Source organism: Bordetella genomosp. 12 (assembly GCF_002261355.1).
Taxonomy (GTDB): Bacteria; Pseudomonadota; Gammaproteobacteria; order Burkholderiales; family Burkholderiaceae_B; genus Bordetella.
Genome location: NZ_NEVU01000001.1, coordinates 1,022,158 through 1,134,565, shown reverse-complemented (window position 1 = coordinate 1,134,565; position 112,408 = coordinate 1,022,158). Strand labels below are relative to the sequence as shown.

The 112,408-nt window shown below is 67.8% G+C and carries 105 protein-coding genes and 1 riboswitch (2 of these 106 running past the window's edge); of the genes, 39 read left to right on the top strand and 66 right to left on the bottom strand.

Annotated features, from left to right (window positions below):
- From CAL22_RS05310 to CAL22_RS05240, 15 genes are all read right to left on the bottom strand, one after another.
- Nucleotides 1-730: the 5' portion of a sigma 54-interacting transcriptional regulator gene (locus tag CAL22_RS05310; protein WP_094810960.1), read on the bottom strand. 653 nt of this gene lie to the left of the window's left edge; the window shows 730 of its 1,383 coding nt (coding positions 1-730); the start codon lies at nt 728-730; its stop codon lies beyond the left edge, outside the window.
- Nucleotides 731-739: 9 nt separating this feature from the next.
- Nucleotides 740-2,914 carry a TadG family pilus assembly protein gene (locus CAL22_RS05305; protein WP_094810958.1) on the bottom strand — a complete coding sequence of 725 codons (2,175 nt, stop codon included), beginning with the start codon at nt 2,912-2,914 and terminating at the stop codon, nt 740-742.
- Between the two features lie 7 nt (nt 2,915-2,921).
- Nucleotides 2,922-3,365: a DUF3613 domain-containing protein gene (locus CAL22_RS05300; protein WP_432264288.1), complete on the bottom strand. Its 444-nt coding sequence runs from the start codon at nt 3,363-3,365 to the stop codon at nt 2,922-2,924.
- Nucleotides 3,366-3,383: 18 nt separating this feature from the next.
- Nucleotides 3,384-4,268: a tetratricopeptide repeat protein gene (locus CAL22_RS05295; protein ID WP_208621879.1), complete on the bottom strand. Its 885-nt coding sequence runs from the start codon at nt 4,266-4,268 to the stop codon at nt 3,384-3,386.
- Between the two features lie 2 nt (nt 4,269-4,270).
- The gene (locus CAL22_RS05290) at nt 4,271-5,269 is read right to left on the bottom strand and encodes a type II secretion system F family protein (protein WP_094810956.1); all 999 of its coding nucleotides are present in this window, start codon (nt 5,267-5,269) and stop codon (nt 4,271-4,273) included.
- Between the two features lie 10 nt (nt 5,270-5,279).
- Entirely contained in the window at nt 5,280-6,191 is a 912-nt protein-coding gene (locus CAL22_RS05285) for a type II secretion system F family protein (protein ID WP_094810954.1), read from the bottom strand.
- Nucleotides 6,191-7,558, bottom strand: coding sequence for a CpaF family protein (locus CAL22_RS05280; RefSeq protein ID WP_094810952.1), 1,368 nt, complete (start codon nt 7,556-7,558; stop codon nt 6,191-6,193). The genes CAL22_RS05285 and CAL22_RS05280 overlap by 1 nt, the downstream gene beginning before the upstream one ends.
- A 14-nt stretch (nt 7,559-7,572) precedes the next feature.
- The gene (locus CAL22_RS05275; protein ID WP_094810950.1) at nt 7,573-8,913 is read right to left on the bottom strand and encodes a pilus assembly protein CpaE; all 1,341 of its coding nucleotides are present in this window, start codon (nt 8,911-8,913) and stop codon (nt 7,573-7,575) included.
- Nucleotides 8,910-10,202, bottom strand: coding sequence for a type II and III secretion system protein family protein (locus CAL22_RS21200; protein WP_244193802.1), 1,293 nt, complete (start codon nt 10,200-10,202; stop codon nt 8,910-8,912). Before CAL22_RS21200 ends, CAL22_RS05275 begins: the two co-directional genes overlap by 4 nt.
- Nucleotides 10,203-10,285: 83 nt before the next feature.
- Nucleotides 10,286-11,227, bottom strand: coding sequence for a Flp pilus assembly protein CpaB (gene cpaB / locus CAL22_RS21195; protein ID WP_208621877.1), 942 nt, complete (start codon nt 11,225-11,227; stop codon nt 10,286-10,288).
- Nucleotides 11,224-11,685 carry a TadE/TadG family type IV pilus assembly protein gene (locus CAL22_RS05260; protein WP_094810946.1) on the bottom strand — a complete coding sequence of 154 codons (462 nt, stop codon included), beginning with the start codon at nt 11,683-11,685 and terminating at the stop codon, nt 11,224-11,226. Before CAL22_RS05260 ends, cpaB begins: the two co-directional genes overlap by 4 nt.
- 1 nt (nt 11,686) lies before the next feature.
- Entirely contained in the window at nt 11,687-12,112 is a 426-nt protein-coding gene (locus CAL22_RS05255) for a TadE/TadG family type IV pilus assembly protein (RefSeq protein ID WP_208621876.1), read from the bottom strand.
- Nucleotides 12,073-12,561, bottom strand: a complete 489-nt coding sequence (locus CAL22_RS05250; RefSeq protein WP_244193786.1) for a prepilin peptidase — start codon at nt 12,559-12,561, stop codon at nt 12,073-12,075. The genes CAL22_RS05255 and CAL22_RS05250 overlap by 40 nt, the downstream gene beginning before the upstream one ends.
- Before the next feature lie 164 nt (nt 12,562-12,725).
- Complete coding sequence (locus CAL22_RS05245) at nt 12,726-12,938, bottom strand: Flp family type IVb pilin (protein WP_094810942.1); 213 nt, start codon at nt 12,936-12,938, stop codon at nt 12,726-12,728.
- A gap of 145 nt (nt 12,939-13,083) precedes the next feature.
- Complete coding sequence (locus CAL22_RS05240) at nt 13,084-13,890, bottom strand: MHYT domain-containing protein (protein WP_094810940.1); 807 nt, start codon at nt 13,888-13,890, stop codon at nt 13,084-13,086.
- A gap of 437 nt (nt 13,891-14,327) precedes the next feature.
- Here CAL22_RS05240 and CAL22_RS05235 point away from each other — a divergent pair, with 437 nt between their 5' ends.
- From CAL22_RS05235 to CAL22_RS05225, 3 genes are all read left to right on the top strand, one after another.
- Complete coding sequence (locus tag CAL22_RS05235; protein WP_094810938.1) at nt 14,328-16,028, top strand: ShlB/FhaC/HecB family hemolysin secretion/activation protein; 1,701 nt, start codon at nt 14,328-14,330, stop codon at nt 16,026-16,028.
- A 288-nt stretch (nt 16,029-16,316) separates the two neighbouring features.
- Nucleotides 16,317-18,029, top strand: a complete 1,713-nt coding sequence (locus CAL22_RS05230) for a collagen-like triple helix repeat-containing protein (protein ID WP_094810936.1) — start codon at nt 16,317-16,319, stop codon at nt 18,027-18,029.
- A gap of 35 nt (nt 18,030-18,064) precedes the next feature.
- Complete coding sequence (locus CAL22_RS05225) at nt 18,065-18,625, top strand: MarR family winged helix-turn-helix transcriptional regulator (protein WP_094810934.1); 561 nt, start codon at nt 18,065-18,067, stop codon at nt 18,623-18,625.
- Between the two features lie 112 nt (nt 18,626-18,737).
- On the opposite strand, the gene CAL22_RS05220 is transcribed toward CAL22_RS05225, so the two are convergent.
- From CAL22_RS05220 to CAL22_RS05205, 4 genes are all read right to left on the bottom strand, one after another.
- Nucleotides 18,738-20,534, bottom strand: a complete 1,797-nt coding sequence (locus CAL22_RS05220) for a gamma-glutamyltransferase family protein (protein WP_208621897.1) — start codon at nt 20,532-20,534, stop codon at nt 18,738-18,740.
- Between the two features lie 14 nt (nt 20,535-20,548).
- Nucleotides 20,549-22,051 (bottom strand): ABC transporter substrate-binding protein, encoded by a 1,503-nt coding sequence (locus tag CAL22_RS05215; protein WP_094810930.1) that lies wholly within the window; start codon nt 22,049-22,051, stop codon nt 20,549-20,551.
- Between the two features lie 106 nt (nt 22,052-22,157).
- Nucleotides 22,158-23,123, bottom strand: coding sequence for a Bug family tripartite tricarboxylate transporter substrate binding protein (locus CAL22_RS05210; protein ID WP_094810928.1), 966 nt, complete (start codon nt 23,121-23,123; stop codon nt 22,158-22,160).
- A 35-nt stretch (nt 23,124-23,158) separates the two neighbouring features.
- Entirely contained in the window at nt 23,159-24,010 is an 852-nt protein-coding gene (locus CAL22_RS05205; RefSeq protein WP_094810926.1) for an isocitrate lyase/PEP mutase family protein, read from the bottom strand.
- Between the two features lie 119 nt (nt 24,011-24,129).
- On the opposite strand from CAL22_RS05205, the gene CAL22_RS05200 reads away from it, so the two are divergent.
- Nucleotides 24,130-25,017, top strand: coding sequence for a LysR family transcriptional regulator (locus CAL22_RS05200; protein ID WP_094810924.1), 888 nt, complete (start codon nt 24,130-24,132; stop codon nt 25,015-25,017).
- 23 nt (nt 25,018-25,040) lie between these two features.
- Nucleotides 25,041-25,526: a cupin domain-containing protein gene (locus CAL22_RS05195; protein WP_094810922.1), complete on the top strand. Its 486-nt coding sequence runs from the start codon at nt 25,041-25,043 to the stop codon at nt 25,524-25,526.
- A 21-nt stretch (nt 25,527-25,547) separates the two neighbouring features.
- On the opposite strand, the gene CAL22_RS05190 is transcribed toward CAL22_RS05195, so the two are convergent.
- Nucleotides 25,548-26,504 carry an adenosine deaminase gene (locus CAL22_RS05190; RefSeq protein WP_094810920.1) on the bottom strand — a complete coding sequence of 319 codons (957 nt, stop codon included), beginning with the start codon at nt 26,502-26,504 and terminating at the stop codon, nt 25,548-25,550.
- Nucleotides 26,505-26,617: 113 nt separating this feature from the next.
- On the opposite strand from CAL22_RS05190, the gene CAL22_RS05185 reads away from it, so the two are divergent.
- Nucleotides 26,618-27,463 carry a LysR substrate-binding domain-containing protein gene (locus tag CAL22_RS05185; protein ID WP_094810918.1) on the top strand — a complete coding sequence of 282 codons (846 nt, stop codon included), beginning with the start codon at nt 26,618-26,620 and terminating at the stop codon, nt 27,461-27,463.
- Between the two features lie 16 nt (nt 27,464-27,479).
- On the top strand, nt 27,480-28,544 hold the full coding sequence (locus CAL22_RS05180) for an NAD(P)H-dependent flavin oxidoreductase (RefSeq protein ID WP_094810916.1): 1,065 nt from the start codon (nt 27,480-27,482) through the stop codon (nt 28,542-28,544).
- On the opposite strand, the gene CAL22_RS05175 is transcribed toward CAL22_RS05180, so the two are convergent.
- Nucleotides 28,529-29,140 carry a glutathione S-transferase family protein gene (locus tag CAL22_RS05175; protein WP_094810914.1) on the bottom strand — a complete coding sequence of 204 codons (612 nt, stop codon included), beginning with the start codon at nt 29,138-29,140 and terminating at the stop codon, nt 28,529-28,531. The genes CAL22_RS05180 and CAL22_RS05175 overlap by 16 nt on opposite strands.
- A 308-nt stretch (nt 29,141-29,448) precedes the next feature.
- On the opposite strand from CAL22_RS05175, the gene CAL22_RS05170 reads away from it, so the two are divergent.
- Together CAL22_RS05170 and CAL22_RS05165 are read left to right on the top strand one after the other, a co-directional pair.
- Nucleotides 29,449-30,837, top strand: a complete 1,389-nt coding sequence (locus CAL22_RS05170; protein ID WP_094810912.1) for a GntP family permease — start codon at nt 29,449-29,451, stop codon at nt 30,835-30,837.
- A gap of 122 nt (nt 30,838-30,959) precedes the next feature.
- Nucleotides 30,960-32,195 carry an MFS transporter gene (locus CAL22_RS05165; RefSeq protein WP_094810910.1) on the top strand — a complete coding sequence of 412 codons (1,236 nt, stop codon included), beginning with the start codon at nt 30,960-30,962 and terminating at the stop codon, nt 32,193-32,195.
- A gap of 15 nt (nt 32,196-32,210) precedes the next feature.
- Here the strand turns inward: CAL22_RS05165 and CAL22_RS05160 are convergent, their stop codons facing one another.
- Nucleotides 32,211-32,519, bottom strand: coding sequence for a putative signal transducing protein (locus tag CAL22_RS05160; RefSeq protein WP_094810908.1), 309 nt, complete (start codon nt 32,517-32,519; stop codon nt 32,211-32,213).
- Nucleotides 32,520-32,618: 99 nt separating this feature from the next.
- Between CAL22_RS05160 and CAL22_RS05155 the strand changes: the two genes are divergently transcribed.
- From CAL22_RS05155 to CAL22_RS05145, 3 genes are all read left to right on the top strand, one after another.
- Entirely contained in the window at nt 32,619-33,821 is a 1,203-nt protein-coding gene (locus tag CAL22_RS05155) for a metallophosphoesterase (protein ID WP_094810906.1), read from the top strand.
- Nucleotides 33,822-33,855: 34 nt separating this feature from the next.
- Complete coding sequence (locus CAL22_RS05150; protein ID WP_094810904.1) at nt 33,856-35,106, top strand: TIGR03862 family flavoprotein; 1,251 nt, start codon at nt 33,856-33,858, stop codon at nt 35,104-35,106.
- Nucleotides 35,107-35,221: 115 nt separating this feature from the next.
- Nucleotides 35,222-36,517, top strand: coding sequence for a GGDEF domain-containing protein (locus CAL22_RS05145; protein WP_244193785.1), 1,296 nt, complete (start codon nt 35,222-35,224; stop codon nt 36,515-36,517).
- A gap of 25 nt (nt 36,518-36,542) precedes the next feature.
- Here the strand turns inward: CAL22_RS05145 and argC are convergent, their stop codons facing one another.
- Nucleotides 36,543-37,475: an N-acetyl-gamma-glutamyl-phosphate reductase gene (gene argC / locus CAL22_RS05140; RefSeq protein ID WP_094810902.1), complete on the bottom strand. Its 933-nt coding sequence runs from the start codon at nt 37,473-37,475 to the stop codon at nt 36,543-36,545.
- 100 nt (nt 37,476-37,575) lie between these two features.
- Here argC and CAL22_RS05135 point away from each other — a divergent pair, with 100 nt between their 5' ends.
- Together CAL22_RS05135 and CAL22_RS05130 are read left to right on the top strand one after the other, a co-directional pair.
- The gene (locus tag CAL22_RS05135; protein WP_094810900.1) at nt 37,576-38,460 is read left to right on the top strand and encodes a LysR family transcriptional regulator; all 885 of its coding nucleotides are present in this window, start codon (nt 37,576-37,578) and stop codon (nt 38,458-38,460) included.
- A 166-nt stretch (nt 38,461-38,626) separates the two neighbouring features.
- Nucleotides 38,627-40,747, top strand: a complete 2,121-nt coding sequence (locus CAL22_RS05130; RefSeq protein ID WP_094810898.1) for a TonB-dependent siderophore receptor — start codon at nt 38,627-38,629, stop codon at nt 40,745-40,747.
- Nucleotides 40,748-40,760: 13 nt separating this feature from the next.
- Here the strand turns inward: CAL22_RS05130 and CAL22_RS05125 are convergent, their stop codons facing one another.
- From CAL22_RS05125 to CAL22_RS05095, 7 genes are all read right to left on the bottom strand, one after another.
- Complete coding sequence (locus tag CAL22_RS05125) at nt 40,761-41,417, bottom strand: ankyrin repeat domain-containing protein (protein ID WP_094810896.1); 657 nt, start codon at nt 41,415-41,417, stop codon at nt 40,761-40,763.
- Between the two features lie 130 nt (nt 41,418-41,547).
- Nucleotides 41,548-42,432, bottom strand: a complete 885-nt coding sequence (locus tag CAL22_RS05120) for a DUF1932 domain-containing protein (RefSeq protein ID WP_094810894.1) — start codon at nt 42,430-42,432, stop codon at nt 41,548-41,550.
- A gap of 30 nt (nt 42,433-42,462) precedes the next feature.
- Nucleotides 42,463-43,740: a cation:dicarboxylate symporter family transporter gene (locus tag CAL22_RS05115; protein WP_094810892.1), complete on the bottom strand. Its 1,278-nt coding sequence runs from the start codon at nt 43,738-43,740 to the stop codon at nt 42,463-42,465.
- A gap of 48 nt (nt 43,741-43,788) precedes the next feature.
- Nucleotides 43,789-44,769 (bottom strand): Bug family tripartite tricarboxylate transporter substrate binding protein, encoded by a 981-nt coding sequence (locus CAL22_RS05110; RefSeq protein ID WP_094810890.1) that lies wholly within the window; start codon nt 44,767-44,769, stop codon nt 43,789-43,791.
- A 40-nt stretch (nt 44,770-44,809) separates the two neighbouring features.
- Nucleotides 44,810-45,505 carry a 4-carboxy-4-hydroxy-2-oxoadipate aldolase/oxaloacetate decarboxylase gene (locus CAL22_RS05105; RefSeq protein ID WP_094810888.1) on the bottom strand — a complete coding sequence of 232 codons (696 nt, stop codon included), beginning with the start codon at nt 45,503-45,505 and terminating at the stop codon, nt 44,810-44,812.
- A gap of 1 nt (nt 45,506) precedes the next feature.
- Complete coding sequence (locus tag CAL22_RS05100) at nt 45,507-46,532, bottom strand: amidohydrolase family protein (protein ID WP_094810887.1); 1,026 nt, start codon at nt 46,530-46,532, stop codon at nt 45,507-45,509.
- On the bottom strand, nt 46,529-47,653 hold the full coding sequence (locus CAL22_RS05095; RefSeq protein ID WP_094810885.1) for a 4-oxalomesaconate tautomerase: 1,125 nt from the start codon (nt 47,651-47,653) through the stop codon (nt 46,529-46,531). The genes CAL22_RS05100 and CAL22_RS05095 overlap by 4 nt, the downstream gene beginning before the upstream one ends.
- A 118-nt stretch (nt 47,654-47,771) precedes the next feature.
- On the opposite strand from CAL22_RS05095, the gene CAL22_RS05090 reads away from it, so the two are divergent.
- Nucleotides 47,772-48,980 carry a LysR family transcriptional regulator gene (locus tag CAL22_RS05090; RefSeq protein ID WP_094810883.1) on the top strand — a complete coding sequence of 403 codons (1,209 nt, stop codon included), beginning with the start codon at nt 47,772-47,774 and terminating at the stop codon, nt 48,978-48,980.
- 89 nt (nt 48,981-49,069) lie between these two features.
- A complete protein-coding gene (locus CAL22_RS05085) occupies nt 49,070-49,936 on the top strand; it encodes an amidohydrolase family protein (RefSeq protein ID WP_094810881.1) in 867 nt (288 codons plus the stop codon).
- 6 nt (nt 49,937-49,942) lie between these two features.
- Here the strand turns inward: CAL22_RS05085 and CAL22_RS05080 are convergent, their stop codons facing one another.
- The 4 genes from CAL22_RS05080 to CAL22_RS05065 all read right to left on the bottom strand — a co-directional run bounded on the left by CAL22_RS05080 (nt 49,943) and on the right by CAL22_RS05065 (nt 53,829).
- Nucleotides 49,943-50,905 (bottom strand): Bug family tripartite tricarboxylate transporter substrate binding protein, encoded by a 963-nt coding sequence (locus CAL22_RS05080; protein WP_094810879.1) that lies wholly within the window; start codon nt 50,903-50,905, stop codon nt 49,943-49,945.
- A gap of 145 nt (nt 50,906-51,050) precedes the next feature.
- Nucleotides 51,051-51,866, bottom strand: coding sequence for an enoyl-CoA hydratase (locus CAL22_RS05075; protein ID WP_094810877.1), 816 nt, complete (start codon nt 51,864-51,866; stop codon nt 51,051-51,053).
- Nucleotides 51,867-51,878: 12 nt separating this feature from the next.
- Entirely contained in the window at nt 51,879-52,616 is a 738-nt protein-coding gene (locus tag CAL22_RS05070; protein WP_094810875.1) for a FadR/GntR family transcriptional regulator, read from the bottom strand.
- Between the two features lie 34 nt (nt 52,617-52,650).
- Nucleotides 52,651-53,829, bottom strand: a complete 1,179-nt coding sequence (locus tag CAL22_RS05065) for a CaiB/BaiF CoA transferase family protein (RefSeq protein WP_094810873.1) — start codon at nt 53,827-53,829, stop codon at nt 52,651-52,653.
- Nucleotides 53,830-54,081: 252 nt separating this feature from the next.
- On the opposite strand from CAL22_RS05065, the gene CAL22_RS05060 reads away from it, so the two are divergent.
- Nucleotides 54,082-54,345 carry a hypothetical protein gene (locus CAL22_RS05060; protein WP_094810871.1) on the top strand — a complete coding sequence of 88 codons (264 nt, stop codon included), beginning with the start codon at nt 54,082-54,084 and terminating at the stop codon, nt 54,343-54,345.
- Between the two features lie 8 nt (nt 54,346-54,353).
- Here the strand turns inward: CAL22_RS05060 and CAL22_RS05055 are convergent, their stop codons facing one another.
- Together CAL22_RS05055 and CAL22_RS05050 are read right to left on the bottom strand one after the other, a co-directional pair.
- The gene (locus CAL22_RS05055) at nt 54,354-55,283 is read right to left on the bottom strand and encodes a hypothetical protein (protein WP_094810869.1); all 930 of its coding nucleotides are present in this window, start codon (nt 55,281-55,283) and stop codon (nt 54,354-54,356) included.
- Nucleotides 55,280-56,263, bottom strand: a complete 984-nt coding sequence (locus CAL22_RS05050) for a tripartite tricarboxylate transporter substrate binding protein (protein ID WP_094810867.1) — start codon at nt 56,261-56,263, stop codon at nt 55,280-55,282. The genes CAL22_RS05055 and CAL22_RS05050 overlap by 4 nt, the downstream gene beginning before the upstream one ends.
- Nucleotides 56,264-56,418: 155 nt before the next feature.
- Here CAL22_RS05050 and CAL22_RS05045 point away from each other — a divergent pair, with 155 nt between their 5' ends.
- Nucleotides 56,419-57,408, top strand: coding sequence for a LysR family transcriptional regulator (locus CAL22_RS05045; RefSeq protein ID WP_094810865.1), 990 nt, complete (start codon nt 56,419-56,421; stop codon nt 57,406-57,408).
- On the opposite strand, the gene CAL22_RS05040 is transcribed toward CAL22_RS05045, so the two are convergent.
- The 4 genes from CAL22_RS05040 to CAL22_RS05025 all read right to left on the bottom strand — a co-directional run bounded on the left by CAL22_RS05040 (nt 57,363) and on the right by CAL22_RS05025 (nt 63,673).
- Entirely contained in the window at nt 57,363-58,835 is a 1,473-nt protein-coding gene (locus CAL22_RS05040; RefSeq protein ID WP_094811144.1) for an amino acid permease, read from the bottom strand. The genes CAL22_RS05045 and CAL22_RS05040 overlap by 46 nt on opposite strands.
- A gap of 113 nt (nt 58,836-58,948) precedes the next feature.
- The gene (locus tag CAL22_RS05035) at nt 58,949-60,028 is read right to left on the bottom strand and encodes a linear amide C-N hydrolase (RefSeq protein WP_094811142.1); all 1,080 of its coding nucleotides are present in this window, start codon (nt 60,026-60,028) and stop codon (nt 58,949-58,951) included.
- 85 nt (nt 60,029-60,113) lie between these two features.
- The gene (locus CAL22_RS05030) at nt 60,114-61,697 is read right to left on the bottom strand and encodes a sensor domain-containing diguanylate cyclase (protein WP_094810863.1); all 1,584 of its coding nucleotides are present in this window, start codon (nt 61,695-61,697) and stop codon (nt 60,114-60,116) included.
- Between the two features lie 155 nt (nt 61,698-61,852).
- Entirely contained in the window at nt 61,853-63,673 is a 1,821-nt protein-coding gene (locus tag CAL22_RS05025; RefSeq protein WP_208621869.1) for an ABC transporter ATP-binding protein, read from the bottom strand.
- Nucleotides 63,674-64,040: 367 nt separating this feature from the next.
- On the opposite strand from CAL22_RS05025, the gene CAL22_RS05020 reads away from it, so the two are divergent.
- Genes CAL22_RS05020 through CAL22_RS05010 form a run of 3 tightly spaced genes read left to right on the top strand, consistent with a single transcriptional unit; the run spans nt 64,041 to nt 66,984 of the window.
- Complete coding sequence (locus CAL22_RS05020) at nt 64,041-64,496, top strand: MarR family winged helix-turn-helix transcriptional regulator (RefSeq protein WP_094811138.1); 456 nt, start codon at nt 64,041-64,043, stop codon at nt 64,494-64,496.
- A complete protein-coding gene (locus tag CAL22_RS05015) occupies nt 64,493-66,544 on the top strand; it encodes an FUSC family protein (RefSeq protein ID WP_094810861.1) in 2,052 nt (683 codons plus the stop codon). Before CAL22_RS05020 ends, CAL22_RS05015 begins: the two co-directional genes overlap by 4 nt.
- Before the next feature lie 44 nt (nt 66,545-66,588).
- Nucleotides 66,589-66,984, top strand: a complete 396-nt coding sequence (locus tag CAL22_RS05010) for a DUF1090 domain-containing protein (protein WP_094810860.1) — start codon at nt 66,589-66,591, stop codon at nt 66,982-66,984.
- A 6-nt stretch (nt 66,985-66,990) separates the two neighbouring features.
- Here the strand turns inward: CAL22_RS05010 and CAL22_RS21410 are convergent, their stop codons facing one another.
- Complete coding sequence (locus tag CAL22_RS21410; RefSeq protein WP_094810859.1) at nt 66,991-68,604, bottom strand: methyl-accepting chemotaxis protein; 1,614 nt, start codon at nt 68,602-68,604, stop codon at nt 66,991-66,993.
- Between the two features lie 248 nt (nt 68,605-68,852).
- On the opposite strand from CAL22_RS21410, the gene CAL22_RS05000 reads away from it, so the two are divergent.
- From CAL22_RS05000 to CAL22_RS04985, 4 genes are read left to right on the top strand one after another with little or no spacing between them, the layout of a single operon-like run.
- On the top strand, nt 68,853-69,548 hold the full coding sequence (locus tag CAL22_RS05000; RefSeq protein ID WP_094810858.1) for a DUF3348 domain-containing protein: 696 nt from the start codon (nt 68,853-68,855) through the stop codon (nt 69,546-69,548).
- A 10-nt stretch (nt 69,549-69,558) separates the two neighbouring features.
- Nucleotides 69,559-72,570 carry a DUF802 domain-containing protein gene (locus tag CAL22_RS04995; protein WP_094810857.1) on the top strand — a complete coding sequence of 1,004 codons (3,012 nt, stop codon included), beginning with the start codon at nt 69,559-69,561 and terminating at the stop codon, nt 72,568-72,570.
- A complete protein-coding gene (locus CAL22_RS04990) occupies nt 72,567-73,223 on the top strand; it encodes an OmpA family protein (RefSeq protein WP_094810856.1) in 657 nt (218 codons plus the stop codon). The genes CAL22_RS04995 and CAL22_RS04990 overlap by 4 nt, the downstream gene beginning before the upstream one ends.
- On the top strand, nt 73,216-73,815 hold the full coding sequence (locus tag CAL22_RS04985; RefSeq protein WP_094810855.1) for a DUF2894 domain-containing protein: 600 nt from the start codon (nt 73,216-73,218) through the stop codon (nt 73,813-73,815). Before CAL22_RS04990 ends, CAL22_RS04985 begins: the two co-directional genes overlap by 8 nt.
- Here CAL22_RS04985 and CAL22_RS04980 read toward each other — a convergent pair.
- Entirely contained in the window at nt 73,760-74,830 is a 1,071-nt protein-coding gene (locus CAL22_RS04980; RefSeq protein ID WP_094810854.1) for a hypothetical protein, read from the bottom strand. The genes CAL22_RS04985 and CAL22_RS04980 overlap by 56 nt on opposite strands.
- A gap of 89 nt (nt 74,831-74,919) precedes the next feature.
- Nucleotides 74,920-75,085: riboswitch (yybP-ykoY riboswitch) on the top strand.
- Between the two features lie 4 nt (nt 75,086-75,089).
- On the opposite strand from CAL22_RS04980, the gene mntP reads away from it, so the two are divergent.
- The gene (gene mntP / locus CAL22_RS04975) at nt 75,090-75,662 is read left to right on the top strand and encodes a manganese efflux pump MntP (RefSeq protein ID WP_094810853.1); all 573 of its coding nucleotides are present in this window, start codon (nt 75,090-75,092) and stop codon (nt 75,660-75,662) included.
- A gap of 2 nt (nt 75,663-75,664) precedes the next feature.
- On the opposite strand, the gene CAL22_RS04970 is transcribed toward mntP, so the two are convergent.
- A complete protein-coding gene (locus CAL22_RS04970) occupies nt 75,665-76,246 on the bottom strand; it encodes a flavin reductase family protein (protein WP_094810852.1) in 582 nt (193 codons plus the stop codon).
- Between the two features lie 149 nt (nt 76,247-76,395).
- Here CAL22_RS04970 and CAL22_RS04965 point away from each other — a divergent pair, with 149 nt between their 5' ends.
- On the top strand, nt 76,396-77,505 hold the full coding sequence (locus tag CAL22_RS04965; RefSeq protein ID WP_094811136.1) for an HPP family protein: 1,110 nt from the start codon (nt 76,396-76,398) through the stop codon (nt 77,503-77,505).
- A 33-nt stretch (nt 77,506-77,538) separates the two neighbouring features.
- Here the strand turns inward: CAL22_RS04965 and CAL22_RS04960 are convergent, their stop codons facing one another.
- The 6 genes from CAL22_RS04960 to CAL22_RS04935 form a co-directional block, all read right to left on the bottom strand.
- Complete coding sequence (locus CAL22_RS04960; protein ID WP_094810851.1) at nt 77,539-78,633, bottom strand: branched-chain amino acid aminotransferase; 1,095 nt, start codon at nt 78,631-78,633, stop codon at nt 77,539-77,541.
- 79 nt (nt 78,634-78,712) lie between these two features.
- The gene (locus tag CAL22_RS04955; protein ID WP_094810850.1) at nt 78,713-79,906 is read right to left on the bottom strand and encodes a multidrug effflux MFS transporter; all 1,194 of its coding nucleotides are present in this window, start codon (nt 79,904-79,906) and stop codon (nt 78,713-78,715) included.
- Nucleotides 79,903-80,355, bottom strand: coding sequence for a MarR family winged helix-turn-helix transcriptional regulator (locus CAL22_RS04950; RefSeq protein WP_094810849.1), 453 nt, complete (start codon nt 80,353-80,355; stop codon nt 79,903-79,905). The genes CAL22_RS04955 and CAL22_RS04950 overlap by 4 nt, the downstream gene beginning before the upstream one ends.
- Before the next feature lie 52 nt (nt 80,356-80,407).
- Nucleotides 80,408-81,364, bottom strand: a complete 957-nt coding sequence (locus CAL22_RS04945) for an alpha/beta fold hydrolase (protein ID WP_094810848.1) — start codon at nt 81,362-81,364, stop codon at nt 80,408-80,410.
- Complete coding sequence (locus tag CAL22_RS04940) at nt 81,340-82,557, bottom strand: ABC transporter substrate-binding protein (protein WP_094810847.1); 1,218 nt, start codon at nt 82,555-82,557, stop codon at nt 81,340-81,342. The genes CAL22_RS04945 and CAL22_RS04940 overlap by 25 nt, the downstream gene beginning before the upstream one ends.
- 87 nt (nt 82,558-82,644) lie before the next feature.
- Complete coding sequence (locus CAL22_RS04935; RefSeq protein WP_094810846.1) at nt 82,645-84,387, bottom strand: sigma-54-dependent Fis family transcriptional regulator; 1,743 nt, start codon at nt 84,385-84,387, stop codon at nt 82,645-82,647.
- A 205-nt stretch (nt 84,388-84,592) separates the two neighbouring features.
- Here CAL22_RS04935 and adh point away from each other — a divergent pair, with 205 nt between their 5' ends.
- Nucleotides 84,593-86,122 (top strand): aldehyde dehydrogenase, encoded by a 1,530-nt coding sequence (gene adh, locus CAL22_RS04930; protein WP_094810845.1) that lies wholly within the window; start codon nt 84,593-84,595, stop codon nt 86,120-86,122.
- A gap of 55 nt (nt 86,123-86,177) precedes the next feature.
- Nucleotides 86,178-86,558: a DUF779 domain-containing protein gene (locus CAL22_RS04925; RefSeq protein WP_094810844.1), complete on the top strand. Its 381-nt coding sequence runs from the start codon at nt 86,178-86,180 to the stop codon at nt 86,556-86,558.
- Between the two features lie 6 nt (nt 86,559-86,564).
- Here the strand turns inward: CAL22_RS04925 and CAL22_RS04920 are convergent, their stop codons facing one another.
- The 9 genes from CAL22_RS04920 to CAL22_RS04880 form a co-directional block, all read right to left on the bottom strand.
- A complete protein-coding gene (locus tag CAL22_RS04920) occupies nt 86,565-86,912 on the bottom strand; it encodes a YcgJ family protein (protein ID WP_094811134.1) in 348 nt (115 codons plus the stop codon).
- 67 nt (nt 86,913-86,979) lie between these two features.
- The gene (locus CAL22_RS04915) at nt 86,980-87,948 is read right to left on the bottom strand and encodes an ABC transporter ATP-binding protein (RefSeq protein ID WP_244193783.1); all 969 of its coding nucleotides are present in this window, start codon (nt 87,946-87,948) and stop codon (nt 86,980-86,982) included.
- Nucleotides 87,949-87,971: 23 nt separating this feature from the next.
- Nucleotides 87,972-88,964, bottom strand: a complete 993-nt coding sequence (locus CAL22_RS04910; protein WP_094810842.1) for an ABC transporter ATP-binding protein — start codon at nt 88,962-88,964, stop codon at nt 87,972-87,974.
- Nucleotides 88,961-89,827: an ABC transporter permease gene (locus CAL22_RS04905; protein WP_094810841.1), complete on the bottom strand. Its 867-nt coding sequence runs from the start codon at nt 89,825-89,827 to the stop codon at nt 88,961-88,963. Before CAL22_RS04905 ends, CAL22_RS04910 begins: the two co-directional genes overlap by 4 nt.
- Nucleotides 89,824-90,765: an ABC transporter permease gene (locus CAL22_RS04900; protein ID WP_094810840.1), complete on the bottom strand. Its 942-nt coding sequence runs from the start codon at nt 90,763-90,765 to the stop codon at nt 89,824-89,826. Before CAL22_RS04900 ends, CAL22_RS04905 begins: the two co-directional genes overlap by 4 nt.
- Nucleotides 90,762-91,886, bottom strand: a complete 1,125-nt coding sequence (locus CAL22_RS04895) for an NAD(P)/FAD-dependent oxidoreductase (RefSeq protein ID WP_094810839.1) — start codon at nt 91,884-91,886, stop codon at nt 90,762-90,764. The genes CAL22_RS04900 and CAL22_RS04895 overlap by 4 nt, the downstream gene beginning before the upstream one ends.
- Nucleotides 91,883-93,283, bottom strand: a complete 1,401-nt coding sequence (locus CAL22_RS04890; RefSeq protein WP_094810838.1) for an NAD(P)/FAD-dependent oxidoreductase — start codon at nt 93,281-93,283, stop codon at nt 91,883-91,885. The genes CAL22_RS04895 and CAL22_RS04890 overlap by 4 nt, the downstream gene beginning before the upstream one ends.
- Entirely contained in the window at nt 93,280-93,576 is a 297-nt protein-coding gene (locus tag CAL22_RS04885) for a (2Fe-2S)-binding protein (protein ID WP_094810837.1), read from the bottom strand. The genes CAL22_RS04890 and CAL22_RS04885 overlap by 4 nt, the downstream gene beginning before the upstream one ends.
- A complete protein-coding gene (locus CAL22_RS04880) occupies nt 93,557-94,660 on the bottom strand; it encodes an NAD(P)/FAD-dependent oxidoreductase (RefSeq protein ID WP_094811132.1) in 1,104 nt (367 codons plus the stop codon). Before CAL22_RS04880 ends, CAL22_RS04885 begins: the two co-directional genes overlap by 20 nt.
- Nucleotides 94,661-94,746: 86 nt before the next feature.
- Between CAL22_RS04880 and CAL22_RS04875 the strand changes: the two genes are divergently transcribed.
- Nucleotides 94,747-95,664 carry a LysR substrate-binding domain-containing protein gene (locus tag CAL22_RS04875; protein ID WP_094810836.1) on the top strand — a complete coding sequence of 306 codons (918 nt, stop codon included), beginning with the start codon at nt 94,747-94,749 and terminating at the stop codon, nt 95,662-95,664.
- Here CAL22_RS04875 and CAL22_RS04870 read toward each other — a convergent pair.
- Nucleotides 95,651-97,213, bottom strand: coding sequence for an ABC transporter substrate-binding protein (locus tag CAL22_RS04870; RefSeq protein ID WP_244193782.1), 1,563 nt, complete (start codon nt 97,211-97,213; stop codon nt 95,651-95,653). The two genes, CAL22_RS04875 and CAL22_RS04870, sit on opposite strands and share 14 nt — an antisense overlap.
- Before the next feature lie 318 nt (nt 97,214-97,531).
- Between CAL22_RS04870 and CAL22_RS04865 the strand changes: the two genes are divergently transcribed.
- Nucleotides 97,532-98,197, top strand: a complete 666-nt coding sequence (locus CAL22_RS04865) for an alpha/beta hydrolase (RefSeq protein WP_094810834.1) — start codon at nt 97,532-97,534, stop codon at nt 98,195-98,197.
- Nucleotides 98,198-98,302: 105 nt separating this feature from the next.
- The gene (gene yghU / locus CAL22_RS04860; protein WP_094810833.1) at nt 98,303-99,163 is read left to right on the top strand and encodes a glutathione-dependent disulfide-bond oxidoreductase; all 861 of its coding nucleotides are present in this window, start codon (nt 98,303-98,305) and stop codon (nt 99,161-99,163) included.
- A 77-nt stretch (nt 99,164-99,240) separates the two neighbouring features.
- Here yghU and CAL22_RS04855 read toward each other — a convergent pair whose 3' ends face one another.
- Nucleotides 99,241-99,840 (bottom strand): nitroreductase family protein, encoded by a 600-nt coding sequence (locus CAL22_RS04855; protein WP_094810832.1) that lies wholly within the window; start codon nt 99,838-99,840, stop codon nt 99,241-99,243.
- A gap of 143 nt (nt 99,841-99,983) precedes the next feature.
- A complete protein-coding gene (locus CAL22_RS04850; RefSeq protein WP_094810830.1) occupies nt 99,984-100,310 on the bottom strand; it encodes a hypothetical protein in 327 nt (108 codons plus the stop codon).
- A 165-nt stretch (nt 100,311-100,475) separates the two neighbouring features.
- Here CAL22_RS04850 and CAL22_RS04845 point away from each other — a divergent pair, with 165 nt between their 5' ends.
- From CAL22_RS04845 to CAL22_RS04835, 3 genes are all read left to right on the top strand, one after another.
- Complete coding sequence (locus CAL22_RS04845) at nt 100,476-100,979, top strand: sigma-70 family RNA polymerase sigma factor (protein ID WP_094810829.1); 504 nt, start codon at nt 100,476-100,478, stop codon at nt 100,977-100,979.
- A complete protein-coding gene (locus CAL22_RS04840) occupies nt 100,976-101,971 on the top strand; it encodes a FecR domain-containing protein (RefSeq protein ID WP_094810828.1) in 996 nt (331 codons plus the stop codon). Before CAL22_RS04845 ends, CAL22_RS04840 begins: the two co-directional genes overlap by 4 nt.
- 92 nt (nt 101,972-102,063) lie before the next feature.
- Complete coding sequence (locus CAL22_RS04835) at nt 102,064-104,442, top strand: TonB-dependent receptor (RefSeq protein ID WP_244193781.1); 2,379 nt, start codon at nt 102,064-102,066, stop codon at nt 104,440-104,442.
- 342 nt (nt 104,443-104,784) lie between these two features.
- Here CAL22_RS04835 and CAL22_RS04830 read toward each other — a convergent pair whose 3' ends face one another.
- From CAL22_RS04830 to CAL22_RS04820, 3 genes are all read right to left on the bottom strand, one after another.
- Complete coding sequence (locus tag CAL22_RS04830; protein WP_094810827.1) at nt 104,785-105,549, bottom strand: MipA/OmpV family protein; 765 nt, start codon at nt 105,547-105,549, stop codon at nt 104,785-104,787.
- A 134-nt stretch (nt 105,550-105,683) separates the two neighbouring features.
- Nucleotides 105,684-106,469 carry an alpha/beta fold hydrolase gene (locus CAL22_RS04825; RefSeq protein ID WP_094810826.1) on the bottom strand — a complete coding sequence of 262 codons (786 nt, stop codon included), beginning with the start codon at nt 106,467-106,469 and terminating at the stop codon, nt 105,684-105,686.
- Between the two features lie 95 nt (nt 106,470-106,564).
- The gene (locus CAL22_RS04820; RefSeq protein ID WP_094810825.1) at nt 106,565-107,635 is read right to left on the bottom strand and encodes an LLM class flavin-dependent oxidoreductase; all 1,071 of its coding nucleotides are present in this window, start codon (nt 107,633-107,635) and stop codon (nt 106,565-106,567) included.
- A gap of 224 nt (nt 107,636-107,859) precedes the next feature.
- On the opposite strand from CAL22_RS04820, the gene CAL22_RS04815 reads away from it, so the two are divergent.
- From CAL22_RS04815 to CAL22_RS04800, 4 genes are read left to right on the top strand one after another with little or no spacing between them, the layout of a single operon-like run.
- Nucleotides 107,860-108,861: an ABC transporter substrate-binding protein gene (locus CAL22_RS04815; RefSeq protein WP_094810824.1), complete on the top strand. Its 1,002-nt coding sequence runs from the start codon at nt 107,860-107,862 to the stop codon at nt 108,859-108,861.
- A 59-nt stretch (nt 108,862-108,920) separates the two neighbouring features.
- Nucleotides 108,921-109,655, top strand: coding sequence for an ABC transporter permease (locus CAL22_RS04810; protein ID WP_094811128.1), 735 nt, complete (start codon nt 108,921-108,923; stop codon nt 109,653-109,655).
- The gene (locus CAL22_RS04805) at nt 109,643-110,383 is read left to right on the top strand and encodes an ABC transporter ATP-binding protein (RefSeq protein WP_094810823.1); all 741 of its coding nucleotides are present in this window, start codon (nt 109,643-109,645) and stop codon (nt 110,381-110,383) included. The genes CAL22_RS04810 and CAL22_RS04805 overlap by 13 nt, the downstream gene beginning before the upstream one ends.
- Nucleotides 110,376-110,678: a hypothetical protein gene (locus CAL22_RS04800; RefSeq protein ID WP_094810822.1), complete on the top strand. Its 303-nt coding sequence runs from the start codon at nt 110,376-110,378 to the stop codon at nt 110,676-110,678. Before CAL22_RS04805 ends, CAL22_RS04800 begins: the two co-directional genes overlap by 8 nt.
- Nucleotides 110,679-110,718: 40 nt before the next feature.
- Here the strand turns inward: CAL22_RS04800 and CAL22_RS04795 are convergent, their stop codons facing one another.
- Nucleotides 110,719-111,693, bottom strand: coding sequence for a Bug family tripartite tricarboxylate transporter substrate binding protein (locus CAL22_RS04795; protein ID WP_244193779.1), 975 nt, complete (start codon nt 111,691-111,693; stop codon nt 110,719-110,721).
- Between the two features lie 53 nt (nt 111,694-111,746).
- Nucleotides 111,747-112,408 carry the 3' portion of an HpcH/HpaI aldolase/citrate lyase family protein gene (locus tag CAL22_RS04790; protein ID WP_094810821.1) on the bottom strand. The gene runs 214 nt beyond the window's last position, so the window shows 662 of its 876 coding nt (coding positions 215-876); the start codon falls outside the window, past its right edge — the gene reads right to left on this strand; it ends in the stop codon at nt 111,747-111,749.

Sequence of the window (112,408 nt, the reverse complement as noted above, 5' to 3'; positions counted from 1 at the left end):
GGTCGCCGATTTCATCGAGAAACAGCGTGCCGCCGTGCGCTTGCTCGAAATAGCCCTTGTGCGCACCGACCGCGCCGGTGAAGGCGCCTTTGGCATGGCCGAAGAAATGCGCCTCGAACAGCCCTTCCGGAATCGCGCCGCAATTGACGGCGACAAACGGCCCGGCAGCCCAGGCGGCCGCGTCGTGCAGCAAGCGCGCCACGCGCTCCTTGCCCACACCGGTTTCTCCATGGATGAGCGCATTGGAGCGGCAGTCGGCGAACATCGTGGCTTCGGCCAGCAGGTTCTGCATCGCGGCGGATTCGGCCACCAGCGGCGGCGGCGGCCGGGGGCCGTCGGGGGCGGCCGCGCGCTGCGCGATCCCGGCCACCCGGAACAGCAGACGGCGCAATTCGGCGCCGCTGAAGGCCAGCGGCAAGGTATAGGAGTACTCCGGCGGATAGAAGCGGCGGTCATGGCTGCGCTCCTCGCCCGCGACCCAGACCACGGGGATGCCCTGCGTGGCCAGCCAATCACTGGAGAAACGGCCATCGCCCATGATGGTCACCGACACGACGGCCACGGCCAGCCGCGCCGCGTCGCGGTCGTGCGGCAAGGAGGTCGCCGACGCATCGGCATGTATCACCGTGGCGTCATAGCCCGCCAGGGCACGTTCGGTGCGCAGGGCGATATCGGAGCTGCCCTCCCACACATACACGTCCAGGCCATCGTTGAGCGGGACTTCGCTCATGCTCGCCTCTCAGTAAACAAGCTGCACTCCTTTGCCATCGCAGTCCACGGACAGCATGTGAACATCGGTCAGGCCGACCTTGAGCCCGAGGGTGTCGTTGATCAGCGGCTGCAGCACGGAGGCGCCGACGGCGTCGAGCGCCGGCTGCAGCACCTTGAGCACCAGCCCCACCAGCGCCGTGACGGCGTTGGACGCATTGCCTGCTCCGGGTGCGTTGTTGGGCGTGGTGCTCAGCGCGCTTTTGAGCTGATTGAGGCAGCCCGTTTCGCTGCCCGCGAGATAGCCGCTGCAGGTATTCAGGCCCAGCACGTCCAGCAGGCCATTGAGCAAGCCGCCCACCAGCCCCAGCACCCCGCTGACCACACTGCCCACTCCTTGCAGCAGGCTGGGGATATTGAGCGTTAGCAGGCTGCCCAGGATGTCCAGCGTGGAACCCGTCAGTCCGCCCACAAAGCCGCCCAGGCCGGACGAGGCCTCCTCGATCTGGTTCAGCGCGGCGGTCAGGCGCTTGCCCCGGCAGGACGCATTGTTGGCCGAGCAGACCGTGCTGGCCGTGCCGTTCCAAAGCTGCTGGACCAACTGCGTTTGCGCGCTGGTGGAGGTAAAGGCGGCGTTGCCATTGTTCAGGCTGTTGCCCACGATCAGCGCCAGCAGCGCATCGGTCAGATGCTTGGCCGTCGTGCCGATCGCCAGCGGATTGCCTCCCGGCGGCAGCGTCAGCGTCTGGCCCGCATGGAAATCCGCCTGCCCCGTGGCCGCCAGCGCCGGGACGCTGACTTTGCTGGTACTGAGGCTGGCCAGATTCACCCCCAGCAGGGACAGCTTGAGCAACTGCTGGCTGGCATAACCGTCGTCGCAACTGTATTTCGTGGAAAAAGGCCAGTTGGCATCGGCGCCTGCGGGCGGCCCGCCGATGCACATGCGCATGAGCGATGAGTCCGCCCGCACTGTCGCCAGATCGCGGTTCTGCGCATCCTTGGCGGTGCAAAGGCTGGTGATCGTGCCTTTGCCCGAGACCACGTCCACCGTCAGGGGAATATTGAGCGAGAAACTCAGCAGATTGCCGAGCAGGGAGACGGGCTGCTGGTTGGGCGTGCTGATGCGGAGAAACGTCCGCACCTGGGCGGTGTAGGCTTGCGTGCCGACGCCCCCAATACCGATCGACGGCGGCTCGATGACCCAGGCCTTGGCGCTGATCGTCAACAGATCCAGAATGGGCAGCGACAGGTCGGTCACGACCGCATGATCACCCGTTCCCACGCCTATGGCCGCCGCGAGGAGGTCCAGCGCCCCCAGCTCCACGTTCAAGGCCGAACTGACATCCGGGCCGGTGATGTTGGCGAACAGGCCCGCCACATTGCCGGCCGACCCCAGCGCCAGGGCCAGGTCGGAGGCGCCGACCTTGGTCCGGATGGCATTGAGCAGGCCGACATTGGCCGCGAGCAATTGCTGCTGGCCGGCCACCGTCACCACGGCATCGAGCACATCGCCCAGCAGGCGGGTATTGGCGGCCAGCAGTTGATTGAAGTCGCCCAGCGAAATATTGGCCGGCACCGGAATGCCCAATTGCTTGAGCAGCCCGGCCGGCGTGATCTTGACGTTGGCCAGCCCGGCGTCATAGCCGGCCAGCGAGGTTCCGCCCAGGTCCAGACCGACCTGCTTGAGCAGGTCCGTCAAGACCCCGCCCGTGGTCCGGGCCAGGGTCGTGCCGACCCAGAAAGCGGCCACCGGTTCCGCTGGCCGGGCCGCCACCGCTTCGGCTTGCAGGGTGCGGGCGCTGACATAGGGAAAGAGCGCCGAGACCGGCAGGGTCACTTGCACCCGCACGGCATTCAAGCGCTCGTTGGCCGCGGGCGCGCGCACGAAACGCGGCGCCAGCGCGGCGTTGTCCGGGTCCCAGCGATAGCAGCTCACCTCGGTGGCCAGCAGCGCGTCGGCGTAGCCGCTCAGGTTTTCGCGCACATTGGCCCTGGCCGCCGCGGCGGCCCAGGTGCAGGTGGTGCCATCGAGCATCTGCGCGGCCGTCAACGCGCCCAGGTCGGCGGCTTTCTGCAGCTCGCGTTTGACGTAATAGAAATAGCCGAGCTGCGCGCCCCCCAGAAGGAGGATGCCGACCAGGATGATGAGCGCGGCCGACACCAGAATGGAGCCACGCTGATCCCGGGACCGGTTGCGCCCGTCCATCACCGGCCTACCGGCCCGCGCCCGAGCCGCCGCCCGAGCCGCCCTTGCCGTTGGTCGCGTTGGCGTCGAACCACTGCGGCAGCGGCTGATCGAAACTGTTGAGGTAGCGGCGCCACGCGGCCGTGGCCACCGGCCCCTGCAGCCGCAGGCCCGGGCCGGCGCGGCGGCCGTCGGCCTGCGCCTCCATCAGGGCGCGCGTGACGTCGCCCGGATTTTCCTCCACGAACGCGGTTTGCGCGGGCGCGGCGGGCGGCGGGGCGGCGGCGGGCGTCACGTCCACCTGGCGCACCACGGGCGCCGCGGTCGCCGGCGCAGGGGCGGGTGCGCTGACGGGGGCCGCGGCGGGCGCGCTGACGGGCGCCGGCCCGGTCAACCGGTTTTGCGTTTGCGCCTGGGCGACTGCGCCGATGAGCAGCGCGGGCAGCAAGCAGTACTTCAGGGAGCGGATCACGTCAGAGTCTCCGGGGCGTTATTGCACGAAAGGGGGGTTGCCCAGGCGGTCCAGCAAAGGACGCTGCACCATGGGCATCGCACTGGCGGGTTCGGCGGACACGACCGTGGTCTGTCCCGCGGGCACCGCGCGCACGACGGGCCCGCCCACGCGGGCGGCCTCCTGCGGGGCGGCCGACACGGCTGCCGGCCGGCGTATCTCTGCGGCCAGTTGGTAGACCCGGTTGCGGGCCTGTGAGCTGAGCTGCCCGCGCGTCATGACCTGCTGCGCACCGCCCTCCTCGCCCTGCAAGACCAGCAACAAGGCCAGATTGCCCAGAATGCGCGCGTTGCCGGGATCGAGCTCGGCCGCTTGGCCCAGCGGCAGCCGCGCACCCTGCAGATCGCCGGCGCGCAAGCGGGCATAGCCCAGATCCCCGAGATACTGGGCATCGGTGGGGCGCAGGCTGGCCGCGCGCGCCAGCGCCTGCGCAGCCTGCGCGAAGTCGGAGCGGCCGGCGGCCAGCAGGCCCAGGCCATGCCAGGCTTCGGCCGCCTGCTCGCCGCCGGTCAGGGTGCGATAGAGTTGCTCGGCGCTGTCCGTCTGGCCCGTCATGCGCAGGGCATCCGCCCGCATGACCTGTACTTGCGGCGTCTCGCCATAAGCCTGCCGATAGGCGTCCAGATAGGCGAGCGAAGCGAAGTAGCGCCCGCTTTGCTGGGCTTCGCGTATCACCGACAGCGCCATGGCGGGACGCGAGGCCATCGCGCGCTGGCGATCCGTCTCGTCATTCTTCTGTTGCATCAGCGCCTGCTCCTGCTGCTGTTGCTGCATCAGTTGCCAGGCCGTGTCCACGTTATTGCTGGCGCAGGCCCCCAGGAGCGCGAGCCCCAGGCCTGCCGCCGGAATTTTCCATACCCTCATGCCTAGCCTCCATTGATGCGCGACAGGCCGCGAATCACCGCCAGAAATCCCGCGCCCCCGGTCACGATCAGCAAGGCCGGCAACAACGTGAGCACCATCACCCCGGTCATCTTGACCGTCAGCCGCGCCACATGCGCCTTGAGATCGAGCTTGCGGCGCTCGCGCACACGCTCACTGAAACGCGCCAACGGTTCCTGGACCGCGCCGCCGTGTTTATCCACCTGCACGATGAGCCGGCAGATGGCGGTCAGATCGTCGTTGTCGTAATCGACGGCCAGACGGCCAAGCGACTGCTCGCGGCTGCGTCCGCGCGTGTGCAGTTCCGCCGCATGCCGCAACTCCGCCGCCAGCACCGGCATCACCGTGCGGAAGTCGCTCACCAGCACGTGGATGCTCTGGTCCACCGACAGACCCACGCCCTGCAGCAGGCGCAGCAGATCGATGAGCAGGGGCAGTTCATTTTCAGCCTGCTTGCGGCGTGCGCGCCAGCGGCGCATCAGCCACCATTTGGGCAGCATCCACCCCACCGCGAAACCGAAGAAGAGCGCCACGATCCAGCCCATGAGGCCGTGCCGGCTGAGCACATCGTCCAGCAGCAGCCAGACCAGCACGGGCAGCAGCACGGCCAGCACCGAGCGGCTCATGATGAACAACCCCCGGGCGCGCTGACTGCGGTCGAGAAAACACAGTTCCACCAGGCGACGGTCCTCGGCGGCCAGCAGCGACTCTCCCAGCTTGCCCTGCCCCAGCCGCAAGCCGAAAGTGCTGGCCGCCTGCGTCATGGCCGCCGCTTTTTCGCGCGCGCCCTGAGGCATCGGCGCGGACGGCGCCGCGGAGCCATCGCGCGCGGCGATGGCCCGGTCGATCACCGCGCGGTTGCGGTCCGCCCGGCTGACACGCACCAAGACCGCCACGCTCACCACCAGGCAGGCGATCATCATGGCGATGACCGCGCTGATCAGGAACCAGCGGGCACTCGGGTCGTTGAGCATTGCTTGCATCGGCCCCTCCTCACACGCCACGCGCCATGCGGAACAGGCAATACGTGCCGGCGATCTGCAGGCCCAGACCGCCCATCAGCATCTTGAAGCCCAGCGGGTCGCGCCACATATTCATGAACAGATCGTTGTTGAAGATGATGATGAACAGCGCCAAGCCGATGGGCAGCAGCGACAAAATCCAGGCCGACAGCCGCACTTCGGCCGACAGCGCCACCAGTTCGTCGCGCGCCTGCTCCAGATCGCGCATGAAGGCCGACATGCGTTCGAGCACCTGCTCGCTGCGCCCGCCAAAACGCAGCGCCAGCGAAATCACCGACGACACCAGAAACAGCTCCTGCAGGCCGTACTGGCGCGACACGATGAGCAAGGCGCTGTCGAGTTCCTTACCCGAGCGCGTCAACGCATCGGTACGCTCCAGCACTTCGAGCAGCGGGTCATCGACCGAAGCAATAGCCCCCTGAAACGCCGCGTTGACGCTGTTGCCTATGGTGATGAGCCGCACCACGCCATCCAGAAAGCCGGGCAACTGATTGATCATGCGCCGCCGGCGCTTGTCGGCCTTGCGCCACAGGCGAAAAATGCCCAACAGCAGCAGCAGGGCAAAGGCCGCCACCGCCGAGGCCGCCCCGCCCAGCAGCGCGCCCAGCGCGCCGGCCACCAAGGCCGGCAGCAAGAGAATGACATAGAGTTTGCCGTCCGAACGCTCGCCGGCCAGCAAAAGCATGCGGGCCCACGCGTTGCCGCCTTTGCGGATCGGGCGCAGCAGTTTTTCGGCGGCGCTTTGCGCGCCCGACTTGTCCAGGCGCGACGCCAGAAACGCCGACGTGGCCGAACGGCGCTCGCCGGCGCTGGCGCGGCGCAGCAACAGAAACGCGCCGGCAGCCAACACCAGGGCCGCGCCCAACAGGGCCAGGGCCGCCATCATCGCCGCCGGCCCCAGAAGCCGCTGGCGCCCGGCGCGGGCTCGGGGTCATCGGGCGCCAGCGTCGCGCGCATCTCGGCCCAGGCGCGCGCCAGCTTCGGGGTGTGCGGATTGATGCCCAGCCCGACCCAGTTGTCTTTATCTTCCCCGTCGGGCGCCAGGAAAGACTCGTAGCGGTAGAGCTCCTGCGTGGCGATGACGTTGTCGCCCATGCCCGTGACCTCCGTCACGGAAATGACGCGGCGCTTGCCATTGGGCAGGCGGCCGATCTGGATGATGAAATCCAGGGCGCTGGCGATCTGGCGCCGCAGGCTGTCCTCGCTGCCCTGAAACCCGGCAAAACCGGCCAGCATCTCGATACGGTAGAGACACTCCCGCGGCGAGTTGGCGTGGATCGTGGCCATGGAGCCTTCGTGCCCGGTGTTCATGGCCTGCAGCATGTCCATCACTTCGGCGCCCCGGACCTCGCCCACCACCACCCGGTCAGGCCGCATGCGCAGGCTGTTGCGGATGAGATCGCGGATGCTGATGGCGCCGGCGCCGTCAAAACCGCCCTGGCGCGACTCCAGGCGCACCACGTGCGGGTGGTTCAGCGACAGCTCGGCCGTGTCCTCCACCGTGACGACGCGTTCGCTCTCCGGGATGAAAAATGCCAAGGCATTGAGCAGCGACGTCTTGCCCGAACTGGTGCCGCCCGACACCAGCACGTTGCACCGATGCTTGACGGCCAGGCTGAGCAGCCGGTGGATCTCTTCATTGAAGGTGCCCAGCACCAGCAGATCGGTGGGCTTGAGCGGGTCCTGGCGGAACTTGCGGATGGACACCATGGGCCCGTCGACGGCCAGCGGCTCGATGACCACATTCAGCCGCCCGCCATCGGGCAGCCGCGCATCCACCATGGGGCTGGATTCATCCAGCCGGCGCCCCAACGGTGCCAGGATGCGCCGCACGATGCGCAGCACATGCTGGTTGTCGGTAAAGCGCAGGCTCTCGCGCGCCAGCACGCCGCGGCGCGAGACGAACACATTGTTGTAGCCGTTGATGAGTACATCCTCGACCGCCGGATCGGCCAGCAGGTCCTCCAGCGGCCCCAGGCCGGCCAATTCCTTGGTCAGCGCGCTGCTGATGTGGGCCAGTTCGGCTTCGTTGAGCGCCAGACGCCGCAGGCGCGCGAAACCCGCCACCTCGATCTCGACGAACTCCTGAATGGCGGCGCGTGTCCAGCGGCCGAACTCCGCCCCCAGCTCTTCGATGCGCGACAGCAAATGCTCGTAGGCCTGGCTTTTGACGTCCTGGAATCGCTGCGAGCCGGCGAACTCATCCGCCGCTTCGCCGTTGCCGAACTCCATCGATGCCGACATGATCATGGTGGTCGTTTCCTTCAGTGCAGCATCATGCGTTTGTGAACGCCGGGCAGCCAGGCAGCCAGCCAGCCCTGGCGCGCGCCGGGCGCCATGCGCTCGGCCAGCATGAGGTCGACCAATCCCTGGACGGCTCGCACATAGATGTCGCGCTCGGCCTGCTGGTAGAGCAGGCGGCCCTGGTTGGTGCACAGCATCAGCGGCATGGTGCGATCCGGCAGGGTGCCGGCCAGCGCCAGGCCGAAACGCTCGGCGATTTGCATCGAAGTCATCCCATAACGTTCGTCATAGCGGTTGACCACCAGCTTGATCGTGTCGCGCTGCACATGCTGCTGCTCCAGCTCCTGCAGCACGCCCGCCAGCGACACGAGGGAACTGACGCTCTGGTCCGTCACCAGCCAGACTTCCTGGGAGCTGCGCGCCAGCTTGGCGGTGAAGTCCGGATTGGCCAGGCCGCCGGCGTCGGTCACCAGAAAGCCATAGTGCTGCCGCAGACGCTCGAACAGCGAGAGCGAATCGGCCGGCGAGAGCGCACGCACCTGGGCCATATCGCGCGGCAGGGTCATGGCGCTGATTCCAGCCGGCGTATGCGCCACGGCCGAACTGAGCAGGGTGCCGTCCAGGCGGCGCAGATTGCGCACGGCCTCGGCGAAATCGAAATCGCTGTTGATATTCAGATAGAGCAGGCAGTCGCCGATGGGCCAGCCCAGATCCAGCACGCACACCCGCTCGTTGAGCGGCAACTGCGCGGCCATGAGTTCGCCCTTGCCATGCGGCTTGGCGCCCTGGGTGCTCTGCCGCGAGAGCGCGACCTGGGCCAGATGCTGCTGGGCCAGCCCGGCGGCATGCACGGCCAGCGTGCTCGCGCCCACGCCCGGGCGCGCGCCCAACACCAGCACGCTGCGATGCGCGCCGCCGCCCCCGGCGGCTTGCCGGCAATCGGCCAGCAGGCGCTGCACCACCGCCCTGACCTCTTCCGGCGAGACCGAAGGATCGACAAAATCGCTGACGCCGGCACGCAGGGCGGCGATGGCGCCGTCGGGCTGAGACAGATAACCGACCGCCACGCGCGGCAACGACGGCGCCACGCGCATGAGCACGCGCGCCATGTCGGCCGCCATCAGCAGCTTGCCCGGGTCGGCCTGCCCGCCGGTGAAGTCCAGAAAGATCACCTGCGGGTTGATCTCCGCCAGGCGCTGGGCCAGCACGTCCAGCGAGGGCGATTCCTGGGTCAGCATGCCGAGGTCGCCGACGGCCTGTCCCAGTTGCTGCGCCACGCCGTTGTCACTTGAGCAGAACAGAAAGCAGTTGGCCTTATCGAGGCCAACCCATTCTCGGGCGTGAGTTTTCATATCATTCACTGTGAAAAACCCGGCATTTGCTGGCCGCCCATGGGGCCGAGCAGGTAATACCCCCAGGCATTGAAGCCGGAGTCGGTCAGTTCCTGGCGCGCGCCGGGGAGCGGCAGGGTGACGCCGCGAGCGATGGGCCGGACCAGACGGGGGGTGACGACGATGACCAGTTCGTTGTCCTCTTGCGAGTACTGCACATTGCGGAAGAACGCGCCGATGATGGGCAGATCGCCCAACAGCGGGATCTTGCTGACATTGGCCTTGGTCTGGCGCGATACCAGGCCGCTGATGAGAAAGCTCTCGCCGTCGCCCAGCTCCACCATCGTGTCGGCGCGCCGCGTGCGCAGCGCCGGAATGATGGTGGTGGTGTTATTGGCGTTCACGATGGTCGTGCCATTGGTGTAGTCCAGCTCGCTGGCCTCGGGCGCGACTTTCAGGGCAATGCGTTCGCGCGAGATGACGGTGGGCGAGACGGTCAAGCCGATGCCGAAGGGCTTGTAGGTCACGTTCTGCGTGCCCAGGCCGCCCGATTCCGGCACGGGGATTTCGCCGCCCGCAAGAAAGCTGGCGCTCTGGCCCGATAGGGCCAGCAGGGTGGGTTCGGCCAACACCCGCGCCAGGCCATTGCTTTGCAGCAATTGCAGCGTGGCGTTGAAGTCGCGGCTGCTGTAGCTGAGCGACCCCAGAAAGCCGCCGGTCAGATCCGGCAGCAGGCTCACGCCGCCATTGACGCGCGAGCCGCCCGCGTTAAAGCTCACGCCGATGTCTTTCATGACCGTGCGCGATACCTCGACCACCTTGACCTCGACCTGGACCACGCCACTGGTGTTGATCTGCGAAACGTCGACCACCTGCTTGTCGCCCCCGGCCGCTTCGACCGCGCCGCGATGCGCCTCGGCCGACGGCGCCAGGCCGCTGACCAGCCCCCGGTCGCCGGCCCGGTCCACGAAAGCGCCCGGCTGCACGCCGCGCGCGGCCAGCGCAGCCTGCACATCGGACGCCACGCGCACCACCCACACCTGAGGATCGCGCTGACCGCGAGCCCAGATGCGCAGTTCGGTGCTGCCGGGCTTGCGCCCGATGATGATGACTTCACCGGCCCGGTTCGGGCCCGGCACCAGGACTTTGACATCCGCGACCTCGGGGTCGGCCACGGCGATGCGCGCCGGCGTCGAGGCCAGGCGCAAGGGCTCCTGGCCCTTGACCGCCACGATGATTTCACCCGGCACGGCCGCAGGCGCGGCGGCGGCCGGTGGCGCGTTCTGAGCCTGAACGGCCACGACCGGCCACGCGGCCATCACGGCCAAGACCAAGGTCCATTTTCCTGCGGTGCGAGCGGTAGTCATGCGCGTTTTCACATCAAGGTTCGAAGAGACCATCATCAATAAGCCACGTTCTGTACCGTCGAGCCGCGCAGCACCTCGACGCTGCGCCCGCCGCCCGTGGCCGGCGCGCGCGCGATGGGCTGGGCTGGGGCGGGCGGCCCGGCCAACTGGCTCAGGCCATCCCCGGCGAAAGCCATGTTCACGCCGTCGTGAACGGCGGCTTTCTGCTGCGGTGTCAGGTTGGCGCGCGGGGCCAGTACGGGCGTGCGCGCCACGAACAAGCTGGGATCGGGCACGGCGGTATCCTCGGGCGAGCGCAGCGCCAGTTGCAGCTTGCCGCTGCGCGCGGCCAGCAACAATTCGTTGACCTGGGCCACCGGCACGGCCAGCATGGCGTTGCGCGCCACCGGCGCGGGGTTGCCCGAGCCGCCGCCAGCGGCGCGCTCCGGTTCGGCCGGACCGTCCACCGAATCGCGGCCATAGGCCAACACCTTGACCCGCGATTGCAGCAGCCGCATCTGCGAGCCGGACACTTCGGGACCGCGTTCGATCATCATGAAGACATCGATCAGATCACCGGGACGGATACGATTCTGAGCACCCACGATTTCATCGACCGGGATGGTGATGGCGCGCTCACCGGGCTCCAGATGCGCGGCCAGCCCCTTGGCCAGCACATAGGGCCCCACGGGCTGGCCCTTGGCCACCGCCTGGCGCAAGGTGTGTCCCGTCACCAGGCCGGGCTCGGCCACCGCGATCTCCGGCGCCGTAGGCCATTGCGCGATCTCCAGCATGTCTTCGCTCAGGCGCGTGCCGGCCTCCAGATCCTTGCTGGCCACCACCACAGCCAGCGTTTTCCCGACCGGGGCCGGCGCGCTCTGCACGACGGGCGGCGGCGGCGGCGGCGCTTCGCGCATCGCCAGCCGGACCGCCAGATAGCCCAGCGCCAGGGCCACCAACAAGAAGAACACGGCGGCGATTTTGGTCAGACTGTTCATGGCGTCACATCCTGCGGAATCTGCACAACGGCCCAGGCATGGAGCGTGCTGGGGAACCAGGGATTGGAGGAAAAGGCCGCGGCCAGGGTATTCATGGTGGCCAGCAGGGGCCAGGCGTTGGCGTTATACGAAACCGAGATGCGTGCGCAACGCGGCGCGGCGCCCGCCGCATCCGTCCAGGAGCAGGGCTGCAATTGCGTGGCGCATTGGATGCTCATCCAGGACGCCTCCTGGCGCGCGGCGACGCAGGCTACCGCCGCGCTGCTCACGCCGGTGCGAAAACCCGTTTGCAACAGCGCCTGGGCGCCCTCGCCGGCCGCCTTGGTGACTTTCTGCTGCGCCCAGAACCAGGCGCCATAACCGGCGATGGCCACCACCAGCATGAGCAGCAGGATGAGGGTGATGGCAAATTCGATGGCGGCCGCGCCGCGCTGCTGCCGCGCAGGCATATGACGCATCTCAGCGGCCCTCCAGCGAACCGCCCAGGCGCACCGAGGCGCGGGCGGCCAACTGCGCGGGCAGCCAGGGCAGAATGCCCGGCAACACCGGCACCAGCGGCCCTGCGCTGTAGGGATAGCGCACCAGGACTTCGAGTTGATCGGGATCCAGCGCGGCGCCGCTGCAGGCGCCCTCGCCTTGCACGAGTCCGCCCGCCCCGCAGACCGCGATGCTGGCGTCGGCGCGGCCCATGCTCTGCACCCAGGACAATTGCCGCAGGGCTTCGCTGCGCGCCTGCTGCGCCCGCACGCCCATGGCGTCGGCGCTTTGCCAGCGCAGGGCGATGCGCGCGCCTTCCTCCGCGGCGTAATTGACCGACTGCTGGGCCGCGAAAATCAGGCCCCAAGTCAGAATGCCGTAAACCACCAGGAAGAACACCAGGAACACCAGGGCGAACTCGACGGCATAACTGCCAGACTGAGCGCGACCAGGGCCAGATAGCCGGCGTAGGGCACGCCGCGCCGGGCGCGGCGCGGATGGCGCAACACGCCCCATGCCTGGGCGAGCGCGTGCAGGCCCGCCGGCACGCTGGCCAGCAACACCACCATCAACCAGGGCATCAACCCCAGCCACAGGCCGATGACGGCCAGATACTTGACGTCGCCCGCGCCCATCAGACGCAGACGCCAGAACACGATGAACAACAGCCCCAGGGCGAACGGCAGCCAGGCATCGAGCCAGCCGCGCGGACCACTGGCCGGCCAGGTTCCGCTCAGGCTGTGCGCAATCAGCCAGGCCAGTTGCGCCAGAGCAGCCAGCGAAACCAGCCAATTGGGCACGCGCCGCCACCCCAGGTCGTACACCACGACCGCAGCGTTGAAGGCGAGCCAAGCCATCCACCACGCATTCTCCTTCAACAAGGCAATACTCCCGTCGTTGATCAACGGCATCAAGGCGAGACAGGCCCGAAAGCATCCCGGGCGTTACTACCGCGATGAGGGCCCTCGGGCCCTCATCGCGTCAAACGGGTACGACCGTCGGTTATCAGGACGATAGCTATCTAATTGTTGGTCTGGGTACTGCCGCCCGAACCGCTGTCGGCGGCGACGTTTGTCAGTGCGCCATTGATACGATTGAACAGGCCATTGAGTCCGCCGCTCACCGCTGTCAGCCCGCCAATGATCACCACCGCGATCAAGCCCGCGATCAGGCCATACTCGATGGCGGTCGCGCCGTCCTCGTCACGCCAGAAAGAAGAGAGTTGCGCCAACATAGACACCTCCGAAAGCAAGAAAACAGGTACTGCACAGGTTGAATGAACGCGCCGGTCTCCCGAGCGCTGCCACTAACCCCACCGGCATTGCGGGCAGGGGTCCTTCTTGAACCGGTTCAACAACGGCCTGTCTGCGGCCTCGCGCTCAGACCACGGGTCTGGCGGGCCGCGCGGCGCCCAGCAGGTCATCGACCCGCGCCGCCATGCGCAACTGATATCGTCTGTAGCTACGGTGCATCTGCCAACGCATCGCAATCAAAATCGTCACCGCGCCGAAGAAGGCGACATAGGGCAAGGAGGCTCCGCCCACCTGTCCGGCCTGCCCCGGGCCCAGCGGGGTGCTGCAGATCACCACGCCGGCGGCCGCCCCCGTGTAATGCATGCCGCAGATGGCCACGGCCATCACCACCGCGGCGGCCACGCGCTGACCTTCACGCTGCACGTTGAATGCCAGCCAGATCGCCACCGTGGCCGCCAGGATGGCGATCACCACCGACAGCACGACCAGGGAGCTGTTCCAGCGAAAGACGGCGGGCATGCGCATGGCGCTCATACCGATGTAATGCATGGCGGCCACGGCCAAGCCCACCGCCACGCCGGCCAGCAGGCAGCGCAGCAAGGAAAAGGGTTTGCCGCCCACATAGAGAAAGGCCGCGCCGGAAAAACCGATCGCCACCAGGGCGCTCAGAATGGTCGGCCAGAGGCTGTAGGTCACATCGAAGGGCAAATACTGCGCCTGCATGCCGATAAAATGCATGCCCCAGATGCCGATGCCCCCCATCGCCACCGCGCCCACCACGGCAAAACCCCGCCAGCTGTCGCCATACTGCACATTCAGCCGAATTCTGGCCGCTGCGCTTAATGCAACATAAGCTCCCAGAAAGGCGACGACAAATGACAATGCCACCAGCGCCATCTGGAAAGAGAGCGGAATTACATCACCCGGATTCATCAACGCTCCGCAGTAAATTCGCCTCGAGAACCAGCAATAAGTAAATCACTGCCACCTCTCCCGATATATCTGGCCGCAACTTTTGCGCCCAAAAATTACTGCAATTTTTGTTTTGAAATGTTTATCTAGTCTTATCTATTAACATTCGCTTTACATCCGGGTTTTCCCTGATATTCGTACTATTGCGACAAGAGAAGTGCTACCGACATTCTCATTTTTGGCAATAAACAGCATTTATTGGAAAATATACTGGGGAGATACACAGCGCCGCGGCGGCGCTCAGCTGATGCGATGCAACAATCGCAATCTTAGTGATGGGGTTTGCACACATTGATACGGCGAAATGTTGCTGGCAATATGCGACGGATAACGTGGCAACCACGATCCGACAATAATCCTCAGCGCCGAGCGCCCTTTCTCCCGACAAGCCCGCATCGATGAAGCCTTTCGTTCTCGGCAGTTTGCTGATTCCGTTCAGCCTGGTATTTATTTCGCCTCATGCCCGAGCCGATGGCCCGCTGCGCGGCAATCCGGTCGATGCCTTGCCCCCCATCGAGCGCCCGCCGGTGGCTGCGCCGCAAACGCCCGTGGCCCCTACCCCCGAGCAACAAGCCGTGGCGGCAAGGCTGGCGCAGCATATTGTTCCGCGCCATTTCGATGTCTCCGGCGTCAAAACCCTGCCGTTCGAGGAGGTCTCGGCGTTTCTGACGCCGCTGGCCGGCAAGGACATTACCGTCGCCCAATTGGTGGCCGAGGTCGACAAAATCACGGCGCTGTACCGGGAACGGGGTTATCCGCTGTCTTTTGCCCTGGTCCAGAATCAGGATTTTGCCAACGGCCTGGTGGTCGTCACCATCGTCGAGGGGTATATCGAGAACGTCCGCATCGAGGGCGACATCGGTAATGCCCAGCGCCGGTTGGAAACGCTGGCCGAGCCCTTGCTGCAGGAAAAGCCACTGACCCAGCGCACGCTCGAGCGGGTGCTCAACCTGATGCGCACGGTGCCGGGGGTGTCGTTCACGCCGACGCTCGACCTGCCCAAGCGCGCCAATGGCGCCACGGAGCTGAGCCTGAGCGCCACACGCAAGAAATTCACGGGCAATGGCGGCATCGCCGACATGGGCACCGGCATGCAGCCCATCGTCAACGTCGGGGCCAACAGCCTTACGCCGCTGGGCGAGCAAGTGCGCCTGACGGCCAGCGTGCCCTTGAACACCGACGACGTGCGCTACTTTTCGGCCGATGTCCGGGTGCCGGTCGGCAACGATGGCTGGGCCGTCAAGGTCGACGGCTATCACTATCAGGCCAAGCCGCGTGATGAAGCCATCCAGTATCTGGGCTTTGACCGCAAGGTGACGACCGATCGGATCGGCGTGGGCGTGAGCTATCCCCTGCTGCTGAACAACCGCCGTTCGCTCACCGCCAGCCTGGGCGCGTACGCGACCAACTCCAAGGACCGCTACGATCAGCATCACAGCGACAACTGGCTGCGCGAAGACTCCCGCGTGCGCGCCGCGGCCGCGGAACTGCGCTATCTCGATGTGCTGCCGCAGCGTTCGACCGATGCGACAGTGAGCGTGTCCAAAGGCGTCGACAGCATGGGCGCCCGCGCCAAGATCACCAGCAACTATGGTTATACGGCCACGCCGCTCACGGACCTGGATTTCACCCGCTGGAATCTGAGCCTGCGCCAGGCGTTCACGCTGCCGGCCCAGTTCGGCCTGGTGTTCAGCGGCGCGGGGCAATACAGCAGCGATATTCTGCCCTCTTCCGAACAGGTGTCATTCGGCAGTTGGCGTTATGGCATGGGCTATCCGCAAGGCGAGATCAGCGGCGACAAAGGCCTGGGGCTGTCGGCGGAAGTCAACCGGCGCTTTAATATCGGCTACAAGTATGTGCAGGCCGTGCAGCCCTACGCGCTGGTCGATTATGCGCGCAGCTGGTACAACAACCCAGCTCTCAAACCGGTCAATCCCAAACATCTTTCGTCGGTCGCGCTGGGTTTCCGGATTACCGACGACAAGTACTACCTGTTTGACTTCAATATCGCCAAGCCGGTCGGCGCGGTTACCGCCAACGATCGTGACCGCGATGTGCGGTTTAATGCCAATTATTCCCTGTTCTACGATGCCTTCTGAAATGAGCGGCGTTACGTAACGCCGGACGTAACGTTCGACGTAACATCGGGGGAATATCGTGGAATAACCACATTCACAGCAGGCCTGCTTTCGCAAAAAGCAGGCCTTTTTTTATCCCGCGATACCTGCAATAAGTCTCGCAAGCCATTGATATATATATGCTTTAAAAATCCGCAATTCAGCCAACAACCAATATCAGGGATAATCCGTAAAAACTTGGCATGAATCCTGCGTATGGAAAGGCATCGGGCGGCAAACGGCCTGAACCCCCATCCAAAGGAGCACGTCATGCAAGAGAAGACTCAGACTCGCCGCGAACCCTCCCGGCTTGCACTTTCCCTGATGAGCGTCGTGGTGCTGGCGGCTCTGACCGCCTGCGGTGGCGGCGGTGGCGGCAGCCATTCGGCCAGCGCCGGTCCCGGCCTGGGCGGCGATACGGGCGGCACGGGCGGCACCGGGGGCGGAAATAATAATGGCGGGGGCAACGGCGGGGAAAATCCCAGCACGCCGCCCACGAATACGACCTCGGCCGGTCTGCTGCAAACCACGCTGGGCGGCACCGGCAGCGCCGTCGATAATGCGCTGCCGCTGAATACCGAGGCGGCGCTGGGCGGTATCGGCAAGGCGCTGGACCCTACCCTCCAGCCGGTCGTGGCCACGGTTGAAAACCTCACCCAAACCCTCGGCAGCACCACCGGACTGGGCCAACCCGTTGCGGCCACGCTCAACTCCGTCGGCGGCTCCGTCAGCGATCTGGGCGATACGCTGTCGGCCAGCGGCCTGCCAGGCGGTCTGAGCACCGGGCTGGGTGGACTGGTCAGCGGCCTGGGCGACACGGTCAGCAGCGTCGACGGCCTGCTGGTCGCCGACCCGGCCAATCCCAATCCGCTGACCAAGGTGGCCAAGAACGCCACGGGCGCGGTGGGCGCGCTCACCGCCGGCCTGACCGGCGACGGCGGCCTGCTGCAGCCCGTCACGCAGGCGGTCGCAGGTCTGACCGGCAGCGTGCTGAGCCCCTCGCAAGGCGCGCTGCTCGAACCGGCCCTGAACAACACCGGGAAGGCGGCCGACAACGTGCTGCCGCTCGGCCTGCAGTCCGCGCTCAGCGCCGTGGGTGAAGGGCTCGACCCCACCGTGGCGCCGGTCGCGGCGACCGTCACCAATCTGACGCAAACGGTGGGCGCCACGACCACGCTGGGCACCCCGGTCTCGGGCCTGCTGTCCAGCGTCGGCGGCACCATCGCCGGCGCCGGCGGCTCGTTGGGCGGCAATGTGCCGATCGGCGGCCTGGACGGCGTACTGCAAGGCGTGGGCAACGCGGTCGCGCATGCCGGCGGGCTGGTCAAGGCCGACGCCAGCAATCCCAATCCCCTGGGCGCGGTGCTGAAGGACGCCACTGGCGCGGTCGCTTCCCTGACCGGCGGCCTGGGTCTGGGCGCCAGCACGGGCGGCCTGCTCTCGCCCATTACCGGCGGCCTGCTGGGCGGCGTGACGGGTGGCGCGGCCAATGGCGGTCTGCTCTCGCCGGTGACCGGGCTGCTCAATGGCGTGACGGGCGGCACGACCGGCGGGGCCACCGCCAATACCGGCCTGCTGGGCGGCTTGCTGGGCGGACTCACCGCCAGCGCCTCCGGCAGCGGCTCGGCCGGCGGCACCGCCAGCGGGGGTTTGCTGGGCGGCGTGCTCGGCGGCGTAACCGGCGCGGCCAACAATGCCACCGGCACGGTGGCCAGCGGCGGGCTGCTCGGCGGCGTGCTGGGCGGCAATAGCGCCGGCGGCCTGGTCGGCGGCGTGGTCACCACCGTGACCACGACCGTGGCGACGGTCACGGGAGCCGCCACCGCTACCACCACGGGCAGCGCCAGCGCCGGCAACGGCGGCCTGCTCGGGGGTCTGCTTGGCGGCCTGAACGTCAGCGGCAGCGCCGGCGGCACGTCCACCGGCTCGGCCAACGGCGGACTGCTGGGCGGCCTGTTGGGCGGACTGGGCGGCAAGAAGTAACTCAACCGGAACCAGGCCTTTGCCGGAGCAACGCCATGTTCGAAGCAGACCGTATCGTCATCGAAGAGCGTCACAGTGTCGCCGACCTCAGCAAGTTCGAGGAGCCGCCTGCCGCGCAATCTGGGGCCGTGGCTGACATCGCCGCGATTCTGAGCCAGCAACTGGCGGTCTACGCGACCGCCAGCCAGGCCGCCGTCGCCGAAAGGCTTGGCCTGTCCGTCACGGAAATCAAGGCGCTGGAACTGGTGCAGGAGCTCGAATCCCTGCCCACCGGCCAGTTAGGCCAGTTGCTGGGTATCAGCTGGGGCGGCGCGACCGCCTTGATCAACCGGCTGGAAGCCGCGGGGTTCGTGCAACGGGGACGCCATCCGCTGGACCGGCGCGTCATCGTGATCCACCCGGTGGCGGAACGCTGCCAGGCCTTGGTGCAGGCCCGCCAGGCCGTGCTGGAGGAAGTGCACTTTCTGAGCCGCCAGTTCGACCCGCAGCAGATGCGGACCGTTCAGGCATTTCTGTTGCAGTATGTCCGCAGTCTGCGGCACGACACGCAGGTTTGGTTGCAGGCCCGCAGCGGCCGCGACCTGATGGACGTGTGAGTGTGAGTCGCCCCGCGCATGGCCCTGACACCAGCCGCCGCGGGGCGGCTTTTTTTTGGCTGTGCGCCAGGCCGGCGGTCCGGGACGGCACACCGTCCCGGCGCCGGCAACCTCAACGGCCGATGGCGTAGGCCTGCATCAAACGCGGCGTGGCCGCCGCGTGCAACAGCCCGTCCGCGTCGCGCGCGGCCGCGGTCAGGCGGCCCACGCTCCAGGCCGGCGCCTCTTCGATGACGTGCCCGCGCTGGCGCAGATCCTCGATCACGGCCGCGCCAAAGCTGGCTTCGACGGCCAGGTGCCCCGGCTTGCGGTCACGCGGATAGAACGAGGTCGGGAAATGCTGCGTGTGCGACATGGGCAGGTCGATGGCCTCCTGCAGATTGAGGCCGTGGTGAACATGACGCAGAAACAGCAGCAACTGCCATTGTTCCTGTTGGTCGCCGCCAGGCGTGCCGAACACCATGTAGGGCTTGCCATCGCGCAGCGCCAGCGTGGGCGTGAGCGTGGTGCGGGGACGTTTGCCCGGCGCCAGCGAGCACGGCAGATCAGGCTCGAGCCAGAACATCTGGGCGCGGGTATTCAGGCCGAAGCCGAGCTCGGGGATGACGGGCGAAGACTGGAACCATCCGCCGGAAGGCGTGGCCGACACCATATTGCCCCAGCGGTCGATCACGTCCACATGCGTGGTATCGCCGCGCTTGACCGAGGCGCGCATGTCCGCGAGGGTGGGCTCGCTGCCCGCCGCGCCGACCGGCGTGACCTTGGACAGGCGTGACAGCGTATCCATCACGCGCGCCAACTGCGCTTCGAAGCCGGGAATCTGCCCCGGGCGCAGTTCGTGCGAGGCCGTCTCGCCGATGAGGCGGCGACGCTGGTCGTTATAGGCGTCCGACAGCAAGGTATCGAGCGGCACGTCGGTAAAAGCCGGGTCGCCGTAATACACCTCGCGGTCGGCGAATGCCAGTTTCATGGCCTCGGTGAGGTGATGAATGAACGCCGCGCTGTTGGCGCCCATCGCCCCGAGGTCCGTGCCCTTGAGCAAGGCCAGGGTCTGGAGAAACACCGGGCCCTGACTCCAGGCGCCGGCCTTGGCCACGGTGTAGTCACCGTACTCATAGCTGGCGGGCGCCTCGTAAGTGGCCGACCAGCCGGCCAGATCGGCCGCGCGCAGCACGCCAGAATGGGCGCGGCCGCTTTCATCCATGACTTCAAGGCGGGCGAAGCGATCGATGGCATCGGCGATAAAACCGCGGTAGAAGGCATCGCGCGCGGCCTCGATCTGACGCTCACGGTCCGGGCCGGCGGCCTCGGCGGCCTCGAGCACCCGGCGCCAGGTGCGCCCCAGAGCGGGATTGCGAAACAGCTTGCCGGCGCGCGGCACCTGCCCGCCGGGCAGATAGACCTCGGCCGTGCTGGGCCAGTGCTGCAGGAAAAAATCCTTCAGGCCGGCAACGGTATTGCTGATGCGAGGCATCAGCGCATGGCCGGATTCGGCGTAGAAGATGGCCGGTTCAAGGACATCGCGCACGCGCATCGACCCGTGATCGCGCAGCAGCAGCATCCAGGCGTCGAAAGCGCCAGGAATCACCGCCGGCAGCAGACCGTTGCCGGGGATGAGATCCAGCCCCAGGCCGCGATAATGCGCCAGCGTGGCGCCGGCCGGCGTGGGGCCCTGGCCGCAGAGCACCTCGGTCTTGCCGGTGCGCGCCGAATGAAACAGCACCGGCACTTCGCCAGCCGGGCCGACCAGATGCGGCTCGACGACCTGCAGCACGAAACCGGCGGCCACGGCGGCGTCAAATGCATTGCCGCCGCGCTCCAACAGACTCATGCCGCTGGCGCTGGCCAGCCAGTGCGTCGAGGTCACCACGCCGAAGCTGCCCAGGATCTCCGGCCGGGTCGTGAACATGCGCGTGTCCATGATCACTGCTTGGCGACCTTGACGTCCTTCAGGCGGATCAGGCCGTCAGGATAGGGCACGAAGCCCTCGATCTTCTTCTGCGTGCCGAACACCCAGGGCAGGTAGAAGAGGTAGATCTGGGGGCGCTCGACCTGCATCTTCTGCAGCACTTGGCTGTAGAGCGCGCGGCGCTTGCCTTCGTCAGAGGTGGAACGCGCTTCATTGAGCAGCTTGTCGACGTCGGCGTCGCAGAAGCGCCCGTCATTCAGGTTGCCCTTGCAGCTGACGTATTGATGGATGTTGCCGCTCGGATCGACACGGCCGGACCAGCCGGTCTGGCCGACCTGGAAGTCGCCACGCGCCAAAGCGGCTTGCACGGCCGCGAACTCCAGGGGACGCAGGCTGATGTCAAAGCCGGCCTCGGCGCCCATGGCCTGGATCAGCTCCATCACTTGCTGCATCGTGGTGTTGTTGCCGTAGGTCAGCTCGAACTTGACCCGGTCGTGACCGGCGGCCTTGAGCAAGGCCTTGGCCTTCTTGGGGTCACGCCCGGCGTGCTCGACGCTCTTGTCGTAGGCGAAGCTGGCCGGCGGGAAAGGCTCATGGGCGGGCTGGAACATCCCCTGGCCCACGACCTGGTTGATCACATCGCGGTCGATGGCCAGATCGAGCGCCTGACGCACGCGCGCATCCTTGGCCAGCGGCGTGTCGGCGCGCGCGCCGTTGCCGATGTTCACGGCGATGGACTGAAAGCCCAGGCCGGTCACCGGGGCCAGCGTGAGCTTGGCGTCGTTCTTGACGGCGTCGGCATCGGTGGGCGCAATACGCTCGACGATATCCAGGCCGCCGGCGCGCAGGTTATTCAGGCGCACGGTGGAGTCGGGAATGGGCGTGAAGACCACCTGATCGAAGTGGTAGCTCGGCGCATCCCAGTACTGCGGGAATTTTTCGAGCACGATGCGGTCGTTCTGCACGCGCTCTTTGAAGCGGTAAGGCCCGGAGCACACCGGCTTGCTGCCCGGATCCTTGTCGAACGTGGCGGGCGAAATCATCATGCCGGCACGGTCGGACAGCTGCGACAGCAAGGAGGCGTCCGGAGCCTTGAGGCGCAGCACCACGGTCTGGGCATCCGGCGCTTCGACGCTGGCCACCGCGGACAGCTCGCTCTTGCGGTTGCTGTCGGGCAGGGTCATGGCGCGGTCGAGATTGGCCTTGACCGAAGCGGCATCGATGGGCGCGCCATCATGATAGACGGCGCCTTTGCGCAGCTTGAAGGTCAGCGACTTGCCGTCTTCCGACGTGGACCAGGATTCGGCCAGTTGCGGCACGATCTTCAGGTCCGGCGTGATGTCGACCAGCCGGTCGCACAAGGAGGCGAACACAATGCGGCCGACGAAGGTGCGCGCACGGGCCGGATCCAGCACATCGGGATCATCTTGCAGGCCAATGCGCAACGTGGTTTGCGCCGACACCGCGGCGCTGGCGACCAGGCCAGCAAGGGCCAGGGCGAAACGGATTTTTGACATAACGGACTTCCCCCATAAAGACGCGAGCCATTCTACTCCGGTGGCCCACGCAAGAACGCCGGGGCGGCCCCGGCGTTCTTGCGTGCGGCAAACGAGGAGAGGACGATCAATCGCCGCGCATATGCCCTTGCTTGACCACTTCGGTCAGGCGCGCGCGCTCCTTGGTGGCGAAGTCAGTGAATTCCGCGCGGCTGCCGCCGCCCGGCTCGATGCTGCTGAGCTTGAGCGCATCCTGCACTTCCTGGGTCTGCAAGGCGCTGTTGACCGCCGCGTTCATCTTGTCCATGACCTCGGCCGGCGTACCGGTGGGCGCATACAAGCCGGCCCAATGGCCGATCTGGATGGACGGAAAGCCCGCTTCCTTGGTGGTGGGGATATCGGGCGCGCTGGCCATGCGCTTGTCCAGCGTGGTGGCCAGGGCCTTGAGCTTGCCCGATTTGACCAGGGGCAGCGTGACGATGCTGGCTTCGGAGGTCGCGTCGACCTGCTTGCCGACCACCGCGGTCACGCCCTCGGAGCCGCTCTTGTACGAAATCGGTTCGACGGGCAGGCCCGTGGCCTGCTTCATCATCACCGCCACGAAGTGCGGCGTGCTGCCATTGCCCGCGGTCGAGAAGGTGATGCGGTCGGTCTTCTTGGCGCGCGCGTTGGCGACGAACTCCTTCAGATCCTTGGCGGGATTGTCGGGGTTGGTGACAATCACCGAGGGCGTGACCGACAGCAGCGCCACCGGCGTGAGTTCCTCGTCCTTATAGGGCTGGTCGGAACGGATCAGGCTATTGGTGACCGTGCCATTGCTGCCGACCAGATAGGTATAGCCATCGGCGGCGCTGCGCGCCACGTGCGCCGAGCCGACCACGCCACCGGCGCCGGGGCGGTTCTCCACGATGACATTGGCCTTGAGCTGCGCGCCCACCGCCTTGGCGATGATGCGGGCCACCAGGTCATTGGCGCCGCCGGCCGAGAACGGGGCGACGAAAGTGATCGGGTGATCGGGCCAATCCGCGGCCTGGGCGCCAAAGGCCAGACCAGCCAGGGTCAGCGCAACGGCTGCCTTGAACGAAGGTTTCATGGGGGTGTCTCCTCAGAAAACAGGGATGCGCGGCTCTACAGCGCATCCAACGCCAGGTAACGGCGGGTTTGCACGATTTCTTCGCGTTCCTTGAAGCTGGTGAGCTCCTGGGCCAACGCGCTGGAATCGCCGGTTGCTCGGATCTGGGCGAGCGTCTTCTGCATGGCATGAATGGCGGCACGCTGCAGATCCGAGGGAATGATGGCCAGTTGATACCCCAGGGCCGACAGTTCGTCGATCGGCACCAGCGGGGTCTTGCCACCGTAAAACATATTGATGAGCTTGGGCCCGGGCAGGCGCCGGGCGATCTCGCGGATCTGCTCCAGGGTTTCGGGCGCCTCGACGAAGATCATGTCGGCGCCCGCTTGCACGTATTGCTCGGCGCGCGCGAGGGCGGCCTCGAAACCCTCGACGGCAATCGCGTCGGTGCGCGCGATCACCAGGCAATCCGGATCACTGAGCGTCTGGCGCGCGATGCGGATCTTCAGGCACATCTCTTCGGCGTCGACCAGGCTTTTGTCATCGAGGTGGCCGCAACGCTTGGGAAAGGATTGATCTTCGATATGAAAACCCGCCACGCCCGCCCGCTCGAAGGCACGCACCGTGCGCTCGACATTGGCCGAGCCGCCGAAACCGGTATCGGCGTCGGCCACGACCGGCAGGCCGCTGGCGTCGACGATTTTCTCGATGCGATCGAGCACCTCCGTGAAACTGAGGATGCCCAGGTCGGGGTAGCCGGCGGCGCGCGCGATCGCGCCGCCGCTGGCGTATACCGCGTCAAAGCCCGCGTTGGCGACCAGGCGGGCCGACATGCCGTCGTAAGCGCCCGGGGCGATCAGGGTTTTGCCGGCAGACAGCGCCTGCCGCAGTTGTTGGGTGGGTTTCATCAGCAAACTCCTTGCAATCGGGCCGCGGCCCCAGGGGTCGTCATGATGGTCAGAATCAATCCGAATGTCTAATATATTAAAAATGACTTACCAGTACCTTTAACGTATGGATTTGGACGATGGAACTCCGGCATTTGCGTTATTTCGTGGTGACGGCGCAGACGCAGCATTTCACCCGGGCGGCAGAACTGCTGGGGATGGCGCAACCGCCGCTGAGCCAGCAAATCCGCGAGCTGGAACGCGAAATCGGCACCCCGCTGTTCGACCGCGTGGGCCGGGGCGTGGCCCTGAGCGATGCCGGGCGCGCCTTTCTGCCCTGCGCTCAGGACATCCTGGCGCGCGTGGCCGAGGCGGGCGACGTGGCCCGCCGCGCCGCGCGCGGCGAGGTCGGGGTGTTGCGCTTGGGCTTTACCGAATCTGCCTCCTTTAACGACACCGTCACGGGCGCGATCAGCCGCTACCAGCAGGCCCATCCGGAGGTGGAACTGCGCCTGGAAGAAAGCCAGAGCGAAAACCTGGTGCAAGGGCTGGCCGCCGGCGATCTCGACGCGGCCTTCGTGCGCCCGCCTTTCGCCCTGTCCGGCGCGATCCGCTACCTGCCGCTCAACGAGGAAAACCTGATCGCCGCCCTGCCCAGCGGCCACCCTCTGGCCAGCCAGAAGCGCCTGACCCTTGCCGACCTGCGGCATGAACGCTTTATCGACTACTCGCGCAAGTCGGGCTACGGGCTGTCGGCCGATATCATCGCGGCCTGCCGCCGCCAGGGGTTCAATCCCACCCTGCGCCAACGCGCGCCGCAGTTGTCGTCGGCCGTCAATCTGGTGGCCGCCGGCATCGGCGTGGCCGTCGTGCCGGCGTCCATGCGCCACATGCGCGCACGCGGCATCCATTATCTGCCGTTGGATCTGGATTGGCCGCGCGCGGTGCTGGGCCTGGCCGTGCGCCGCGCCGAACGCGCCGCGGTCGTGGACAACCTCTTGCGCCTGCTCAATATCACGGCAGAATAAGGCTTTTGCTGGCGGATACCGGGATGAATGCTCAAGACATCGTGCGCCGCCTGGGGCTGATTCCTCACCCCGAAGGCGGCTATTACCGCGAGACCTATCGCGCCGCGCAGACCGTGCGCCGCGACGACGGCGCCAGCCGCCGCGCCGGCACGGCCATCTACTATCTGCTGTGCGACGGTGCTTACTCGGCCTGGCATCGCATCCAGTCAGATGAAACCTGGCATTTTTATGCCGGCTCGGAGCTGCGCGTGCATGAGTTGCAAAGTGACGGCGGGGTGCTGACGCATCGCCTGGGCGCCACGCTGGGTGAGACCCGCTTCCAGGCCACGGTCTGCGCCGGCAACTGGTTTGCCGCGGAGCTGGCCGACCCGGCGGGTTTTGCGCTGGTCGGTTGCACGGTGGCCCCCGGTTTCGAGTTCAGCGAGTTTGAACTGGCCGACACCGCGGCCCTGTTGCGCGCCTACTCGTCGCACGAAGCGCTCATCCGCCGGCTGGGCGTCCAGACCTGAGCCGCCGGCCGGCAGACGCGCTCAGCCGCGCGGCGCCAGCGCGGCAGCCAGGCTGTTGTCGGCCAGCTTGCGGGCCTGATCGGGCGTCAGCGGCAAGTGCGCCTGCAGCGCCAGGAAGTTCTCCAGCACGTAGCCGCCAAAATAGGCGGGATCATCGGAGTTGATGCTGACGTTCAGGCCCCGGTCCAGCATGTCCAGCACGGTGTGCTCGCCCATGTGGGAGAACACCTTGAGCCGTACATTCGACAGCGGGCAGACCGTCAACGGCATCTGATTATCGACCAGATGCGCGATGAGCCGCTCGTCCTCCCAGGCGCGCACCCCATGGTCGATGCGCTTGACCTGCAACAGCTCCAGGGCCTCCCAGATATAGGCGGGCGGGCCTTCTTCACCGGCATGCGCCACCGCAGGCAAGCCCTCGGCGCGCGCCCGCGCGAAGACCCGCTCGAACAGGCGCGGCGGAAACCCCGCCTCACTGCTGTCCAGCCCCACGGCCACGAAAGCGTCACGGTAAGGCAAGGCCTGCTCCAGCGTGGCCATGGCCGCCGCTTCGGGCAGATGCCGCAGAAAGCTCAGAATCAGCCCGCTGCTGATGCCCAACTGGCGGCGGGCGTCGGCCAGCGCCGCCTGGATGCCCGCCAGCACCACCTCGAAAGGCACGCCCCGGTCGGTATGCGTCTGCGGGTCGAAAAACGGCTCGGTATGGGTCACGCCTTGCTCGGCGCACTTCCGCAGATAGGCCCAGGTGAGGTCGTAGAAATCCTGCTCGGTCCGCAGCACCTGGGCGCCCAGGTAATACAGATCCAGAAATTCCTGCAGATTCTGATAGTTATAAGCCTGGCGCAGCGACTCGATGTCGGCCCAGGGCAGGCGTATGCCATTGCGCTGCGCCAGCGCGAACAGCAGCTCGGGCTCCAGCGCGCCCTCCAGATGGATGTGCAGCTCGGCCTTGGGCAGCCTGGTCAACCAATCCCGCATCGTGATTCCTCAAAGTCTGTAGGGATGATAGCGCTTGCCGGATTTCGTTCTTTTTTTAAGAATTTATATTTTTTTTCATTATCAAAAAAAGAATTTAAGGCTATGCTGCCCGCATGGAACTCTCTGACCTGCGCATTTTTCTGGCCGTGGCGCGCGAGCAAAGCGTCACCCGCGCGGCCCTGGCCCTGGACCGCGTGCCGTCCAATGTCACCACGCGCATCCAGCAATTGGAAGACCGCCTCGGGCGGGCATTGTTTACGCGCGACAGCAAGCGCATGCTGCTGTCGGAAGCCGGGCAGACGCTGGCAGGCTATGCCACCCGCTTACTGGATCTGGCCGAGCAGACCGAGCAGGCCTTGCGCGTGGCCGAACCGGGCGGACGCCTGCGCCTGGGGTCGATGGAGAGCACGGCAGCCAGCCGCCTGCCGCAGCCGCTGGCCCGTTTGCATGGCCGCTGGCCGCAACTGCAGATCCAGCTGCGGACCGGCACCACGCGATTTCTGGCCGATGCGGTGAGCAGCCATGCGCTGGACTGCGCCGTCGTGGCCCACCCCGATGCCCAGCGCCCCCACGATGTCGCCGCCTTGGGCGAGGGCCTGCATGGCGACTATCTGTTTACCGAAGAACTGCTGCTGATCACGCCGCCGACCGGTGGCCCGCCATCGGCCCTGGCCACGTTCGCGCGCGGCTGCGTGTATCGCGAGCGCGCCGAAGACTGGCTGCGCGCGGCGGGCACGGACCCGGCACGCCTGCAGTTGCTGGAGCTGACTTCCTATCACGCCATCCTGGCCTGCGTGATGGCGGGTTCGGCGATGGCGGTGCTGCCGCAATCCGTGCTGGCCCTGCAGCCCACGCCGCCGCCGGCACGCGCCATCGGGCCAGCCCATTGTTTTCTCATCCGCCGCCAGGGCCAGGACAGCGCCAACCATCAGGCCTTGCTCGCGGCGCTGCGGGACTGACTTCAAGGAGCCCTTCATGAACGACTTCACCGCCCGTCTGGGTTTGTCCTTGCCCATCGTCCAAGCCCCCATGGCCGGCGTGAGCACCCCGGCGCTGGCCGCCGCCGTCTCCAATGCCGGCGGTCTGGGATCGCTGGGTTTGGGCGCCGGCAATGCGCAGGCCGCCCGCGCAGCGATCGAGGCCACCCGGGCCCTGACCCCGCGCGCCTTTGCGGTCAACCTGTTCTGCCACCGGCCCAGCGTGGCCGATCCGCGGCGCGAGGCGGACTGGCTGAGCGCCCTGGCGCCGCGCTTTGCCGAGTTCGGCGCCACGCCGCCGGCCGCGCTCAGCGAGATCTACACCAGTTTTCAGACCGACGAGGCCATGCTGCAGATGCTGCTCGAGACACGTCCCGCCGTGGTCAGCCTGCATTTCGGGTTGCCGCCGCGCAAGACGCTGCAGGCCTTGCGCGCCGCGGGCATTTATCTGATGGCCACCGCGACCCAACCCGACGAAGCGCGCCGCATCGCCGAAGCCGGGGTGGACGCCATCGTGGCCCAGGGCATCGAAGCAGGCGGCCATCGCGGCACGTTCGATGACACGCCGCGCGACGAGGCCCTCGGCACCCTGGCCCTGACCCGCCTGCTGGCCACCCGCTTGCAACGCCCGGTGATCGCGGCCGGAGGCATCATGGACGGGGCGGGCATCGCCGCGGCCCTGGAGCTGGGCGCGCAGGCGGCCCAACTCGGCACCGCCTTCATCACCTGCCCGGAGTCCTCGGCCGACGCGGCCTACCGCGCCGCGCTGCTGGGCCACCCGCACGTGGCCACCACGTTCACGCGCGCCATCTCGGGCCGACTGGCCCGCTGCGTCGTCAATCGCTTTACCGAATTCGGCGCTGCAGCCGGCACCCCGCCCCCGCCGGACTATCCCCTGACCTACGACGCCGGCAAAGCCCTCAACGCCGCGGCCAAAGCGCGCGGCGACCACGGCTACGCCGCGCAATGGGCGGGCCAGGCGGCCGCCTTGTCGCGCGGCCTGCCCGCCGCGCAGCTCGTCGCGGCGCTGGCTCGGGAGTGGCAGGCTCAGGGCTCGGCATAAGCGATGAAACCGGGCCGGGCGGCCAGCCGCAGGCAATAGGCGTCGATGGCCGGCAGCGCCGGCTTGTCGAAGTCGGTGACGCGCCAGCGCAGCACCGACAGCCCGATCACGATGTCGGCCAGACTGAAATCCGGGCCCGCGACATAGGCGGCCGTCTGGCCCAGACGCGCCTCGAGCACCCCCATGGCGCGCGACCATGCCAGACAGGAGGCCTGGATCTGCGCGCCATCCTGATAGGCTGGCGCCCGCCGCCGCAAACCCAGGTAGGCGTAGCGCCAGGCCGTATTCAGATCGGTGGCCTGCCAATCCATCCATTGATCCACCCGGGCCCGCGCGCGCGGGGCGGCCGGATAGAGCCAGCCGCCGGCATAGCGGTTGGCCAGATACCGCAAGATGCTGTTGGACTCCCAGAGCACGAAGTCGTCATCGACGAGCACCGGCACCTGAGCGTTGGGATTGAGCGCCAGAAAAGCCGGTTCGTCGAGCGCGCGCCTCCCCGCGCCCCAGTCTTCGCGCACCGGACGCAGGCCCAGTTCATCGCAGGTCCACAGGACTTTGCGGACGTTGATCGATGAGGTTTTGCCGAGAATCCGCATGCCTGTCCTGCCAGAATGAGAGAAGCCCCATTCTGGCGCCGCCGCGGCGCGCGCGACAGATACAGCGGGCGCCGCAAGGCATCGCAACAGATCACGCGCCGGCGGCCCCTCAGGGCGGTTACGATGGCACCGCTACGGACACACGCCGCCCGATGATCGGAGGGCGGCCTGGAGGGGAGCGAATCGGGTGTCCTCACCTCGACTCGGCCAGCCGTGTCCTTATACCCTCAGCGAACTGCGCAGGCGGCGGCATCAGGCGCCCGTCGCCCAGGCGTATCACTCTCACCGCTAGATCCAGGAAAACATAGATGGGAACGTTGGCCATAGTCGTATCCTTGCTGCTGTTGATGTTCTTTGCCTACCGGGGCGTGACCGTACTGATCCTCGCGCCCATCATGGCCGCGCTGGCGGTCATCCTCTCCGGCGACGTGGCCGTGCTGCTGCCGGCCTATACGCAGACCTTCATGTCCGCCCTCGGCGGCTATGTCATCCAGTTTCTGCCCATTTTTCTGCTCGGCGCGCTGTTTGGCCAATTGATGGCCGACTCGGGCGCGGCCCAGGCGCTGGCACGCTGGATCACCGATAAGCTCGGCTCGCGCCACGCCATTCTGACGGTGGTGCTGGCCTGCGCGGCGCTGACCTACGGCGGGGTGTCGCTGTTTGTCGTGGCGTTTGCGGTCTATCCCATCGCCACGGCGCTGTTCCGCCATGCCGGCATCCCCAAGCGCCTGATTCCGGCGGCGATCGCGCTGGGGTCGTTCACGTTCACGATGACCGCGCTGCCCGGCACCCCCTCGATCCAGAACGCCATCCCCATTCCTTACTTCGGGACCAATGTCTTCGCCGCCCCGGGGCTGGGCATCATCGCGGCGGTCATCATGCTGGGACTGGGCATGGTCTGGATGCTGGCGCGCGCCGGCCGCGCCTTGCGGGCCGGCGAAGGCTATGGCGAGGCGGAGGAGGCCGGCCAGATGCCCGAGCAAGGCGACGATCCCGCCATGCCGCTGGGCCTGGCGGTGCTGCCCCTGCTGCTGGTGGTGGGCGTCAATGCGCTGTTTACCTACGGCATCTTCCCGCACATGGACTTCAGCGCCATGAGCGAACGCTATGCCGACGTGGATCCCAAGCGCGTCACCGGCCTGTGGGCGCTCATCATCGCGCTGGCCACGGCCTGCGTGGTGCTGATCGCGCTGCGCTTGAAGCACTGGGCCAATCTGCGCGACACGGTCAACAAGGGCGTGTTCGGTTTCATGCTGCCGCTGTTCAACACCGCCTCCGAGGTCGGCTACGGCGCGGTCATCGCCAGCCTGGCCGGCTTTGCCATCATCCGCGACGCCGTGCTCGATGTCGCGCCGCACAATCCGCTCATCTCCGAGGCCATCGCCATGGGCACGCTGGCCGGCATCACCGGCTCGTCCTCCGGCGGCATGAGCATCGCCCTGGCGACGCTGGGCAATGATTACCTCGCGATGGCCGCCAAGACCGGCATCAGTCCCGAGCTGCTGCACCGCGTGGCGGTGCTGGCCTCCGGCAGCATGGACACTCTGCCGCACTCGGGCGCCATCATCACGCTGCTGTCCATCTGCCGCCTGACCCACCGCAAGTCATACGGCGATATCGCCGCCGTCACCATCCTCATGCCCGTCATCGCGCTGATCACCGTCATCGCGCTGGGGACGATGTTCGGCTCATTCTGAGCCGGCTGACGCGCGGGGCCGTCCCGGAGGCGGCCCCGCGCCCCGTCCAGGCCCGCGTCAGCGGTTGTCCGTACAATCAGCCCCTTCGGTGGCCCGGCCACCCCTCTCCCGGACCCGCCCCCATGTCCCCGGCCAGCTCCGCCGACGCACCCGACACGCCGCTGTCACGCCCCGCCTTCCGCCGTTTTCTCGCCGCCCGCTTCTGCACGTCGCTGGCCTACCAGATCGTATCGGTGGCGGTGGGCTGGCAGATCTTTGCCCTGACCGGCAACGCGCTCGACCTGGGCCTGATCGGATTGGCGCAGTTTCTGCCCATGATGTGCCTGACGCTGGTGGTCGGCCACGTGGCCGACCGTTACGACCGCCGCCGCATCGTGGCCATCTGCATGGCGCTCGAAGCCGCGGCCACCTTGCTGCTGGCGGTGGCGGCCGTACAGGGTTTTGGCGGCAAGGCCCTGGTCTACCTCACGGTGGTGGTCATCAGTTCGGCCCGCGCCTTCGAAGCGCCCACCCTGCCGACACTCATCCCTGCCATCGTGCCGCGCGAGTGGATCCCCCGCGCCACGGCCCTGTCGGCCTCGTCCAACCAGATCGCCCAGATCGCCGGCCCGGCCCTGGGCGGTATCGGCTACGGCATCGGCGCCGGCTGGGTCTATTGCGTGGCCTCGGTCATGTATGTGTTCGGCCTGGTGTGCATCCTGCGCGTTCGCACCGAACGCGCGCCGGCGCGCAGAGCGCCCACCACCTGGCACACCCTGTTCGCCGGCATCGGCTTCATTGCCAGCCGGCGCGTGCTGCTGGGTACGCTTTCGCTGGATCTGTTTGCCGTGCTGCTGGGGGGCGCGACCGCGCTCCTGCCGGTCTTCGCCAAGGACATCCTGCATGCCGGCCCCTGGGCCCTGGGAGCCTTGCGCGCCGCCCCGGCGGTAGGCGCGGCCCTGATGTCGCTGATGCTGGCCAGGTTGACCCTGGACAGCCACGTCGGCCGCCTGCTGTTTGGCGCGCTGTTTCTGTTTGGCCTGGCCACCATCGTCTTCGGCCTGTCGACCTCCATCCCGCTGTCGTTGTGCGCGCTGGTGGTCCTGGGCGCGGCCGACTCGATCAGCGTGGTGGTGCGCTCGTCACTGGTGCAGCTGAACACCCCGGATGAGATGCTCGGCCGGGTGAGCGCGGTCAACACGCTCTTTATCGGCACCTCCAATCAGTTGGGCGAGTTCGAGTCCGGCGTCACCGCCGCCCTGTTCGGCACCGTGCCCGCCGTGGTGCTCGGCGGACTGGGCACCATCGCCGTGGCCGGACTATGGATGTGGAAATTCCCGGAGCTGCGCAAGCTCAGGTCGCTCAGCGCGCCGGCCTGAAGGCCCGCCGCGCCGTCAGGGGCGATCTGCGCCGCAATGCCAGCAGGTGCTGAACTGCGGTTCGAGCCGCTCGGCGCAGCGCGGACATGTCCAAGGCAAGGCCGGCGTGTCGCCGGCAGGCGCCAGCCCGATCAGCCGCAGCGCCAACTCGCGGTCGGCCTCGCGCTCCAGCCAGATCTCCGGGCCGCACTGATCGGCGGGGATATCACCCAAGGCGCCCTGCAGGTGCTGATTGTGCATATCGGCGGCCACGCGGGCCTGCCGCAGCAGATTCAGCCAGTGCTGGGCCATCAGCAGACTTGGGGCGCGTGCAAGCCGGTGCATGGTGGGTGCCTTTGCGAACAGGAAAAACCCATTTTAGGGCCGCCACCTGGCGACCGTATCGGTTAGCCTAGGTTGTCCGCGCATTGAACCGGAGGCCACGTGGCGTTACGCAAGTCCGCATTCTTCATCCGTTTTCTCACGCTCGGCGCGCTGGCCCATGTGTATGTCGGCCTGCGCATCATCCCGGATCTGCCGGTCGGGCCGGCCGCCAAGGGCGCCGCGATCCTGGTGCTCATTGCCTCCTGCATCCTCATTCCCCTGGGCATGCTCAGCCGTTCCTCGGGGCGCCAGCCCTGGGCCGATCGCCTGGCCTGGATCGGCCTGCTGGCGATGGGCTTTTTCTCCTCGCTGTTTGTCCTGACCGTGCTGCGCGACGTGGTGCTGGTGCTCGGCGGGCTGCTGCGGCTGGCAAGCGGTGTGCCGGACATGGCGCGCCTGCGCCCGGCCAGTGCGGCGGCGGTGCCGCTGCTGGCCTTGGCCGGCAGCGTCTGGGGCTTTTGCAATGCCCGGCGCCTGGCGCGCATCAAGCGCATCGATGTGCCCATCGACGGCCTGCCGCCCCAGCTCGACGGCCTGAGCATCGCGCAGATCAGCGACATCCATGTCGGGCCCACCATCAAAGCGCCTTATGTGCAGGCCATCGTGGACGCGGTCAACGCCCAGCATCCCGACCTGATCGCCATCACGGGCGACGTGATCGACGGCAGTGTGGCGCAACTGGCGCCGCACACCCGCCCGCTCGCGGGCCTGCGCGCCCCCGGCGGCGTGTATCTGGTCACCGGCAACCATGAGTACTACTCGGGGGCCGCCGCCTGGATCGACGAATTCCAGCGTCTGGGCCTGACGGTTCTGCTCAATGAGCACGTCGTGCTGCGTCTCCGGGACCAGCCCGTGGTGGTGGCCGGGGTAACCGACTTCGGCGCCGGCGCTTTCGACCCGGGCCAACGCAGCGACCCCGCCCGCGCCTTGCAGGGCGCGCCCGCCAACGCGCCCGTCAAACTGCTGCTGGCTCACCAGCCACGCAGCGCCGCGGCGGCCGCGCCGCTGGGCTACAGCCTGCAATTGTCGGGGCACACGCATGGCGGGCAGTTTTTCCCCTGGGGGTTCTTCGTCCGCCTGCAGCAACCCTTTACCGCCGGACTGCACCGGCAGGACGGGCTCTGGGTCTACACCAGCCGCGGCACCGGCTATTGGGGGCCGCCGATGCGGCTGGCCGCGCCCTCCGAAATCACCCTGATCCGTCTGGTCCGCGGCCCCGGGCCGGGCCGGCCAGCGCCCGCGGCCCCGCCGGCCGGCGCGTGAGACAATGCCGGCCTGAACAGCCGGCATTTTTTCCATGTCTCCTTCTTCTTCCCGCATCGCCGTGATCGGCTCAGGCCCGGCCGGCCTCATGGCCGCCGAGACGCTGGCGCTGGCGGGCGCCCAGGTCGACGTCTACGACGCCATGCCCTCGGTGGGCCGCAAGTTTCTGCTCGCCGGCCGCGGCGGCCTGAACCTCACGCACAGCGAACCCTTGCCCGACTTCATCGGCCGCTATGGCACGCGCGCACAGGCCGTGGCGGGCTGGCTGGCGCACCTGTCGCCCCAGGCCCTGCGCGACTGGACCCATGCACTGGGCGTGGAGACCTTCATCGGCAGCTCCGGACGGGTGTTCCCTAAGGAAATGAAAGCCGCGCCCATGCTGCGCGCCTGGCTGGCCCGGCTGCGCGCCCAAGGCGTGCAGTTTCATATGCGCCACCGCTGGCTGGGCTGGCCGCCGGGCGAGGCGGCCGGACCGCAACACCTGCAGTTCGACACGCCGCAAGGCCAGGTGCAGCGCTCGGCACAGGCGGTGCTGCTGGCCCTGGGCGGCGCCAGTTGGGCGCGGCTGGGCTCGGATGGCGCCTGGCTGGCGCCGCTGGCCGCGCACGGCGTGGACACCACGCCGCTGCAACCGGCCAATTGCGGCTTCGATGTGTCCTGGAGCGAGCATTTCATCGCTCATCACGCCGGCCAGCCGCTCAAGTCGGTGACCCTGGCGCTGGCCGAAGACGCGCCCGGCCGGGCAGGAGAATGCATGATCAGCGCCGCGGGTATCGAGGGCGGCCTGGTGTATGCCTTGTCCGCCCCCTTGCGGGACCGCATCGCCGCCGATGGCCACGCCATCGCCTGGCTGGACCTGCTGCCCGACTGGAGCGCCGAACGGGTGCTGCAGGCCGTGCAACACCCGCGTGGCGCACGCTCCTGGTCCAGCCATCTGCAAAGCCGCCTGGGCCTCAAGGGCGTAAAGACCGCGCTGCTGCGCGAGTACCTGCCCGATTTCAATGACACCGCCCTGCTGGCCCGCCGCATCAAAGCCCTGCCTGTCCGGCTCATCCGGCCGCGCCCGATCGACGAAGCCATCAGCAGCGCCGGCGGCGTGCGCCTCGAAGCCCTCACGCCGAACCTCATGCTGCGCGCGCTGCCCGGCGTCTATTGCGCTGGCGAGATGCTGGACTGGGAAGCGCCCACGGGCGGCTACCTGCTGACCGCCTGCCTGGCCAGCGGCAAGGCCGCCGCGCAAGGTTTGCTGGCCGATCTGCGCCCGCCGCAGGCCCCCGCGCCCTGAGGCCGGCGCGGGCCCGCCGCGCCGGCTGATATGGCCCTCTAATCGCAGCGCGCTGCCCACCCCCGGCAGGCATCGATTCCCACCGCGCGCTGACGTACACTCCGCTCATTGTTCTATGACCAGCACCATGCCGGACACTCCCGCCCCGCTGGCCAGCGCCCCCGCTCTGCTGGCCTCCTTGATGCGCCAGCAACTCGCGTGCGAGGCCGCATTCGTGGCCCTGAGCCTGCCCGCCATCGGCTGGCAGTGCTTCGGCCTACCCGCCGACCAGGCGCTCGCTCTCATCGACCCGCATCGCGGCAACGGCCTGCTGGTGCTGGCAGACCTGCCGGGCAGCGCGCCTCACTACGCCGGCCATGCCTGGCATGACGCCGGCGGCGCCCTGCTGGGCGTGGCTGGACTGCTGCTCACCCAGCCGCCCGACGCCGGCCTGCTGGCCAGCCTGGCGCGCTTTGCCGCCCTGGCCCAGGCGCAAGCTCAGGCCCTCTCGGCCCTGCGGCAGACCGAAGAAGCGTTGCAGGCCTTGCGCGCCGATCAGGAACGCATGGCCCTGGCCGTGGCCGGCAGCGGCACCGGCCTGTGGGATCGCAACATCCAGACCGGCGACATCCACTACTCCGCCGGCTGGAAGTCGCTGCTGGGCTATGCCGAGCACGAAATCGGCAGCCGCATCGAAGAAAGCTACGCCCGCCTGCATCCGGACGACACCCATTACGTCAAGGCCGCCATGCAGGCGCACTTTGACGGCGCGACCGACGCCTACCAGGTCGAACACCGCCTGCTGTGCCGCGACGGCAGCTACCGCTGGGTGGCCAGCCGGGGACGCATCGTCACGCACGACGACCAGGGCCGCCCTTTGCGCATGATGGGCACCACCATCGATATCACCGAACGCAAACTGGCCGAAGCCCGGCTGCACGAACTGGCCAGCACGGACGGCCTGACCCGCCTGCCCAACCGGCGGCAACTGCTGCAACATCTGCAGACCCGCTGGCAAGCGCTGCAACAGGCGCCGGCTGAACCGGCGGCGGTGCTGATGTTCGATCTGGACCACTTCAAGGATGTCAACGATCGCCATGGGCACGCCGCCGGCGACGACGCCTTGGCGCACTTCGCCGACATCCTGCGCAAGGCGCTGCAACCGGACGATGCGGCCGGACGCATGGGCGGCGAGGAGTTCGCCGTCATCCTGGGCCGGGCCGATGCGGCACGCGCCGACGCCTTTGCCTGCCGCATTCTGCGCGACACCCGCGCCACGCCCTTGCCCACCGGCGCGCGCGCGCTGACCACCAGTGTGGGGCTGAGCATGATGCGCGCCGACGATCCCAGCCCGCAGGCCGTGCTGGCACGCGGCGATCAGGCGCTCTACCGCGCCAAAGCCCTGGGGCGCAACCGCCGCGAGTGGGGCTGAAGCGGCAGTCTGCGCGCTCCGGGCATCACCGGCCGCGCGCGCCCTGCAGCATCAGATCCAGATTCTGCACTGCGGCGCCCGAGGCGCCCTTGCCCAGATTGTCGAACACCGCCGCCAACAGAATCTGCCCCTGCTCGGCGTTCTCGTAGACGTGCAAATGCAGGACGTTGCTGCCGTTGGCCACGCGCGGATCCAGGCGCTCGGGCACGAGCGCCTCGGTTGACACCCGGACATCGGGACTGCCGGCGTAATGCTGCGCGAGGCAGGCCCGCAAGGCTGCGCCGCTCACCCCGGCGGGCAACAGCCGGCGCTGCAGCGCGATGGTCAACACGATGCCCTGGCGATACGCCCCATAGGCGGGCGTAAACACCGGCCGGGCCGTCAGGCCGGCATACCGCTCGATCTCCGGCGTGTGCTTGTGGGCCAGCGTCAGCCCATAGGCCGCATAAGGCAGGGCATCGGCCGCATCCGGACCTTCATAAGCGTCCACCCCCTCGCGGCCCATGCCCGAATAACCGGACACGGCATGCACCGTGACGGGATAGTCGGCCTGCACCAGACCGGCCGCCACCACGGGCGCGAGCAGGCCAACGGCGCCCGTGGGATAACACCCGGGGTTGCTCACGCGCGCGGCCCGGCTGATGCGTTCGGCCTGCCCGGGCCGCCATTCCGCGAAGCCGTATTCCCAGCCCGCGCTCAAGCGGTGCGCCGAACTCGCATCGAGCACCCGCACGCCCGGATGGCGGATGGCGGCCACCGCCTCGCGCGCAGCGGCATCGGGCAGGCAAAGGATGGCGATGTCGCATTGGTTGATGGCCTCGGCGCGGCGCGCGCTGTCTTTGCGCTCGGCCGCCGGCAACGTCAGGATGCGCACATCGTCCCGCGCGCGCAGGCGCTCGTGTATCTGCAATCCGGTGGTGCCTTGATCACCATCGATGAAAACTAGGGCTTGGGTCATGGATAGGCCTCGATCGTCAATGCCGCTATGTTCGGCGATGACATAAACTAGGAAAAGTTGAATTTAATAACCATCAAATTCAGTTTTCCTGAACGACGCCATGCGCGAGATCAGCCTCGACCGTTTGCGTACCCTGGTGGCGATCGCCGATCTCGGCAGTTTCGCGGCGGCAGCGCGCGCGCTGCACCTGGCCGCGCCCACCGTCAGCCTGCATATCGCCGAACTGGAAGCCCGCGTCGGCGCGCCGCTGCTGACACGCCAGCGCGGGCAGGTGCGTCCCACCGCCATCGGCGACACCCTGCTTGAGCGGGCCCGCCGCCTGCTGGCCGAAGCCGGCCAGGCCCTGGAAGATGTCCAGCGCCAGGTTCAGGGCCTGGCCGGCCGGGTGCGCCTGGGCGCCTCCACCGGCGCGATCGCCCATCTCTTGCCGCGCGCGCTCGAAGCGCTTGGCCGCGACCACCCTGGCATCGACGTGCAGGTCGCCGTCCTGACCTCCCAGGAAAGCCTGGCCCGGCTGACGCAGGGCACGCTGGATGTCGCCCTGATTGCCCTGCCCCAGGCACCGGCGGCCGGCCTGACCGTGCTGCCGTGGCGGCGCGATCCGGTCATGGCCTTCCTCCCGGTGGCATGGGATCCGCCCGCGCGCATCACGCCCCACTGGCTCGACGGCCGCCCCCTCATCCTCAATGACGCCAGCACCCGGCTGTCGCGCATCACGAGCGAATGGTTTGGCGCGGCGGGACGGCAGGCCCGCGGCCGTATCCACCTGAACTTCAACGACGCCATCAAGAGCCTGGTGGCCGCCGGCTATGGGGCGGCCCTGCTGCCGCAGGAGGCCACCGCGCCGCCGCCCGATGCCCGGATCGCCATGCGCCCCTTGCGCCCCGCGCTATGGCGGCCGCTGGGCATCGCCCACCGCACCGGCGCCATGGACGCGGCCACGCGCCACGTGCTGCACGCACTGACCGCGCTGCGGCAGCGATAGCCGATTGAAAGCCACTGTGGCGCGCCCACATCACTCTGGGGCCATTTTTCGCCGGAGTTGAGAGGCTTTGTCCGCTTTAGACATATGTAACGCGAACGCTAATTGCAAATCCATCCCATTCACGCCTAGCATCGCACTCCTTGAAAGTGCTTGCTGGAGAACTGCTTTGTCCGCCCCCCGTTTCATTCCCACCGCCCTGGCCCTGGCGCTCAGCGCGGCTGCCCATGCCCAGACGTCGGGCCAGGTCACGCAACTTCCCGCCGTGTCGGTCAAGGCCGCCACCACGGCCGAAGACGATCTCGAAAACCTGCGCGTGCCGGTCAATACCGGCGCGCTGGGCAATCGCAGCCAGCTCGAAACGCCCTTCTCGACCACGGTGGTCGGCAACGCCGAACTGCAAGACAGGCAGATCTCCAAACTGGGCGACGTCTTCGCGCTGGACGCATCGGTCAATGACAATGGCTCGGCCTCCGGCGCCTGGGCCAGCTACCTGACGGTGCGCGGCCTGCCCCTGGATTGGCAGAACTCTTTCCGCATCGACGGCAACCCCTTCCCGACCTACGTCACCGCGCTGCCCTATGAGCAGCTCGAGCAGATCGATCTGCTCAAAGGCGCTACCGGTTTCATGTACGGTTTTGGCTCGCCGGGCGGCATGATCAACTACGTCACCAAGAAGCCCACCGACGAACCGCTGCGCGCCATCGACATCGGCGTGCTGTCCAACAGCCTGATTCACGAACACGTGGACCTGGGCGGCCGCGGCGGCCCGGACGATCGCTTCGGCTACCGCATCAATGCGACCCATGAAGAAGGCAGCACCTACAACGACGGTTCGCTCTACCGCAATTCGGCCTCGCTGGCGCTCGACGCCCGCCTGACCGACAAGCTGAGCTGGGATTTCCAGACCATTTATCAGGACCGCAAGTCCATCGGCCAGGATCCGACCATCAACACCTTCAGCCTGGCCGGCACGCGCCTGCCTTCGCCGGTACGTCAGGATGACGATGCGCTGGTGGGCGAAGGTTCCTACGTGAAGAACCATTTCCGCTACTACAACACCGGCCTGAAGTACCAGATCAACAGTGACTGGGCGGTGAGCACCAACTACAGCTACAGCACCACCGAAACGCGCCGCAACGAAGTCGTGCTGGCCCTGCTGGATAGCGCCGGCAACTACGATGACCAGCGCTCCGACTACGGCGAAGCCTACGGCTACAACCAGTGGCGCGCCATGCTCGAAGGCAAGTTCAACACGGGCGCCCTGCAACACCAGGTCGTGGTCGGCGCCTCCTGGCAGAAGCAGAAGAACGACTACTCGTCGAACTACTACTATGGCTCGGTCGGCACGGGTAATCTCTACGAGACCAACCACAACGCCTACTACAGCAACGGCAACATGTCGCTCTACCGCGCGGCGGAAATCACGCAAAAGGCGGTATTTGCCAGCGACACCATCGACCTGACCCACGGCTGGTCCTTCCTGGCCGGCCTGCGCCTGACCGACTACAGCCAGAAGGGCTTCGGCGTCGACGGCTCCCGCACGTCCGAGTACGACAAGAACGGCGTGCTCACGCCGACGCTGGCGCTGATGTACAACATCACGCCGCGCACCATGGCCTATGCCAGCTATATCGAATCGCTCGAAGCCGGTTCGGTGGTCGGCAACAACTACACCAATGCCGGCACGCTGCTCGATCCGCTCAAGAGCAAGCAGTATGAATTCGGCCTGAAAACCGAGCAGGACGACTGGGCGGCCACGGCCGCGCTGTTCCGCATCGAGCGCAAAGCCGAAAACCCCGTGGTGGATGCCACCACGGGCCGCGCCTCCCTGGAGCAGAATGGGCTGTCGCGCTATCAGGGCCTGGAGCTGGCGGCCTCGACCCGCCTGGCCAAGAACTGGAATCTGGGCAGCAGCCTGATGTTCCTGGACAGCGAGTACCGCAAGGGCACGAGCTACAACGGCAACCGCGTGGCCGGCGCGCCGCGCTTCGTGGCCTCGGCCCAACTCGCCTACAGCGTGCCGCAACTGCCGGGCCTGAAGCTGCGTGCCGATGTGCGCTTTACCGGCAAGACGGAACTGCGTCAGGCCAATGACATCCAGCTCGACAGCTACACCCTGGTCAATATCGGCGCGACCTACGACACCCGCATCGCCGGCTACGAAACCACCTTCCGTGCGGGCATCAACAACCTGGCCAACAAACGCTACTGGCTCTTCCAGACGGCCGAGTACATCAAGCCGGGCGACCCGCGCACCTACAGCCTGAGCGCGACGGTCAAGTTCTGACCGCCTCGTCGGGCTACCGAGCGCCTGCGGCCAGCAGCAGGCGCTCGGTGTCTTTCTGACCCCGCTGGCGCGCATGCGCCAGCGGCGTGACCCCTTCGCCGTCGGCCAGGTTCACATCGGCGCCGGCTTCGATCAGACGGCGCACGATCGCCTGATGCCGCGGGCCGCCATCGCTGAGCAAAATGGCTTCAAGCAGCCCGGTCCAGCCCAGCCGGTTGACATGATCCGGATCCACACCGGCCCGCAGCAGCATATCCACCGTTTCCACATGGCCACGCTCGCACGCGGGAATGAGCGCCGTGCCGCCATAGCGGTTGGTGCTCTTGAGGTTGGCGCCATGCGCCAAGGCAAGCTGCAGGATCGCGTTGTAACCGCGCGCGCCGGCCAGCAGATAGGCGCTGTCCTGCATGCGGTTCTGGGCATTCACATCGGCGCCGGCCTCGATCAGCAGGCGCGCGGCCGCGACATGATTGCCGTCGGTGGCCCGCAACAGCGGCGTGTTGTCTTGCGGGTCGCGCGCTTCGAGCGGCGCGCCCTGCGCCAGCAGGGTCCGCACGCGCTCGGCCTGCCCTTGCGCCGCGGCCTCCAGCAAGGCAGCGCCCGTGTCGGCGGCGCCCGCCGAAGCGATCATGCTCAAACCGGCCGCGATGAGCCACCAGGGGTTCCACATGTGCATCCTCCTCGTTCAGGGAAGACCGCGCCTGGCCGCGGCGAGGACGCGCGGCCAGGCGGATCTGCTCCTATCGTAGTCGGTTCTCCCCGGCCCCCGGGCACGCAGGCGGGCCGCGACGCGGCCGGCCTCAGGCCAGCAAGGTGCGCCAGTCCGGCAGCCCGCCCTTCTCGTCGAGCGCGTGCAGCCAGCCGCGCCCGCGTTGCGCGAACCCCTGCTGCACGTCGGCAATAGCGCTGGCCAGGCCGGCATCGAGGCCCAGTTCGTCCAGCATGGCGGCCGCTTCACGCATTTCTTCCGAGCGCCGTTGCCCATGCTCGGCCACCCGGCCGATCAGATAGGCCTCATAGCCCTTATCCCAGCCCACGCCCGGAAACGTGGCGGCCAGCGAGGCCAGCACGCGGCCATCCACGCCGAAATGCAGCGCCGCCTGCATGGATTGCAGGCACAGCGCCTCATGGCCTTTGATCATGATGCTGCGGCACAGTTTGATGGCCGAGGCCAGGCCGACCTCGTCGGCGACGGCCTGCGTGCGCAGGCCCAGCGCATTGAGGGCTTCGGACAAGGCGCGCGCACGGCGCCCGCCCAGCAGCATCGGCACCTGAACGCCTTGCGGCGGCACGGGCGCCATCACGGCCGACTCGACATAGTCCCCGCCAGCGGCCTCGACAAGCGCGCCATTCTCCTGCTTGACGCGTGGCGATACCGAATTCAGGTCGATGAAGATCTGCCCGGGGCGCATCACGCGGGCCGCAGCGCGCGCCACCGCGCCCGCCTGGCTGGCCGTGACCGCGGAAAAAATCCAGTCCGCCTGGCTCAGGCAATCTTGCAGACTGTCGGCCACGCGCGCTCCGGCGCGGGCGGCCTTGTCGCGGATGGCCCCGGCCGTGGCGGAATCCTCGAGCTTGATGTCATAGACGGCGACGGCGCAGCCGCGTTCACCCAGGGCCTGGGCGAAGATAGGGCCGACTTCGCCGACGCCGATGATGGCAATGCCGGGAGCGGGAGTGGACATAACAATTTCTCCAGAAAAGGAAAGCCGCGGTCACTGAGTGCGGACCACCGGCTTGGAAGGGGAACGGCGCGCGCAGGCGTCGAATTTCTGCCGGTCGAAAAGACCTTCCCATTTCGCCAGCACCATGACCGCGACGCTATTGCCGATGACGTTGGTGGTGGACGTGGCGATGGCCAGAATGCGGTCGATGCCGAACAGCAGGCCGACGCCGGACAAGGGCAAGGCCTTGGTGGATTGCAGGGTGGCGGTCAGCTTGACCAGCGCGCCGCCGGCGGCACCGGCGCCGCCCTTGGAGGTCACCAGCATGACGGCCAGCAACGCCAGGGCCTGCGGCAGAGGCAAGGGCGTGTCGGTCGCCTGGGCAATAAAGCCGATGCCGCAGGCCATGTACAGACAGGCGCCGTCGATATTGAAGCTATAGCCGGCGGGCAGCACGAAACCCACCACGGCCTCGTCGCACCCCGCCTGCTCGAGCCGGGTGACCAGCCGGGGAAAGGCGGCTTCGCTGGCTGCCGTGCCCATGGCGAGCACCGCCTCGTCGCGGATGACATACAGAATCCGGAAGATGGACAGCCCGGCACTGGCCGCCACCAGGCCCAGCACGACCACCACGAAGACGATCGCCGCCGAGTAGTAGGTCAGGATGTAGCGCAGCAGATAGACCAGCGTGGTGCCGCCGTAGCTGCCCACGGCCGAGGCCATGGCGCCAAAGGCGCCCAGCGGCGACAGGCGCATGATGAAACCCAGCATCTTGAAGACCAGGGTCTGCACTTCGTCCAGCAGGCGGTAGACCAGCCACTCGGGCTTGCCCGCCACGCTCAGGGCCGCGCCGACCAGCAAGGAAACGAACAGCACGGGCAGGATGTCGCCGCTCACAAAGGCCGACACCAGGGTGCGCGGGATGATGGACAGCACGAAATGCGTCAACGAAAAATCCGCCGAACTGGCCTGGATCAACTTATCGACCGCCTGTCCGGACTCGGCGAGCGCCGAGGCGTGCAGCCCGTCGCCCGGCCGCAACCAGCTGACCATGCCGTAGCCCACCATCATGGCCAGCGTGCTCACCACCTCGAAGTACAGCAGGGTTTTCAGGCCCAGCCGGCCGAGGCGGCGGAAGTCTTTGACATGGCCGATGCCATGCACCACGGTACAGAAAATGATCGGCCCCAGCATCATCTTCAGCAAAGCGATGAAGCCCTCTCCGAGGGGCTTCATCGCCCGGGCATGCTGCGGGTCGACCAGACCGAACACAATCGCCGCCGCAATGGCCACCAGTACCTGCACATACAGCTTCTTGAACGCTTTCAAACCGGACTCCCGGGGCAGCCCCGGGGCCGCCCATTGCCTATGGCGGAATTACTCCGGCTTGATGCCGGCCTGTTGGGCCGCCGCCTGCGAGCGGGCGTATTCATCGCGCAAAAAGGCCGCGAAGCCGGCGGAGGTCTCCTGCTGCGCGGTGGCGGGCTCGACGCCGAAGTCCTTGAGCTTGTCGGCAATGGCCGGGTCGTGCGCGCCCTCGACCAGCGCCTTCTGCAGCCGGGCCATCACGTCGGGCGGCGTGGCCGCCGGCGCCAGCAGGCCGACATAGCTTGCCGCCACGAGGTTCTCGTAGCCCTCATCGGCCAGCGTCGGCAACTCCGGCGCAAGCGCCAGGCGGTGATCGGCCGTGATGGCCAGAATCCTGGCCTTGCCGGAGCGATGCAACGGCAAGGCGGTCGAGAACTCCGTCACCGTGGCCTCGATATTGCCGCCCAGCAGATCCGGGATCAACGCGCCGCCGCCGCGATAAGGCACGTTGACCAGCTTGGCGCCGGTGGCCGCATTCAGGCGCAGCAGAGTCAGGTGCGTGGCGCTGCCCACGCCGGAAGTCCCCGCATTGATGCCCTGCTTGCGCGACAAGGCCACCAGTTCGGCCAGGTTCTTGGCGGGCACCTGGGGATTGACCACCAACACGTGCGGCACATAGCCGACCATGCCCACCGGCGCGAAGTCCTTCAAGGGGTCATACGGCAGTTGCGCCTGGATGAAGGGGTTGACCGTCAAGGGACCGTTGGAGCCGACCAGCAAGGTGTAGCCGTCGGCAGGCGCGCGCGCGACCATGTCCGCGCCGATGCTGCCGCCGGCGCCAGGCTTGTTCTCCACCACCGCCGGCACCTCCAGCTTGGGGCCGATGGCCGCACCCATGATGCGCCCGACGGCGTCGATATTGCCGCCGGCGGCAAAGGGCACGATCAGGCGCAAGGGGCGTTCGGGATAGGCCGCCGCGGCCAGGCGCGGCAAGCCTTGGGCCGCCGCCAGGGTCAGGGCCGACTTCCAGATAAATTCGCGTCGATTCATTGTCTCTTCCTTATCGTTTTTGTCGCGCAGGGCGCGTGGATCAATCCAGGTAACGCAGACCGGCCCGCGCCAGCGGTTCACGCATGGCGTAGATATCCAGCCCCAGCTCACCGGCCGCCAGGCGGGCGCGCTTGCGCGCCTCGTTGGCCAGTCTTTCGTCGGCTCGCTCGGCCACCCGCGCGGCCTGCGCCGCCGGCACGACCACCACGCCATCCGCGTCGGCCAGCACCACATCGCCCGGACGCACCAGCGCACCGGCGCAGATCACCGGCACATTCACCGAGCCCAGGGTGGCCTTGACCGTGCCTTTGGCACAGACCGCCTTGCTGAACACGGGGAAACCCATCTCGCGCAGTTCGCTGATGTCGCGCGCGCCGCCATCGATGATCAGCCCCTGCCCGCCCCGCGCCCGGAAGCTGGTGGCCAGCAGTTCGCCGAAAAAGCCATCGCGGCTGTCGCTGGTGCAGGCTGCCACGACGACGTCACCTGGCTGCAATTGCTCGGCGGCGACGTGCAGCATCCAGTTATCGCCCGGCTGCAACAGCACGGTGACGGCCGTGCCGCACAAACGCGCTCCCTCGTAGACGGGACGGATGCCGGCATCCAGCAGACCTACCCGGCCCATGGCCTCGTGCACGGTGGCTACACCGTGCGCGGCCAGTCGTTGCACCACGGCCCGGTCGGCCCTCTCGATGCGGCGTTTGACCACACCCAGTGTGTTGAGCAGATCGTCCATCTCAAAGCCCCTTCTTTGTCAGCGCGGCATCCAGCCGCGGATACACGCGCCGCGCGTTGCCTTCGTAGATCTGATGCCGCTCCGAGGCGCTCAGATCGGCCGCTTCGATATAGCGCCGCGTATCGTCGTAATGAAAGCCTGTCTGCGGATCGATCCCGCGCACCGCGCCTATCATTTCGCTGGCGAACAGCACGTTCTTCACCGGGATGACGCGCGCCAGCAGATCGATGCCGGGCTGGTGATAGACGCAGGTATCGAAATAGACGTTGTCGAGCAACCAGTCTTCGAGCGGCGGCTTCTTCATCTCCTGCGCCAACCCCCGGAAGCGGCCCCAGTGATACGGCACCGCGCCGCCGCCATGCGGGATCACGAAGTTCAGGTCCGGGAACACCTTGAACAGATCCGAGGTCAGGCACTGCATGAAGGCCGTGGTGTCGGCGTTCAGGTAATGCGCGCCCGTGGTGTGGAAGCAGGCGTTGCAGCTGGTGCTCACATGAACCATGGCGGGGATGCCGTAATCGACCATGCGCTCGTACAGCGGATACCAATAGGGATCCGACAGCGGCGGCGAAGTCCAGTGGCCGCCCGACGGGTCGGGGTTGAGATTCAATGCCACGAAGCCATATTCTTCGACGCAGCGTTTGAGCTCGTCCAGGCAGGTCTGGATGGGTTGGCCGGGCGATTGCGGCAACATGGCCGCGCCCGCGAAATGCTCCGGAAATAGCGTCGCCACCCGATGGCACAGTTCATTGCATAAGGCGGCCCAGGTCTGGCTGGTGGACAGGTCGCCGATGTGATGCGCCATGAAGCTGGCCCGCGGCGAGAAAATCGTCAGATCGCAGGCCCGCTCGCGCATCAGCCGCAGTTGATTGGCCTCGATGGACTCGCGGATCTCATCGTCGCTGATGCGCAAGTCGCTGGCGCGCGGCGCGGCCGACGGATCCTTCAGACCGGCGATCTGCCGGTGACGCCACGCTTCCAGCGCCGGGGGCGCCGTGGTGTAGTGGCCATGACAATCGATGATCAAGCGGATTCTCCGGAAGAAACAGGGCGCGGGGCATAGGCGGTGCCGCGCATCAATAAACGAGCCGTGCGCAGCAACGCGGCGCGCACTACCTGGCCCGCGGCATCGAGCTCCAGCTCCACGCTGAATTCGCCCGACGGATGCTCCACCGGCACGCGCTGCCGCGCGCCGCCGGGCAGGCGCGCCAGTCCGTCGGCCACCGAGCCTGGCAGCACGCAGGCGGTGGCCACCGTCACGGCGGCCAGCACGCCGATGGCGTCGTGGCAGACATGGGGGATGAAGCAGCGTGTCGCGATGCTGCCGCCCTGCCTGGGCGGCGACAGCAAACACATCTTGGGATAGGGTTTGTCGCGCACATCGCCCAGCCCCATCCGTTCGCCAGCCAGCAGGCGCAGGGCTTCGAGGCGAGTTTTCAGGGCCTCGTCCGCGTTGAGTTCGGCCACGCTTTCGTCGCCGCGCCGCTGCAGATCGGCGGCGCGCATCAGCACCATGGGCATGCCATTGTCGATACAGGTGACGTCGATGTCGGGCTGACCGGCCACGCGCAGCCGATCGCGCACCTGCCCGGTGGGCAACAGCCCTTCGCAGACCGATCCGGCGGTATCCAGGAAGTTGATGGCGATCGGCGCGGCGGTTCCCGGCACGCCGTCGATGCGCGCCATACCGTCATAGCGCAAGCGCCCGTTGGGCGTCTGCACGTCGATGTCGCACAGCATGCCGGTGTTCAAGGTCAGCACGCGATAGCGGCTGAGGTCCGCGCGCGGGGTAAGCAGCCCGGTTTCCAGCGCGAACGGCACGACGGCGGCCAGCATGTTGCCGCAGTTGGGCGTGGTGTCCACGCGCGCATCGCCCACCGCGACCTGCGCGAACAGAAACTCCAGATCCACGCCCGGCTCACGGCCCGGGCCGACGATGCCTACTTTGCTCGTCAGCGGATGCGCGCCGCCCAGGCCATCGATCTGCCGCGGGTCTGGCGAGCCCATGAGGGCCAGCAGCAAGGCATCGCGGCTGGCCGGATCCGCCGGCAGATCCGCCGCACGGAAAAACGGCCCGCGCGAGGTTCCGCCGCGCATGAACAGGCAGTCCACCGCCTGCTGCGTTTGATTTTTATCCATCGTCTCCATGCTCACTCACTCTGCCTGCTATTTTTTGCGAAAGTATGGGTCGACACACCCTTATCGGGGTTGCCTTGTGCGCGAATGGCCGTTCTAATATTTTTATGACCTACTTTTTCTTTTGGCCATGGACCCGCGCCCGCCCCTGAATCTGCACCATCTGCATGTCTTCAATGCCGTCGTGGCCGCCGGCGGCGTGCGGCGCGGCGCCGAAACGCTGTTGCGGGCGTCCTCGGCCGTCACGCGCGCGGTCAGCCGCCTGGAGGCGGCACTGGGCGTGGCGCTGTTCGAGCGCAAAGGCACCGGCATGTTGCTCACCGCGGCGGGCGAGACCGTGCGGGTGCGCGCCGAGCGCATACAGGAGGAGCTGGCCTGCGTCATGGACGAGGCACGGCAACGCGGCGCCCAAGGAGGCACCTCGGGCGCGCTGTATCACACCGGCCGCCTGGCCAGCGTGGTATTGCTGGCCGATGTCCACCACATGTCCACGGTGGCGCATCAGCAAGGCCTGACGCAGCCGGCCATCAGTGCGGCCGTCTCGCGGCTGGAGCAATGCCTGGGGCAGGCGATTTTTCAGCGCACCCCGCGCGGCATGATCCCGACCCAGGCCGGCGAGCGCTGGGTGCGGCATTTCAAGCGCGTGCTGGCCGAGCTGCGCAACATCGAAGCGGATGTCGCCGCGCTCAGCGGCGCGATCGAGGGCACGGTCACGGTCGGCTCCCTGCCCTTGATCCGTACCCTGGTGCTGCCCAGCGCCATCGCGGCCGTGCTGGCGCGCCACCCGGGGCTGCGCATCCGCACGCTCGAGAGCCCTTATGGTGATTTGTGCGCCGGGCTGCTGAGCGCCGAGATCGACTTCATCCTCGGCGCATTGCGCCCCCTGCACGATAAATCGCTCAGCACGCGCGTCCTCATGCACGAGGACATCGTGCTGCTGGCGCGCGCGGAGCATCCGCTGGCACGCAAGCGCCGCATCGATTTCGCGGATTTGCGCGCCTACCCCTGGGTGCTGTCGCGGGCCTCCTCGCCCTTGCGCTATCAACTGAACGATTTCTTCCGCGCCAAGGGTCAGCCCTTACTCGAACCCTCGGTGGAGACCGCCGATCTGGCCACGCTGCGCGGCCTGCTGCTGCATTCGGACATGCTCACCGCGCTGTCGCGCCATCAGATGCACTACGAGGTCGCCAGCGGCCGGCTGGTGGCGCTGGATTTTTCGCTGGACGGCATGCAACGCGAGATCGGCGTGACCGTGCGCGCCGGCGCGCAACTGTCGCCGGGCGCTCATGCCCTGCTGCAAGAGGTGCACGTCCAGGCCGCGCGAGCCGCCGCGGCATAAGCCGATTCGATCGCCCTCGGGCGCCGAACGCAACCCCGCGGCGCACGGCGCCCGTCATACTCGGCCGACAGACCAAGAGGAGACCCGCATTGAAATCCGTTCCCCCGCCCCACCCCGCGCCGCATGCGCCGCGCTTCAAGCTGCCAGCCGGCAGCTGTGATTGCCACGTGCACGTCTACGGGCCGGCCGAGCGCTTCCCCTATGCGCCCGAGCGGCGCTACGATCCGCCCGATGCGCCCATCGAGATGCTGCAGCCCCTGCACCGCATGCTCGGCGTGGAGCGCGCCGTGCTGGTACAGGCCACCGTGCACGGCACCGACAACCGCGCCATGCTGGACGCCATCGCGCGCGATCCGTTGCGCTATCGCGGCGTGGCCCTGGTCGACGACGACATCAGCACCGCGCAACTGCGCGCGCTGCACGAGCAGGGCGTCCGCGGTCTGCGCTACAACTTCATGCCGCACCTGGGCCCGTCGGCGGATCTGGCCGCCGTCACGCGCATGGCCGCGCGCGTGGCCGACCTCGGCTGGCACATCCAGTTGCATGCCCACGCCGACGAGCTGGCGCGGATGACGTCCTTTCTGCATCAACTGCCCGTGCCCTATGTGATCGATCACATGGGCCGCGTCATGGCCGACGCCATGCAGCCCGAGCTGGACATGCTGCTGCGGGTGCTCGAACATCCGCGCGCCTGGATCAAGGTCAGCGGCCCCGAGCGTCTGTCGGCGACGCTCAGCCGCAGCGATCCGCCCTATGCCGACGTCGCACCCATCGCGCGCCGCATTCTGGAGGTGGCCGGCGAGCGCGCCGTCTGGGGGCTGGACTGGCCTCATCCCAATGTGCGCGAGGTCCCCGACGACGGAGACCTCATCGACATCCTGCCCCGGTATGGCGACGCCCAGGCCTTGCAGAAGCTGTTGGTGGACAATCCCCAACAGCTTTACTTCACCGCCTGAGCGGCCTCAGTCCACGCGGATGTTGACGCTCTTGACCACGCCGGCCCACTTGTCGAGTTCGGTCTGGATGAAGTTGCCCAGCTCGGCCGGCGTGCTCGTGGCTGGCGTGGCCCCCTCGCGCTGAAAGTGCTCTTTGAGCTTGTCCGAGGTCATGGCCTCCTTCAGCGCGGCGTTGAGCGTGGCGACCGCCTGCGGCGGCGTGCCCTTGGGCGCGAGCAGCGCATTCCAGGTGTTGATCTCAAAACCCTTGAAGCCCGGCGCCTCGGCCACGGTGGGCACGTCAGGCAATTGCGGCGAGCGCTCACGAGTCGTGACCGCCAAGGCGCGCAAGGTGCCGGCCTTGACCTGCGGCATGGCGCCAGGCAGGGTGGCGAAGCTGAGCTGCGCTTCTCCCGTCATGACGGCGGTATTGGCCAGCGCGCCGCCCCGATAAGGCACATGCACCATGTCCAGCCCCGCTTGCTGGGCAAACATCGCCCCGGCCAAATGCACCGGCGAGCCGTTGCCGCTGGAAGAGTAGTTCAGCTCGCCGGGCTTGGACTTGGCCAGTGTCACCAGACCGGCCACATCGGTAGCCGGCAGTTTCGGATTGGCCACCAGCACCAGCGGAATCGAAGCCACCATGCCCACGGGTTCGAAGCCGCCCACCGGGTCGTAGCCCAAAGACTTCTTGTACAGCGCGGGGTTGATGCCGTGGCTGGACACCGTGGCCATGAACAGCGTGTAGCCATCCGGGGCGGCCTGCTGCACCGACGTGGCGGCGATATTGCCCGCCGCGCCGGGCTTGTTTTCCACGATGATGGATTGCTTGAGCGTCTTGCTCAATTGCTCGGCCAGCGCACGCGCCAGGATGTCGGTGGTGCCGCCGGCGGCATATCCGATGACCAGGCGTATGGGCTGCTCGGGATAGGCGGCTTGCGCAGCCGGCAGGGCGAGGGTCAGCAGCGTGGCTGCCAGGGCTTTTTTCATGAGTGTCTCCGTCTTTTTTCTGGCCGCCACGCCCGGCCTGGCGTCCCGCGCTGGGCGCGTGCGCCCCCCACGTGGCGGGCGCACGCGGTCCTGCCAGCCAGGCTGGCATCAAACGAAATCGGTTAAGGGCCCCGACGGGCCGGCGTCAGGTGCCGGTAAACACCGGCGCGCGCTTCTCGGCAAAGGCGCGGCGGCCTTCGCGGTAATCGTTGCTCTCGAAGCAGGCCAGCACCAGATCGGTCATGGCCTGCATATCGACCTGCGGCCCCAGCTGCTGCATCTGGCGAATCATCTTCTTGCCCGCCATGAGTGTCAGCGGCGCATTGGCGCCTATCTGATCGATATAGGTCTGCAGCGCCAGATCGAGTTCGCCGGCCGGCACCACTTTGTGCAGCAAGCCCAAATGCACGGCCTCGGCGGCGGAGTAACGCGCCGCGGTCAGGAATATCTCCAGCGCACGGGCCGGTCCGGCCGCAGTGACCAGATTGCGGATGGCGGTCATGCGATAGCCCAGGCCGAGCTTGCCCGCGGGGATCGCGAAGCTGCTGTCTTCGGAGGCCAGGCGCAGGTCGCAGCACAGCGCGATATTCAGGCCGCCGCCAATGCAATAGCCCCGGATGCGCGCGATGGTGGGTTTGTCATAGTCGTACAGCGCCAGCTGCGCGGCCTCGGCCACGCGTTCGTAGGCCTGCACCGCCTCCTCGCCCGAACGCAGCGTGTCGAATTGCGAGATGTTGGCGCCGCTGACAAAAGCGCGCTCGCCGGCGCCGCTCAGAACGACCACGCGTATGGCCGGGTCTTCGGCCAGGGCCTGCAAAGCCAGCGGGATCCCCTCCCACATCGCGAAGGACACCGCGTTGTGCCGCGCCGGATCATTAAAGGTGATCCAGCCGGCCGCGCCGCGTTTTTCCACGATGAGATGCTCGGTGATGCGATCCTGCAAGATGCGCTGGCTTTCCATGATGTTGTCTCGTTATCCGTCACTGCGTGCACGCAGTTGCGCCTGCCGGCGCAGCATGCCGTTGCGTAAATGCTCGCGCATTGCGGCGCGGGCGGCTTCGCCATCGCGCGCGGCGATGGCATCGAAAATACGGTGGTGCTCCTGCTCGACCTCCGATATCCGGTCGGTGCCGGTGCTGCCGTAACGCAAGGTGCGCACGGCATCGCCGATGGCTCGGCCGAACAGCGACAGCAGGCGCACGAAATACGGGTTGTTGCTGGCCTGACAGACCGCCATATGGAAGTCCAGCGCCCGGTCGGCCCCCTGGCGCCAGTCATCGCTGGCCGCGTCGACCCGCGCCAGCGCCGCACGCAGGGTTTCCAGTTGCGCTTCGCTGCGATGCTGGGCAGCCAACGCGGCCGCGCCCGCCTCGATCTCGACGCGCAATTGATAGATCTGCTCCAGGGCGTCGACGCGTAGCAGGTCTTCGGGCAGGATCTCGAAAGGGGTTTGCCCGCCGGCCGCAACGAAGCTTCCCACCCCGCGGCGGGTCTCGACATAGCCCGAGAGTTTCAGGCGCGCGATGGCTTCGCGCACCACATTGCGGCTCACGCCGAAACGCTGGGCGAGCTCGAATTCCGTGGGCAGGCGCTGGCCGGGCTCGAAAGCCTGGCTGAGTATCTTCTGGCGGATCTGCTGCGCAATCTCGTCGGCGAGGTTTTCGGGCCGATTGAGATTGCCAAACAGCGTATCGTGCGCGGGCGTGGCCATGAGCATCCTCGAGAGAGCAAAAGCCCCGATGGTGTCACACCGCCCCGACGGCGCGCAAACGTTCGCGCGCGGCCGCATCCATGCCCAGCCAGCCCAGAATATCGTCGGTGTGCGCGCCCGTCTCCGGCGCCGGCGACACCGGTCCGGGTTCGGCGTCGCCAAAAATCACCGGCTGGGCCAGGATGTCGAACTCGCCACGCTGCGGATGCGTCACTTTGCGCGTCATTTTCAGATGGCGCACTTGCTCGTTGTCGAACGTGCCGTCCATCGACAGTATCGGCCCGCAGGGCACGCCGGCGGCGTTCAGGCGCTCGATCCACTCCGCGCTGCTGCGCTGCCGGGTACGCGCCACGATCTGCGCCGTGAGCGCCGGCCGGTTCTCCACCCGCAGCCCCGCCGAGGCAAAGCGCGCGTCGTCGATCAGCTCCGGCATCTCGAGCACCTCGCACAGCCGCGCGAACATGCTCGATCCCATGGCGGCGATATTGATATAGCCATCGGCCGTCGGGTAGACGCCAGTGGGCGAGCTGGTCGGGTGGTCGTTGCCGGACTGCCCGGGCACCTCGCCGTCGATCAGCCAGCGCGTGGCCTGGAAATCCATCATCCACACCTGTGACTGCAACAGCGAGGTCTGCACCCAGCGCCCCTGGCCCGTCTGCTCGCGGTCCAGCAGGGCGATCAGTATGCCGATGGCCGCGAACAGCCCGGCGCTCAGGTCGGCGATCGGAATGCCGGCCCGCATGGGGCCGTGGTCGGCCTCGCCGGTCACCGACATCAAACCGCCCAGCCCCTGGGCGATCTGATCCAGGCCCGGGCGGTCGGCATACGGACCATCCTGGCCGAAGCCGGAAATGCTCGCGTAGACCAGCCGGGGATTGATGCGCGACAGCGTGGCGTAATCGATCCCCAGCTTGGCCTTGACGGAGGGCCGGTAGTTTTCCACCAAGACGTCCGCGCGTTTGACCAGTTCCAGAAAGACCGCCCGCCCCTCGGGGTGTTTGAGATTGAGCGTCAGGCTGCGCTTGTTGCGATGCGTGTTCTGGTAGTCGCTGAACTTGGCCGCGCCGCCCGGCTTGTCATCCTTGACCTCGCTGGGCTCTTCGATCTTGATCACGTCGGCGCCCCAATCGGCGAACTGGCGCACCGCTGCCGGGCCGGACCGCACGCGTGACAGATCCAGAACCACAAAGCGCTTGAGGGGGGAAAACATCATGGGGGCTGTCTCGTATCATGTAGTTGTTGGTTGTTGGACATCCTACGTTTGAGCGGGCCCGACGAATATAGGTGAGAACCCCAACCCCCGGTCCTTGCGGCCAGCCCGGGGCCGGCGCCCGCGCCGTCGCGCCCAGGCCGCCGCAGACAACCGGGCAGCCCGTTTGTCCTGCCGCCCTGTTTTTCCTATAGTCTCGCCTTTGGCGCTGGCCCTGACGGCCGCCGCCGCATCAACTGGCCCCAGGAGCCGATCATGAGCGCATCCACCACCCCTCCCGCCGTCGACCCGCAAGTTCTGGGCGACCTGGCCCTGAACGCCGCTCACATCGCGCTGTTTGCCATGCGCCAGCAGAAACCCCAGGAAGCCCTGGGCGTGCTCGAAGATGTGGCCGACTCCTTGCTGCAGTATCTGGCCAAAAGCCTGGAAATGCCGGCGGACCAAAAGGCCGCCGCCAAGCGCCGCATCACCGAGACCCTGCATCTGGCCCTGGCCGTGACCAAGGGCAGCAAAATCTGAAGCCCGGCTCAGCGCCGGTCCAGCCAGCCCCGGACCTGCTCGGCCAAGGCCAGGCTGTTGCCGTCCATCATCAGCATGTGCGAGTTGCCCACATGCCCCATCTCGGGCAGCCGCCACAGGGTGACGCTGGAATGGCGCTGGGCAAAGGCCTCGATGCGGGCCCGCATCTGCGGCCAGCGCGCATCCTCGTCCATGTTGTCGCCCAGCAGGATGAGCGTGGGCGTGCGGTACTCGGCCCGCGGCGGCAGCGCCGGAATGCTGGCCGGCTCCAGCGCCACCACGGCGCGCACCTGCTGCGGCATTTCCTGCGCCAGCCGCAAGCCGAACACACCCGCCTGGGAGTGGCAGATCACGGTGGCGCGGCCGACGCGGCGCAGAAAAGCGCGATAGCCGTCCAGAATCGCCGCATCCGTGTGGGCCCAGCGCGGCACCATCTGGGCCGCCAACTGCGCGAACGCCGCCAGCGGAAACTGCTGGCGCGCATAAGCCCCCTGCCCCGGCCGCGAGCCGGGCGGACCCAGCCGAAAGCGGGTGTAGAAGTCTTCCTGCGTCTGCACGATGGCCGGGTCGGGCCAGATATGCGAGGCATACCCGGCGCGGCCGCGCTCGACGGCATCGCACAGATAGGCGTCCCACCCTTCGCTGAGGAAGTAATTCAGCCAGCCGGGCCGGCCATCCGGGGTCGTCTCCCACGCCGCGCCCGTCATGCCGCCGCCATGCCAGAAAGCCAGCGGTTCGCGGCCATTGGGCGGATCGCACAGAAAGTACTGGGCGTACATCTGCTCGACGCGATAGTGTCCGTTGGGGTTGAGCGGCACGGGCTGCCCGCCCTCGGCCAGCACGACCTCGCGCCGTGGCAGGCCGCGCAGTTCGATGTCCCGTCCGCCGACATGAAACGCGCCCATATCGCGCAGACGTAAAGGTTTGAGCGGATTCATTCGGCGCGGATGTGATTGCGTTCGATGACGTCTTTCCAGCGCGCGGTCTCATCGGCCAGAAAGGCGCCGAACGGCACATCGACGGCGGCCTGCACGCCGAGCTCACGCATGCGCTCGACCACCTGCGGCGCGGCCAGCGAGGCAGCGAAGGCCGCGCGCAGCTTTTCGACCGTGGCCGGCGGTGTGCCGGCCGGCGCGAGAATGCCGAACCAGGGCGTGATCAGGAAACCCGGCAGGCCGGCCTCGGCGAAGGTCGGCACGTCCGGAATGGACGCCGACCGCGCCGCGCTGGCCACGGCCAGCGCGCGCAGCTTGCCGGCCCGGATGCTGGGCAAGGACGCCGGCAGGTTGTCGAAATACATATCGACCTGTCCGCCCAGCAGATCCGCCGCCACCTGGCCGGCGCCTTTATAGGGGATGTGGGCGATCTCCACGCCCGCGCGCTGCTTGAACAGTTCCGTGGCGAGGTGGGCCGATCCGCCGATGCCCGAAGACGCGGCGTTCAAGGCCCCCGGATGCGCTTTGGCATAGGCGATCAGCTCGCCCACCGTCTGCGCCGGCACCTTGGGATTGATGACCAGCACGCTGGGCACGGTGCCCAGCATCGTCACCGGTGTGAAATCCTTCTGGATGTCATAAGGCGGCGGCTGGTAGAGCGCGGGCGCCACGGCGCAGCCGAATGCACACATCAATAGCGTCTGGCCGTCGGCCGGCGCGCGCATGACGGCCTGCGCGCCGATATTGCCGCCCGCCCCGGCGCGGTTTTCGATGATGAAAGGCTGCCCCAGGCGCGCGGCCATGGGTTCGCTCAGAATCCGCGCCAGGATGTCGGGCGTGCCGCCGGCCGGGAAAGGCACGACCAGGGTGATGGGGCGGTTGGGAAAATCGGCGGCCTGCGCCCCGGCGGCCATGGCCAGGCATGCGGCGATGGCGCCATGGCGCAGCACCGCGCTCAGGCGGTGCGCGTAGCGCATAAACATGGTGGGTCTCCTCGGTTTGGCCCGGCCATGCGAGGGCCGGACGTCATGGCCACACTGTAGTGCGGCCCGCAGCGTGCGCCCAATGCCGAAAGGACAAGTCACCCATACCATTTTCGCTATGCTATCGCCTGGCCTTTTCTTCAGCTGCATGGACGATGAGCGATAGCCCTGCCCTGCCCGCGCTGCGGCGCCTCGATATGAATCTGCTGCTGACCTTCGACGCCTTGATGCGCACCCGCAGCGCCACCCTGGCCTCGCGTCAGTTGCACAAAACCCAACCCGCCATCAGCCGCGAGCTCGCCCGCCTGCGGCTGCGGCTACAGGATCCTTTGTTGGTGCTGGTCAAGGGCCGCTTCGTGCCGACCGAAAGAGCGCTCGAACTGCATGCCGCCGTGCATGGCGCGCTGCTGAGCCTGGACGCCGCCTTACGGCCCCCGGCGGTGTTCGAACCCGCCCGAGCGGCCGGCATGGTCAATATCGGGCTGGGCGCGCATAGCGAATTCTTGCTCGCCGGGCCCCTGATGCAACGCCTGCATCAGCAGGCGCCCGGGCTGCTGCCCCGGTTTCAGGCCATTCATGGCGCCGTGCAGCCCGACGATCTGGACGCAGGGCGGCTGGAGCTGGCCGTCGGCCTGTTCGGCCCCATGCCCGCGCGCTTTCACGATGAAGTCCTCCTGCGCGAGCGGCGGGTCTGCGTCGTGTCGGCCAGCCATCCGCTGGCCGCGCGCAAACAGCTCAAACTGCGCGATCTGGCGGGCCTGCGCTGGTTTGCGTTCTCGCAGATGTATGGGCACGAAACCCATCTCGAGCGCGCCATGAAACCCCTGCCGCCGGCCGAGCGCATCCAGTTCTCGGCCTTTCTGTCGGATTTCGGTGCCGCGCCCTATGTGATCATGGACAGCGATTACGCGACCACCATGCCGGCCAGCGTGGCGCGGCGCCATGCGCGGCATTTCCCGCTGGCCATGCTGGCGCTGCCGCCCCCGCTGCGCGATATTGAACTACGCATGGTGTGGCCCCGCCGCCTGCATGCCTCGCCGCTGCATGCCTGGCTGCGGGAGCAGTTGCGCCAGGTGCTGGCCGAACAGATCTCGCTCCCTCAGCCTTCCTCGCGCCGGCGGATGGGGAACGTCATGTCGGCGTAACGCACGAAACGCCAGCCTCGCGCCAGGCGGTAACCGCCCCAGATCAGGAAAAAAAGCGGCAGGCCGATGTACGTGGCGGCAGCCCCGGTCCAGTCGATGCGATCCTGCAAAAAGGCCTCGTAGTTCTGCCCCAGCGTAATGACCAGGCAAAGACAGAAGGCAAACAGCGGCCCGAACGGAAAGTAGGGCGAAACATAGGGCAGATCTTCCAGCTTGCCGCCCTGCGCCAGATAGCCGCGCCGGAAGCGGTAGTGGCTGACGGCAATGCCCAACCAGGCGATAAAGCCCGTCATGCCCGAGGTATTGAGCAGCCAGATGTAGACCTGGTTGGGGCTGAACAGAAAAGACAAAAAGCACAGCCCGGCAATTGCGGCCGTGGCCAGCAGCGCCACCAGCGGCACCCCGTGGCCGGTGAGGCGGCCGAACACCGCCGGGGCCTTGCCTTCGCGAGCCAAGGCATACAGCATGCGCGTGGCGGCGTACATGCCGGAGTTGCCGGCCGACAGCACCGAGGTAAGCACCACGGCGTTCATGATCGAGGCCGCCGCCAACAGGCCGGCACGATCGAAGATGAGGGCAAAGGGGCTGACGGCGATGTCGCCCACCTCATTGCGCAGCAACTGCGGATCGGTGTAGGGGATGAGCAGGCCGATCACGCCGATGGCCAGCACATAGAACAGCAGGATGCGCCAGAACACCTGGCGCACGGCACGCGGCAGATCGCGCGCGGGGTTGCGCGACTCGCCGGCGGCAATGCCGATGAGCTCGGTGCCCTGAAAGGAAAACCCCACCACCATGGCCACGCCGATCAGCGCGGCAAAGCCGCCGGCAAAGGGCGCATCGCCCACGGTCCAGTTGTGCAGCCCCGCGTCCTCGCCGCCGCGGATGATGCCCAGCAGCATCAGCACGCCCATGACGATGAAAGCCAGCACGGCGACCACTTTGATGAGCGAGAACCAGAACTCCGCTTCGCCGAAGCCGCGCGCCGACAGCGCATTCAGGCCAAACGTGATCAGCAGGAACAAGGCGCTCCAGTACACGCCGGGCACGGCCGGAAACCAGTACGCCATCACCAGCTGCGCGGCGACCAGATCCACGGCCACGGTGACGGCCCAGTTGTACCAGTAGTTCCAGCCCAGCGCGAAGCCGAAACCCGGTTCGACAAAGCGCGCGCCATAGGTGGCGAAGGAGCCCGACACCGGCATGCTGGCGGCCAGCTCGCCCAGGCTGGTCATGATGAAGTAGACCATCAGACCGATGAGCCCGTAGGCCAGCAAGGCGCCGCCCGGCCCGGCCTGCGCGATGGTGTTGCCCGAGGCGACGAACAGGCCGGTGCCGATGGAGCCGCCCACGGCAATCATGGACAGATGGCGCGCCGACAGCGTACGCCTCAGGCCCGAAGGCGTGGAGACGGACGCGGCCGGCATGCCCTGGGCGCGGCGGGGGTGGGGTTGGGTCAAGATCACTCTCCGGATGCGGCCGACATCAAGTCCGCAATGCTGGCGAGCATAACCCGGCCCCGCCCGGGCCTGCCTGCCGGCTATACGCCCAGGAAGACGAAAGGACGGCTGTCCTTGAACGAGGCGTTGGCCATGCCCGCATACACATGGCTTTGATCCGGGCCCAGGTCGAGCTTCTTGACCTTGCCCGTCTCGGCCGAGAAATCCACCTGCTTGAGATCGACCCAGAAGATATTCGGGCTGACCGCCGACTCGAAGAAATACAGCTTGCGCTTGTGGTCGACCACGGTGCGCCAGCGGGTCGACGAAATATTCGGCTGATCCGGCGTGGTGATGCCGTAGGGCACCGAGGCATTGCGGATCACGCTGAACACGCTGGCCAGCGCCATGTCCGGATTTTCGCTCTTGGGAATGGCGTTGATATAGAACATGGCGCGCGCGTAACGGTCGGCGGAGCGATTGGTGCCCGGCAGCACCACGGTGCCGCCCACCTCGCGCCAATAAGCCTCCTGCGCCAGTTGCTTCTCGAAGATCGGCGAGTTGGTCATGACCTGATACTCGCGCGAGTGGTGGATCACCTGTTTGCCGTCGATGTACTCGACGATGGCGCTGTCACCCGTGCTGTCGGACATCGACAGATGCAAGGTCGCCAGCCGGCTCTCGCCGGGCACCTTCTCGGTCACGATGGTAAAGGGCTCTTTTTCCAGCGCCGCCACGGCTTCGGCCACGGTGGCGTAGTTGTCCAGCACGTATTGCGCCCATGCGGACACCGCCAGCGGCGGCTTGTTGCCCGTGGGCTTGGGATAATCCGACTCCACCAGCCACAACACATTGGCCGACAGGCCCACCTCGTTGACACCGTCAGTGGTGGAGATGTCGTAGCCGCTGGCGATCACGCTGCCGTACTTGGACGTCCAGCGCAGCCCGCCCGGGCCGCCCGCGCCGTCGCGCGCCATGCCGCGCGGGAAAATCCAGAGATTGGTGCCCACATCGACCTTCCAGTCCATGGAGCGTGCGGTGATGATGTTGCCTTGCGGCCCGAGATAGACCACGCGTGTGCAGGCCTGGGCCACGAGTGGCGCGCATAGCAGCGCCGCCACGGCGAAGCGGCCGGCCCGGCCCAGGCGTTTACGGAGTGATCGAGGATCTTGCGATGTCATGCCAGCTTCCTTCCAAAGGGCGACGCCCGCCCCGCGCTGAAAATACTCCACCGCGAGCGCGACGCGCAAAACAAAAACATAGGTGTCAGTCTGCCGCCACATCGGGCAGCGCCTCTCTTGCCTCCGCGCCCCGATAGCAGGAGCGGCCCGCGCGCTTGGCCTCGTAGAGCGCCTGGTCGGCCCGGTCGAGCAAGCCATCCAGCGTCGCGCCATCCTGAGGAAAGAGCGCGATGCCCACGGAGGCCCCCAGGGGCACGCTCACGCCGGGGAAGGGGTACGACAGCACGGCGATCAGCAGGCTGGCCACCCGGGCCGCGGCGACCGCGTCCGCGCCGGGCAACAGCATGACGAACTCATCGCCGCCCAGACGGGCGACGACGTCGCTGCCGCGCACGGTTTCCGTCATGCGCCGGGCGGCCTGCTTGAGCACGCTGTCGCCGACCGCGTGCCCGTGCTGGTCGTTGACCGCCTTGAAGCCATCCAGATCGAGCATCAGCAATGCCATGGGGCGTTTTTCCCGCAGCGCGGTCCGCATCGTCAATTGCGCCAACTCGCGAAACAGCAGCCGGTTATTCAAGCCGGTCAGCGGATCGTGATAAGCCTGCTCACGGGCGCGGGTCAGCGTACGCGCGGCATGCACCAGCGCCGCGGCCAGCTCCTCGGTCTCGCGAAAGGCGGTCTCGGGCACCCAGACCGGCGCGCCACGCCCGAGGGCTTCGGCCGGCGTGATCAGGGCGCGCACCGAACGGGTGATGGCCCGCGCCAGCAGATAGGCCACGGCCAGCGCCGCGGCCAGCACCATCAGGCCGGACAGCATGGCCAGCGACATGGAGCGGTACAGCCCCGAGCGCAGCGTGGCCGATGCGGCGCCGACGGCCACCGTGCCGCCGGGGATGTGCGTGAACGCGGTGAGCACGTCCACGCCGTCGCGGGTCGTGGTGTGCAGCGTCCCTTCGGCGCGCCGGCTCACGGCCTGCACCAGGCTGGGCGTGCCCAGACCGCCCACGTGCGACTGCTCGTCACGCGAACGCGCCATGATGTGCCCTTCGTCGTCGAGGACGGCGATGATCCAGCCCGGCACCAGCGGGTAGCGGCGCAGGGCCTGGCTGAGCCGGTCGGAGCCGATGCGGGCATACAGCGCATGCCCGGCCGAGCTTCCCAGCCGGACCGGCAGCCCCATCAACATGCAGGCACGCCCGCTTTGCGCGCCGGCCAGCATGCCCGACACCGCGACCGTCTCCGGGCGCAGAACGGGCCCGAGCATGGGGTCGGGAATACGCGCGGGGCAGGCGGCGTCGCCTTCGCTGAGCAGCACGCGCCCTTGCCCGTCGGCCAGCATGAAGCCATCCACGCCCTGCAGACTCATGATCTGCAGCATGCGGTTGCTCAAACCCTTGAGATTGGCGCCGCGCAGCTCGTCGGAGGCGGCCAGCATGCGCAGGCCGGATTCGACCGTGTTGCGGTCATGCTCCAGGCCCGCGCCGACCGCGCGCGCGGTCTCGACCACGGATTGATACACCCGCTGCTCGCGCAAGGTGTAATCCTCGTAAGCCACCGCCGCGGCGATCAGGCAGGCGGGCAAGGCGCACACCGCGCCCAGCGCCAGCAAAGCTTGCTTGAGGGTCATGCGCCGCCGCGTCGTCCACAGCGAAAGAGAGCCTTCATCCATGAGCAATGCCTTCCAAGGGCCTGTGCCCACGACGGACACAAGGCCAAGTGTAGGCAGCGGGCGCCGCCAAAGTATCAATTCCCTACGATACTTACATTAATTTCTGCGCCGGCGGTTTATTTCTCACTGGGTGTCGATTTATTTCGGCGCCGGCGTCAATCCATCGGCAGGGCCTCGTCCAGCCCCTGGGTCAACGCCAGTGCCTGGCGCTCGAAGAGGCGCCGATAGATCCCGCCCTCACGGCGGATGAGCGCCTCGTGGCTGCCCGCTTCCACGACCCGGCCGTGATCCATCACCAGCAACCGGTCGAGCGCGCGTACCGTTGACAGGCGGTGCGCGACCACCAGGGTTGTGCGCCCTTGCATCAGGCGCGCCATGGCGGCCTGGATCAGCACCTCGCTCTCGCTGTCCAGACTGGAGGTCGCCTCGTCCAGGATGAGAATGGGCGCATCGGCCAGGAAGGCGCGCGCGATGGCCACCCGCTGGCGCTCGCCGCCCGACAACTTGACGCCGCGCTCGCCCACCAGGGTTTCGTAGCCCTTGGGCAGCGCCATGATGAAGTCGTGCGCGCTGGCCTGGCGCGCCGCCTCCTCCACTTCGGCACGCGAGGCATCCGGCCGCGCGTAGGCGATGTTCTCGGCCAGCGTGCGGTGAAACAGGATGGGCTCCTGTTGCACGATGGCGATCTGGCGCCGCAAAGAGGCCTGCCGCACCTGGGCGATATCCTGCCCGTCGATGGTGATGCGCCCGCCATCCAGATCATGCAGGCGCTGGATCAGTTTGATGAAAGTCGTCTTGCCCGAACCGGAGTGCCCTACCAGGCCGATACGCTCGCCGGGCGCGATGCGGATCGAAAAATCTTCGTACAGCGCCTTTTGCTGCGCGTCATAGCGGAAGGTCACATGCTCGAAGCAGATTTCGCCTTCGCGCACCTTGATGGCGCGCGCGCCAGGCCGGTCATCGACACCCAGCGGCTGGCTGTCCAGCATGACCAGTTCTTCCATGTCATTGACCGAGCGCTGCAAATTGCGCAGGTTCATCCCGACTTCGCGCAGATAGCCTTTGAGGACGAAGAACATCGTCATCGCGAAGGTGATATCGCCCACGCTGGCCTTCTCGTTGACCCAGAGGTAAAGCGACACGCCGAGCATGGCGGCCTGCATGGCCGTCATCATCACGCCTTGCAGACCGCCATTGAGGGTGGCGCGCAGCCAGGACCGGCGGGTGCGCGCGCGCCACTTGGCGAGCACGCCCTCGAAGCGCGTTTCTTCCCGCGACTCGGCCCCGAACGCCTTGACCACCGCATTGCAGCTGACCGCGTCGGCCAGCGCGCCGCCCATGCGGGTGTCCCAGGCATTGGACAGCCGGGCCGCGGGCGCCACATAGCGCAAAGCCATGACGACGGTCACGCCGATATACAGCAACGCGCCCAGGCCGACCACCAGCCCCATGAGCGGCCAGTTCACCCCGAGCAGCACGGTCGCGCCGACCAGCATGACCACGGACGGCAGCAGCGCCGTCAACAGCGTGTCGTTGAGCAGGTCCACCGCCCAGATGCCGCGCGTGATCTTGCGCACCGTGGAGCCGGCAAAGCTGTTGGCGTGCCAATCCGACGACAACCGCTGCACGCGATGAAAGGCGTCGGAGGCCATGCCATGCATCAGCGTCAACGTAAAAGGAATGATGTTGCGAAACGCGATCTGACGCAGCAGCGTGCCGCCCACGCCCAACGCCACCAGCATCCAGAAGGCGGTCAGCGCGGCATGCCAGACCGCCTGCTCGCCGGGCGAGCCGGCCACGAGCGCGTCGACCAGCCGGCCGGCATACAAAGGCGTCAGCACGTCGGCGCCCGCGGACAGCAAAGCCATCGCGGCCACGACGCTCAGGCGCCAGGGCTGCCGGATCCAGCGGCGCATGGTGAAAGCCAGCACATTGCGGAAGGTCTGGCCACGGCGTTCTTGAGGTGTTCTAGCCATATCGAATAGGCCGGCCCGCAGGCCAGCGCGCAGAGAAAACAAGGGAATCACGGCAGGCCGCGTTGGCGGCGGCGCCGGATGCGGGCGGGAGGAGCGCGGCGCAAAGCCCGGCATCCGCCAGGCGGCGGGGCCGCGGGCGCGGCGGCTCAGGCGGGTTGCGCAGACAGGCGCGGGCGGGCTTGCGGATGCATCGTCGAGCCTCGCTGAGCAGGGATAGGGGAACGCAGCCGCAGGGCTACGGCAAGCTGCCATTCTAGCGCGCACGCCGCTGCGGCCGCACGAGCCCCCCGGTCAGCCGAAGGGTTTTGGCCGCCCATATACATAGCATTATAATATTTAGCATTCTAACTAAATGACGGAGTTTGCCATGTCCGCCTCGCCTCCGCCGTCCATTGGCCGCCTGCTGGTCAATAGCGGCCGCCAATGGCGCAAACGCATCGATCAGGCGCTGGCCAATGAGGGCCTGTCGCAGGCGACCGCCTGGCCGCTGCTGGTGCTGCGCGTGCATGGCGTGCCGCTGCGCCAGGGCGTGCTGGCCGACGAAATCGGCATCGAGGGCGCCTCCCTGGTGCGCGTCATCGACGCGCTGGAAGCCGCCGGCCTGATCGAGCGGCTGGCCGACCCCGACGACCGGCGCGCACGCTGCGTCACCCTGACGGCCGGCGGCCAGGCCAAAGCGGCCGATATCGCCCGCATCGTCGACCGGGTGCGTGCCGAGGTGGTCCATGGCATCGATCCCGCCGAACTGCGCATCGCCGAACGCGTGCTGCGCGCCGTCCAGGCGCGCCTGGAAACCCTCAACACCGCCGGCCCCGAGGCATGATCGCGAAAGTCCTGACCTATCGCCCCAGCGTGAGCGATGCGATTTTCTCCGCCAAGAACTTCATCGCCGCCATGCTGGCGCTCTACGTGTCGCTCTGCCTGGACCTGCAGCGCCCGGCCTGGGCCATGGCCACGGCCTACATCATCGCCCACCCCCTGTCCGGCGCCCTGACCTCCAAGGCCATCTACCGCGTGATCGGCACCTGGCTGGGGGCGGCCGTGGCGGTGTTGCTGGTGCCCCGGCTGGTCAACGCGCCGGTCTTCATGTCGGGCACTCTGGCCCTGTGGGTGGGCCTGTGCATGTATGTCTCCATGCTGGACCGGCGGCCGCGCAGCTATGTCTTCATGCTGGCGGGCTACACCGCCGCCATCGTCGGCTTCTCCAGCGCGACCGAGCCGCTCAATGTCTTCGATACCGCGCTGGCGCGCTGCGAGGAGATCACGCTGGGGATCCTGTGCGCCACGCTGGTCAGCCATCTGGTGTTGCCGCGCCATGTGGGCGGCCTGATCGCGGCGCGCATCGAGGGCGGGCTGCGCGATTCGGCCACGCTGTTGATCGACAGCCTGCACGGCGCGGAAGGCCGCAAGCGGCTGCCGCAGGACATGCAGAAACTGGCCGCCGGCGTGGCCGAGCTGCGCACCTTCTTCGTCCATCTGGCCTACGAAAAACCGCAGTTACGCGGCGGCGAAGGCGCCTTGCGCGTCCTGCATGACCGCATGTCGCTGATGCTGCCCGTCATCGGCGCCATCTCCGACCGCGTGACCGCCCTGACCCGACTGGCCGGCGCCACCCGCCCGGCCGACATCGCGCACCTGGTCACCTTGCTGGAGCGCTGGTTGCGCCCGCCCGCCGACGGTGACGCCGCGGCCGACCTGCAGGCCCTGCGCGCGGCCATCTCGCGCCTGCGGGCCCGAGCGACGCTGACCGCGGGCCCGCAAGGCGCGCACGCCTGGGAGGCGATTCTGCGCGCCAGCCTGGCCATGCGCCTGGAGCGCCTCATCGAACTGCGCCAGGACGCCCAGGATCTGTGGCGCCACATCCAGCGCGGCGATGCCCCGCGCCGCCGCGTGGCGCGCCATCTGCCCACGACGGAATTGCGCGATCATGGCGTGGCATTGCGCTGCGGCGCGGCCGCCGCCCTGTCCATCGCCTTTTGCGCCCTGCTCTGGATCGGCATGGGCTGGCCGTCGGGCATCATCGCCGTGCAGATGGCCTCGGTCGGCTCCTGTATTCTGGCCTTCATGGACGACCCCGTCCCGGCGCTCAAGGCTTTCGTGCAATGCACCTTGCTGTCGGCGCTGGTGGTGGCGTTGTATCTGTTCGGCGTGCTGCCCATGATTCATCATTTCGCGCCGCTGGTGATGGTGCTGGCCGTGGTCCTGCTGCCGCTGGGCATGATGCAGGCATCGATGGTGCATTTCGGCATCGCCTTGCCCATGATCGCCAACATCATCCTGCTGCTGAATCTGCACAACGTGCAGACCGAGTCCTTCGATGCCTATCTGAACGGCGCCATCGCTTCGGTGATCGGGTTTGCCGTGCCCACCGTGATCATCGGCTTCGTGCGGGCGATGAATCCCGACACCAGCGTGCGCCGCCTGATCGCCGGCGGCTGGGCCGAACTGAGCGAGGTGGCGCGCGGCCGCCTGCGCCTGACGCGTGACCTGCTGGCGCGCCGCCTGCACGACCGCATCGCCCTGCTCGCCCCGCGCGCCAGCGCCACCGCGCCGGCGGTGCGGGCCCGGGCCTTGCGCACCAGCTTCGAGTTCGGCGCGGCCGTCAATCTGGTGGAGCTGCTGCGCCAGCGCGATGAACTGCCGCTGGCCACACGCGCGGCCATGGACGATCTGCTGGCCGCCCTGGCCCGGCTGTTCGACGCTCGGCGCAAGCGCCGCGAGGGCCCGGACGCCCAGGCGCTACACTGTCTGGACGCCGCCCTGACACAGGTGCGGCACGATCCGCCCGCCAGCGGCCAGGCCGAGATGCTCGCCGCGCTGGCCGGCCTGCGGCTGGCCTTCTTTGACGCGGCGCCCCCATACCGGGGCTAAGGCCGGTATGCTAGGTCATTACCCTTCCCGTCTGGAGAACCCTCATGTCCATCCTCAAGCATGCTCCCCTGGCCCTGGCCCTGTGTCTGGCCAGCCTGACGGCCCAGGCACAGACCCAGGCCCAGGAAGTCCCGCGCGGCTGCGCGGCCAAAAAGCAGGCCATCGAGCGCGAAATGGCCTATGCCCGCGAAGCCGGCAATACCAACCGCCTGCGCGGCCTGGAGCGCGCGCTGGCCTCGGCGCAGGATTGCAACGACGCCAGCCTGCAACGCGAGCGCGAAGACAAGGTCCGGGAGGCCGAGGCCAAAGTCCAGGAACGCGAGGCCAAACTGGCCAAAGAGAAAACCGAGGGCAAGGTCAAGGACATTGCCCGCGCCCAGCGCAAGCTGGACGAAGCCCGCCACGATCTGGACAAGGCGCGCGCCGAAGTCCACCGCTAAGGCGGCTCAGGCCGGCAGCGCCGTCAGGGGCTGCCCGCCGGGCAAGGCCAGCCCGCCTGCCGGCTGCGGTGTGGCGGCCAGCGTAAAAGCGCGCACCGAGCGCACCAGCTCGCCCGCCTGATCCTGCAGCGCGCCCGACGCCGCGGCCGCTTGCTCGACCAGCGCCGCGTTTTGCTGCGTGCCCATATCCATCTGCGCCACCGCCTGGTTGATCTGCTCGATCCCCGCGGACTGCTCGGCCGACGCGGCCTGGATGTCGCCCATGATGTCGGCCACCCGCGTGACCGCCGCGACGATTTCCTGCATGGTCGCGCCGGCGCTGTCGACCTGACGCGCGCCGTCGGCCACCTTGCCCGACGAATCCTCGATCAGGGCCTTGATCTCCTTGGCCGCGCTGGCGCTGCGCTGCGCCAGCGTCCTGACTTCGGCGGCCACCACGGCAAAGCCCTTGCCCTGCTCGCCGGCACGCGCGGCTTCGACCGCCGCATTCAGCGCCAGAATATTGGTCTGAAAGGCGATGCCGTCGATCACGCCCACGATTTCCGCGATCCGGCGCGAGCTGGCCGAAATGGCCTGCATCGTGTCGACCACATCGGCCACGGCCCGCCCGCCGCGCAACGCCACTTGCGAGGCGCCGGCCGCCAGCGCATTGGCCTGCTGCGCATGGTCGGCGTTCTGCCGCACGGTGCTGGCCAGCTCCTCCATGGACGCGGCGCTTTCTTCCAGCGCGGCCGCCTGTTCTTCGGTGCGCGCCGACAGGTCGCCATTGCCGGCGGCGATCTGCCCTGAGGCCGCCGAGATGCTTTCCGCCCCGGCCCGGATCCCCGCCACCGTCCGCGCCAGTTGGCCGTTCATGTCGCGCAACGCGAGCAACAACCGGCCGGTTTCGTCCTTGCCGGGCACGTCGATGCGCTGGGTCAGGTCGCCCGTGGCGACGGTCTCGGCGATGCGCACGGCATGGGCGATGGGCCGCACGATGCTGCGCGTGACCCGCCACCCCAGCAGGCCGCCCAGGCCCAGCACCGCCGCCCCCAGGCCGAGCAGCAGATTGCGCATCAGGCCCGCCACCTGATCCACCTGTTCGCCGGCCTGCGCCGCCTCCTGGCGCGCCAGCGCGCCGTAGCGCCCCACCGCGGCGATATAGGCCTGCATGGTGGGCCGCAATTGCCCGCTCACCAGCGCGCCGAACCCGGCATCGCCTGCCGCCGCGCCGCGCTGCTTGCGTTGCGCGGCCTCGGCCCGCACCTGCCGGTACTGCGCCATCGACGCGGCGATGGCGCCCAGAATCGGCTCGTATTGGGCCCCGGCCTCGGCCTGCAACTCCGCCTTGATCGCATCGCTGCGGCGGGTCTGCTCGGCGAACTTGGCGTTCAGGCGATCCTGTTCCTGGGCGTCGGCTGTCTGCAGAAAAGCCGCCACCGCCTCCGTGTGCGCATCCAGCAGCCCCTGCCACTCCGTGGCCAGCGCCGCCCGCTGCATGGCCAAATGCAGGCGGTCGCCCGCCCGGTCCATCTGCCCCACCCCCCACAGGCTCGCCGCCATCATGGCGCCCATGAGCACCAGCAATATCCAGATCGTCGCCCCCAGACGCACGCCTATCCCGCAATCACGCAACTTCATGCCTCGCCTTTTTATGTGAACAATTGCTACAACTTATATATATGTACATCAGTCCGAGCAAGTCTGCCGGCCCGTCCGACAGGCCCGCGCTTGATCGGCATCAAGCCGGGCCGGTTTAGGCCGCGCGCCGCAGGGCCTGCGCCCCGTCCATCCCGCCCGGCGCCCCGGGCAAAGCGCGGGCCGGTCGGCCCTGCATCGCGGCCCGGCCCGCTGGCGCGTGTAAACTCCTGGCTTTTTGGTTCTGCTGCATGGTGCAATCGCCCCGGCGCCCCGGCGTTGGCGGACCGGCTTTCATCCGTCTGCTGACCCGATTGACCGACGCCGATGTTCCCGACTCTGGACAACTCCTCTCGGACCGTCTCAGCCAATGGCTGGGCTGGACGGACGGGCTTGCGCTGGCCGCGGCGTTACGCAGCAAGCCCTTGCCCGGCGAGGCCCGCCTGGACCGGGTTCAGGAGCGTGATCTAGTCCTGTTGCGCACCGGTTTGTCCAACGCGATCGCCCGCGACATCAAGCAGCGCGGCCCCTCGCCCTTTCAGGCCAAGGACGCGCCTGCCGAAGACGATTACAGAACGTACCGGCAACTCTATCTGGCGCTGCAGCAGACCATGGAGACGCGCATCGGCAATCTGCGCACCCGTCTGCGCGCCACCCTGGCCACCACCACGCCGGCGCTGACCCAGCTGGCCGTGATGGATGCCATCATGGAACGCGGCCTCTTGCCGCGTGAACGCAGCCTGCTGGCCACCGTGCCCGGCCTGCTGGAGAAGCATTTCAATCGCCTGCGCGAGGCCGAGGCCGCCGCGCTGGCCGAACAGCCAGACGCCCGCCCGGGCAGCTGGCTGGACCGTTTCCGCAAGGACATGCAGAGCGTATTGCTCGCCGAACTCGATGTTCGACTACAACCGGTCGAAGGGCTGTTAGCCGCCCTTCGCGCCCGCTAATCAGGCCCTCATGACCCGCATCCTCCATCTCATCGTCTTTCTCGTCGGCCTGGCCGCCATCGGCTGGATCGGCGCCGGCTATCTCGGCAGCAATCCCCTGGCCCTGTCCGTCACCGCGCTGATCGGGGTGTGCTATCTGGCCGGCGCGCTGGAGCTGATGCAGTATCAGCAGGCCACCCGCCGGCTCACGCAGGCGCTGGAACAACTGACCGAAGCGCCCGCCCAACTGGGCGGCTGGCTCGAGCGCCTGCCGGCCGGCCTGCGCAATGCGGTGCGGCTGCGCATCGAGGGCGAACGCGCCGGCCTGCCCGCCCCGGCCCTGACCCCTTACCTGGTCGGCCTGCTGGTTCTGCTGGGCATGCTGGGCACCTTCCTGGGCATGGTCGCCACCCTGCGCGGCACCGGGCTGGCGCTCGAAAGCGCCACCGACCTGAGTGCCATGCGCGCCTCGCTGGCCGCGCCAGTCAAGGGACTGGGCTTTGCCTTCGGCACCTCGGTCGCCGGTGTCGCCGCCTCGGCCATGCTGGGCCTGCTCTCGGCCCTGTGCCGGCGTGCCCGCCTGCAGGCAGGCGAATCGCTCGACACCAAGGCCGCCACCACCCTGCGCGGCTACTCGCTGGCCCATCAGCGCGAAGAGAGTTTCCGGCTGCTGCGCAGCCAGGCCGACGCGCTGCCCCTGCTGGCCGACCGCCTGGCCGCCCTGATGGCCTCGATGGAAAGCCAGAGCCAGGCGCTGAACCAGCGCCTGCTGGACGGCCAGCAGGCCTTTCACGGCAAGACCGAAACGGTCTATACGCGCCTGGCCCACTCGGTCGAAACCGCGCTCACGCACAGCGTGGCCGAAAGCGCCCAGGCCGCCGGTGCGGCCATTCAGCCGGCGGTGCAGACCACCATGCAGACGCTGGCCCGCGAAACCAGCGCCTGGCGCGACACCGTCACCCAGGCGCTGCAGCAGCAAATGGATGGGCTGTCGGCGCGTCTGGAGCAAACCAGCGCGGCCCTGGCCGGCAACTGGAGCCAGGCGCTGAGCGAACAACAGCGCGCCAACCAGGCGCTCAACCAGGATCTGCGCGCCACGCTGGAGCAATTCGGCGCAAGTTTCGACGGCCGGGCCTCGTCCTTGCTGGCCGACGTCTCGACGCGCCTGGACGCCACGGCCGCCACGCTGGCGGCCAGCACCGAAGACACGGCCAGCGGCTGGTCGGCCGCGCTGGATGGCCAGCGCCACGCCAATCAGGCCCTGAATCAGCATCTGCACGGCGCGCTGGAGCAATTCACCGCGAACTTCGATCAGCGCGCGACCGCCCTGGTGGAGTCGGTCGCCGACCGCTTGACGCAGACCACCGCGGCGCTGGCCGCCGGCGCGCAGCACACCGCCCAGGCCTGGACGCAGGCGCTGGAGCAGCAGCAACAGGGACAGGCCACCCAGGCCGAACGGCTCGATGCCGCCCTGGCCCGTTTCGCGGCTACGTTCGAGAGCCGCTCGAGCCAGTTGCTCGACGACGTGGCGGCCCGGCTGGCCAGCACCACGGACAGTGTCGCCCTGACCACGGCCGGCGTGGCCGATATCTGGAAGGCGGCCCTGGCCGAACAACAGGTGGCGCAGACCACGCTCACGCAGGACCTGCGCGCCGCGCTGACGCAGTTCAGCACGGGCTTTGACAGCCGCGCCGAAGGGCTGCTCGAGCGCGTGGGCGCGCGCCTGGATGGCACGGCCGGCGCCATCGCCGGCCAGGTGCAGACCGCGCTGGGCGCCTGGCAAGGCGCGCTGAGCGAACAGCAACGCGGCCAGCAGGAGGCCGCCCAGCAACTGCGCGCCGCGCTGGAGCACTTCGCGGCCACCTTCGAAACCCGCTCGGGCACGCTGATCGACGGCATCGCCCGCCGCCTGGAAGGCGCGGCCCAGACCGTCTCGCAGGACACGGCGGCCACCCTGCAGCACTGGCAGGCCGCCCTGGCCGGGCAGGCGCAAGACCAGGCCCGCCTGACCGAGGGGCTGCGCGCCACGCTGCAGGACTTCTCCACCGCCTTCGACCAGCGCGCCAGCGGTCTGGTCGACAACGTGGCCAGCCGCCTGGATCACACCAACGAGCAACTGGCGCAGGCCTGGCACGAAGCCCTGGGCCGGCACGACGCAGCCAGCGCCACCCTGGCCGACGCCCATCGCGCCGCCCTGGATGCCGCCGCCGAGCGTTTCGAGTCGCACGCCGCCGCGCTGCTGGTCACGGTCGACCAGGCGCATGGCCGCCTGCACGGCGAGCTGGCCACCCGCGACGAGGCGCGCCTGGCCGCCTGGACCGAATCGCTGGCCGGCGTGGCCGCCGCGCTGCGCGCCGACTGGGAGAGCACGGGCAATCGCACGCTGGCCCGCCAGCAGGAAATCTGCGATGACTTCTCGGCAGCCGTGGGCGGCATCACCCGCCAGGCCGAGGCGCAATCGCAACGCATGATCGCCGACATGGAGCAGTTGCTCGAAGCGGCGTCGCAGGCGCCCAAGGCGGCCGCCGCCATGGTGGCCGAACTGCGCGAAAAACTCTCCGACAGCATGGTGCGCGACAACGCCATGCTGCAGGAACGCGGCCACCTGCTCGACACCGTGGACACCCTGCTGCAGGCCATCAATCACGCCAGCCACGAGCAGCGCGGCGCGGTCGATGCCCTGGTGGCCTCCTCGGCCGAACTGCTCGGGCGCGTGGGCCAACGCTTTACCGAACACCTCGAAGGGGAAACCGGCAAACTGGGCGAAGTCGCCAGCCAGGTCACCAGCAGCGCGGCCGAGGTCGGCAGCCTGGGCGCGGCCCTGGAAGCCGCGGTGCAAGGCTTCGACCAGGCCAATGGCAAGCTGATCGGCCAGCTCGAGCGCATCGAAGCGGCGCTGGCCAAATCGCTCACGCGCAGCGATGAGCAACTGGCCTATTACGTGGCGCAGGCCCGCGAAGTCGTGGATCTGTCGCTGCTGTCGCAGAAACAGATCATGCAGCAATTGCAGCAGCTCAACCGTGACGGGGCCGCGACCCCATGAAAGACGAGCTCGATGCCGGCCTGGACGCCCCGGCGCCTGCCTGGGCGGTCTTTGGCGATCTGATGTCGGTGCTCCTGGGCGCCTTCGTGCTCATTCTGGTGGGCATCATCGGCGTGCAGTTGCAACTGACCGCCAAACTGGATGAAGAGGTCAAGGAAAGGCAGGCCGAAACCCAGCGCCGCGAAACCCTGGAGCAGGCGCTGGCCGGTCCGCTGGCGGCCGGCCGCGTGACGCTGGTCGATGGCCGCATCGGCATCAGCGGCAGCGTGCTGTTCGCCCTGAACTCCGATCAGCTCCAGCCCGAAGGCCGCGAAGTGCTCAAAAGCCTGGCCGGGCCCTTGCAGACGTATTTGCGCGGCCGCGATGAAATCCTGATGGTCAGCGGGTTCACCGACGACCAGCGCGTGAGTGAATTCAACCGGCGCTTCGCCGATAACTGGGACCTCTCGGCGCAACGCGCGCTGACGGTCACGCGTGCGCTGATCGAGGCAGGGTTTCCTGCCAGCACCGTGTTCGCCGCGGCCTTCGGATCGCAGCAACCCGTGGCCTCCAACGCCGACCCCGAAGGCCAGGCCAAGAATCGCCGCGTGGAGATCGCCCCCGTCCCGCGCCAGGCCGGCACGGGCAAACCGGAAGCGCCCCACGGTGAGTGACGCGGACCGCCTGCAGGCCTGGCGCGATAGCGGCGCCCATCTGGCCGATCCGCTACGGTTCGCCCGGATGGATGCCCTGGCGCGGCGCGCCAGCCAATTGTCGGGCCGGGCGCGCGAGCGGGTCGAGCAGCGCCTGCGCCAGTGCATCGACGACTACGCCGCCCGGATGGCCGCCCCGCCGCCGCCCGCGCCCGCGGCGCCCGCCCCCTCGCCGCTGACGCAACTCCTGGCCCACCTGGCGCAAGACGGCGCGGCGGACAGCGAACCCGGCGGTTTGCGCCAGGCCTATCCCGAGCTGCCCCTGCTGGATGAGTTCCGCGACATCTGGACGCGCTTGAGCGCCGACCAGCAATTGCAGCAGTCGCTGGAGCAATTGCCGGAAAACGCCGGCCCGCTGAATTCCGACCACCTGGTGCATCGCGCGCTATCCCATCTGCGCACGCTCTCGCCCGAATACCTGCATCAGTTCATGGCCTATGTGGAGACCTTGTCCTGCCTGGAGCGCATGCACGCGGCCGCGCCCCCGGCGCCCAAGGCTAGTCCGGGCAAGCCGGCAAAGCGGCGTCCGGCCCGAGCTTCATCCACTCCCTGACGCCCAGTTCGCGGCTGGGCGCCACGCTGAGCACCTCGCCCTCGCGGGCCTGCGCCACCGACTCACCCCCCTGCACATCCGCATGCCCGGCATAGGCCGCGTGCGCGCCCGCGGCGAGGGTGAACAGCCAGGGACGCCGCCCTTGCCAGCCGCGCGCCAGGGTCTGCACCTGGGTACCCACCGGATACTGCAACGGGCCCAGCGCAAACGGACAGATCAGCGTGCCCGCCGACACGGCAAACAACGCGCCGGTCTCATCCAGGCGCAGATTGGCCTCGGCCAGCCACATACCCGCCAGACGCAGGCTCTGGCCCGCCTGGAGCCGGATCACCCAGCGGTCGGGATCCACGTGGCCGTCGATATAGACCGTGCCCTTGCTGGCGCGCAGCCGCGCCCCGGGCACGGCCAGGGCATGGCTGTCGCCGGCGGCCAGCGTGCATTGTTCGAACACCGGCACCCCGTCGTGGAATTCAAACTCGATGGCCTCGCCCGCATCGCAAGACCAGCCCTGCACCCGTTGCGCCCCCTCGCCGAAGACCGACATCGACAACACGTCGCTGCCGATCTCCTGATAGCTGTGCGCGTCGTAGCGGGCCGACACGCGCCGGGCCAGGCGCCGCGCGGCCAGGCCCTGCACCAGGACGGGCTGGTCGAACTCCGCCTCGATGAAGGTCTCGGGCTGCCCGGGGCGCATCAGTTGCAGCCGGGTGCCGGCCGGCATGGCGATGCCCGCCACCGTCCGCGGCGCATCGAGCACCAGCCGCCGCGCCGCCTCCTGGCGCGCCGCGCCCTGCTGATAGCGCCAGACCGACAGCGCGAAGTCCGCGCCATACGCCACCAGGGCCAGCAAGGGCAGCGCCAGGGCCAGGGCGCGCCAGGGATGGCGGCGCAGCGCCCCGCGCCAGCCCGCGCTCAGCGCCAGGCCCAGGCCCCAGACCGCCAGGCAGACCAGGGCCAACAATGACAACAAAGGCAGGAGATAGAACCAGATAGCGGGAATAGCAACAGGAATCATGGCTCAATGATACCCAGACCCCGGCCGCCTTCCGACCTCTTTATGGGTTGGCGCGGCGGTCACGCAATACCCTGCTACACTCGGCCCATCCTTTTGGGGAGTAGCCTCCTTTCCATCCTGGAAAGGGCGCGCGTCAACACTCTTGGCCCGACACGGCCATGGCGCGCGCAGCCTGCCGGCCTGGCGAGACCATGGACCTTTCCTGCTGCGCCGGGCGGCGGGTCGAGGTCTATGCGTACTTGCCCGGCAGGAGTCATTGATGAATGTGTTGTCCACCCTGGTGCTGGCGTTCGCCATGTCGACCGACGCTTTCGCGGCCGCTGTCAGCAAGGGCGCCGCGCTGCATAAACCCCGCTTTTCCGAAGCCCTGCGCACCGGCGTGATCTTCGGGGTGATCGAAGCCATCACCCCGCTCATCGGCTGGGCGCTCGGTTCCCTCGCCGCCAAGTTCATTGCCGATTGGGATCACTGGATCGCCTTCGGCATGCTCTGTGTGCTGGGGTTCATGATGATACGCAGCGGGCTATCCGCCGAAGAGGAAGACGCCGCCCCCCCTTCCCGTCACGGTTTCTGGCTGCTGGCAGCCACCGGCTTTGCCACCAGCATCGACGCCATGGCCGTCGGCGTGAGCCTCGCTTTCATCGACAACAACATCATCGTGACCGCCATCACCATCGGCCTGGCCACCTTGATCATGGTGACGCTGGGCGTCATGCTCGGCCGGGTGCTGGGCGCGATGGCGGGCAAGCGCGCCGAGATTCTCGGCGGCGTGGCGCTCATTGGCATCGGCTCGACCATCCTCTACGAGCATCTGAGCGCCACGGCGGGCTGAGTTCAGCGCGCCTGCGCCCGGATGGGCGCGCCGGCCACGGCAAAAGTGCCCGCGCCCAGGTGATGCAAGGTGTGCAGGTCGCGGTTGTCGGCATGGATATGCCAATGCCCGCCCGCAAAGATCCGGCTGTCGGCCGCCGCGCTCACGACCTCGGCAAAGCAGGTGTCGTAAGCGTCCTCGGTGTGCTTTTCGGGGATCCAGCGGCACTCCATCCAGGCCGCCATCCCGGTTTCCACCAACGGCAGCCCCAGCACGGGGCCGTCGAGGGTGGCGATGCCGTAGCGGGTGAACTTATCGCCCTCGCGCCCGGACACGCTGCCCACGGCATAGGTCTGATCGGCAAAGGCCACGCCCGGGATCAGCAAGCCGAAGCCGCCGCTGGCCTGCATCAATTCGCGCGTGTAGGTGTGCTTGTCTATCACCACCGAAATGCGGGGCGGCGAGAACTCCACCGGCATGGACCAGGCCGCTGCCATGATGTTGCGCACGGCGCCGTGGCGGGTGGTGATCAGCACCGTCGGGCCGTGATTGATGAGGCGGCTGGCATGCTCGAGCGCCACCGGTTGAAAATGCGAGGACGGCATCCTGAACTCCTGGACAGAGGCCCGCGTCACGGGCTGACAGCCATTGAAGCAAAATGCGCCGCGCTTCGCCAGCGCCCACGGCGGGCGGCCAGGCGCAGCGTGCTACAGTCGATGCCCGCGCGGCCGGCCCCGGCCGCGAGGAGAACCTTGTGTCCGCCCGTTTTGCCAACTGGTTGCGCGCCTTTGCCCCGGTCCCCGTAGGCGCCAGCCTGCGCGAAAAATGCTATGGCGCCATGGGCGCGCTGCTGGGCCTGCTGGTTACGGCCTGGATCAGCCGCCAGGCGCTTGGCCCGGCCGGCCTCTGGCTCATTCCGCCCATGGGCGCCTCCGCCGTCTTGCTCTTTGCCGCACCGGCCAGCCCGCTGGCCCAGCCGTGGTCCATCCTGGGCGGCAACCTCATCTCGGCCCTGGTAGGCGTGGCCTGCGCGCACCTCATCCCCGACACGGCCTGGGCGGCGGCGACGGCCGGCGGCCTGGCGGTCGCTGCCATGTTCGCCCTGCGCTGCCTGCATCCGCCAGGCGGGGCGGTCGCCCTGACCGCCGTGCTCGGCGGCCCGGCGGTCAGCCAGCTGGGCTTCGGTTTTGCGCTGTGGCCGGTGGGCATCAATTCGCTGATCCTGCTCAGCGCCGCCGTGGTGTTCAACGGCCTGCTCAAACGCGCCTATCCGCATCGCCCCCAGATCCCGCCCTCGCCGCATCTGACCCGCGATCCGCTGCCCAGCCAGCGGCTGGGGTTCTCCCCCGACGATCTGCGCCAGACCCTGGCTTCCCATGAGACGCTGCTCGATATCAGCGAAGCGGATCTGCAGGCCATCGTGCTGGCCGCCGAAGCTCGTGCCGCCTCACGCCGCCACGCGGACGTTCCGTGCGCCGGCATCATGTCGCGGGACGTGGTGCGCCTCGATGCGCGGGACAGCCTGGCGCAGGCGCTGGAGCGGATGCAGCACCATCGCCTGGACGCGCTGCCCGTCGTCGCGCAGGGCACAGAGGCCTATCTGGGGATGGTGAGCGCGCAGGCGGCGCGCGCCGGCCAGGCCCAAGGGCGCGCCTTGATGGACTGCCTGAGCATCGGGGGCGCGTTCGCCACGCCCGATCTGCCGGCCATCGAACTGGCTCCGGCCATGGCGGATGGCCTGCACAGCGTGCCGGTGCTCGATGGCCAGGGGCGGCTGCTCGGCCTGGTGACGCAATCGGACCTGATCGCCGCGCTCTACCAGATCACGCTGGCGCAGCCCGCCCTGCAGCCGCAGGCAGGGTGAATCCCACCCGCGGCCGGGCCTGGCGGCCTGACCTCAAGCCACTTTGTGCAGCCAGCCGTGCTTGTCGTCGCTGCGGCCGCGCTGGATATCCTGCAGCGCAGCCTTCAGGCGCAAGGTGACCTCGCCTGCGCCCCCCGAGCCGATGGTAAAGCCATGCTTGCGGCCCTTGACCTGGCCGATCGGCGTGACCACTGCCGCCGTGCCGCAGGCGAAGGCCTCGGCCAGCTTGCCGCTTTGCGCATCGGCCTGCCACTGGTCGATGGAATACGGCTCCTCGCGCACGGTCATGCCCAAATCGCGCGCCAGCGTGATCAGGGAGTCGCGGGTGATGCCGGGCAGAATCGTGCCGGTCAGGGGCGGGGTTTGCAGCGAGCCATCGGCAAACACGAAAAAGACATTCATGCCGCCCAGCTCTTCCACCCAGCGGCGCTCGACCGCATCCAGGAAGACCACCTGATCGCAGCCCTCGCGCGCGCCTTCGGCCTGCGCCTGCAGGCTGGCGGCGTAATTGCCGCCGCACTTGGCCGCGCCCGTGCCGCCCGGCGCGGCGCGCGTGTAGTTATCCGACACCCAGATCGTGACGGCCGAACCGCCGCCCTTGAAGTAGGCCCCCACCGGCGAGGCGATGACGGCGTACAGATAATCCGTGGACGGCTTGGTGCCCAGCGCGACCTCGGTGGCGATCATGAACGGGCGCAGGTAAAGCGAAGCGCCGTCGGCCGACGGAATCCAGTCACGCTCCAGGCGCACCAGTTGCTCGACGGACGCGACAAAGAGGTCTTCCGGCAGCTCGGCCATGGCCAGGCGGGCCGCGGAATTGCGGAAGCGCCGGGCATTGGCCTCGGGACGGAACAGCGTGGCGCTGCCATCCGGCAGGCGATAGGCCTTGAGCCCCTCGAAAATCTCCTGCGCGTAATGCAGCACCAGCGTCGACGGGTTCAGGCTCAGATCGGCGCGCGCGCCGATTCTGGCGTCGTGCCAGCCCCGGTCGGCGCTGTAGCGCACGGTGGCCATGTGATCGGTGAAGATCCGGCCAAACCCCGGATCCTGCAGCAGGCGCTCGCGTTCGGCGGGCGTCACCGGATTCGGGTGGCGCTCCAGCAGGAATTCGGGTGTGTCTTGACTCATTTCTGTCTCCAGCTCATCAGGGGTACGGGGCTGGCAAAAGCATAACGCCAATGCCTGCGCCATTGAAATCAATATCGGGTCAGGACGGCGCGGCGGCGGGCTCGCGGCGCGATTGCGCCATGCGCAGCGCCAGCTGCGACAGCACGCAGGCTCCCGCGATCACCAGCACCGCGGCGCGCAGGGGCGAAGCGCCCAAGCCGGCCAGGCTGGTGCAGATGGCGCCGATGGCCATCTGCGTGCAGCCATACAGCCCGGAAGCCGAGCCGATGACCTGCGGATTGACGCTCATCGCCAGGGTCAGCGCGGCCGGCGAACAGGCGCCCGCGCCGACGCAGAACACAAACATCAGCACCATGATCAGCGTGGTGTTCATCACCCCGGCCAGCACGCAGGCCAGGAGCGTGAGCACGCTGATGGCGCTCAGCAGATTGCCGCCCATCAGCAGGCGGTCGATCGGAATGACGTTGAGCAAACGGCCGCAGACCGCATTGCCCAGCCACACGCCGGACACGAGGATGGCCAGATACACGCCCACTTCGTGTTCGGGGCGGTGCAACTGGTCGATGAAGATGAACGGGGCGCTGGCCACGAAGGCATACATCGAGGTCGTCGCGCACCCGCCGCCCAGCGTATAGCCGACGAATCGCCGCGACCGGAACAGCGCGCCGTAGTCGCGCAGCAGCCGGGCCGGCGTCAGCGGCGCGGCTTGGGCCAGGGTCTCGGGCAGCTTGCGCCAGGCCAGCAGCAGATTGGCCACCCCCAACAGACAGAGCAGGGCCAGAATGGAGCGCCAGCCCAGGGTGGCGGCCAGAAAACTGCCCAGCAAGGGCGCCAGCGCGGGCGAGATCATGACCATCATGTTCATGAGCGCCAGGCGCTTGGCGGCCGAGTTGTCAGCCGCGGTGTCGCGCACGATGGCCCGGGCCAGCACGAGGCCGGCGCACCCGCCCAGCGCCTGAAACAGCCGCGCCGCGATCAGGGCATGGGCATCCGGCGCCAGCACGGCGGCCAGGCCGGCCAGGGTGTAAAGGGCCAGCCCGCCCATGAGCACCGGACGGCGGCCGAACCGATCCGACAAGGGCCCGTAGAGCAATTGACCGCCGGCCAGGCCCAGGATGTAGAGGCTGACCGTCATCTGCATGGAGGCGTTGCTCGCGCCGAGATCCTTGCCGGCCATCGCCAAGGCCGGCACGAAAATATGCATGGCCAGCGTGCCGCTGAAGGTAAACACCGCCAGCATCCACAATTGCACGCGGGGAATGGGCCTCGTCATGCGGCCTCCCCCTCGCCGTCGAGCCGTTCGCAGATGCGGGCCAGCAGCGCGCAGGCACGCAGCACTTCTTCTTCGGGCAGATCGGCCAGCGCGGCCTCGCGCACCTGCCGCGCCACGGCCTCCACTTGCTCGACCACGGCCTGGCCCGCCGGCGTGAGCACCAGCGCCTTGGCGCGCCGGTCCTCGGGATCGGCCTGCCGGGCCAGCAGGCCGCCCGCTTCGAGCGCATCCAGCACTCTGACGATGGACGACCCATCCAGCCCCAGCGAGGCCGCCAGATCTTTCTGGCGCATGGGATGCCCGGCGCGCGAGACGCGCAACAGCGGCAGCCAGGTCGCCTCGGTCAGGCCAAAGGGAATCAGACGACGATCAGCGGCGCGGCGCCAACTGCGCGCGGCCTGGGAAAGCAGCGGCCCGAAGCGGGACGCTGCCGTATGGGAATCAGGCATGGAATCAACAATTAGATGACATACAAACTAATTGTATTCCATTAATTGAACCCTATGCTTTCAGGATCCATTCCCCGATGCGGTAGGCCAGCGCTTCGCTGTTGTCGTCCATCATCAGCATGTGCGAGTTGCCGGCGATGCCCATGTCCGCCAGCCGCCAGGTCTGCACCTGCCCGCCGGCGGCGGCCAGCCGCGCGGCATAGTCCTGGCCGGTGGCGCTTAACTGCGACCACAACGGGGTGGCATCGAGATAATCGCCATAGACGAACAGAAAGGGCTTGCCGGTCACGCATTCGGCGCGCACTTCGGCCGAAAAACCCGACGGCTCGATCCCGATCAGGCCGCGCACCAGTTCGGGCCGCTCATGCAGGGCGCGGTAGGCAACCTCGCCGCCGTGGCTATGGGCCAGCACCAGACAGGGCCCGACCCGCTCGAGCACCGCGCAGAAAGCGGCCAGGGCGGCGTCGTTATTGCCCAGCCAGCGCGGCACCGACTGGCGGATGAACGCATCGAACGCGCCGACCGGAAAGCGTTGCCCGGCAAACGGCTGGCGCGTGTCATAGTCCTCGGCGCGCCCGAAGCGAAACAACGACCAGCTCTCTTCGGCCGTACGCATGATGGGCGCGTCCGGCCACACGGCGCTAAAAGGCGCCCAGCCCGCGCGGCCGCGCTCGACGTTGTCCACCACATAGACGGCGTGGCCCTGCTGCAGAAAATGCCGCAGCCAGCCCGGCCGGCCATCGGGGGTCTGCTCCCACATGGTGCCGGTCATCCCGCCGCCATGCAGCAAGACCAGCGGCAAGGGCTGGCTGCGCTGCTGCGGGATGAAGTACTGCACATAGGCCTGACCGAAGTGGTACAGCCCATTGGGATCGTAGGCATAGGCCGCCGTGCGCGTGAACTGAATCTCGCGCACGGGCTGGCCGCTGAGCCGCACCTGCTCACCGCCGGCATAAAAACTGCCGACATCGGCCAGATGCAGACTCACGGCTTTTTCACCAGCGGACATTGGCTTTCGGACAGCGGCCAGGCCAGCGTGTCGCCGGGAATCGTGCGCACGATGTTGTAGTAGTCCCAAGCGCCCTTGGATTGCGCCGGCGTCTTGACCTGAGCCAACATCATGTCGCGCACCACCAGGCCATCCTCGCGGATGTGGGCATTCTGGCTGAAGGGGTCGTCGATGGGCAGGGTCTTCATTTTGGCCATGACGGCATCGCTGTCGGTCGTGCCGGCCGCCTGCACGGCGCGCAGATAGTGCCGCACCGAGCTGTAGACGCCCGCCTGCAGGAAGGTCGACGGATGTCCCACGCGCGCCTGGAAGTCCTTGGAGAACTTGCGCGTGCCCTCATTCATATCCCAATAGGAAGGCACGGTCAGATAGGTCTTCTGCGCCGCCTCCAGCCCCAGGCTGTGCACATCGGTGAGCAACAGCAGCATGGCGGCCAGTTGCTGCCCGCCGCTGGAGACACCGAACTCGGCCGCCTGTTTGATAGCGGAGATGGTGTCGCCGCCCGCATTGGCGATGCCGACGATCTGCGCCTTGGAGGCCTGCGCCTGCAGCAGGAAGGACGCAAAGTCGGAGGCGTTCAGGGGGTGATAGACCGTGCCCAGCACCTCGCCGCCGTTGGCCTTGACCACCGCCTCGGTATCCGCGGCCAGCTGCTTGCCGAAAGCGTAATCGGAGGCCAGGATGAACCAGCGCTTATTGCCTTCCTTGACCACGGCATTGGCCGTGCCCCGCGACAGCGCATAGGTGGTGTAGGTCCATTGCACGCCATAGGGCGAGCATTGCGCCTGGCTCAGTGCGGTCGTGCCGGCGCTGGAGACCAGCACGAGTTTCTTCTTCTCGCGCGCGATCCCCTGCACGGCCAGCGCCACCGATGAGTTCGGCACGTCGACCACGACATCCACGCCATCGGCGTCATACCATTTACGGACCAGGCTGCTGCCGATATCCGGCTTGTGCTGGTGGTCGCCCACCACCAGGCTGACGGGTTTGTCCAGCACCCGGCCGCCGACTTCCTCGATGGCCATACGGGCGGCCTCGACCGACCCCTTGCCGGTGGCATCGGCCGTCACGCCGGCCATGTCGGTCAGCACCCCGATTTTGACGCCATTGGCGTCGTTGGCCTGCGCACCACTGAACGCCAGGCACAACGCCAGCGCGGCAACACTGCGATATTGCTTCATGGTCTCCCCCATGGTTCGCCACCCGGACGGCAGCTGAATTTATGGTGGGGCAGTGTATCGCCGCGCGGGCGCGCTGTCAGGCTTTCTTCGCCGTCACGGTCAATGCGCCCGCCGGCGGTACAAGGTGCTGCGGTGCACGCCCAACGCGCGCGCGGCACGGCTGACATTGCCGCCATGCGCGGCCAGGGCGGCATCGATGGCGCCGCCGGTGACCGACGCCAGGTCGCCAGGCGCGGCCACACTGCCGCGGACATCGGCCGGCAGCATCGCGCGCTCGACCACGCCGGTCTCGGCAGCCAGCACCCGCAGCGTGCGCAGCACGGCATTCAATTGCCGGTAATTGCCCGGCCAGGCATAGGCGGCCAGTTCGTCGGCCAGCGCCGGCGGCAGCGCCGGCCCGGCTTGCGCCTGCCACATCTGGCGCACCAGCGCCGGCAGATCGGCGCGCTCGCGCAGCGCGGGCAGCGCCACCGTGTATTCGGCGATACGGAAATAGAGATCGGCGCGCACCGGCGCGTCGCCCTGCCCGTTGGCCAAAGGCCGGTGGGTGGCGCAGACCAGGGCGAAATCCACGTCGACGGGCTTGCCCCCGCCCAGAGGCGTGACCTCGCGGCTTTGCAACACCCGCAACAGCCGCGCCTGCAAGGCCAGCGGCATGTCGCCGATTTCATCCAGAAACAGCACGCCGCCGTGGGCCTGCCGCAACAGGCCCTTGCTGCCCTGGCGGCGCGCCCCCGTGAAGGCCCCTTCCTCGTAACCGAAGAGCTCGGATTCGATCAGGCTTTCCGGCAGGGCGGCGCAATTGATGGCCACGAAGGGCCCGCGCGCGCGGCGGCTGCGGGCGTGCAGCGCGCGCGCGAACATCTCCTTGCCCGCGCCCGTCTCGCCTTGCAGCAGGACGGACAAGCCGGCATCGCACAAGCGCACGGCGCGATCCAGCGCCGCCAGGGTGGCCGGCTCGAAATGCACGCCGGGCGGGACGGCGGGTGCGGGCGCCGCCGGCGGACGGCGGCCATGCGATGCGCGCAAGCGCAGGGCCGCGCCCTGGCGCGTGCGCACCGCCCCCAGGGCCGGATCGCCGTCGAAGAGGTCGGCATAGCGCAGGCGGCCGATTCCCTCGCTGTCCAGGCCCAGCAGGGCACGGGCCTGACGGTTGGCGCCGGCCAGACGCTCGCCGTCGAACGCCAGCATCGCGCCGCCCTCGAGATGCAGGCGTTCATGCCGTTCGAAGTCGGCCTCGAACAAGGCGTGCTCCATGGCGTCGGCCGCCGCGCGGACCTGCTCGAGCAAGCCCGCGCGCGCCAGCGCGGTCTGGCAGGAGAAATCCAGTACGCCGAGCGACCGCCCCTGCCCGTCGAAGACCGGCACGGCCATGCAGGTCAGAATGCGGTTGGACTCCAGATAGTGTTCGGCGCCCTGCACGACCAGCGCCCGGCCTTCGGCCAGCGCCGTCCCGATGGCATTGGTGCCGGCGGCCGATTCGCCCCAGCTCGCGCCGGGCATCAAGGCCACGCGCCGGGCGCGTTCGGCAAAGCCGGTGTCGCCTTCGCAGTCGAGCACCAGCCCCTGCGCATCGGTCAGGATGATGATGCCGCCCGCCCCGCGCAAGCTGGCCAGGGCAGGCTCGGCCACGCGGCGCAGCATCTCATTGCGCTGGCGCGCCTGGCGCAACTCCGCGGCGGTAAGCGGTTCGGGCACGCGCGCGGCGCGCATGTCGATGCCCCATTCGGCGCAGCGGCGCCAGGAGCGCAGGATGGGCTCGGCCACCAAACCGCTGGGCAAGACGCCCTGCTCGTTGAAAAGCGCGCGCGCCTGGCTCAGCGCTCGTTGTCGTTGGACCATGAATCGTCTCCGTCTCGGGCGTTCTGCGACACCTGTTGCGCGGCGCTGTCGCAAAACGCGACAGACAGACCCGCCCGGCAACGCGCGGGCAGGTCCACGCCGCCCTAATTTCGCATGCGCCACACGGCCCTGTCTACTGGCATGGACTTTGCTTGGAGGAAACCAGGGCCACCCCGCCCCCCATCCCTTATCCCCGGAGACAAACATGGACCTCGCGACCCGCATCACGCCCGAGAGCTACGGCACGCGCCTGGCGCTGAAAAAGGAGTACGGCAATTTCATCGGCGGGCGCTGGCAAGCCCCGGCCGACGGCGCGACTTTCGACAACCTCACGCCCGTGACCGGGCAGCTCCTGTCGCGGCATGCCCGTTCCACGGAGCGCGACATCGAACTGGCACTGGATGCCGCGCACCGCGCCGCGCCCAAGTGGGGCGCCACCGCGCCGGCCGAGCGCGCCCGCTTGCTGCTGCGTATCGCCGACGTCATGGAAGCCAATCTGGAACAACTGGCCACGGCCGAAACCTGGGACAACGGCAAGCCCATCCGCGAGACCCGCGCCGCCGACATTCCGCTGGCCATCGACCACTTCCGCTACTTTGCCTCGGCCATCCGCGGCCAGGAGGGCGGGCTATCGGAAATCGACAACGACACCGTGGCTTATCACTTCCGCGAACCCCTGGGGGTGGTGGGCCAGATCATCCCCTGGAACTTCCCCATTCTCATGGCGGCCTGGAAGCTGGCGCCGGCCCTGGCCGCGGGCAACTGCGTCGTGCTCAAACCCGCCGAGCAGACCCCGCTGAGCATCCTGCTGTGGGCCGAACTGATCGCCGACATCCTGCCGCCGGGCGTGCTGAACATCGTCACCGGCTTCGGTCTGGAAGCCGGCAAGCCCCTGGCCAGCAGCAAACGCATCGCCAAGATCGCCTTCACCGGCGAAACCACGACGGGGCGCCTGATCATGCAATATGCCTCGCAGAACATCATCCCCGTGACGCTGGAGCTGGGCGGCAAATCGCCCAACATCTTCTTTGACAACGTCGCCGCCGCCGACGACGAGTTCTTCGACAAGGCCATCGAAGGCTTCGTGATGTTCGCGCTCAACCAGGGCGAGGTCTGCACCTGCCCCAGCCGCGCGCTCATCCAGGAATCCCTCTACGACAGATTCATGGAGCGCGCGCTCAAGCGCGTGGCGGCCATCAAGCAAGGCAACCCGCTGGACGGCGACACCATGCTGGGCGCCCAGGCCTCGGCCGAGCAGCTGGAGAAAATCCTCTCCTATCTGGACATCGGCAAACAGGAAGGCGCCGAAGTCCTGGCCGGCGGCGGCCGCGCGCCGCCGGCGGGCCATCTGACGGACGGCTATTACGTGCAGCCCACGGTGTTCAAGGGCCACAACCGCATGCGCGTCTTCCAGGAGGAAATCTTCGGCCCGGTCGTGGCGGTGACGACCTTCAAGGATGCCGACGACGCGCTGGCCCTGGCCAACGACACGCTCTATGGCCTGGGCGCGGGGGTCTGGTCGCGCGACATCAATACCTGCTATCGCATGGGCCGTGGCATCAAGGCCGGGCGGGTCTGGACCAACTGCTATCACGCCTACCCCGCGCATGCCGCGTTTGGCGGCTACAAGCAATCCGGCATCGGGCGTGAAACCCACAAGATGATGCTGGATCACTACCAGCAGACCAAGAACCTGCTGGTGAGCTATTCGCCCAAGGCCTTGGGCTTTTTCTAAGGCGGCCGGGGCCGGCCTGGCCGGTCCCGCCTCGCGATAGCCGGAGACACTGCCCATGACCGAAACCACACCGCGCGTGGTCGCCACCGAGGCGGGCCGCGATCTCATCGCCGTGCTCAGGGCCAAGCACGGTCCCTTGATGTTCCATCAATCGGGCGGCTGTTGCGACGGCAGCTCGCCCATGTGCTATCCGGCCGGCGAGTTTCTCGTCGGCGCGGGCGATGTGCTGCTGGGCGAGCTCGAGGGCTGCCCCTTTTATATCGGCGAGGATCAGTTCGCCTACTGGGAGCACACTCAGCTCATCATCGACGCGGTGCCCGGACGCGGCGGGGCCTTCTCGCTCGACAGCGCCGAAGGCCGCCGCTTTCTGCTGCGCTCGCGCCTATACGCCGACGAGGAATGGCGGCATATCGCGCCGGTCCGCCGCGGCGGCTGAAGCGGCTTACTCGGGAAACAGCAGGCGCGTGAAGATCGGCTCCACCGCGCCGCTGCGTTGCCCGTCGCTGCCGAAGTAGCGGTTTTCCCGGCACAGGCGTTCGCGCGTATCGCAGAACACCCCGTTCTCGTAGGTAAAGGCGTGGTGATCGAAGTCCCCCTGCGCGCGCAAGCGCGCGGCCGCCCGCTCGCCGAGGTATTTCTCGGTCAGCGCGGCCGACAGACCCTGCTTGTCGGCGCAGAAGTGACGGTCGCACAGCACGCCGGCCTGCGGCGTGCGCAGCGGCTGCGCGGGCGCGGCCTGCGCCGTCGTGGCCGCCAGGGCCAACGCCATGATGCGAAGCAGTGTTTTCATGCCCATCCCCTTGCGGTGCGTGACAAGCAGGATAGTAGCCCGGCGGCGCCCGCCGGGCTGCCCGCGCTCAGTCCAGCGGATGAAAACAGGCCGCCAGCCGGTCCTGGCCCTGTCCCGCCAGGGCCGGCACCTGCGTGCGGCAATCGGCCTGGGCCCGGGCGCAACGCGGGTGAAAGGCGCAACCCGGCGGCAGATGGGTGGGAGAGGGAATCTCCCCCTCGATCTTCATGAGGCGGATGCGGGCTTGCGGATCGGGCACCGGCGAAGAGTCGCGCAGCACCCGGCTATAGGGATGCCGGGGGGTATCCAGCACCTGCGCCGTGGGGCCCTGCTCGATGATGCGGCCCAGATACATCACGCAGACCGAGTCGCAGAAGTGGCGCACCACGCCCAGATCGTGCGAGACGAAGACGAAAGACAGGCCGCGATCGCGCTTGAGCCGCTCCAGCAATTGCAGAATCTGCGCCTGCACCGACACATCCAGGGCCGAGACCGGCTCGTCGGCCACGATGAGTTCGGGGTCGAGCACCAGCGCGCGCGCAATGCCGATGCGCTGCCGCTGGCCGCCGGAAAACTCGTGGGGGTAGCGGTCCAGCGCCGACGCGGGCAGGCCCACCTCGACGATGGCCTGCTCCACCTTGCGGGCGATTTCCGCCGGGCTGCCCATGCGATGCACGTGCAGCGGCTCGGTCAGCGCCTGGCGTACCGTGCGGCGTGGGTTGAGCGAGGCATACGGATCCTGGAACACGATCTGCACCCGCCGCCGCAAAGCCCGCAACGCCTGCGCGCCGGCACGCCGGATGTCCTGGCCGTCGAACACGATATCGCCTTCATCCGGCTCGATCAGACGCAGCAGCGTGCGCGCGACCGTGGACTTGCCACAGCCCGACTCGCCCACCAACCCCAGCGATTGGCCGCGCCGCACGCTGAAAGACACATCGTTGACGGCCCGCACGACCTGCTTCTGGCCGCCCAGCCAGCCGCCGCCGCTCTCGAAGCGTTTGACCAGATTCCTGACCTGGAGAATGTCGTCCATTTGTTCTTCCTTGCCGCTGTGCTTCATGCTGTTCCTATCGGGCTGGGCTGGGCTCTGACCAGGCAGCGCACCTCGTGCCCGGGCGCCACGGCCGTCAGCGGCGGACGCTGCGTGTCGCAACCCGGCTGGCGCAGCGGACAGCGCGGCGCGAACGCGCATCCCGGCGGCATGGCCGTAATGGCGGGCACCCCGCCCGGAATCGACGCCAGCGACGCAGTGTCGGTATCCACGCGCGGCATCGCCTTGAGCAAGGCTTCGGTATAGGGATGCAGGGGCCGGGCGAACAGGGTCTGCACATCGGCCGTCTCGACGACCTCGCCGGCGTACATGACCGCCACACGGTCGGCGATCTGCGCCACCACGCCCAGATTGTGGGTGATAAACACCACCGCCATGCCATGCGCCGATTTCAACTCCGACAACAGCGTCAGAATCTGCGCCTGAATGGTGACGTCCAGCGCCGTGGTCGGCTCGTCGGCCAACAAGACGCGCGGCTTACAGGCCAGCGCCATCGCGATCATCACGCGCTGGCGCATGCCGCCCGAGAACTGGTGCGGATACGCATCGAAGCGCTTTTCGGCCGCCGGAATCTTGACCTCCTGCAAGGCCTGCAGCGCCAGCTTGCGCGCCTCGGCCCAGGACAGTTTGCGATGCTGGCGGATGGCCTCGGCGATCTGGTCGCCCACCGTCATGGTGGGATTGAGCGAGGTCATCGGCTCCTGAAAGATCATGGCGATGGCGTCGCCCCGCAGCCGCATCATCTGCTTTTCGGGCAGGGGAGCGATATCCCGGCCTTCGAGCAGGATCTGGCCGCCGGCGTGACGCGCGCCGGCCGCCGGCAGCAGACGCAGCACCGACAGCGCCGTCACGCTCTTGCCGCTGCCCGATTCGCCCACCACGGCCAGGGTTTCATTGGACGCAACCGTCAACGAGACATCCCGCACGGCGGCATGCCAGGCGCCGCCGATGCGAAACTCGGTGCGCAGTTGTCGCAGTTCCAGTACGGGAGTGCTCATGATCGCTCCGAACGCAGTTTGGGGTCGATGGCGTCGCGCAAGGCATCGCCCAGCAGATTCAGCGCCAGCACCGTCAGGAGAATGGCCAGGCTGGGAAAGACCGTCAGCCACCAGGCGTCGAGGATGTTCTCGAAGCCCTCGCGGATCATGCTGCCCCAGGTGGCCGCCGGCGGCGGCACGCCCAGCCCGATGAAGCTGAGCGAGGCCTCCGTGCGGATGGCCGAGGCCATCCACAGCGAGCCCAGCACCACCACATCGGAGATCATGTTGGGCAGGATGTGCACGCCCATGAGCCGCAACGGCCCATACCCCAGGGCCCGGCCGGCTTCGACGAAGTCGCGCTGCTTGAGCGCAATGGTCGGCGCCCGGGCCACGCGCACGAAGGGCGCGATTTCGGTGATGGCGATGGCGATGATGAGATTCTCCAGGCTGGCGCCCAGCATGGCCGCGACCATCAGGCCCAGCAGCAGGGTCGGGAAGGACAGCAGCACATCGACCAGGCCCATGATGACCTGATCGATGACGCCGCCCACATAGCCGGCCAGAATGCCCAGGGCCGAGCCGATGCACATGGCGATCATGATGGCCACGAAGCCCACCAGCAGCGATACCCGGGCGCCATAGATCAGGCGCGACAGCACATCGCGGCCGTAGCTGTCGGTGCCCAGCCAGAACTCCGCCGACGGCGGCTCCAGGCGGTAAGCGATGTTCTGCTGCAGCGGATCGTGCGGCGCCAGCCAGGGCGCGAACACGGCCGCGAGGATGATGATCAACAGCAGCCCGATACCCACCCACGACAGGCGATTCTTCGCCAGTGCCTGCAACAGCGGGTTGGGCCGGGCGGAGGATGCGACGGCGCTCATTTGTATTTCACCCGGGGGTCGACCATCCCGTACACCAGGTCGGTCAGAAGATTGACGAGAATCACGCACGAGGCAAACACCACCATCAGGCCCTGCAGCAGGGTGTAGTCGCGCGTGTTGAGCGCACCGAGGATGAGCTTGCCCAGGCCGGGCCGGTTAAAGACGATTTCCGTCAGCACCGAGTTGCCGATCAAGGTGCCGAAGTACAGACCCACGACGGTCACGATCGGGATGAGCGCATTGCGCAGGCCGTGCCGCAGGATCAGCCGCATGGGCCGCACGCCCTTGGCGCGGGCCGTGCGGACATAATCCTCGCCCATCACGCCCAGCATGGACGAGCGGGTCACGCGCATCACATAGGCCATCATGATGAGGCCCAGATTGAAGGCCGGCAGCGTCAGGTTGCGCAACTGCGTGCCCCAGTCGGTGGCCGTCGTGCTGCCAATGACCGGAAACCAGCGCAGTTCGATGGCGAAGGCCAGCAGCATCAGAATGGCCGAGACGAAGGCCGGAAACGACAGGCCGGTCAAGGAGAGCAGCCGGCCCAGATAATCGGGCCAGGCATTGCGCCGCAAGGCCGCCCAGATCCCCAACGGCAGGCCGAAGACCACGCCGATCAGCACCGCCGCGGCGGTCAGCTGCAAGGTCCAGGGCAGCACCAGCGCCACCTCCTGCAAGACCGTGCGCCCGCTGGCCATGGAGACGCCGAAATTGCCCGTCAGCATGTCGCCCAGAAAGCGCAGGTATTGCTCGTGCATGGGCAGATCCAGGCCCAGGCGCAGGCGCAAGGCAGCCAGCGCCTCGGCGCTGGCCTGGTCGCCCAGCATCACCGCGGCCGGGTCGCCCGGCACCAGACGCACGAGCACGAACACCGCGGTCAACATGGCCAGCAGGGTCGGAATCGCCAGCAGCAGACGTTTGATGGCGTAACGGATCATGGCTGCCCCCCCATCAGGCGCGTGGCTTGCAGCGCCTCGATGGGCCGCGACGTCGAGCCGCGCAGCACCAGGTCGGCCATCAGGGCGCCCACCACCGGCACCAGCTCGAAACCGTGCCCCGAAAAGCCGAAGGCATGGAACAGCCCCGGCGCGTTGGGCGAAGGCCCGACGACGGGCAGCAGGTCCTCGGTCTTGGCTTCCAGCCCGGCCCAGACGCGCACGATGCGGATATCGCGCACCATGGGAAACAGATCGGTGGCCGCATGCGCGCCCTTGGCCAGCACGCGCATGCGTGCCGTCGACGTTTCCCGCTCCAGATTGGGCGTGCCCTGCAGGCCACCGCCGATCACCAGGGTGCCCTGATCGGATTGCTTGAAGGACAAAGAACGCCCGACGATGGCGACGACCGGTTTGATAAAGGGCCGCAAGCGTTCGCTGACCATCATCATGGAGGACTTGGTATCGAGCGGAATCTCGTCGCCCGCCATGGCGGCAATGCGGGCAGACCATGCGCCGGCGGCATTGACCACCGCGGGCGCGACCCACTCGCCGCGCTCGGTGACCACACACCAATCCGCGCCCTGGCGCCGCAGGTCCATCACGGCGCAATGTTCCACCAGCGTGACGCCCGCCGCTTCGGCGCTGGCGCGGAACGCGCGCAAGGCCCGGTGCGGATCGGCCGCGCCGTCACGCCGCACCATGGACGCGCCCACGCAATGCGGGCTGAGCGCCGGCAGCAGGCGGCGCAACTCGGCGGCATCGATCAACTCCTCATGGGTGTAGCCGGCCGCGCGCAAGCCTTCCACGCGCGTGGCCAGCTTGGCCAGGCCCTGCTCGGTCTCGGCCACGCAGATCTGGCCATGCGCGTGAAAACCGCAATCATCACCGACCAGCGCCGCCATGTTGTGCCACATGTCCAGCGCCTCTAACGACAGATCCAACTCCCGCCGGTCGCGGTTGAGGGTACGCACGCCGGCGGCGGTAGCGCCGGAGGCATGGCGTCCGGTCCAATGACGCTCGATCACCACCACCCGCTTGCCCTGCCGGGCGATGTGCAACGCGGCCGACAGGCCATGCAGCCCGCCGCCGATCACGACGACATCGAAAATAGGCGCGCTCATGCTTGCTCGTCCTCGATGTCCAGCGATGCCAGCTCGCCCAGCGTGAGCGGCTTGAGCGGCGGCCGGATACGGTAGAACCCCACTTCGGCCACGGGCCGCTGTTCCTCGGCGGCCACGATATGGGCGATGGTGTAACCGCACTGACGTCCCTGGCAGGGGCCCATCCCCGCGCGGGTGTATGACTTCACTTGATTGGGGCCGGGCTGCCCGATGCGCGCCGCGCGGCGGATGTCGCCGGCGGTGAGTTCCTCGCAGCGGCACACGATGGTGTCATCCGGCGGATTGAAAATGCTGGCGCGCGGCGGGTACATCTCGTCGAGCATGGGCCGCAGGCGCAGCAGCCCGTCGAGCTTGGCGCGCAAGGGCGCGGCGGCCCGCTCGGCGGCCTGCGCCTCCAGGCGGCCGGCCTGCCGGGCCACGCCCAGGGCCACCAGCTCGCCCCGTGCGCAGGCGGCCAGCGCGCCGCCTATGCCGGCTGCGTCACCGGCCACGTACACGCCTTCACGGCTGGTCTGCCCCCAGGCATCCAGGTCGGGGGCCAGACAGGCCTGGCGCGGGTCCCAGTGATGGGCGCACTCGAGCGCTCGTGTCATGTGAATGGACGGCACCACGCCCTCATGCGAGAGCAACACCGTGGCCGGCTCGCGGCGGCGGCTGCCGTCGGCCAAGGTGTATTCGATTTCACGCAAGGCGTTCTCGCCCAGGGCGCGCAAGCCCGTCACGCCGCGCACGCGCCGCACGCCGGCCTGCTTCAACTCGCGCAGCCAGCCCAGGCCCTTGCGCACCTCGCCCCAGGATGCCAGCGCCGCGCCGGCCCAGGGCAGCGCCCGGCGCCAAGCGCCCGGCGCGGTCGTGTCCAGCCAGCCCGCGATCTTGCCGCCCGCGCGCAGCAACTGCGCCATATACAGCAAGGGCAGCGGGCCGCTGCCCGCCACCCAGACGGGCGCGGCCGGCACTTGCCGCGCGGTTTTGAGCAGGATCTGCGCCGCGCCCACGGTGAGCACGCCGGGCAGGGTCCATCCCGGAAAGGGCGCCGGGCGTTCCTGCGCGCCGATGGCCAGCACGACGCGGTCGGCGCGCACCACTTCGGCGCGGCCTTCGCGCGTCACGTACACGTGCCAGCCGGTCTCGATCTGCCAGACCTGCGTCTGCGGCTCATAAACCGCGCCACACTGACGGAAGCGCTCGGCCAGCGCCGCGCCGGCGCGATACTCATCGCCCAGCAGCCGTCCGGTCTGCGTGGCGGCCACGGTCTCGACCGCGCGCCAGATCTGACCGCCCGGCGCCGGTTGTTCATCGACGACCAACACCCGCATCTGCTGCTCGCGCAGGCGTATGGCCGCGCTCATGCCGGCAGGGCCGGCCCCAATCACGACGACATCGAATTCGCGCTTCATGCTTGCACGCTCCGCTTGCCGTGCTGGCGTTCGACCCGCATGCCTTCGCGCACCGGCACCATACAGGATTGCGTCGAGGCCACCCCGTCGATGACGGCCAGGCACTCGAAACACACGCCCATCATGCAATAGGGCGCGCGCGGACTTTCATTGACCGGCGTGCTGCGGCTGGCCGGCGTGCTCTGGCGCAGCAGCACGGCCGCCACGCTTTCGCCCGCTTCGGCCTTGACCGGCTCGCCATCGATGGTGAGCGTCAGCGACGCGGCACCGGATTCATGCAACTTTCTGAACATTGAAGCGCTCATGATGGAAGACTTCCAGGAAAGAAGGCGGGGCACCCGCGGCCAGGCCGCGCGCGTAGTCGCCGGCGTGCAGGGCCGCCAGGGTGACGCCCGAATGACAAAGCGCGATATCAGCGCCGGGAAATTGCTGCGAGGAGGCATAGACAGGACAGCCGTCCGGCGTCATGACGCGCAGACAGGACCATTGGCGCACCAGCCGGGCCTGCGCCAGCGCCGGCAGGATGCGCAAAGCATTACGGCTCATGCGCACGGCCGCATCGGTGGTGGTCGACAGGTCGTAGCCCACCTCCTCCTGCGTCAGGCCCACCATGACGGTGCCTTCGCCGGTCTGGCGGATACCGCTGCCCGGCACGGGCAGCAGCGGCGCGAGCCGTTCGGTCACCATGATCTGCCCGCGCTGCGGCCGCAAGGGCACATCCAGCCCCACCATCGGCCCCAGGCCGATGCAGCCCAGGCCCGCCGCGATGACCAGGCGCGCGGCGCGTGCCCGGCGTCCGCCGGCATCGATTTCAAACCCGCCGCCCGTCATCGGCCGGATGGCGCTCACGGGCGCATTTCCCCACAGCCGGCCGCCGCGCTGCTGAAACCCCGCCTGCAGGGCTGCCAGCAGCCGCAAGGGATTGGCGTGGCCGTCCAGTTCGCCCACGCTCGCGCCGCTGACGTCCGGGCCCAGGCGCAGCCCCGGAAAGCGCCGCAGCAACTCGTCACGCGCCAGGATGCTTACACAGTCACCAACCTCGGGCGCCTGCTGGCGCCAGGCCTGCATGCGCGCCGCGCGCGCCTGCAGTTCCTGCTCGCCCAGACAGAAATGCAGGCCGCCGCGCCGCTCATATTGCAGGTCTATGCCGCTGACCTCCTCGAGCTCGCTGGCAAACGCCGGCCACGCCAACACCGACCGGTGCGACAGGCGCTGATAGTGCGGGTTGCCCTGCCCTTTGCCTTGCAGCCACACCAGGCCGAAGTTGGCTTTGGCGGCGCGATAGTCGGTATCGGCGCCGTCGATCAGCAGCACGCGCTGCCCCAGGCCCGCCAGCCCGTAGGCGATGGCCGCGCCCACCATGCCCGCGCCAGCCACGATGACATCGGCTTCGGCGCTTGCCTTGTCCGCCACGGCCATATAACCTTTTTGACTACCCTCTGTATTCATGTCCGTTTCTGCTCATGAAAGACGTCCTCAATCTCCGCCAGATCGAAGCCTTCAAGGCGGTGATCGAGCACGGCACGGTCAGCCAGGCGGCCACCGCGCTGGGCGTTTCGCAGCCCGCCGTGAGCAAACTGCTCAGCCATCTGGAGGCCGACAGCGGCCTCACGCTCTTTGACCGGGTGCGCGGCAAGCTCGCGCCCACCGCGCAGGGCATGCGCCTCTACCGCGAGATCGACCGGGTCTTCAACGGCTTGCGCCAGGTCGAACAGGCGGTCGAATCCATCCGCCGCGCCGAGCAGCGCACCCTCAACGTGGGCGTGCTCCCGGCGCTGGCCGGCGCCTTCACCCGCCGCGTGACGATGCAGTTCCTCAAGCGCCATCCCGATGTCCGCGTGTCCATCCAGAGCCGGGGCTCGCTCTTTCTGGCCGACTGGCTGGCCACGCGCCATATCGATGTGGCCCTGCTGGGCAGTCACGTGGACAACCCCTACATCGACCGCGAGCCGCTGTTCCGCCAGCCCCTGGTCTGTGCCATGCCCGTCAACCATGTCCTGACGCGCAAACGGGTGATCCGGCCGCGCGATCTGGCCGGCCTGCCCTTCGTGTCCTTCGGCGCGGACAGCCAGACCCATCAATTGGTGCAGCAGGCCTTCAACACGGCCGGGCTGCCCATCAATGTGGTGGTCGACACCAACACCGCGCCGACGGCCTGTGAGTTCGTCGCCGCCGGTCTGGGGGTGTCGCTGATCCATCCGCTGTTCGCCGAAGGCATGCAAAGCCGCCTCGTGCTGCGGCGCTTCGATCCGGAGCTGCATTTTCATTTCCAACTGTGCCGGGCTCAGGCGTCGCGCAACGCGGCGCTGATCGAAGATTTCGTGCAAGACGTGCGCGACACCGCCGCGCAAGTCTCGCGCGAAGTCCTTAAGGGGCAGTGACGCTGGTCTGCTCGGTGATGGGCGGCTGCAGATTGAGCGCGCCGCCCAGCTTGTAGCCGTACTTCACGCGGTCGCTGTGCACCCACACCTGCTTGAGGCCGAACAGCGGCACGGCGCAGACATCGGCGCGGATCTTGGCTTGCGCATCCTTCCACAGCGCCAGCTGCTTTTGCGCATCCGGTTCGACGCGGGCCTGGCGGATGGCATCATCGGCCACGCTGCAATGCGAGAAGTTCGACATCGCGCCCGGCGCGCCGATGGCCGCGGCCGAGTCGTAGAACTCGGTCAGATAGGTGTCGGCATTCGGGAAACGGGCCGCGCCGTAGAACACCAGCCCGCTCAGATCCTGCCGGCTCTTGGCCTGGTAGGTGGCATGGTCGACCACCTCCATGTCCAGCTTGATGCCGGCCTTGCCCAGCTGCGCCTGCACGATCTCCATGATGGGTTGCTGCGCCGAGATATTCGACACCACGGATTTGATCTGGATGCCGTTGGGGAACCCCGCCTCGGCCAGCAGCTTCTTGGCGCGCTCGACATCGTAGGCGTAGGCGCCCACACCGCAATCCTGGCCCAGATAGCCATTGGGCACGACCGAACAGCCCTTGTCGGCCACGTCCTTGCCGGCATAGCGCACGATTTCATCGACGTTGATGGCCGCGGCAATGGCCTCGCGCACTTTGGGATTGTCCAGCGGTTTGATGTTGCGGTTGACGTGCAGCGTGCGGAACTCGGCCGGCTCGAAAATATCGACCTGCATGCCGCGCTTGCCCGAACGCTCGACCCAGCGCTGCTCGCGCTTGCCCTGCATCACATCGATCTCATTGGACGTGAAGGCCAGCTCGCGCGCGCTGTCGGAAGGAATCATGCGGTACATGATGCCGGCCAGCTTGGGCTTGCCGCGGAAGTAATCATCGTTGGCCACCAGCTTGACGTATTGCTGCGTGACATGCTCGCCAAAGGCGAACGGCCCCGTGCCCACGGGCGTGGCGCCGAACTTGTCGCCCAGTTTCTCGGCGGCCTTTTTGCTCACGATGTTGCCGCCGTGGTAGTTGGACACGCGTCCCAGGAAGGCGGCGTCCGGGTACTTGAGCGTAAAGCGCACCGTGTAATCGTCCAGGGCCTCGACCTTGTCGATCAGCCCGAAGGCGGCGGCGAAGCTGGAGCGGTTGGGATCCGCGGCGCGCTGGATGGAATAGACCACGTCATCGGCCTTGAGCTCGCCGTAACCGCCGTGGAACTTCACGCCATGACGCAGATGGAAGGTCCAGGTCTTGCTGTCGGGCGAGGACTCCCAGCGCTCGGCCAGATCGGCCTCCAGCGCTTTCGGGTCGGCGCTGCCGGGCGGAAAGCGCACCAGCGCATTGAACATTTCAGCCGCCACGCCCTTGTCGGCCGTGGAGGTGGCGCGGTGCGGATCCAGCGTGGCGTTGTCGGCCGCACCGGAGCTCACACGCAGCATCTGCCGCGCATCGGCCCAGGCCGAAGAGGACAGGCCACAGGCCGCCAGCGCCACCACCAGACCGCAACGCATCAAGACTTTCCGCTTCATGGAGTTCCCCTGGATTTCGCCACATCTCAGCGTGGCCATTGTTGGATGTAGCGCAGACTAAAACCCGGACAACATGGCGTCAAAGTCCTTAAGCTGCACTGCCTATTCCGCAGGGTTATATCTCAAATGAAAACCCCCGCGTGTCCCTGGGAGACCCCTGCCCGGCTAGTGGTAACTACTGAGCCCGCGCGGGGGGGCCCGTCGAGGGTAAACACCGAGACCAAAACGCCGTGCGGCACGCGTCCGGAGGGTCAGGCCGGCGTCTGCCGCTTTGCGCCGCGCTACGATAGCGCCTGCCCTAACCTGACGGAACCTCGCATGCCCGCGCCCCTGATTGCCACCGCCGCCGGCAAAACCGAAACCCACCTGTTTGCCGGCCCGGCCGGCGACATCGAGGTGCTCGTGGACGCGCCCTGCGGGCCGCCGCGCGGCATCGCCCTCATCACCCATCCCCAACCGCTGCTGGGCGGCAGCCCGCGGCACAAGATTCCGCACCGCCTGGCCCATACTTTGCGCGACGACGGCTGGCTGGCCGTGCGCCCGGCGTTTCGCGGCGTGGGCGGCAGCGCCGGCCAATACGATCATGGCGAGGGCGAAAGCACGGACATGCTGGCCCTGGCGCGGGCGTTGCGAACCCAGGCGCCGGGCCTGCCGCTGGCACTGGTGGGGTTTTCGTTTGGCGCCTATGTGCAGGCGCGCGTGGCGCGCGCCCTGCTCGATGCCGGCACCCCCGCCGAGCGCGTGGCGCTGGCCGGTCTGCCCGTGGGCGAAGTGCCGGCCGAACGCTTCTACGACACGCCCGAACTGCCGGAATCGGTCACCCTCATCCATGGCGAACGGGATGCGCAGGCGCCCCTGGCCTTGCTGATGGAATGGGCGCGGCCCAGCGGGCATCCGGTCATCGTGGTGCCCGGCGCGGACCACTTTTTTTCCGGCGCGCTGCCGCTGCTGCTGAATCAGGTGCGCGCGCACCTGGCCGGCTAAAGGCTGGCAGGCGGCTGAAACCACGCGCTCCGGCAGGGGTAATGGACGCCCCGGCGGCAAAAGGCGGGACAATCGTTCTCGTCATCCCCTACCGGAGCGCCCCCCATGACGACGGAATACACCCCTCCCAAGGTCTGGACCTGGAACAAGCACAGCGCCAGCACCGCCTCCAATGCCTCCAGCCTGAACCGCCCCATCTCCGGCGCGACCCACGACAAAATCCTGCCGGTGGGCCGCCATCCGCTGCAGCTCTATTCGCTGGGCACGCCCAATGGCCAGAAAGTCACCATCCTGCTCGAAGAGCTGCTGGCGCGCGGGCACACGGGTGCCGAATACGATGCATGGCTCATCCGTATCGGCGAGGGTGATCAGTTCGGCAGCGGCTTTGTCGACATCAACCCCAACTCCAAGATCCCCGCCCTGATGGACCGCTCGGGCGCCACGCCCATACGGGTGTTCGAGTCCGGCGCGATTCTGCTCTACCTGGCCGAGAAGTTCGGCGATTTTCTGCCGGCCGATCCGGCGCAGCGTGCCGAGTGCCTGTCCTGGCTGTTCTGGCAGATGGGCAGCGGCCCCTATGTGGGCGGCGGCTTCGGCCACTTCTATGCCTACGCCACCGTCAAAATCGAGTACGCCATCGACCGCTTCACCATGGAAACCAAGCGCCAGCTCGATGTGCTGGACCGCCGCCTGGCCGATAACGCCTTTCTCGCCGGCGACACCTACACGATCGCCGACATGGCGGTCTTTCCCTGGTATGGCGGCCTGGTCAAGGGCTGGATCTACGACGCGGCCGAGTTTCTTGCCGCGCACGAGTACCGCCATGTGCTGCGGTGGGCCGACACGCTGCTGGCCCGCCCCGCCGTGCAACGCGGGCGCATCGTCAACCGCGTGCGCGGCCCGCTGTCGGAGCAACTGCCCGAACGTCACGACGCCAGCGACTTCGACAAGGTCGCCAAGGCCTGACGCCGCAGGCCCGCCCCAGGCGGGCCACAAATGCAACAGGGGCCCGCAGGCCCCTGTTGCATTTCAGACCGGAACGATCAGCCGACCACGATGAAGCGGTCCGCGTCGTTCATGAAGGCCTTTTCCGTCTGCGACGACTCGTTCGAGCCGAAGGGCATCTGCGCGCGCAGCTTCCACGAAGCCGGCACCTTCCACTCGCGCGCCACCACGCCGTCGATCAGCGGGTTGTAGTGCTGCAGGCTGGCGCCCACGCCGGCGCTGGCCAGGGCCGACCACACCGACAATTGGGCCATGCCGCTGGATTGCTCCGACCAGACCGGGAAGTTGTCGGCGTACAGCGCGAACTTCTCCTGCAGGCCGCGCACGACGTCCTGGTCTTCGAAGAACAGCACCGTGCCCACGCCGGCGGCAAAGCTCTTGAGCTTGGCTTCGGTCTTTTCGAAACCCTCGGCCGGCGCGACCTTGCGCACTTCGTCGGTGGCCAGGGCCCAGAGCTTTTCGCTTTCGGCGCCAAACAGCACCACGGCGCGCGAAGTCTGCGAATTGAAGGAAGACGGGCTGTGCTTGATGGCTTCCTGGATCAGATTGACCAGGGCTTCCTTGGACAGGGAAACATTGCGGCCCAGGGCGTATTGGGTGCGGCGCTGCTTGAGCGCGTCGAGATAAGCGTTGCTCATGACCTTATTGCCTTTGAGGGTTGAACAGAGAGGAGACGTGAGGGATTCTACCTAGCCAGCCAGCCGGGGTGCCAGCGTTTATTGCACTGCATCCGCACACCAGTACGGGACAGATTGTTCCAGCGCTGGCAACAGTGGCCGCCTCAGCGCGGCATGGCCTGCAGGCGCGGCAGCAAATCCCCGGCCTCGACCGCCTGGCCTTCGAGGTGCATTTGCAGGCTGCCGCGCGCGATCGTCAGCCGCAACAGACCCTGGCCGCCCGGGTAACGCCGCAGAGCCAGGACCAGGCAGTCTTCGTCCTCGCCGCTGACGCCGTAGAGATCCCAATCGCTGCCGGTCAGGTCGAACAGCCACTGGCCGTCGGAAGCGCGCCAAGCCCGAGGCGCATGGATCCAGTGACTCATGCGCACCTCGCGCGGTTGCACCGAAATCACCAGCTCGCCATCCCAATACGCCGTTTCCAGATCCATCGCCTGCTCCTTGCTCCCTGCCCTGTTCATGATACGGCCGCGGCGCGGGCGCTGCAGCACCGATTTCGACCCGAAAAACAATAACGATTACTATTACCGGTTTGATCCCCGGCCGGACGCGCGAGACAGCACGCCAGCCCAATCAGGCAAACGGCGAGATTCTGTGTGCAGCCCACGACCCTAGAAACCCTCTATATCGACCACCACTCCTGGTTGCGAGGGTGGCTGCAGCGCCGTCTGGGCAATACGGAACAGGCCGCCGACCTGGCGCACGACACGTTCATCCGCCTGCTGTGCAGCGAGCGCGTCCCCGCCGCCCTGGACGAGCCGCGCGCCTTTCTGACCACCGTGGCGCAGCGGCTGCTGTCGAACCACTGGCGGCGCGAAAAACTCGAACGCGCCTACCTGGAGGCGCTGGCCCTGGCGCCGCAGCCCCTGGCCCGCTCGCCGGAAGAGCGCGCCCTGCTGCTGGAAACTCTGTTCGAACTCGATCGCCAGCTCGACGGTCTGCCGGCCATCGTGCGCCGCGCCTTTTTGTTGTCGCAACTGGACGGCCAGACCCATGCCGAGGTCGCCGCGACGCTGGGCGTGTCCGTGCCCACCGTCAAACGCCACATCGTCCGGGCGCTGGCGCGCTGCTGCTTCGCCGACCTCGCAGCCTTCCGATGACCCTGCCTTCGACCTGGTACCGCAACGCGCCTGACGCCAGCGGCGTGTCGGCCGACGTGGCCGAACGCGCCCTGCACTGGCTGCTGGAGCTGCGTGAAGACAATTCGCCCCAGACCCGCCGGGCCTGGGAGCAATGGCATGACGCCCACCCCGACCACGCGCGGGCCTGGTCGCGCATCGAATCGGTGATGGGCCAGTTGCGCACGCTGGCCGCGCCCGACAGCGCCCTGGCCACCCGCGCGGCCCTGCTGCCGCGGCGGCGCCACGGTCTCAAGGCCCTGGCGGTGCTGGCCATGGCGGGCAGCTCGGCCTGGGCGCTGCGCGACACGATCGCCTGGCGCGAATGGGCGGCCGATCAACGCACCGGCACCGGCCAGCGCCGCTCGCTCAACCTGCCCGACGGCACGCGCATCCTGCTCAATACGCACAGCGCCGTCGATGTGCGTTTCGGGCCCGCCGAAAGACGCCTGTACCTGGTCGCCGGCGAAATCCTGATCACCACCGCGCCCGATCCGCACGTCCCGCCGCGGCCCTTTCTGGTGCAGACGCGCCAGGGCGTGGCGCGCGCGCTCGGTACGCAGTACAGCGTGCGGCAACACCCTCAGCAGACCTGCGTCAACGTCATCGCGGGCCAGGTGCAGATCGAACCGCGGGATCATCCCGCCCAGGGTCTGCTGCTGGAGGCCGGGCGGCGCGCCCGCTATACCGCCTCCGGCATTGACCAGGCCGGGCCGGCCGACGAACGCGACCTCGCCTGGAAAGACGGCTTCATCGTCGCTCGCGGGATGCGGCTGGCCGACTTTCTCACCGAATTGGGCCGCTACACCGACGACAGCCTGTCCTGCGGTTCGGAGGTGGCCGATCTGCGGGTCTCGGGTTCCTTCCCCACGGGCGACGCGGCCCGCGTGCTCGCGGCCGTGGCCGTCACTCTGCGCCTGCACCTGGACACCCAGGAACCGCTCTGGCGCGCGCGGCGGCTGCATCTGTCCTGAGCACTGTTACAAAAAACCCGTCCGATCGCTGATCTCTTTTGACGTCTCGCGGGTCATGAGGAGTGAACACCATCCTCAAGAAAGACCTGTCCATGAAACAACGCTCTCTTCTTTCCCTGCGCACCGTCACCCTGGCTACCCGCCTGGCCCTGGGCGCGCTGGGCGCGACCGCCTCCCTGGCCTGGCCCCTGGCCGCCCAGGCCCAGGCCGCGCGCCATTTCGACATCCCCGCCGGCACGCTCGAAGACGTGCTCGGGCGCTTTGGCCGCGAGGCCGGCGTCATGCTGTCCTTCCGTCCCGACGTCACGCAGGGTCTGGACAGCGCCGGCCTGCACGGCAGCTTCACCGTGCAAGCCGGCCTTGAACGCCTGCTCAGCGGCACCGGCATTCAGGTCCGCCCGCAAGGCGCCGGCGGCTACGTCCTCGAACGCAGCGGCGGCGTGGCCCAGTTGCAGGCCATCACGGTGGCGGCCGCCGGCGACGTGACCGCGCCCTACGCCGGCGGTCAGATCGCCCGCGGCGGCAGCCTGGGCATGCTGGGCAGCGCCGACGTCATGGACGTCCCGTTCAACACCACCAACTACACCGTCCAGACGCTGGAAAACCAGCAGGCGCGCACGCTGGCCGATGTGGTCGTCAACGAGGCGTCGGTCCGCACCCTGACCTCCAGCGGCGGCTTCGGTGAAGACTTCCAGATCCGGGGCTACACCGTGTCCAGCGGTGATGTCGGCCTCAACGGCCTGTTCGGCCTGACCTCCTCGAGCCGCATGCCGGCTGCGATCATGGAGCGGGTCGAAGTGCTCAAGGGGCCCGGCACCCTCATGAATGGCGTCGGTCCCAACGGCAGCATCGGCGGCGGCATCAATGTGGCGACCAAGCGCGCCGGCGACGATCCGCTCACCCGCGTGACCGCCACCTATCAGGACAAATCACAGCTGGGCGGCATGGTCGATATGGGCCGCCGCTTCGGCGACAACAATGAGTGGGGCATCCGCGTCAACGGCGTCTATCACAATGGCGACACCACGCTGGATGACGGCAGCCAACGCCAGGGCGTGGGCGCGCTGGCGCTGGACTATCGCGGCGAGCGGCTGCGCTGGTCGCTGGATGCCTTTACGCAACGCGAGCGCACCGACAATTTCCGCCCCCAGGTCGGCTTTCAGTCATCGGTGACCGAACTGCCCTCGCCGCCCTCGGGCCACCGCAATTTCTACCCGGGCACCCAGCTCAAACTCGAAGACTCCACCGTGGCCTCGCGCGTGGAGTACGACCTGAACGACGCCGTGACGGTCTACGCCGCCGGTGGCTACCGCTATGGCACCGCCGACCAGACCTTCCCGTCCGGCCCGGTAGACCCGGACGGTAATTTCACCGCCCGCAACGCCTTTTACGACTCATACTCGCGCACCTCCACCGGCGAAGTCGGGCTGCGCGCGCGTTTTGACACCTGGGGTGTCAAGCACAACCTGGCCCTGGGCGCGACGCGCCTGGATCAGGAGCTGGGCAATTTCTACATCACCTCGACGGGCACGGTGCCGTCGAACATCTACCACCCCACGCCGCTGCCCGACGTCGACGGCCATCGCGGCTCGCCCAACAAGGCCTCGGAGACCGCGCTCACCAGTTTCACGCTGGCCGATACGCTGTCGTTTGCCGATGACCGCCTGATGATCACCGGCGGCCTGCGGCAGCAGCGTGTGGCCCTGGACAACTACTCCACCGCCACGGGCGATCTCACCAGTTCCTATGACGAGAGCGCCGTCTCGCCGCTGGCCGGCGTGGTGTTCAAGCCCTGGTCCAATGTCTCGCTGTACGGCAACTTCACCTCCGGCCTGACGCGCGGCGGCGTGGCCCCCGCCACGGCGGCCAACGCCGGACAGGTGTTTGCACCCTATAAGTCCAAGCAGTACGAGGCCGGCGTGAAGGTCGATTGGGGCAGTGTCATCACGAGCGCCTCGGTCTTTCAGATCAAGCGCCCCAACTCCCTGACCGACCCGAACACCAACATCTACAGCTTTGACGGCGAGCAGCGCAATCGCGGTTTCGAGCTCGCGGCCATGGGCGAGGTCGTCTCGGGTTTGCGCATGATGGCCAGCGCGACCTTCTATGACGCCAAGATCACCCGCAGCGCGGGCGGCGTCAATGACGGCAACGATGCCAACGGCGTGCCCGACAGCACCTTCAACCTGGGGGTGGACTGGGACATGCCCTGGGTCCAGGGGCTGAGCCTGAACGCGCGCGTGATCCATACCTCGTCGGCCTGGTTCAACGCCGCCAACACCATCCGCCTGCCGTCATGGACCCGCTATGACGTGGGCGCGCGCTACAGCACGCGCGTGATGGGCCACGCAGTGGTGTTCCGCGCCAATGTAGAGAACCTGTTCAACAAGAGCTATTGGCTGGCCAGCGGCACCTACGCCTCCGTGGCCGCGCCGCGCGCCGTTCTGCTGTCGGCGCAGATAGACTTCTAGCACGCAAGCAAAGACCGGTGTCCAACCTTCTGTGAGAACCTCGGGAGGTTGGGCCCCCTATGCCGGGTGCGCGGTCGTCGCCTCGGGGAGCAGCTTTATGCCGCCTCAGGCGCTTCTACCCGCCGCATCGCGGGCGGCAACTGCCGGATGGACACGCCGGGCCGAGCCCGGGATCGCACCGGCCTATGCTGCGCTCGCCTGAGCACTTGCTGCGCCTGGTGTAGCGCGCCTTGGCGTGGCCCCCCCGAGGGCGGCAGGGGCCTCCTCATGAAACAAAAAAGCCAGGCCGTCAGGCCTGGCTTCGCGTCGCGGGCGGCATACCATGCCGCGCGGCACGGACGTTCAGAATGCGTAGACCATGCCCACGCTGCCGAACAGGTTCGTGCGCCGCTCGTTCAGCGGGCTGTCGCGCGCATCGCCCAGCACCGAGCTCACGCCCAGGTTGGCCAGCATGCTCCAGCGCGCATCGAAGCGGTAAGCCCAGCTGGCGAACAGCGACGCCGACTTGAAACCCGCGGACGGCGAGTAGGTCGACAGGCCTTCGCGGCTATTGGCGGCCTGCGAAGACGTCACGCCGAACCAGGTCTGCATATCGTCGCGGCTGCCCCATTGCGTAGCCGCGCCCACGCGCACGCTGTTGCGCTCGCTCTGCAGCACCGCATAGGAGGTGCGCAGCTCCAGCGCGCCGCCGTAACCGCTGCGCGCGGCCTGGCGATAGGCCGCGCCCAGGGAGTAGCGGCCCGGCGCCCATTCGACATAAGCGCCGTAGGCGGCATGGAACTTGATGTCGCCGATGCCACGGGTGCGGTCGGAGTCGCTGGCGTCGCGACCCAGGTTCGCGCCGATGAAGACACCCGCGCTCAGGTCAGGCGCGAGCGTGGTTTTCAAGCCCATGGCCGGCAGGCCCGCGCGCGGCGTGATGAAAAAATGGCCCGACTCATAATTGATGAGCGGCAGCGGCACGGTCCGGTACTTGCTCGACCCGTCATACACCGGGACGACGCCCACGCCCAGCCCGATGAAATTCTGGCTCTGCGCCATGGCTTGCGAGCAAGCCAACAGCGCCGCCGCTGCCAGCGCGCCTCTCGTAAACACTCCGACGTACATCAGGACTCCTTGCTTGCGTTGTGGGCAGGCTCATGCCCGCCGTTGCCGGCGATATTATCCGGGTTTGAATGCATTTCTCTCAGCCGCTGCGCCGCCAGCGTTGGCCGGGCGCGACAGTCGCGTCCCCGCAGCCCCTAGCGCGCCTGCCGCGCGTCGTCCAGCCACTGGCCGATCGCCGCCAGCACGGCGTCCTCCTGCTCGCGGTGCGGCACGTGGCCACACTGGGCAAACACCTGCTTGCGCCCGCCCGTCAGGCGGGCGATGCGCTCGGCGTGTTCCAGCGAACCGTACTCGTCGTTGTCGCCGTGCAGGGCAAGCACCGGGCAGCGGACCTGGGCCAGCTCGGCATCCAGATTCCACGACGCGAACTCGGGCGCCAGCCAGCTATCGACCCAGGCGCTGAGCACCCAGGCGGCTTTGTCGCCGTGATACTTCTTCAAGCGGTCGAGCTGGCCGGGCAGAGCGAAATCCTCGCGCGCCTGGCGGATGCCGCGCAGGGTGCGCGCTTCGGCAAAGACCTGCGCCGACTCGGTGATCAGGCCCCGGCAATCCTGCGCATCACCGCCCGCCGCCACGATGGCCATGCCCCCGCCCACGCTGTGCCCCATCGCGACAAACGGCCCGAAGCCCAATTGTTCGCGCAGGCAGCGCAGCCCCTCGCTCGCCTCCCGGCTGACGAAATCCAAGCCCAATCGTCCTGGATGCGGATCCGAACGGCCAAAGCCCAGCCGGTCATAGGCGATCACGTCGCGGCCGGCCGCCTGGGCCAGATGCTCGGGAAAATCGCGCCACAACGCCACGCAGCCCAGCGAGTCGTGCAGCAGCACGATGGGCGGCAGCCCGGCCGTGCCAGCCTGCCAGCGGCGGGCGAACAAACGCCCCCAAGCGGTCTCGATGAAGTGGTCCTGCGTCGTGAGCATGATGGCCGCCAGACAAGAAAGAGCACGATATTAGCGCCCTCGCCGGGCTTGTGCTTGCCCTCTCGTGCCGGCGTGCCGCGGCGCGCCCGCCGCGCTCAGCCGTGGCGCAACAGCGGCAACAGCGCCCGGCCCTGCCGCTCGATCTCGCTCAGATAAGGCGTATCGGAAAGCACGAACTGGGTGATGCCCAGATCCTGGTACTTCCGCAACGCCGCGGCCACTTCGGGCGCCGACCCCACCAGCCAGGTCGTGCCCGCCCCGCCGCCGCCATGCCGGCCCGGCGCGGTGTAGAGGTTGTCGTCCAGCACCTCGCCGCGCTGCTGCAAATCGAACAAACGGCGTTGGCCGACCGCCACCTCGCGGCGGTGATCGTGCCAGGCCCCGGTTTGCCCGAGCGCCATCTGGGCCACCCGCGCCTGGGCGTCGGCCCAGGCCTGCTCCGAGGTCTCGCGCACCACGGTGGTGATGCGCAGACCGAACTCCAGCGGCGCGTGTTCGCGCCCCAGCCGCGCCGACAGCGCCTTCAGGCGCGCGATGCGCTCGGCCAGGTCGGCCAGCGGCTCGCCCCAGAACAATTGCACATCAGCCTCGGTGGCGGCCACGCGCTCGGCCGCTTCGGAAGCGCCGCCGAAGTACAGCTTGGGATGCCGCCGCACGCCCCGCGTCACCACTTGGGGCCGCAGCCGGGCGTTGCGGGCCTGGAAGAACTCGCCCTCATAATTGACCGTTTCCTGCGTCCAGAGCCGGCGGGTCAACTGCATGAACTCGCGCGTGCGCGCATAGCGCTCGTGCTGCCCGCCCTCCGCATCGCCATAGGCCTGCAGATCATCCTTGCCCGAGACGATGTTCACGCGCACCCGGCCGCCGCTCAACTGATCCAGCGTGGCGGCCGCGGCGGCGAACTGCACTGGCCGCCAATACCCTGGCCGGATGGCGATGAGCGGCTCAAAACGCGTGCTGCGCGCCGCCAGCGCGGTGGCCACCGTGAACGTATCCGGCCGCCCCCAGCCCGCGCCCAGCAGCGCGCCGGTCCAGCCATGCTGTTCCACGGCGAGCGCGTGGCGCGTGAGCGTCTCGAGACTGTTGTGATCCTCGGTGGCCAGGTCGCCACGGTGCCCCGCATCGGAGTGATTGGGGATGTACCAGAGATATTCGGAAGTCGTCATGCGCGAAGCCGGCCCTGAAAAAACACCAGCTTGCCGCAAGGGGGCGCGCCGGTCGAAGACCGATCGCTTGGACGCTTATAGCCAGCGGCAATATTCGCCGCCGGCCGCGAACCCCGTCTGCGCAACTATGTATATAACCAAAATGAATGAAATATTGTCATTAACTTCCCTAAAATTATTAAGACATAAGCAATGCCCATAAAGGGCTACAGGACCACAGAATCATGTTGCGTAAGCTGTTTGCCACCGCCTTGCTGGCCGCCGGTCTGGGCACCGCCGCTCAGGCTGCCTCTCCCACGCTGGAAATCGGCTATCTGCCCATCCTGCCCGACGCTCAGCTCTTCGTCGCGCTGGAAGACGGCTCGCTGGCCGCCGGCGGCGTCACGCAGCCCAAACTGGTGCAATTCCAGAGCGGCCCGGCCCTGACCCAGGCCTTGATCGCCGGCCAGCTCGATGCGGCCTATGTCGGCATCGGGCCGGCCCTGGTGGCGCGCGCCAAGGGCGCCGATATCAAAGTGGTCGCTTCCAATATCGTCGAACAGGTCGGCGTGCTGGCGCTGGGGCCGCTGGCGCCGTACTTCGCCTCGGGCGATCCGTCCACCGCGTTTGCCCGCTTCGCCCACGACAAAGGCCGCAAGGCGGTCATCGCCAGCTACCCCAAGGGCGCGGTGCCCGAAGCCGCCCTGCAGTACTGGTTGCGCAACGTGCTGAAAGCCGACCTGGCCGATATCGACTTCGTGTACCAAGGCGAAGCTCAGATTCAGCAGTCGCTCATGACCGGCGCCATCGACGGGGCGGCCGTGCTCGAGCCCACCACCACCTCGGTGTTGCGTCGTCAACCCGAAGCGCGCGTGGTCGCGCGCGGCTCGCAGCTGTTCCCGAAACAGCCGGGCGCCGTGCTGCTCGTGCGTGAAAAGCTGATCAAGGAACATCCCGAGCTGGTGCAGGCCCTGGTGCGCGCGCAGATCGGCGCCACCGCGCTGCTGCGCGACGACCCGGCCAAGGCCGCCGGCTACGTGCAGAAATACGTCGGCGGCGGCCGCCTGCCGCAGGATTTGGTCGAGGCGTCCATCCGCAACTCGCGCGACCAGTTCGAAGCCGATCCGCGCGCCATCGTGAAAGCCACCGGGCAGCTGCAGGACTTCCAGGCCCAGTTGGGCACCCAGGCCGAACGCGTCGATGTCGATCAGCTCTTTGACACCAGCTTCTACGCCAAAGCCAAATGAACACCCGCGCAATCGCCCTGGCGCCGGCCGTGCCGCGCCGGCGGCTGTGGCCCCGGCGCATGATTTACGGCGCGCTGGGACTGCTGATTTTTCTTGCCATCTGGAAAGCGGCCCAGGTCTGGGAGTGGGCGCCGCGCGGCACCCTGCCCGACCCCTTTGCCCTGCCCGGCGCGCTGCTGCGTGAATGGCGCGACGGCCGGCTGCTGCCCGCCGTGGGCTCCAGTCTGGTGCATTACTTCTGGGGCCTGGCGCTGGGCACGCTGTTCGGATTCGGCGTCGGCCTGGCCGCCGCCACGACGCAACGCTTTGACATGCTGCAGGCCTGGCTGGCGCGCGTGCTGCGCCCCATCCCGCCCCTGGCCTGGGTGGTGTTCGCCATCGCCTGGTTCAAGGTCAGCCACGCCGGCGCGGCCTTCGTCATCGCCATCGGCGTGTTCTGGGTCAACTATTTCGCCACCTACGCGGCCGTGCGCAACGTCGATCCGCGCCTGTATGAACTGGCGCGCGCCTTCGGCCACGGCAGCTACCTGGCCCGCGCCTGGAGCATCACGCTGCCGGCCATTTCCCCGGGCGCGCTGGCCGGCGTGCGCGCCGGCATCGGCCAGGCCTGGATGACGCTGATCGCCGCCGAACTGCTGGGCGTGCCCGGCATGGGTCAGGAGATGAACGCCGCCGCGGGCGTGGGCGCCTACGACGCAGTCGTGGTCTATATGCTGACCATCTCGCTGGTGTATACGCTGTGCGATTTCGCCTACGGCCAACTGGAAAAACGGGTACTGCAATGGCGGCCGTGATGCGTTTCGAGAACTTCAGCTACACCCATCCCGGTGCGACCGCGCCGGTGATCCGCGGCCTGACGCTGGACATCCACGCCGGCAGCTTCGTGGCCATCGTCGGCGGCTCGGGCGTGGGCAAGTCCACCCTGCTGCGCGCGGCCGCCGGCCTGACCGAACCGGGCAGCGGCAGCGTGCGCTTCGAGGCCCGCCCCAAACCGGGCTGCCGCGCCCGCGCGGTGGTGTTCCAGGACAGCCGGCTCCTTCCGTGGCGCCGTGTCGGCGCCAATGTGGCCTATGGGCTGGAGGGACTGGGTCTGTCCGGCGAAGAAAAGCGCCACCGCGCGCGCCAGGCGCTGGCGCTGACCGGCATGGAAGGCCTGGACAACCGCTGGCCGCACCAGCTCTCCGGCGGGCAGGCCCAACGCGTGGGCATTGCCCGCGCCCTGGCCGTCAAACCGGATCTGCTGCTGATGGATGAACCCTTCAGCGCCGTCGACGCCATCACGCGCCGCATGCTGCAAGGCGAACTCATCCGCGCCTGGCAGAGCACGGGCGCGGCGGTGCTGTTCGTCACGCACGACATCGAAGAAGCCGTTTTCCTCGCCGACCGCGTCATCGTGCTGGGCGGCCATCCGGCCGGCGTGGCCGGCATCCACGACATCCCGCTGGCCCGCCCGCGCAACCGCGCGCTGCCGGACTTTGCCCAGAACGTGGCGCAAATCTCCCATATCCTCGAACATGCCTGACACCCTGCGCGTACTCATTCACGCTCCGACGGCCGACGCCCTGCGCCGCGCCCGCAACAACGCCGCCAATCTGCTCAAGGCCGACCCGCATGCCGAGGTCGAGATCGTGGTCAACGCCGCCGGCGTCGCGGCCGCCCTGGCCGAACCGCACGCCACCGACGCGCGCCTGCGCGTGTGCGCCAACACCCTGCTGGCCACGGGGGCCCAGGCGGCGCCCAATCTGAAGGTCGTGCCTGCCGCCGTCCTGTATCTGGCGCAAAAGCAGGCAGAAGGCTGGGCCTACATCCGCGCCTAGGCTGCGGCGCGGGCAGGCGGCGCGCCGCCTGTCCTTGCGCCTACTCGGGCTGTATCCCGGCCTGCTTCACCTTATCGCCCCACACTTTGAGCTGGCGCGCCACGAAGGGTTTCAGCGCCTCGGCCCGGGCCGGCGTGGGTTCGGCCCCCATGCGGCTGAGCTTTTCCTGCACTTCCGTGGACGACACCACCGCGTAGAGTTCCTCGGCCAGCTTGTCGCGCACCGCCGGCTCCATGCCCGCGGGCCCGAAGATGCCCACCCAGGCCGCCAGGTCAAAGCCCGGCTGACCCAGCGCCTCGGACACGCTGGGCAGATCCGGCGCCAACGCACTGCGTTTTTCCGTGGTCACGGCCAGCGCCCGCAGGCTGCCTGACTGGATCTGCCCCGCCGCCGAGGCCAGGTCGACGAACATGAACGTCGCCCGGCCGCCGATGATGTCCGTCATGGCTTGCGGCGTGCTCTTGTAGGGAATGGCCGCCGCGCGCATGCCCGTCTGCTTGTCGAACGAGGCGGCCGAAATCTGGCCGGTGCTGTTGCCGTAGGCATAGTTGACCTGATCGGGATGCGCCTTGCCGTAACTGATGAGCTCGGCCACGGTGCGCACCGGCAGCTTGCTGCTGACTGCCAGCACAAAGGGGAAGTTGCAGACCTGCACCAGCGGCGTGAAATCCTTGATCGGATCGTAGCGCAGGCTCTTGAACAGATAGGGGTTGGACGAATGCGTGGTGTTGGTCGCCAGCATGATGGTGTAGCCATCGGGCTGGGCGCGCGCCACCAGATCGGCGGCCACCTGGCCGGAAGCGCCCGGGCGGTTCTCCACGATCACGACCTGCCCCAACCGGGCCTGCAGGCGTTCGGCAATCATGCGCGCCACGATATCGCTGGCGCTGCCCGGGCCAAAGGCCGTCACCATCTTGATGGGCTGACTGGGATAAGGCGCCGCGTGCGCAGCCCCCCCCAACCCGCTGGCCAGAATGGCGGCCGCGCCGAGCCGCCGCAACAGAAAAGGCATCATTTAAGTCTCCTTGGTGGTCTGCGGCCCTTGTGCCGGGCCGTCGTTAAGACGTGCTAGCGGGTATCCGGCGCTCCGGCCAGAATGCGCAGCGCCTGCTTCAAATGGGGCCGGTCGAGCATCTCGCCATCCAGCTGCAAGGTGCCCACGCCGGGCGACTGATGAAACGCCTCGACGATGCGCCGGGCCCGCGCGACTTCGGCCTGATCCGGCGTAAACGCCTCGTTGATGACGGCCACCTGATCGGGGTGGATGGCGATCTTGCCCGTAAAACCCATGCGCCGCCCGCGCGTGGCGTCACGCCGCAAGGCCGCCTCGTCACGGAAATTCGCGCAGATGGTATCGATGGGGGCCACGCCCGCCGCATTGGCGCCCAGCAGGCACAGCGACCGGGCGAGCTGATAGCTGAAATCGTATTCCCCATCCTCGCCGCGGTTGCTGATGGCGCCTACCGCCGCGGCCAGATCCTCCGCGCCCCAGGTCAGCGCGCGCAACCGCGCACTGCAATCGCCATAGCTGCCCAGGCTGAACATCGCCTGCGGCGTTTCGGTGGCCACCGGAATGATGCCGATCCCGCCAGCCGGCAGATCGTCGCGGGCCTCGAGGGCGCGCAGATACAGATCCAGCGTCTGAATATCGGCCGGCCCTTCGCACTTGGGCAACAGAATGCCGTCGGGCCGGGCCCGCACCACGGCAGCCAGATCTTCCAGCGCCAGGC

Excerpts from the sequence above, each read along its gene's own strand:
- CAL22_RS05305 (WP_094810958.1), bottom strand. The coding sequence starts at position 2,914 with ATGGACGGGCGCAACCGGTCCCGGGATCAGCGTGGCTCCATTCTGGTG.
- CAL22_RS05295 (WP_208621879.1), bottom strand. The coding sequence starts at position 4,268 with ATGAGGGTATGGAAAATTCCGGCGGCAGGCCTGGGGCTCGCGCTCCTG.
- CAL22_RS05290 (WP_094810956.1), bottom strand. The coding sequence starts at position 5,269 with ATGCAAGCAATGCTCAACGACCCGAGTGCCCGCTGGTTCCTGATCAGC.
- CAL22_RS05285 (WP_094810954.1), bottom strand. The coding sequence starts at position 6,191 with ATGGCGGCCCTGGCCCTGTTGGGCGCGGCCCTGGTGTTGGCTGCCGGC.
- CAL22_RS05280 (WP_094810952.1), bottom strand. The coding sequence starts at position 7,558 with ATGATCATGTCGGCATCGATGGAGTTCGGCAACGGCGAAGCGGCGGAT.
- CAL22_RS21200 (WP_244193802.1), bottom strand. The coding sequence starts at position 10,202 with ATGGCCGCGTGGCCGGTCGTGGCCGTTCAGGCTCAGAACGCGCCACCG.
- cpaB (WP_208621877.1), bottom strand. The coding sequence starts at position 11,227 with ATGAACAGTCTGACCAAAATCGCCGCCGTGTTCTTCTTGTTGGTGGCC.
- CAL22_RS05260 (WP_094810946.1), bottom strand. The coding sequence starts at position 11,685 with ATGCGTCATATGCCTGCGCGGCAGCAGCGCGGCGCGGCCGCCATCGAA.
- CAL22_RS05250 (WP_244193786.1), bottom strand. The coding sequence starts at position 12,561 with ATGGCTTGGCTCGCCTTCAACGCTGCGGTCGTGGTGTACGACCTGGGG.
- CAL22_RS05245 (WP_094810942.1), bottom strand. The coding sequence starts at position 12,938 with ATGTTGGCGCAACTCTCTTCTTTCTGGCGTGACGAGGACGGCGCGACC.
- CAL22_RS05240 (WP_094810940.1), bottom strand. The coding sequence starts at position 13,890 with ATGAATCCGGGTGATGTAATTCCGCTCTCTTTCCAGATGGCGCTGGTG.
- CAL22_RS05235 (WP_094810938.1), top strand. The coding sequence starts at position 14,328 with ATGAAGCCTTTCGTTCTCGGCAGTTTGCTGATTCCGTTCAGCCTGGTA.
- CAL22_RS05230 (WP_094810936.1), top strand. The coding sequence starts at position 16,317 with ATGCAAGAGAAGACTCAGACTCGCCGCGAACCCTCCCGGCTTGCACTT.
- CAL22_RS05225 (WP_094810934.1), top strand. The coding sequence starts at position 18,065 with ATGTTCGAAGCAGACCGTATCGTCATCGAAGAGCGTCACAGTGTCGCC.
- CAL22_RS05220 (WP_208621897.1), bottom strand. The coding sequence starts at position 20,534 with ATGTTCACGACCCGGCCGGAGATCCTGGGCAGCTTCGGCGTGGTGACC.
- CAL22_RS05215 (WP_094810930.1), bottom strand. The coding sequence starts at position 22,051 with ATGTCAAAAATCCGTTTCGCCCTGGCCCTTGCTGGCCTGGTCGCCAGC.
- CAL22_RS05210 (WP_094810928.1), bottom strand. The coding sequence starts at position 23,123 with ATGAAACCTTCGTTCAAGGCAGCCGTTGCGCTGACCCTGGCTGGTCTG.
- CAL22_RS05205 (WP_094810926.1), bottom strand. The coding sequence starts at position 24,010 with ATGAAACCCACCCAACAACTGCGGCAGGCGCTGTCTGCCGGCAAAACC.
- CAL22_RS05200 (WP_094810924.1), top strand. The coding sequence starts at position 24,130 with ATGGAACTCCGGCATTTGCGTTATTTCGTGGTGACGGCGCAGACGCAG.
- CAL22_RS05195 (WP_094810922.1), top strand. The coding sequence starts at position 25,041 with ATGAATGCTCAAGACATCGTGCGCCGCCTGGGGCTGATTCCTCACCCC.
- CAL22_RS05190 (WP_094810920.1), bottom strand. The coding sequence starts at position 26,504 with ATGCGGGATTGGTTGACCAGGCTGCCCAAGGCCGAGCTGCACATCCAT.
- CAL22_RS05185 (WP_094810918.1), top strand. The coding sequence starts at position 26,618 with ATGGAACTCTCTGACCTGCGCATTTTTCTGGCCGTGGCGCGCGAGCAA.
- CAL22_RS05180 (WP_094810916.1), top strand. The coding sequence starts at position 27,480 with ATGAACGACTTCACCGCCCGTCTGGGTTTGTCCTTGCCCATCGTCCAA.
- CAL22_RS05175 (WP_094810914.1), bottom strand. The coding sequence starts at position 29,140 with ATGCGGATTCTCGGCAAAACCTCATCGATCAACGTCCGCAAAGTCCTG.
- CAL22_RS05170 (WP_094810912.1), top strand. The coding sequence starts at position 29,449 with ATGGGAACGTTGGCCATAGTCGTATCCTTGCTGCTGTTGATGTTCTTT.
- CAL22_RS05165 (WP_094810910.1), top strand. The coding sequence starts at position 30,960 with ATGTCCCCGGCCAGCTCCGCCGACGCACCCGACACGCCGCTGTCACGC.
- CAL22_RS05160 (WP_094810908.1), bottom strand. The coding sequence starts at position 32,519 with ATGCACCGGCTTGCACGCGCCCCAAGTCTGCTGATGGCCCAGCACTGG.
- CAL22_RS05150 (WP_094810904.1), top strand. The coding sequence starts at position 33,856 with ATGTCTCCTTCTTCTTCCCGCATCGCCGTGATCGGCTCAGGCCCGGCC.
- CAL22_RS05145 (WP_244193785.1), top strand. The coding sequence starts at position 35,222 with ATGACCAGCACCATGCCGGACACTCCCGCCCCGCTGGCCAGCGCCCCC.
- argC (WP_094810902.1), bottom strand. The coding sequence starts at position 37,475 with ATGACCCAAGCCCTAGTTTTCATCGATGGTGATCAAGGCACCACCGGA.
- CAL22_RS05135 (WP_094810900.1), top strand. The coding sequence starts at position 37,576 with ATGCGCGAGATCAGCCTCGACCGTTTGCGTACCCTGGTGGCGATCGCC.
- CAL22_RS05125 (WP_094810896.1), bottom strand. The coding sequence starts at position 41,417 with ATGTGGAACCCCTGGTGGCTCATCGCGGCCGGTTTGAGCATGATCGCT.
- CAL22_RS05120 (WP_094810894.1), bottom strand. The coding sequence starts at position 42,432 with ATGTCCACTCCCGCTCCCGGCATTGCCATCATCGGCGTCGGCGAAGTC.
- CAL22_RS05110 (WP_094810890.1), bottom strand. The coding sequence starts at position 44,769 with ATGAATCGACGCGAATTTATCTGGAAGTCGGCCCTGACCCTGGCGGCG.
- CAL22_RS05105 (WP_094810888.1), bottom strand. The coding sequence starts at position 45,505 with ATGGACGATCTGCTCAACACACTGGGTGTGGTCAAACGCCGCATCGAG.
- CAL22_RS05095 (WP_094810885.1), bottom strand. The coding sequence starts at position 47,653 with ATGGAGACGATGGATAAAAATCAAACGCAGCAGGCGGTGGACTGCCTG.
- CAL22_RS05090 (WP_094810883.1), top strand. The coding sequence starts at position 47,772 with ATGGACCCGCGCCCGCCCCTGAATCTGCACCATCTGCATGTCTTCAAT.
- CAL22_RS05080 (WP_094810879.1), bottom strand. The coding sequence starts at position 50,905 with ATGAAAAAAGCCCTGGCAGCCACGCTGCTGACCCTCGCCCTGCCGGCT.
- CAL22_RS05075 (WP_094810877.1), bottom strand. The coding sequence starts at position 51,866 with ATGGAAAGCCAGCGCATCTTGCAGGATCGCATCACCGAGCATCTCATC.
- CAL22_RS05070 (WP_094810875.1), bottom strand. The coding sequence starts at position 52,616 with ATGGCCACGCCCGCGCACGATACGCTGTTTGGCAATCTCAATCGGCCC.
- CAL22_RS05065 (WP_094810873.1), bottom strand. The coding sequence starts at position 53,829 with ATGATGTTTTCCCCCCTCAAGCGCTTTGTGGTTCTGGATCTGTCACGC.
- CAL22_RS05060 (WP_094810871.1), top strand. The coding sequence starts at position 54,082 with ATGAGCGCATCCACCACCCCTCCCGCCGTCGACCCGCAAGTTCTGGGC.
- CAL22_RS05055 (WP_094810869.1), bottom strand. The coding sequence starts at position 55,283 with ATGAATCCGCTCAAACCTTTACGTCTGCGCGATATGGGCGCGTTTCAT.
- CAL22_RS05050 (WP_094810867.1), bottom strand. The coding sequence starts at position 56,263 with ATGTTTATGCGCTACGCGCACCGCCTGAGCGCGGTGCTGCGCCATGGC.
- CAL22_RS05045 (WP_094810865.1), top strand. The coding sequence starts at position 56,419 with ATGAGCGATAGCCCTGCCCTGCCCGCGCTGCGGCGCCTCGATATGAAT.
- CAL22_RS05040 (WP_094811144.1), bottom strand. The coding sequence starts at position 58,835 with ATGCCGGCCGCGTCCGTCTCCACGCCTTCGGGCCTGAGGCGTACGCTG.
- CAL22_RS05035 (WP_094811142.1), bottom strand. The coding sequence starts at position 60,028 with ATGACATCGCAAGATCCTCGATCACTCCGTAAACGCCTGGGCCGGGCC.
- CAL22_RS05030 (WP_094810863.1), bottom strand. The coding sequence starts at position 61,697 with ATGGATGAAGGCTCTCTTTCGCTGTGGACGACGCGGCGGCGCATGACC.
- CAL22_RS05025 (WP_208621869.1), bottom strand. The coding sequence starts at position 63,673 with ATGGCTAGAACACCTCAAGAACGCCGTGGCCAGACCTTCCGCAATGTG.
- CAL22_RS05020 (WP_094811138.1), top strand. The coding sequence starts at position 64,041 with ATGTCCGCCTCGCCTCCGCCGTCCATTGGCCGCCTGCTGGTCAATAGC.
- CAL22_RS05015 (WP_094810861.1), top strand. The coding sequence starts at position 64,493 with ATGATCGCGAAAGTCCTGACCTATCGCCCCAGCGTGAGCGATGCGATT.
- CAL22_RS05010 (WP_094810860.1), top strand. The coding sequence starts at position 66,589 with ATGTCCATCCTCAAGCATGCTCCCCTGGCCCTGGCCCTGTGTCTGGCC.
- CAL22_RS21410 (WP_094810859.1), bottom strand. The coding sequence starts at position 68,604 with ATGAAGTTGCGTGATTGCGGGATAGGCGTGCGTCTGGGGGCGACGATC.
- CAL22_RS05000 (WP_094810858.1), top strand. The coding sequence starts at position 68,853 with ATGGTGCAATCGCCCCGGCGCCCCGGCGTTGGCGGACCGGCTTTCATC.
- CAL22_RS04995 (WP_094810857.1), top strand. The coding sequence starts at position 69,559 with ATGACCCGCATCCTCCATCTCATCGTCTTTCTCGTCGGCCTGGCCGCC.
- CAL22_RS04990 (WP_094810856.1), top strand. The coding sequence starts at position 72,567 with ATGAAAGACGAGCTCGATGCCGGCCTGGACGCCCCGGCGCCTGCCTGG.
- CAL22_RS04980 (WP_094810854.1), bottom strand. The coding sequence starts at position 74,830 with ATGATTCCTGTTGCTATTCCCGCTATCTGGTTCTATCTCCTGCCTTTG.
- mntP (WP_094810853.1), top strand. The coding sequence starts at position 75,090 with ATGAATGTGTTGTCCACCCTGGTGCTGGCGTTCGCCATGTCGACCGAC.
- CAL22_RS04970 (WP_094810852.1), bottom strand. The coding sequence starts at position 76,246 with ATGCCGTCCTCGCATTTTCAACCGGTGGCGCTCGAGCATGCCAGCCGC.
- CAL22_RS04960 (WP_094810851.1), bottom strand. The coding sequence starts at position 78,633 with ATGAGTCAAGACACACCCGAATTCCTGCTGGAGCGCCACCCGAATCCG.
- CAL22_RS04955 (WP_094810850.1), bottom strand. The coding sequence starts at position 79,906 with ATGACGAGGCCCATTCCCCGCGTGCAATTGTGGATGCTGGCGGTGTTT.
- CAL22_RS04950 (WP_094810849.1), bottom strand. The coding sequence starts at position 80,355 with ATGCCTGATTCCCATACGGCAGCGTCCCGCTTCGGGCCGCTGCTTTCC.
- CAL22_RS04945 (WP_094810848.1), bottom strand. The coding sequence starts at position 81,364 with ATGTCCGCTGGTGAAAAAGCCGTGAGTCTGCATCTGGCCGATGTCGGC.
- CAL22_RS04940 (WP_094810847.1), bottom strand. The coding sequence starts at position 82,557 with ATGGGGGAGACCATGAAGCAATATCGCAGTGTTGCCGCGCTGGCGTTG.
- CAL22_RS04935 (WP_094810846.1), bottom strand. The coding sequence starts at position 84,387 with ATGGTCCAACGACAACGAGCGCTGAGCCAGGCGCGCGCGCTTTTCAAC.
- adh (WP_094810845.1), top strand. The coding sequence starts at position 84,593 with ATGGACCTCGCGACCCGCATCACGCCCGAGAGCTACGGCACGCGCCTG.
- CAL22_RS04925 (WP_094810844.1), top strand. The coding sequence starts at position 86,178 with ATGACCGAAACCACACCGCGCGTGGTCGCCACCGAGGCGGGCCGCGAT.
- CAL22_RS04920 (WP_094811134.1), bottom strand. The coding sequence starts at position 86,912 with ATGAAAACACTGCTTCGCATCATGGCGTTGGCCCTGGCGGCCACGACG.
- CAL22_RS04915 (WP_244193783.1), bottom strand. The coding sequence starts at position 87,948 with ATGGACGACATTCTCCAGGTCAGGAATCTGGTCAAACGCTTCGAGAGC.
- CAL22_RS04910 (WP_094810842.1), bottom strand. The coding sequence starts at position 88,964 with ATGAGCACTCCCGTACTGGAACTGCGACAACTGCGCACCGAGTTTCGC.
- CAL22_RS04905 (WP_094810841.1), bottom strand. The coding sequence starts at position 89,827 with ATGAGCGCCGTCGCATCCTCCGCCCGGCCCAACCCGCTGTTGCAGGCA.
- CAL22_RS04900 (WP_094810840.1), bottom strand. The coding sequence starts at position 90,765 with ATGATCCGTTACGCCATCAAACGTCTGCTGCTGGCGATTCCGACCCTG.
- CAL22_RS04895 (WP_094810839.1), bottom strand. The coding sequence starts at position 91,886 with ATGAGCGCGCCTATTTTCGATGTCGTCGTGATCGGCGGCGGGCTGCAT.
- CAL22_RS04890 (WP_094810838.1), bottom strand. The coding sequence starts at position 93,283 with ATGAAGCGCGAATTCGATGTCGTCGTGATTGGGGCCGGCCCTGCCGGC.
- CAL22_RS04885 (WP_094810837.1), bottom strand. The coding sequence starts at position 93,576 with ATGTTCAGAAAGTTGCATGAATCCGGTGCCGCGTCGCTGACGCTCACC.
- CAL22_RS04875 (WP_094810836.1), top strand. The coding sequence starts at position 94,747 with ATGAAAGACGTCCTCAATCTCCGCCAGATCGAAGCCTTCAAGGCGGTG.
- CAL22_RS04870 (WP_244193782.1), bottom strand. The coding sequence starts at position 97,213 with ATGAAGCGGAAAGTCTTGATGCGTTGCGGTCTGGTGGTGGCGCTGGCG.
- CAL22_RS04865 (WP_094810834.1), top strand. The coding sequence starts at position 97,532 with ATGCCCGCGCCCCTGATTGCCACCGCCGCCGGCAAAACCGAAACCCAC.
- yghU (WP_094810833.1), top strand. The coding sequence starts at position 98,303 with ATGACGACGGAATACACCCCTCCCAAGGTCTGGACCTGGAACAAGCAC.
- CAL22_RS04855 (WP_094810832.1), bottom strand. The coding sequence starts at position 99,840 with ATGAGCAACGCTTATCTCGACGCGCTCAAGCAGCGCCGCACCCAATAC.
- CAL22_RS04850 (WP_094810830.1), bottom strand. The coding sequence starts at position 100,310 with ATGGATCTGGAAACGGCGTATTGGGATGGCGAGCTGGTGATTTCGGTG.
- CAL22_RS04840 (WP_094810828.1), top strand. The coding sequence starts at position 100,976 with ATGACCCTGCCTTCGACCTGGTACCGCAACGCGCCTGACGCCAGCGGC.
- CAL22_RS04835 (WP_244193781.1), top strand. The coding sequence starts at position 102,064 with ATGAAACAACGCTCTCTTCTTTCCCTGCGCACCGTCACCCTGGCTACC.
- CAL22_RS04830 (WP_094810827.1), bottom strand. The coding sequence starts at position 105,549 with ATGTACGTCGGAGTGTTTACGAGAGGCGCGCTGGCAGCGGCGGCGCTG.
- CAL22_RS04825 (WP_094810826.1), bottom strand. The coding sequence starts at position 106,469 with ATGCTCACGACGCAGGACCACTTCATCGAGACCGCTTGGGGGCGTTTG.
- CAL22_RS04820 (WP_094810825.1), bottom strand. The coding sequence starts at position 107,635 with ATGACGACTTCCGAATATCTCTGGTACATCCCCAATCACTCCGATGCG.
- CAL22_RS04815 (WP_094810824.1), top strand. The coding sequence starts at position 107,860 with ATGTTGCGTAAGCTGTTTGCCACCGCCTTGCTGGCCGCCGGTCTGGGC.
- CAL22_RS04810 (WP_094811128.1), top strand. The coding sequence starts at position 108,921 with ATGATTTACGGCGCGCTGGGACTGCTGATTTTTCTTGCCATCTGGAAA.
- CAL22_RS04805 (WP_094810823.1), top strand. The coding sequence starts at position 109,643 with ATGGCGGCCGTGATGCGTTTCGAGAACTTCAGCTACACCCATCCCGGT.
- CAL22_RS04800 (WP_094810822.1), top strand. The coding sequence starts at position 110,376 with ATGCCTGACACCCTGCGCGTACTCATTCACGCTCCGACGGCCGACGCC.
- CAL22_RS04795 (WP_244193779.1), bottom strand. The coding sequence starts at position 111,693 with ATGATGCCTTTTCTGTTGCGGCGGCTCGGCGCGGCCGCCATTCTGGCC.